The sequence below is a fragment of the Deinococcus sp. JMULE3 genome (genome assembly GCF_013337115.1).
Taxonomy (GTDB): Bacteria; Deinococcota; Deinococci; order Deinococcales; family Deinococcaceae; genus Deinococcus.
Map to the genome: position 1 here is coordinate 122,672 of NZ_SGWE01000001.1, position 115,343 is coordinate 238,014.

General features: G+C 71.2%; 89 protein-coding genes and 1 pseudogene (2 of these 90 running past the window's edge). 29 read left to right on the forward strand and 61 right to left on the reverse strand.

What is annotated here, in order from left to right:
- Together pfkB and EXW95_RS00500 are read left to right on the forward strand one after the other, a co-directional pair.
- Positions 1-316: the final stretch of a 1-phosphofructokinase gene (pfkB, locus tag EXW95_RS00495; protein WP_371809850.1), read on the forward strand. Its footprint begins 650 nt before the window's first position; the window shows 316 of its 966 coding nt (coding positions 651-966); its start codon lies beyond the left edge, outside the window; its stop codon occupies positions 314-316.
- A gap of 77 nt (positions 317-393) precedes the next feature.
- A complete protein-coding gene (locus EXW95_RS00500) occupies positions 394-2,205 on the forward strand; it encodes a PTS fructose-like transporter subunit IIB (RefSeq protein ID WP_174365866.1) in 1,812 nt (603 codons plus the stop codon).
- Between the two features lie 85 nt (positions 2,206-2,290).
- Here EXW95_RS00500 and EXW95_RS00505 read toward each other — a convergent pair whose 3' ends face one another.
- Positions 2,291-3,511 carry an ATP-binding protein gene (locus tag EXW95_RS00505; protein WP_174365867.1) on the reverse strand — a complete coding sequence of 407 codons (1,221 nt, stop codon included), beginning with the start codon at positions 3,509-3,511 and terminating at the stop codon, positions 2,291-2,293.
- Positions 3,512-3,574: 63 nt separating this feature from the next.
- Positions 3,575-6,310: an EAL domain-containing protein gene (locus EXW95_RS00510; protein WP_174365868.1), complete on the reverse strand. Its 2,736-nt coding sequence runs from the start codon at positions 6,308-6,310 to the stop codon at positions 3,575-3,577.
- A 314-nt stretch (positions 6,311-6,624) separates the two neighbouring features.
- Here EXW95_RS00510 and EXW95_RS00515 point away from each other — a divergent pair, with 314 nt between their 5' ends.
- The 5 genes from EXW95_RS00515 to EXW95_RS00535 are packed head-to-tail and all read left to right on the forward strand — an operon-like array spanning position 6,625 to position 12,214.
- Positions 6,625-7,044: a response regulator gene (locus EXW95_RS00515; RefSeq protein WP_371809851.1), complete on the forward strand. Its 420-nt coding sequence runs from the start codon at positions 6,625-6,627 to the stop codon at positions 7,042-7,044.
- Complete coding sequence (locus EXW95_RS00520) at positions 7,022-7,648, forward strand: biliverdin-producing heme oxygenase (protein WP_174365869.1); 627 nt, start codon at positions 7,022-7,024, stop codon at positions 7,646-7,648. The genes EXW95_RS00515 and EXW95_RS00520 overlap by 23 nt, the downstream gene beginning before the upstream one ends.
- A complete protein-coding gene (locus tag EXW95_RS00525; RefSeq protein ID WP_174365870.1) occupies positions 7,645-9,945 on the forward strand; it encodes an ATP-binding protein in 2,301 nt (766 codons plus the stop codon). Before EXW95_RS00520 ends, EXW95_RS00525 begins: the two co-directional genes overlap by 4 nt.
- Positions 9,942-10,364, forward strand: coding sequence for a response regulator (locus EXW95_RS00530; protein ID WP_174365871.1), 423 nt, complete (start codon positions 9,942-9,944; stop codon positions 10,362-10,364). The genes EXW95_RS00525 and EXW95_RS00530 overlap by 4 nt, the downstream gene beginning before the upstream one ends.
- Entirely contained in the window at positions 10,361-12,214 is a 1,854-nt protein-coding gene (locus EXW95_RS00535; protein ID WP_174365872.1) for an ATP-binding protein, read from the forward strand. Before EXW95_RS00530 ends, EXW95_RS00535 begins: the two co-directional genes overlap by 4 nt.
- Positions 12,215-12,503: 289 nt before the next feature.
- Here the strand turns inward: EXW95_RS00535 and EXW95_RS00540 are convergent, their stop codons facing one another.
- Positions 12,504-14,153 (reverse strand): long-chain-fatty-acid--CoA ligase, encoded by a 1,650-nt coding sequence (locus EXW95_RS00540; RefSeq protein WP_174365873.1) that lies wholly within the window; start codon positions 14,151-14,153, stop codon positions 12,504-12,506.
- A 324-nt stretch (positions 14,154-14,477) separates the two neighbouring features.
- On the opposite strand from EXW95_RS00540, the gene EXW95_RS00545 reads away from it, so the two are divergent.
- Positions 14,478-14,849: an HU family DNA-binding protein gene (locus EXW95_RS00545; protein WP_174365874.1), complete on the forward strand. Its 372-nt coding sequence runs from the start codon at positions 14,478-14,480 to the stop codon at positions 14,847-14,849.
- A gap of 190 nt (positions 14,850-15,039) precedes the next feature.
- On the opposite strand, the gene EXW95_RS00550 is transcribed toward EXW95_RS00545, so the two are convergent.
- Entirely contained in the window at positions 15,040-15,885 is an 846-nt protein-coding gene (locus EXW95_RS00550) for a transposase (RefSeq protein ID WP_174365875.1), read from the reverse strand.
- Between the two features lie 164 nt (positions 15,886-16,049).
- Positions 16,050-16,484 (reverse strand): Ohr family peroxiredoxin, encoded by a 435-nt coding sequence (locus tag EXW95_RS00555; RefSeq protein WP_174365876.1) that lies wholly within the window; start codon positions 16,482-16,484, stop codon positions 16,050-16,052.
- A gap of 80 nt (positions 16,485-16,564) precedes the next feature.
- Between EXW95_RS00555 and EXW95_RS00560 the strand changes: the two genes are divergently transcribed.
- A complete protein-coding gene (locus EXW95_RS00560) occupies positions 16,565-17,449 on the forward strand; it encodes a LysR substrate-binding domain-containing protein (protein ID WP_174365877.1) in 885 nt (294 codons plus the stop codon).
- A 45-nt stretch (positions 17,450-17,494) separates the two neighbouring features.
- Here EXW95_RS00560 and EXW95_RS00565 read toward each other — a convergent pair whose 3' ends face one another.
- Both EXW95_RS00565 and rsgA read right to left on the reverse strand, forming a co-directional pair.
- Positions 17,495-18,685: a S8 family peptidase gene (locus EXW95_RS00565; protein WP_174365878.1), complete on the reverse strand. Its 1,191-nt coding sequence runs from the start codon at positions 18,683-18,685 to the stop codon at positions 17,495-17,497.
- Between the two features lie 270 nt (positions 18,686-18,955).
- Positions 18,956-19,945, reverse strand: a complete 990-nt coding sequence (gene rsgA, locus EXW95_RS00570; protein ID WP_254605367.1) for a ribosome small subunit-dependent GTPase A — start codon at positions 19,943-19,945, stop codon at positions 18,956-18,958.
- Between the two features lie 274 nt (positions 19,946-20,219).
- On the opposite strand from rsgA, the gene EXW95_RS00575 reads away from it, so the two are divergent.
- Together EXW95_RS00575 and EXW95_RS00580 are read left to right on the forward strand one after the other, a co-directional pair.
- The gene (locus EXW95_RS00575) at positions 20,220-22,037 is read left to right on the forward strand and encodes an ABC transporter ATP-binding protein (protein WP_174365880.1); all 1,818 of its coding nucleotides are present in this window, start codon (positions 20,220-20,222) and stop codon (positions 22,035-22,037) included.
- A gap of 199 nt (positions 22,038-22,236) precedes the next feature.
- A pseudogene (locus tag EXW95_RS00580) lies at positions 22,237-23,372 on the forward strand (MFS transporter).
- Between the two features lie 40 nt (positions 23,373-23,412).
- Here EXW95_RS00580 and EXW95_RS00585 read toward each other — a convergent pair.
- From EXW95_RS00585 to tal, 5 genes are all read right to left on the reverse strand, one after another.
- Entirely contained in the window at positions 23,413-28,608 is a 5,196-nt protein-coding gene (locus EXW95_RS00585) for a DNA repair ATPase (RefSeq protein WP_174365881.1), read from the reverse strand.
- 264 nt (positions 28,609-28,872) lie between these two features.
- Positions 28,873-30,831, reverse strand: coding sequence for a hypothetical protein (locus tag EXW95_RS00590; RefSeq protein WP_174365882.1), 1,959 nt, complete (start codon positions 30,829-30,831; stop codon positions 28,873-28,875).
- Between the two features lie 42 nt (positions 30,832-30,873).
- On the reverse strand, positions 30,874-31,470 hold the full coding sequence (locus EXW95_RS00595) for an NfeD family protein (RefSeq protein WP_174365883.1): 597 nt from the start codon (positions 31,468-31,470) through the stop codon (positions 30,874-30,876).
- Between the two features lie 220 nt (positions 31,471-31,690).
- A complete protein-coding gene (locus EXW95_RS00600; protein ID WP_174365884.1) occupies positions 31,691-31,957 on the reverse strand; it encodes a hypothetical protein in 267 nt (88 codons plus the stop codon).
- A gap of 112 nt (positions 31,958-32,069) precedes the next feature.
- Positions 32,070-32,984: a transaldolase gene (tal, locus tag EXW95_RS00605; RefSeq protein ID WP_174365885.1), complete on the reverse strand. Its 915-nt coding sequence runs from the start codon at positions 32,982-32,984 to the stop codon at positions 32,070-32,072.
- Between the two features lie 170 nt (positions 32,985-33,154).
- Here tal and EXW95_RS00610 point away from each other — a divergent pair, with 170 nt between their 5' ends.
- The gene (locus tag EXW95_RS00610; protein WP_174365886.1) at positions 33,155-34,309 is read left to right on the forward strand and encodes an acyl-CoA dehydrogenase family protein; all 1,155 of its coding nucleotides are present in this window, start codon (positions 33,155-33,157) and stop codon (positions 34,307-34,309) included.
- A 29-nt stretch (positions 34,310-34,338) separates the two neighbouring features.
- Positions 34,339-34,974: a nucleoside/nucleotide kinase family protein gene (locus tag EXW95_RS00615; RefSeq protein ID WP_174365887.1), complete on the forward strand. Its 636-nt coding sequence runs from the start codon at positions 34,339-34,341 to the stop codon at positions 34,972-34,974.
- Between the two features lie 3 nt (positions 34,975-34,977).
- On the opposite strand, the gene EXW95_RS00620 is transcribed toward EXW95_RS00615, so the two are convergent.
- The 13 genes from EXW95_RS00620 to hpaE all read right to left on the reverse strand — a co-directional run bounded on the left by EXW95_RS00620 (position 34,978) and on the right by hpaE (position 48,192).
- Entirely contained in the window at positions 34,978-35,142 is a 165-nt protein-coding gene (locus tag EXW95_RS00620) for a hypothetical protein (RefSeq protein ID WP_174365888.1), read from the reverse strand.
- Positions 35,143-35,292: 150 nt separating this feature from the next.
- The gene (gene pstB, locus EXW95_RS00625) at positions 35,293-36,051 is read right to left on the reverse strand and encodes a phosphate ABC transporter ATP-binding protein PstB (RefSeq protein ID WP_174365889.1); all 759 of its coding nucleotides are present in this window, start codon (positions 36,049-36,051) and stop codon (positions 35,293-35,295) included.
- Between the two features lie 96 nt (positions 36,052-36,147).
- On the reverse strand, positions 36,148-37,008 hold the full coding sequence (gene pstA / locus EXW95_RS00630) for a phosphate ABC transporter permease PstA (RefSeq protein ID WP_174365890.1): 861 nt from the start codon (positions 37,006-37,008) through the stop codon (positions 36,148-36,150).
- Entirely contained in the window at positions 37,008-37,952 is a 945-nt protein-coding gene (gene pstC / locus EXW95_RS00635; RefSeq protein ID WP_371809852.1) for a phosphate ABC transporter permease subunit PstC, read from the reverse strand. The genes pstA and pstC overlap by 1 nt, the downstream gene beginning before the upstream one ends.
- Positions 37,953-38,150: 198 nt before the next feature.
- Positions 38,151-39,176 (reverse strand): phosphate ABC transporter substrate-binding protein PstS, encoded by a 1,026-nt coding sequence (gene pstS, locus EXW95_RS00640; protein WP_174365891.1) that lies wholly within the window; start codon positions 39,174-39,176, stop codon positions 38,151-38,153.
- A 138-nt stretch (positions 39,177-39,314) separates the two neighbouring features.
- A complete protein-coding gene (locus EXW95_RS00645; RefSeq protein WP_174365892.1) occupies positions 39,315-41,063 on the reverse strand; it encodes a S8 family serine peptidase in 1,749 nt (582 codons plus the stop codon).
- 203 nt (positions 41,064-41,266) lie between these two features.
- Positions 41,267-42,070, reverse strand: a complete 804-nt coding sequence (gene hpaI / locus EXW95_RS00650) for a 4-hydroxy-2-oxoheptanedioate aldolase (protein WP_371809853.1) — start codon at positions 42,068-42,070, stop codon at positions 41,267-41,269.
- Entirely contained in the window at positions 42,067-42,879 is an 813-nt protein-coding gene (gene hpaH, locus EXW95_RS00655) for a 2-oxo-hept-4-ene-1,7-dioate hydratase (RefSeq protein ID WP_174365893.1), read from the reverse strand. The genes hpaI and hpaH overlap by 4 nt, the downstream gene beginning before the upstream one ends.
- Positions 42,876-43,268: a 5-carboxymethyl-2-hydroxymuconate Delta-isomerase gene (locus EXW95_RS00660; protein ID WP_174365894.1), complete on the reverse strand. Its 393-nt coding sequence runs from the start codon at positions 43,266-43,268 to the stop codon at positions 42,876-42,878. The genes hpaH and EXW95_RS00660 overlap by 4 nt, the downstream gene beginning before the upstream one ends.
- Positions 43,268-44,053 carry a fumarylacetoacetate hydrolase family protein gene (locus EXW95_RS00665; protein ID WP_174365895.1) on the reverse strand — a complete coding sequence of 262 codons (786 nt, stop codon included), beginning with the start codon at positions 44,051-44,053 and terminating at the stop codon, positions 43,268-43,270. Before EXW95_RS00665 ends, EXW95_RS00660 begins: the two co-directional genes overlap by 1 nt.
- A 153-nt stretch (positions 44,054-44,206) precedes the next feature.
- Positions 44,207-45,175: a 3,4-dihydroxyphenylacetate 2,3-dioxygenase gene (hpaD, locus tag EXW95_RS00670; protein ID WP_174365896.1), complete on the reverse strand. Its 969-nt coding sequence runs from the start codon at positions 45,173-45,175 to the stop codon at positions 44,207-44,209.
- 1 nt (position 45,176) lies between these two features.
- The gene (gene hpaB, locus EXW95_RS00675) at positions 45,177-46,670 is read right to left on the reverse strand and encodes a 4-hydroxyphenylacetate 3-monooxygenase, oxygenase component (RefSeq protein WP_174365897.1); all 1,494 of its coding nucleotides are present in this window, start codon (positions 46,668-46,670) and stop codon (positions 45,177-45,179) included.
- Between the two features lies 1 nt (position 46,671).
- Positions 46,672-48,192 carry a 5-carboxymethyl-2-hydroxymuconate semialdehyde dehydrogenase gene (gene hpaE / locus EXW95_RS00680; RefSeq protein WP_174365898.1) on the reverse strand — a complete coding sequence of 507 codons (1,521 nt, stop codon included), beginning with the start codon at positions 48,190-48,192 and terminating at the stop codon, positions 46,672-46,674.
- A 172-nt stretch (positions 48,193-48,364) separates the two neighbouring features.
- Between hpaE and EXW95_RS00685 the strand changes: the two genes are divergently transcribed.
- Complete coding sequence (locus EXW95_RS00685) at positions 48,365-49,564, forward strand: CdaR family transcriptional regulator (RefSeq protein WP_174365899.1); 1,200 nt, start codon at positions 48,365-48,367, stop codon at positions 49,562-49,564.
- A gap of 78 nt (positions 49,565-49,642) precedes the next feature.
- Here EXW95_RS00685 and EXW95_RS00690 read toward each other — a convergent pair whose 3' ends face one another.
- From EXW95_RS00690 to EXW95_RS00715, 6 genes are all read right to left on the reverse strand, one after another.
- Positions 49,643-50,449: a hypothetical protein gene (locus EXW95_RS00690; RefSeq protein ID WP_174365900.1), complete on the reverse strand. Its 807-nt coding sequence runs from the start codon at positions 50,447-50,449 to the stop codon at positions 49,643-49,645.
- Positions 50,371-51,312 (reverse strand): hypothetical protein, encoded by a 942-nt coding sequence (locus EXW95_RS00695; RefSeq protein WP_174365901.1) that lies wholly within the window; start codon positions 51,310-51,312, stop codon positions 50,371-50,373. Before EXW95_RS00695 ends, EXW95_RS00690 begins: the two co-directional genes overlap by 79 nt.
- 90 nt (positions 51,313-51,402) lie before the next feature.
- Complete coding sequence (locus EXW95_RS00700) at positions 51,403-52,020, reverse strand: alginate O-acetyltransferase AlgF (RefSeq protein WP_174365902.1); 618 nt, start codon at positions 52,018-52,020, stop codon at positions 51,403-51,405.
- Between the two features lie 60 nt (positions 52,021-52,080).
- Positions 52,081-53,235, reverse strand: a complete 1,155-nt coding sequence (locus EXW95_RS00705; protein ID WP_174365903.1) for a hypothetical protein — start codon at positions 53,233-53,235, stop codon at positions 52,081-52,083.
- Between the two features lie 7 nt (positions 53,236-53,242).
- A complete protein-coding gene (locus EXW95_RS00710; protein WP_174365904.1) occupies positions 53,243-54,646 on the reverse strand; it encodes an MBOAT family protein in 1,404 nt (467 codons plus the stop codon).
- 169 nt (positions 54,647-54,815) lie between these two features.
- Positions 54,816-55,568, reverse strand: coding sequence for an ABC transporter substrate-binding protein (locus EXW95_RS00715; protein WP_174365905.1), 753 nt, complete (start codon positions 55,566-55,568; stop codon positions 54,816-54,818).
- Between the two features lie 248 nt (positions 55,569-55,816).
- Between EXW95_RS00715 and EXW95_RS00720 the strand changes: the two genes are divergently transcribed.
- Positions 55,817-56,407: an RNA polymerase sigma factor gene (locus tag EXW95_RS00720; protein ID WP_174365906.1), complete on the forward strand. Its 591-nt coding sequence runs from the start codon at positions 55,817-55,819 to the stop codon at positions 56,405-56,407.
- The gene (locus tag EXW95_RS00725; protein ID WP_174365907.1) at positions 56,395-57,549 is read left to right on the forward strand and encodes a hypothetical protein; all 1,155 of its coding nucleotides are present in this window, start codon (positions 56,395-56,397) and stop codon (positions 57,547-57,549) included. The genes EXW95_RS00720 and EXW95_RS00725 overlap by 13 nt, the downstream gene beginning before the upstream one ends.
- 150 nt (positions 57,550-57,699) lie before the next feature.
- Here EXW95_RS00725 and EXW95_RS00730 read toward each other — a convergent pair whose 3' ends face one another.
- The 8 genes from EXW95_RS00730 to EXW95_RS00765 form a co-directional block, all read right to left on the reverse strand.
- Positions 57,700-58,170, reverse strand: a complete 471-nt coding sequence (locus EXW95_RS00730) for a DUF6691 family protein (protein WP_371809854.1) — start codon at positions 58,168-58,170, stop codon at positions 57,700-57,702.
- Positions 58,167-58,742: a YeeE/YedE family protein gene (locus tag EXW95_RS00735; protein ID WP_174365908.1), complete on the reverse strand. Its 576-nt coding sequence runs from the start codon at positions 58,740-58,742 to the stop codon at positions 58,167-58,169. The genes EXW95_RS00730 and EXW95_RS00735 overlap by 4 nt, the downstream gene beginning before the upstream one ends.
- A 294-nt stretch (positions 58,743-59,036) precedes the next feature.
- Positions 59,037-59,831, reverse strand: coding sequence for a sulfite exporter TauE/SafE family protein (locus EXW95_RS00740; protein ID WP_174365909.1), 795 nt, complete (start codon positions 59,829-59,831; stop codon positions 59,037-59,039).
- The gene (locus tag EXW95_RS00745; protein ID WP_174365910.1) at positions 59,828-60,145 is read right to left on the reverse strand and encodes a rhodanese-like domain-containing protein; all 318 of its coding nucleotides are present in this window, start codon (positions 60,143-60,145) and stop codon (positions 59,828-59,830) included. Before EXW95_RS00745 ends, EXW95_RS00740 begins: the two co-directional genes overlap by 4 nt.
- A gap of 98 nt (positions 60,146-60,243) precedes the next feature.
- Positions 60,244-61,632 (reverse strand): rhodanese-like domain-containing protein, encoded by a 1,389-nt coding sequence (locus EXW95_RS00750; RefSeq protein WP_174365911.1) that lies wholly within the window; start codon positions 61,630-61,632, stop codon positions 60,244-60,246.
- A 146-nt stretch (positions 61,633-61,778) separates the two neighbouring features.
- The gene (locus EXW95_RS00755) at positions 61,779-62,153 is read right to left on the reverse strand and encodes a response regulator transcription factor (protein WP_174365912.1); all 375 of its coding nucleotides are present in this window, start codon (positions 62,151-62,153) and stop codon (positions 61,779-61,781) included.
- Entirely contained in the window at positions 62,125-64,971 is a 2,847-nt protein-coding gene (locus EXW95_RS00760; RefSeq protein ID WP_174365913.1) for a PAS domain S-box protein, read from the reverse strand. The genes EXW95_RS00755 and EXW95_RS00760 overlap by 29 nt, the downstream gene beginning before the upstream one ends.
- Positions 64,972-64,978: 7 nt before the next feature.
- A complete protein-coding gene (locus tag EXW95_RS00765; RefSeq protein WP_174365914.1) occupies positions 64,979-65,521 on the reverse strand; it encodes a molybdopterin-dependent oxidoreductase in 543 nt (180 codons plus the stop codon).
- Between the two features lie 151 nt (positions 65,522-65,672).
- Between EXW95_RS00765 and EXW95_RS00770 the strand changes: the two genes are divergently transcribed.
- On the forward strand, positions 65,673-66,101 hold the full coding sequence (locus EXW95_RS00770) for a response regulator (RefSeq protein ID WP_371809855.1): 429 nt from the start codon (positions 65,673-65,675) through the stop codon (positions 66,099-66,101).
- 110 nt (positions 66,102-66,211) lie between these two features.
- On the opposite strand, the gene EXW95_RS00775 is transcribed toward EXW95_RS00770, so the two are convergent.
- Positions 66,212-66,454 (reverse strand): hypothetical protein, encoded by a 243-nt coding sequence (locus tag EXW95_RS00775; protein ID WP_174365916.1) that lies wholly within the window; start codon positions 66,452-66,454, stop codon positions 66,212-66,214.
- A gap of 693 nt (positions 66,455-67,147) precedes the next feature.
- Between EXW95_RS00775 and EXW95_RS00780 the strand changes: the two genes are divergently transcribed.
- On the forward strand, positions 67,148-67,366 hold the full coding sequence (locus EXW95_RS00780) for a hypothetical protein (RefSeq protein WP_174365917.1): 219 nt from the start codon (positions 67,148-67,150) through the stop codon (positions 67,364-67,366).
- Positions 67,367-67,693: 327 nt separating this feature from the next.
- On the opposite strand, the gene EXW95_RS00785 is transcribed toward EXW95_RS00780, so the two are convergent.
- Positions 67,694-69,949, reverse strand: a complete 2,256-nt coding sequence (locus EXW95_RS00785) for a PAS domain S-box protein (RefSeq protein ID WP_174365918.1) — start codon at positions 69,947-69,949, stop codon at positions 67,694-67,696.
- A 232-nt stretch (positions 69,950-70,181) separates the two neighbouring features.
- Between EXW95_RS00785 and EXW95_RS00790 the strand changes: the two genes are divergently transcribed.
- Complete coding sequence (locus EXW95_RS00790; RefSeq protein WP_254605370.1) at positions 70,182-71,579, forward strand: NCS2 family permease; 1,398 nt, start codon at positions 70,182-70,184, stop codon at positions 71,577-71,579.
- 66 nt (positions 71,580-71,645) lie between these two features.
- On the opposite strand, the gene EXW95_RS20415 is transcribed toward EXW95_RS00790, so the two are convergent.
- Positions 71,646-73,031 (reverse strand): endo alpha-1,4 polygalactosaminidase, encoded by a 1,386-nt coding sequence (locus EXW95_RS20415; RefSeq protein ID WP_254605371.1) that lies wholly within the window; start codon positions 73,029-73,031, stop codon positions 71,646-71,648.
- Positions 73,032-73,339: 308 nt separating this feature from the next.
- Positions 73,340-75,619, reverse strand: a complete 2,280-nt coding sequence (locus EXW95_RS21220) for a sensor domain-containing diguanylate cyclase (RefSeq protein WP_174365920.1) — start codon at positions 75,617-75,619, stop codon at positions 73,340-73,342.
- Positions 75,620-75,888: 269 nt separating this feature from the next.
- Here EXW95_RS21220 and rocD point away from each other — a divergent pair, with 269 nt between their 5' ends.
- On the forward strand, positions 75,889-77,088 hold the full coding sequence (gene rocD, locus EXW95_RS00805; protein WP_217449120.1) for an ornithine--oxo-acid transaminase: 1,200 nt from the start codon (positions 75,889-75,891) through the stop codon (positions 77,086-77,088).
- A 27-nt stretch (positions 77,089-77,115) separates the two neighbouring features.
- On the opposite strand, the gene EXW95_RS00810 is transcribed toward rocD, so the two are convergent.
- Positions 77,116-78,420: a hypothetical protein gene (locus EXW95_RS00810; RefSeq protein WP_174365921.1), complete on the reverse strand. Its 1,305-nt coding sequence runs from the start codon at positions 78,418-78,420 to the stop codon at positions 77,116-77,118.
- 118 nt (positions 78,421-78,538) lie between these two features.
- Here EXW95_RS00810 and EXW95_RS00815 point away from each other — a divergent pair, with 118 nt between their 5' ends.
- Entirely contained in the window at positions 78,539-80,155 is a 1,617-nt protein-coding gene (locus tag EXW95_RS00815; protein WP_174365922.1) for a PAS domain-containing protein, read from the forward strand.
- Positions 80,152-80,970: a sensor domain-containing diguanylate cyclase gene (locus tag EXW95_RS00820; RefSeq protein ID WP_174365923.1), complete on the forward strand. Its 819-nt coding sequence runs from the start codon at positions 80,152-80,154 to the stop codon at positions 80,968-80,970. Before EXW95_RS00815 ends, EXW95_RS00820 begins: the two co-directional genes overlap by 4 nt.
- 68 nt (positions 80,971-81,038) lie before the next feature.
- On the opposite strand, the gene EXW95_RS00825 is transcribed toward EXW95_RS00820, so the two are convergent.
- Positions 81,039-83,132, reverse strand: coding sequence for a molybdopterin-dependent oxidoreductase (locus EXW95_RS00825; protein ID WP_174365924.1), 2,094 nt, complete (start codon positions 83,130-83,132; stop codon positions 81,039-81,041).
- Between the two features lie 273 nt (positions 83,133-83,405).
- Here EXW95_RS00825 and EXW95_RS00830 point away from each other — a divergent pair, with 273 nt between their 5' ends.
- Entirely contained in the window at positions 83,406-86,240 is a 2,835-nt protein-coding gene (locus EXW95_RS00830) for an EAL domain-containing protein (RefSeq protein WP_174365925.1), read from the forward strand.
- A gap of 82 nt (positions 86,241-86,322) precedes the next feature.
- On the opposite strand, the gene EXW95_RS00835 is transcribed toward EXW95_RS00830, so the two are convergent.
- From EXW95_RS00835 to EXW95_RS00900, 14 genes are all read right to left on the reverse strand, one after another.
- The gene (locus tag EXW95_RS00835) at positions 86,323-89,268 is read right to left on the reverse strand and encodes an EAL domain-containing protein (protein WP_174365926.1); all 2,946 of its coding nucleotides are present in this window, start codon (positions 89,266-89,268) and stop codon (positions 86,323-86,325) included.
- Between the two features lie 82 nt (positions 89,269-89,350).
- On the reverse strand, positions 89,351-91,024 hold the full coding sequence (locus EXW95_RS00840; RefSeq protein ID WP_174365927.1) for a diguanylate cyclase domain-containing protein: 1,674 nt from the start codon (positions 91,022-91,024) through the stop codon (positions 89,351-89,353).
- A 121-nt stretch (positions 91,025-91,145) separates the two neighbouring features.
- Entirely contained in the window at positions 91,146-92,603 is a 1,458-nt protein-coding gene (locus EXW95_RS00845) for a PLP-dependent aminotransferase family protein (RefSeq protein ID WP_174365928.1), read from the reverse strand.
- A 69-nt stretch (positions 92,604-92,672) separates the two neighbouring features.
- On the reverse strand, positions 92,673-94,181 hold the full coding sequence (locus EXW95_RS00850) for a CoA-acylating methylmalonate-semialdehyde dehydrogenase (RefSeq protein WP_254605373.1): 1,509 nt from the start codon (positions 94,179-94,181) through the stop codon (positions 92,673-92,675).
- 38 nt (positions 94,182-94,219) lie between these two features.
- Positions 94,220-95,566, reverse strand: a complete 1,347-nt coding sequence (locus tag EXW95_RS00855; protein ID WP_174365929.1) for an aminotransferase class III-fold pyridoxal phosphate-dependent enzyme — start codon at positions 95,564-95,566, stop codon at positions 94,220-94,222.
- 143 nt (positions 95,567-95,709) lie between these two features.
- Positions 95,710-96,450, reverse strand: a complete 741-nt coding sequence (locus tag EXW95_RS00860; protein WP_174365930.1) for a PucR family transcriptional regulator — start codon at positions 96,448-96,450, stop codon at positions 95,710-95,712.
- 61 nt (positions 96,451-96,511) lie between these two features.
- On the reverse strand, positions 96,512-97,750 hold the full coding sequence (locus EXW95_RS00865; RefSeq protein ID WP_174365931.1) for a Zn-dependent hydrolase: 1,239 nt from the start codon (positions 97,748-97,750) through the stop codon (positions 96,512-96,514).
- 166 nt (positions 97,751-97,916) lie between these two features.
- Positions 97,917-98,978: an ABC transporter substrate-binding protein gene (locus EXW95_RS00870; protein ID WP_174365932.1), complete on the reverse strand. Its 1,062-nt coding sequence runs from the start codon at positions 98,976-98,978 to the stop codon at positions 97,917-97,919.
- Between the two features lie 47 nt (positions 98,979-99,025).
- A complete protein-coding gene (locus EXW95_RS00875) occupies positions 99,026-100,012 on the reverse strand; it encodes an ABC transporter permease (RefSeq protein WP_371809856.1) in 987 nt (328 codons plus the stop codon).
- The gene (locus tag EXW95_RS00880; RefSeq protein WP_254605375.1) at positions 99,985-100,857 is read right to left on the reverse strand and encodes an ABC transporter permease; all 873 of its coding nucleotides are present in this window, start codon (positions 100,855-100,857) and stop codon (positions 99,985-99,987) included. Before EXW95_RS00880 ends, EXW95_RS00875 begins: the two co-directional genes overlap by 28 nt.
- Positions 100,858-100,945: 88 nt before the next feature.
- Positions 100,946-101,773 carry an ABC transporter ATP-binding protein gene (locus EXW95_RS00885; RefSeq protein ID WP_371809857.1) on the reverse strand — a complete coding sequence of 276 codons (828 nt, stop codon included), beginning with the start codon at positions 101,771-101,773 and terminating at the stop codon, positions 100,946-100,948.
- Positions 101,774-101,837: 64 nt separating this feature from the next.
- Positions 101,838-103,202 carry a dihydropyrimidinase gene (gene hydA / locus EXW95_RS00890; RefSeq protein WP_174365933.1) on the reverse strand — a complete coding sequence of 455 codons (1,365 nt, stop codon included), beginning with the start codon at positions 103,200-103,202 and terminating at the stop codon, positions 101,838-101,840.
- A gap of 54 nt (positions 103,203-103,256) precedes the next feature.
- Positions 103,257-104,636 (reverse strand): NAD-dependent dihydropyrimidine dehydrogenase subunit PreA, encoded by a 1,380-nt coding sequence (gene preA, locus EXW95_RS00895; protein ID WP_174365934.1) that lies wholly within the window; start codon positions 104,634-104,636, stop codon positions 103,257-103,259.
- The gene (locus tag EXW95_RS00900) at positions 104,629-106,074 is read right to left on the reverse strand and encodes an NAD(P)-dependent oxidoreductase (RefSeq protein ID WP_174365935.1); all 1,446 of its coding nucleotides are present in this window, start codon (positions 106,072-106,074) and stop codon (positions 104,629-104,631) included. The genes preA and EXW95_RS00900 overlap by 8 nt, the downstream gene beginning before the upstream one ends.
- Before the next feature lie 680 nt (positions 106,075-106,754).
- Here EXW95_RS00900 and EXW95_RS00905 point away from each other — a divergent pair.
- Positions 106,755-107,465 (forward strand): response regulator transcription factor, encoded by a 711-nt coding sequence (locus EXW95_RS00905; protein ID WP_174365936.1) that lies wholly within the window; start codon positions 106,755-106,757, stop codon positions 107,463-107,465.
- A gap of 23 nt (positions 107,466-107,488) precedes the next feature.
- Here the strand turns inward: EXW95_RS00905 and EXW95_RS00910 are convergent, their stop codons facing one another.
- Both EXW95_RS00910 and EXW95_RS00915 read right to left on the reverse strand, forming a co-directional pair.
- Positions 107,489-109,639 (reverse strand): hypothetical protein, encoded by a 2,151-nt coding sequence (locus EXW95_RS00910; protein ID WP_174365937.1) that lies wholly within the window; start codon positions 109,637-109,639, stop codon positions 107,489-107,491.
- Positions 109,640-109,755: 116 nt separating this feature from the next.
- Complete coding sequence (locus EXW95_RS00915) at positions 109,756-109,950, reverse strand: hypothetical protein (RefSeq protein WP_174365938.1); 195 nt, start codon at positions 109,948-109,950, stop codon at positions 109,756-109,758.
- 285 nt (positions 109,951-110,235) lie between these two features.
- Here EXW95_RS00915 and pelF point away from each other — a divergent pair, with 285 nt between their 5' ends.
- The 5 genes from pelF to EXW95_RS00940 form a co-directional block, all read left to right on the forward strand.
- Complete coding sequence (gene pelF, locus EXW95_RS00920; protein WP_174365939.1) at positions 110,236-111,687, forward strand: GT4 family glycosyltransferase PelF; 1,452 nt, start codon at positions 110,236-110,238, stop codon at positions 111,685-111,687.
- Positions 111,684-113,126 carry a hypothetical protein gene (locus EXW95_RS00925; RefSeq protein ID WP_174365940.1) on the forward strand — a complete coding sequence of 481 codons (1,443 nt, stop codon included), beginning with the start codon at positions 111,684-111,686 and terminating at the stop codon, positions 113,124-113,126. Before pelF ends, EXW95_RS00925 begins: the two co-directional genes overlap by 4 nt.
- Positions 113,127-113,218: 92 nt before the next feature.
- Positions 113,219-114,214, forward strand: coding sequence for a GDP-mannose 4,6-dehydratase (locus tag EXW95_RS00930; RefSeq protein WP_174365941.1), 996 nt, complete (start codon positions 113,219-113,221; stop codon positions 114,212-114,214).
- 66 nt (positions 114,215-114,280) lie between these two features.
- Positions 114,281-115,045 (forward strand): sugar phosphate nucleotidyltransferase, encoded by a 765-nt coding sequence (locus EXW95_RS00935; RefSeq protein WP_174365942.1) that lies wholly within the window; start codon positions 114,281-114,283, stop codon positions 115,043-115,045.
- A 33-nt stretch (positions 115,046-115,078) separates the two neighbouring features.
- Positions 115,079-115,343, forward strand: partial view of a hypothetical protein gene (locus EXW95_RS00940; protein WP_174365943.1) — the 5' portion only. It continues 1,829 nt past the right edge of the window; only the first 265 of its 2,094 coding nucleotides appear in the window; it begins with the start codon at positions 115,079-115,081; its stop codon lies beyond the right edge, outside the window.

Here is a 115,343-nt window from a genome sequence, read left to right on the forward strand (position 1 = left end):
GATCCGCCGCGGCGCCGAACTGGTCGCCGTGTCGCAGGGCGAACGCGGCGCGCTGCTCGTCACCGCGCAGGAGGCCGTGTTCGCCCGCCCGCCGCGCGTGACCGTGCAGAGCACCGTCGGCGCCGGGGACGCGATGGTCGCCGGACTGATCAGCGCCCGCCTGGACGGCCTGAGCCTCGAAGGTGCCGCCCGGCGCGCCACGTCGTTCAGTGCGGGCAGCATCACCCGCCTGGGCGCGCACCTGCCGCCCCGCGCCGAGCTGGACGCCCTGGCCGCGCTGGTGCAGGTCGAGCCCGCCCAGCCTCTGACCGCCTGACCCCTGCGCCCCACAACCCACAACCCACAACCCACAACCCACAACCCACAACCCACAACCCACTCTCAGGAGAACATATGGCTCAGATTGTCGCTGTCACGGCCTGCCCCACTGGCATCGCCCACACCTTCATGGCCGCCGAGTCGCTGCGGCGCGCCGCCGCCCAGGCCGGGCACACCCTGCACGTCGAGACGCAGGGCAGCGTCGGCACGCAGGACGCCCTGACCCCCGCGCAGATCGCGCAGGCGGACCTCGTGATCCTCGCCACCGACGTCGCCGTGGACGAATCCCGCTTCGCCGGGAAGACCATCGTGCGCGCCGGAACGCAGGACGCCATCCGTGACCCGGGGGCGCTGCTGGCCCGCGCCGGAAGCGCCGGGGCGCCCGCCGCTGCGCCGCAGGCCGGGCCGCTGCACGTCGTGGGCATCACCGCCTGCCCCACCGGCATCGCGCACACCTTCATGGCCGCCGAGGGCCTGGAGGGCGGCGCGAGGAAACTCGGGTACACCGCGAAGATCGAGACGCAGGGCAGCGTCGGCGCCGGGAACACCCTGACGCCCGACGACATTGCCCGCGCGGACCTGGTGGTCATCGCGGCGGACACGAACGTGGACCTGTCGCGCTTCACCGGCAAGCGCGTGTACGTGACCGGCACGAAGCCCGCCATCAAGGACGGCGCGGCCGTCATCACCACCGCCCAGGCGCAGGCGACCGTGCACGGCGTGACGGCGGGGGGCGGCGCGGACGCCAGCAGCCCCGACTACGTCGCGCAGGCCGCCGCCGCGAAAGCCGCGAAGAACGCGGGCACGCCCGCCTTCTACAAGCACCTGATGACCGGCGTGTCGCACATGCTGCCCTTCGTGGTCGCCGGCGGCCTGCTCATCGCGCTGGCCTTCGCCATCGGGTCGTTCCAGTTCGGGGACCAGGGCATCTTCATCTACGAGGACAAGTACGCCGGGACGCTCGGCAACACCCTCTTCAAGATCGGCGCGAACGGCGCGTTCGGGCTGTTCGTTCCGGTCCTCGCCGGGTACATCGCGTTCTCCATCGCCGACCGGCCCGGCCTCGCGCCCGGCATGATCGGCGGCTTCCTGGCGGGCCTGACCGGCAGCGGTTTCCTGGGCGGCATCATCGCGGGCTTCCTGGCCGGGTACCTCGTGCTGTGGCTGACCCGCAGCATCAAACTGCCCCGCACGCTTGAAGGCCTGAAACCCACCCTGATCCTGCCGCTGCTGGGCACGCTGGGCGTGGGCCTGCTGATGATGTTCGTGGTCGGCAAACCGGTCGCGGCGGCCCTGACTGGCCTGACCGCGTGGCTGCAGGGCCTGGGCAACACCAGCGCCGCGCTGCTCGGCGCGCTGCTGGGCGGCATGATGGCCTTCGACATGGGCGGCCCGATCAACAAGGCCGCGTACACCTTCAGCACCGGCCTGCTGGGCGCCAAGGTCTACGGCCCGATCGCCGCGACCATGGCCGCCGGGATGACCCCGCCGCTGGCGCTGTTCCTCGCCACGCTGATCTTCAAGAACCGCTTCACGAAGGACGAGGTGGAGGCCGGGAAGGCGGCGGGCGTGCTGGGCATCTCGTTCATCACCGAGGGCGCCATTCCCTTCGCGGCGCGCGATCCGCTGCGCGTCATTCCCAGCCTGATCGCGGGCAGCGCGGTCGCCGGGGCGATCAGCATGGCCGCCGGGTGCCTGCTGCGCGCCCCGCACGGCGGGATCTTCGTGCTGTTCATCCCGAACGCCGTCACGAACCTCCCCATGTACGTCGCGGCGATCGTGGCGGGCACCGTGGTCAGCACCCTGCTGCTGGGCATCCTGAAAAAACCCCTCGGAGCCGACGGGCTGCCGCTCAGTGCGGCACGCACGCCGGTCGCGGCGGACTGATCCACCATCTGTAGAACTGTTCAGCACGAAGGGAGAGCCACTGATTCGGCTCTCCCTTCGTGTTCGTCCGGCCGTGCGCGGCGGGTCAGTCGAGGGTGCGGACCGGGTCGGTGGGCAGCGTGAAGCTGAAGGTGGCGCCCAGTCCGGGTGTGCCGCTGGCGTAGACCTGTCCGCCGTGCCGGTCGATGATGCGGCGGACGGTGGCGAGTTCGGTGCCGGCGCCAGGGTATTCGGACTGGTGGTGCAGGCGCTGGAACAGCCGGTACAGTTTGGGGGCGTAGGTGGGTTCGAAGCCCACGCCGTTGTCCGTGACGGTGACGTGCCATTCGCTGCCGCGCTGCTCGGCACGCACCTCGATCCGCGCGTCGGGTCGGGCGCGGGTGAATTTCAGGGCGTTGTGGCACAGGCTGCGTAGCGCCTGCTTGAGTTGCGCGGCGTCCCCGGTGACGGTGGGCAGCTCGGCGACGTCCCAGGTGACGGGGTGCTCGGCGGTCAGTTCGACCTGCAGGTCCCGCAGGATCGCCGCGAGGCTGACCGGCTGCCACTGAAGGGCGTGCCGTCCGGCGCGGCTGAAGCGCAGGACGCCCTCGATCATGCTGCTGAGGTGTTCGGCGCTGCGCTCGATGATGCCGAGGTAGCGTTCGCGCTTGTCGGCGTCGGCGGTGCGGGCCAGTCGGGCGAAGCTGAGCATGTGCCGCACGGGCGTGAGGAGGTCGTGGGACATGGAGTACGCGATGTTCTCCAGTTCCTCGTTGGTCTGCAGCAGGCTCTGGCGTTCGCGGCGCAGCGCCTCGGTCTGCCGCTGGACCTCGTCGTGCAGGGTGGCGTTCAGCAGGCGCAGCTGTTCACGCACCTGGTGTTCGGCGGTGATGTCGCGCGAGATCACGATGAGCGGCCCGGTGACGCCCGGTTCGGCGGGGTCGTTCAACGGCGCGAGGGTCACGTCCCACCAGCGGGGTTCGCCCTTCATGGTGGGGCAGAACCCGGAGAAGTGCGCGCCCTGCCCGGCGCGGGCGCGTTCGAAGGCGGCCAGCATGGGCTCGCGGGCGTCACCCTGCCAGAAGCTGAGCCAGTCGGCGCCCTGGCAGGTGGCGAAGTCGTCGACCTGCATGGCCTGCTGGCCGTTGCGGTTCATGCTCAGCAGCGCGCCGTCGGGGCTGACGATCTTGATGCAGTCGTGGCTGAGGTCGTGCACCTGGTGCAGGTACGTGAACTGCAGGTCGGCCGCGCCCTGGTCCGCGCTGAACGGCAGAGGAGGGTCAAGGGCCACTTCGGGCCGCGTGGGGGTGCTTTCGGACGCGGTCATTGCGGTCATGATACCGGGTGGGGGGCCGTGACGGCGTGCCGGGATTCGCAATTGCGCGCCGGATCAGGGCGTGGTGGCCCAGCCGTCGAGTGCGGCCCAGTCGGGCTGCGCCTGGGGGGGGCTGTACAGGTAGCCCTGTCCGAGGGTGCAGCCCATCTCGCGCAGGATCGCCTCGTGGGCGGTGGTCTCGATGCCCTCGGCGACCACCGCGAAGTTCAGTCGGGTCGCGAGTTCCATGACGGCGCCGGTCAGGATCTGGAGTCGGTCGTTGCCCTCGATGCCCCACACGAAGGTCCGGTCGAGTTTCAGGTGGTGGATCGGGAGGTGCTGCAGGAGGCTCAGGGCGGAGTGGCCGGTGCCGAAGTCGTCCAGGGCCAGGCCGAAGCCCCATTCGCGCAGGGTGGTGAGGTGCCGGGCGGTCTGTTCGAGGTTGATCAGGGCGCCGCTCTCGGTGACCTCGAAGGCCAGGTGGCGGGCGGCGTCCGGGTGGTCGTGGATCAGGCGGTGCATGCGGTCCATGAAGTCCGGGGCGTTCAGTTCGCTGGGGGACAGGTTCACGGCGATGCGGACGGTCCGGTTCAGGGTGAGGCTGGCGCGGCGGGCCTCGCGCAGCGCGGCGTGGATGACGTGGTCGGTGATGACGTGAATCTGGCCGAGCTGTTCGGCCAGCGGGACGAACACGTCGGGTGGGACGCGTCCGGCCACCGGGTCGGTCCAGCGGATGAGGGCCTCGGCCTTGACGATCGCGCCGCTGGTCAGTTCGATGATCGGCTGGTAGTGCACCCGGAAGTCGGCGGTCGCCAGGGCGCGCCGCAGCGCGCCTTCCAGGTGAACGCGGCGCTGCCGGTCCTGGACGTGGTGGTCCTCGGCGGGTAGCAGGGTGCCCTCGGGGGCGACGCTCAGGGTGGTCTCGGCGGCGTGCAGGGTGGTACCCAGGGCCTCGGCGGCGGGCCAGGGGCGGGCGCAGGCGCGCACGCGGGGGAAGACCTGCTCGCCGCGCAGGGGGATGGGGTCCAGCAGCGCGCCGCGCAGGCGTGTCTCCGGGCCGGGCAGGATCAGCGCGAAGGTGCGCTCGTCGAGCTGTCCGGTCAGCAGGGCGTCGGGGTAGCTGCGCCGCAGGGCGGCGGTGAACGCCAGGGTCAGGTCGTCGGCCAGCGTGCCCGGCACGGCGCGCAGGTCGGTGATGTTCAGGCACTGGGTCACCAGCAGTGTGCGGCCATCCGGGGCGGGCAGCGTGGCGGCGAGGTCCTCGAAGTGCGCGCGGTTGGGCAGCGCGGTCAGGGGTGCGTAGCGCGTGACGCGAGTGAGCTGTGCGTGCAGTTCGTGCGTGTCGGTCACGTCGCGCAGCAGGTACAGCGCGCCGCTGACCTCTGTGCCCTGCAGGGTCGCCTGGGCGCGGCTGTGCAGCCACAGGTGCCGCCCGTCGGGCCGCTCGACGTGCATGATCGACTGGGCGCTGCGGACCTCGCCGCCGAGCAGCGCCCGGAAGTTCGGGCTCTTGCCGCGCAGGACCCGGCCCTGGGGGTCGCGGACGGTCAGCGGCGCGAGCAGTTCGGCCAGGGTGGTGGCGGCGTCGCTGTGCGGGCCGAGCAGTTCACGGACGCGGCCGTTGCGGGACAGGACGCGGCCGTCGGGGTCCAGCAGCAGCAGCCCCTCGTCCAGGGAGTCGAGGATCTGGGCGTGCTGGGCGGCGGTGCGGGCGAGTTCCTGCCCGGCCTGTTCGCGGGTGGTGACGTCGTTCATGGCGACGACGGCGCCGCTGATCTGGCCGTCCCCCGCGCGGACCGGGGTGGCGTTGCAGCTGACGATACGCTGCCCCTCCGGGCCTTCGATGCCGATCAGGGCGGCGCGGACGGTTTCGCCGTTCAGGGCGCGGGCGAGCGGCACCTCCCCGGCGCGCAGCAGGCGCGTGAAGTCGGGGGTGTGCAGGCCGTAGGTGGCGGCCCAGTCGGGTGCGAGGGTGCCGGTGAGGGGGGCGCGGTGCAGCTGCGCGGCGGCGCTGTTGTGCTGGATGAGCTGTCCGTCGGCGCCGCTGATGATGACCTCGTCGTTCAGGCTGTCGAGGAGCGCCACGTGAAAGTCGCGTTCTGCCCGGAGTTCGGCGGTGCGCTCGGCGACCAGCGTGGCGAGTCGCGCGGCGCGGCGCTGCTGCATGTCGCCGAGCAGCGCGGCGGCGACGGTCAGGAACAGCGCGGCGGCGGTGCCGAGGGCCAGGGCGGGCAGGGTCGCGGCGGGGACGGGCGTTCCGGCGGGCAGCAGCGAGGCGGCGGCCAGGGTGATCAGCGTGACGCTCAGGCTCTGGCCCAGCGTGACGGCGCCGAGCTGTCCGGCGCGGCTCAGGCCGGGGCGGCGGGTCAGGGTGGCGGCGGCCAGGGCGCCGAGTGCGCCGAGCAGGTACAGGCTCAGGGCCTGCGGGGCGTGCGCGGTGGTCAGCGGCAGGGGGTAGCCGCTCAGGCCCGCGATCTGCGCGGCGGTGACGGTCAGGAGCAGGGTCACAGTCACGCGGGCGGGTCGGTCGAGGGCGTGGTGGCGGTACCACAGCAGGAAGCCGGTGGCGACGCTCACGCTGACCAGCCAGTGGAGTGCGGCGGCGGGCGCCGGGGCGTGCAGGGCCTGGGCGCGCAGGGCGAGGATCTGCGCGCCCCACAGGCCGCTGCCCAGGATCAGGCCCGCGAGCAGTTGCGTGCCGCGCCCGACGTGTCCGGCGAGGAGGTGCGTGCGGGCCTGCACCCGCATGAGTGTTCCGGCGGCCGCGATGGTGATCAGGCACAGGGTGAACGGCAGGAGGAAGGGCAACATGAAAGACCGTCCTGGGAGGGGCGCAGTGCGGGGGGCTGTCTCCACCGGTCGGGATGCTGGGACGCGACCTTGCCGGTGCCGGGAGGCGTGACTGGAACGGGGAGTGGACCTGGGGTGATTGAGGCCGATTCTGGCATGGCGGTCCGGCGCGTGGAGGGACATTCCCGACAGTTCCCCCGGCGGGGGAGGTCACATGCGGAAAAGGCCCGACGGGGATTTCATCTAACCTTTAGAATCCGTTTTTTTCTGTGCAGGTGTCCTGTTTCCCATCGGTGGGCAGCTGTTAGGCTCGGCGCATCCATGAAAGGAACCCTGTGACCGTCATTCCCCCGGAGGTGCTGAACGTCCTGCTGATCGACGACGACCCCGCCGACCGCCTGCTCGCCGAGGAAGCCTTCGCCGCGCAGGATTCGCCCGTGCACGTCGCGATCTGCGAGGACGGCCCCAGCGCCCTGGCGCACCTGCGCGCCCACCCGCTGCCCCACGTGGTCATCCTGGACCTGAATATGCCCCGCATGAGCGGCTTCGACGTCATCCGCGAGATCCGCGCCGCGGAGCGCACGCGGCACCTGCCGGTCGTGATCCTGTCCACCAGTGACAACGCGCAGGACGTCGCGCGCGCCTACGACCTGCTGGCGAGTTCCTACATGGTCAAGAGCCGCGACTTTCCGGGCTTCGTGCAGCAACTCGATCATTTCGTGCGGTTCTGGCATGACTGTCGCTTCCGCCAATGACGTCTCCGGCACTGGTTCACTGCTGGCGCGCCTGAAGGTCGAGACGCGCTCGCAGCACGCCCGGGCCGAGGCGGCGCTGGACCTGCTCTCGCCGGGCCTGACCCGCGCGCGGTACGCCCGCGTGCTCGCCTGGCAGCGCGCCCGGCACGCCCCGCTCGAGGACGGCCTGAACCGCGTGCTGCGAGCGGCCCTGCCGGACCCCGACTGGGCTGCACTGGACCTGGAGGCCCGCGCCAAGACGCCACGGCTGGACCTGGACCTGCGTGCCCTGAACCAGCCGCCCCTGCCCACACTGCCGCCGCCCGCGTGGCTGAGCACCGAGGCGGACGCCTGGGGCTGCGCGTACGTCCTGGAGGGCGCCACGCTGGGCGGGCAGGTCGTGACCCGGCACCTGCTCGGCGCGGGCGTCAGCCCGGACACCCTGCACTTCTACCGCAGTTACGGCCCGGACGTCGGGCCGCGCTGGCGGACCTTCGGGGCGCTGCTCGGCGCGCGGCACGCGTCTGCGCCGGACCCGGAGGCGTTCGCCACCCGGGCGGTACGGGCCGCTACACTGACCTTCGAACTCTTCACGTATTCCGCCGACGCCCCGGAGGCCCCATGACCCACGAACCCGCCCGTGTCACGGCGCTCGACGCGCCGGTCGACCTGACCAACTGCGACCGCGAACCGATTCACGTTCCGGGCGCCGTCCAGCCTCACGGGGCGCTCGTGGCGCTGCGCGGCGGGCTGGTCGTGCAGTTCAGCGCGAACGTCCCGGGGCTGCTGGGCACTCCGGCGGGCGACCTGCTCGGCGCGCCTCTGGAGACCCTGCTGGACGCGGACCTGGCCGCGCAGGTCGGTGACGCGCTGGCGTCCGGGGAACTGGACCGCAACCCGCTGTTCCTGCTGAGTACGCCCGTGCGGGGACGCGGGCCGTTCGACCTGACCGCGCACCGCCTGGACGACCTGACCGTCCTGGAGTTCGAGCCGCGCCCCGAGACGCTGACGCAGGGCGACGCCTACACGCTGGTGCGCGGCGCGCTGGCCCGCATGAACGCCGCGCCGGACCAGGGCCGCTTCGCCGACGTCGTCGCGCACGAGGTGCAGGCCCTGACCGGCTTCGACCGGGTCATGGTGTACCAGTTCGCGGATGACGGGACCGGCACGGTGATCGCCGAGCGTTGCGGCCCCGGCACGACCCCGTACCTGGGCCTGCGCTACCCCGCGTCGGACATCCCGAAGCAGGCGCGGGCGCTGTACGTGCTGAACATGCTGCGGATCATCACGGACGTGAACTACGTTCCAGCGCCGATGCTGGCCCTGCCGGGCGAGGGGCCGCTGGACATGAGCTACTGCGTGCTGCGCAGCGTCTCCCCGATTCACCTGGAGTACCTGCGCAACATGGGCGTGGGCGCCTCCATGAGCATCAGCCTGCTGCGCGGCGCCGAACTGTGGGGTCTGATCGCCTGCCACCACGACAGCCCCCGCACGCTCAGTCCGAACGTCCGCGCGGCCTGCGAACTGATCGGGCAGGTGGCCAGCGTGCAGCTCAGCGCGTGGCAGGAAAAACAGGACCAGACGTACCAGCTGCACCTCAGGGCCGCGCAGACGCAGCTGATGGAACGCCTGGCGCACACCCCGGATCTCCTCGAGGCGCTTGTCGGGCAGGGGTCGCAGCTGCTGGAGTTCGTGGACGCCGGGGGCGCCGCCGTGTGCCTGGACGGCGAGGTCGTCCGCCTGGGGCGCACGCCGGACGCCGCGCAACTGCGCGCCATTCAGGCGTGGCTGGGCACGCAGTCCGACGCGGAGGTCCTGCACACCCGCTCGCTGGGCGAGCTGTTCCCCGACGCGAACGCGCACGCCGGGGCGGCCAGCGGACTGCTGGCGGTGCAGCTCTCGCGCCTGCGGGGTGACTACGTGATGTGGTTCCGCCCGGAGGAACTGCAGACCGTCACCTGGGGCGGCGACCCGAACAAACCGGCCGAGGCGGGGCCGGACGGCAGCGAACGCCTGAGCCCCCGGCGGTCCTTCGAGGCGTGGCAGCAGACGGTGCGGGGCCGCAGCGCCGAGTGGCAGCCCGAGGAGATCGCGGCGGCCCGCACGCTGCGCCGGGCGCTGCTGAACCTGGTGCTGCGCCGCGCCGAGGAACTGCGCGACCTGAACGAGGACCTGACCCGCAGCAATCAGGAACTCGAACGCAGCAACGCCGACCTGGACGCCTTCGCGTACATCGCCAGCCACGACCTGAAAGAACCGCTGCGCGGCCTGCACAACTACTCGGTGTTCCTGCTGGAAGCCTACGCGCAGCAGCTGGACGAGGACGGCGTGTCGAAACTGCACACGCTGGTGCGCCTCACGCAGCGCATGGACGACCTGATCGACTCGCTGCTGCTGTACTCGCGGGTGGGACGCGTGGACCTCAGTTTCCGCGACACGGACCTGAACGACCTGCTCAGCGACGTCCTGGACGTCCTGTCCGCGCGACTGGAGCAGGCGGGCGCCGAGGTGACCTGCCTGCCCCTGCCGACGCTGCCCGTGGACCGCGTGCGGGTGGGCGAGGTCCTGAATAACCTCGTGTCGAACGCCGTGAAGTACAACGACAAGCCGCCCCGCATCACGGTCGGCGCGCTCGCCCCCGGACAGCGCGGGGACCTGAGCGTCCCGGACGGCGTCCCGGACACCGCGTGGGTGCTGTTCGTGCAGGACAACGGCATCGGTATCCGCGACCGGCACTTCGAGAACATCTTCCGGATCTTCAAGCGCCTGCACGCCCGCGACCAGTACGGCGGCGGGACCGGCGCGGGCCTGACCATCGTGAAGAAGATCATCGAGCGGCACGGCGGGCAGATCTGGCCGGTCAGCACCTACGGTCAGGGCACCACCTTCTACTTCACGCTGCAGGGCGGCGAGGGCGCGTGAGCGACCACCGACTGCTGATCGTCGAGGACAGCGACGAGGACTTCCAGGCGATCCAGTGGGCGCTGGGGCGCCTGGAGCGCCCGGTACCGCTGGACCGCTGCGTGAACGGCGACGACGCCATCGACTGGCTCAGCGCGCCGCCGCACTGGCCCAGCCTGATCCTGCTGGACCTGAACCTGCCCGGCACGGACGGACGCGAGGTGCTGGGCGCGCTGCGCAGCGACCCGCGCACGCGGACCCTGCCGGTCGTGGTGCTGTCCACCTCCGCCAGCGAGCGGGACGTGAACGAGTGCTACGCGCTGGGCGCGAACAGTTACCTGACCAAACCCGTGAACTTCACGCAGTTCACCGAGCAGCTGCGCCGCACGCTGGCCTTCTGGCTGGACACCGCGCAGCTGCCGCACCGGGAGCACCTGTGACCCGCCCGCTGCACGTCCTGATCGTCGACGACAGCCCCGAGGACACCGCGACGTACCTGCGGTACCTGCGCGGCTGGCCCGAGTGGCACGTCACGCTCAGCCAGGCCAGCCTGGGCGAGGACGCCGCCGACATGCTGCGCGGCACCACCCCGGACCTGATCCTGCTGGACTACCAGCTGCCCGACATGACCGGCATCGAGTTCCTGAACGAGTTCCGGCCCGACTGCGCCGTGATCGTCCTGACCGGCGTCGGCGACGAGGAGATCGCCGTGCAGGCCATGCGCGCCGGGGCGCAGGACTACCTCGTGAAGGGCCGCCTGACGCCCGACGCGCTGCGCCGCGCCGCGCAGGCCGCCCTGAACACGCACCGGCTCAGCCGGGCGCTGGAGGAAGCCCGCACGCAGCAGGCGGCGCTGCTGAGCAGCATCACCGACGGCGTGCTGCTCGTGGACGCCCACCTGACCGTGCAGAGCGTGAACCCGGCGGCGCAGCAGCTGCTCGGCGCGGACGACTCGCTGCTCGGCGCGTCCCTGCTGACCCTGGACTGGCTGACCGGCACGCCCCTGCCGGACCTGCTGCGCGGCGCGGGTGGCGGCAGCGCGCAGCTGCTCACCCCGCAGGGCCGCTGGCTGCACGCCCGCGTGTTCCCCGCCGAGCAGGGCCAGACGGTGTACCTGTACGACGACACCCCGCGGCGGGAGATCGAGGCGCGCGACCACGCCCACGCGCGGCAGCTGACCGACCTGTACGCGCTGGCCGCCACGCTGAATGCCGCGCGGACCCGCGTGGACGTGCAGCGGATCGCGCGGGACGCCGCCCCCGCCCTGCTGGGCAGCGAGGCGCACCTGCTGCTGCCCGGCGAGGCGCCCCCCCCGGCAACCGCAGGCGACCCCGACTGGCAGACCACGCCGCTGACGCACGACGGTGACCCGCTCGGCAAGCTGCTGCGCGGCCCCGCCGGGGATCAGAACCCGCTGGCGCCGACCTTCACGCAGCTGCTGCACACCGCGCTGGTCCGCGCGGCCCTGCTCGAACGGGTGCAGCGCGACCGGGACACGCTGGACGACCGCGTCCAGGCCCGCACCGCCGCGCTGGAACGCAGCAACCGCGACCTGGAACAGTTCGCGCACGTCGCCAGTCACGACCTGAAAGAACCCCTGCGGACCATCGCGTCGTTCACGCAACTGCTCCAGGGCCGTTACGGCGCGCAGCTCGACGACCGGGGACGCCGCTACATGGGCATCATCGTGGACGGGGCCCAGCGCATGTCCACCCTGATCGAGGACGTGCTGGCGATCAGCCGCCTGCACGCGCGCCCCACGCCCCCCACCCGCACCGACCTGAACGTCCTGCTGCGCGACGTCCTCACGCAGCTCCAGGCCCTGCTCGACGAGACCGGCGGGCAGGTCGAGGCGGGGCCGCTACCCACCCTGACGCTGAACCCGACGCAGTTCACGCAGCTGTTCCTGAACCTGATCGGCAACGCCCTGAAATTCCACCGGCCCGGCGTGCCCCCCCGCGTGCACCTGAGTGCCACCAAGGCAGGGGACACCTGGCATTTCACGCTGCGGGACAACGGCATCGGCGTGCCCGCCGAGTACGCCGAGCGGGTCTTCGTGATCTTCCAGCGGCTGCACACCCGCGATCAGTACGCCGGGAACGGCATCGGACTGGCCCTGTGCCGCCGCATCGTCGAGGCGCGCGGCGGCCGCATCTGGCTGAACCCCGACACCGACCCCGGCACCGAACTGCACTTCACGCTGCCCGAGGTCGTCCCGGCCATCGACCCGGACATGCCCAGCGTCCGGCAGCCGGTCAGCGACCTCGCCCCGCCGCGACCGGACGCCTGATACGGGATTCAAGTGATTCCACATCATTCGGAGTCGCCCGGTGGCCCCCTCACCCTTCCGTCGCTTCGCGCCTCAGTTGCGCCGCTCTGCGAGTCCCTCCCTCTCCCACAGGGGGAGAGGGGACAACGGAAGGCAATCACGTTGGAAGCAAGTCAATTTCATCCCGTATGAACCGGCCCCGTTCAGGCGTCCGGTCGCGCACTGCGGTGAGGATGTCCCGCAGGGGCGTGGGGGGCGCCCCCAACCCGCTTCGGATCCGGGTTGGGGGCGCCCCGGACGGCCGTCCGGGTCAGGCCGTCGCGGCGCGGGCGGCTTCCTGCAGCTGGCGCCAGGCGACCTTGCCGGTGGGGCTGCGCGGGAGGCTCTCGACGAACTGCCAGTCGCGCGGGACCTTGTAGGTGGCCATCTGTTCACGCGCCCAGGCTTCCAGCTCGGCGGGGGTGGCGCTCATGCCGGGACGCAGGACGATCAGGGCGCGGGCGCGTTCGCCGCTGCGCTCGTCGGGGACGCTGATCACGCAGGCTTCCTGGATGGCGGGGTGGGCGTGGAGCTGGTTCTCGACCTCGGCGGGCCAGACTTTCATGCCGGAGACGTTCACCATGCGTTTGAGCCGGTCGGCGAAGTAGAAGTACCCCTCGTCGTCGGTGTAGCCCAGGTCGCCGGTGCGGAAGAAGCGTTCCCCGCCGATGTCGGTGAAGGCCTCGGCGGTCGCGTCGGGGCGGTTCCAGTAGCCCTGCATGACCTGCGGGCCGCGCAGGACGATCTCGCCGGTCTGCCCGGCCGGCAGTTCCGCGCCGGTGTCGAGGTCCACGATGCGGGCGTCCACGTTGAACAGCGGGATGCCCAGGCACTGGAGTTTCTGGCGGCCCCTGGGGTTGCTGTGCGACTGGGCCATGGTCTCGGACAGGCCGTAGCCTTCGAGGAACAGGATGCCGGTCAGGTCCAGCAGGCGCTGCCCGACGGCGGCCGGGAGGCTGGCGCCGCCGCCCGTGACGTTGCGCAGCGAGCGCAGGTCGGCCGGGTCGAAGGTCGGGGAGGCCATCAGGTCGATGATCATGGTGGGCGTGTTCGTCCAGAGGGTCACGCCGTGGTCGCGGATCAGGGTGCGGGCGGCGTCGCGGTCCCAGCGGGACATGATCACGACCTGCGCGCCGATGCTCAGGGCGCTCATGAGGCTGTTGATGAAGCCCGTGACGTGGAAGAACGGCAGGGCGGCCAGGAACACGTCCTCGACGTTGCCGTCCACCCACGCGCCGGCCCCGAAGACGTTGGCCTGCACGCTGCGGTGCGTGTGCATGCAGCCCTTGGGCAGGCCGGTGGTGCCGCTGGTGTACGGCATGATGCACAGGTCGTCGGCGGTGACCGGGGCTTCCGGCGCGGGCGGCGCCTGCAGCGCGGTCTCCAGGGTCACGTCCTCGCCGTGCAGTTCGGGGGTGACGTCCAGGCCGTCGGGGAGGGGCACGCCGGGGGCGGCGTGCGCGCCGCGCATCACGTTCGCGACGACCGCGTGGCCCAGTCCGGCCTGCCGGGCGCGGTCGTACAGTTCCGCGCCGATCACGCCGACGCGGATGCCGGCGTCCTGCAGGAAGAACCCGAACTCGCGGGCCTGGAGCATGGGGGCCAGGGGCACGACGACCGCGCCGAGCTGCCACGCGGCGAACGCGGCGACGGCCCACTCGGGGCTGTTCTGCATCCAGACGGCGACGCGGTCTCCCTGCTGCACCCCGCGCGCGGCGAGGTGACCGGCGAGGCGGGTGGCCTGCTCGTGCAGCTGCGCGTACGTCCAGGTGCGGCCGTAGTGGCTCAGGGCGACGCGGTCGGGGTAGCGTTCGGCGCTGACGCGGAGGTTGTGCATGACGCCCGTGCGGGGCAGGGTCAGGGTGCGCGGCTTGCCTTCGGGCCAGTAACGGTCAGTCGTGGAACGGGCGGTCTGGGTCATGCGGGTGGAACCTCCGGTGATGGGGATGTGCCGGGTGGCCCGGCGCAAGGGGCGCTGTGGGCAGGATGGGTGGATTGTGGATGGCCGGAGCATAGCGCGAAACCGGTTCCCGGAGGGCCGCAGGTGCCGCGCGCCGCCGCCGTCACCCCGCTCACGGCCCCTGACAGGGGGCCTGCCGGGGTTTTCCCGTGCCACACGCAAGAATCGATGAATACGCTCCGAATGCGTCCCAGACGTCGTTTTTATTTTCAGGTGCGCTGAAATGGCGTGCTGGAGGGCATTCCCTGTGTCCCTCCCCCCTTCCCAAGTGCGCCGGGTTATGTCATGCTGCTCACCATGACGAAAAAGTCTGCGAAAGCCCCCGCCAAGAAGCCCGCTGCCAAGGCCGCTCCCGCCAAGCCCGCCCCCAAGGCCGAGAGCAGCAAGGTCGCCAAGACCCAGCTCGTGGAAATGGTCGCCGATAAGACCGGCCTGACCAAGAAGCAGAGCGAGGAAGCCGTCAGCGCCATGCTGGACGTCGTCGTGAGCGCCATCAAGGGCGGCCAGAGCGTCGGCCTGCCCGGCCTGGGCACCCTGAGCGTCAAGGCGACCGCCGCCCGCACCGGCGTGAAGCCAGGCACCAGCGAGAAGATCCAGATTCCCGCCGGTAAGAAGGTGGCCTTCAAGGTCGCCAGCACCCTCAAAGGCAACCTGTAATCCACGCCTGACGGCAAGGAGGGGCCGCGCTGCGGCCCCTCTTTCGTGTTCTCATGCACGCCAAGCCCACACGCGGCGCAGGGGATAGCGCACGGGCCCCTCACCTATAGATGCGTGAGGGGCCCGTGCGCTGTCCTGCCGGGTCATCCGGATTCCGTTTGTTTCGTTGACAACCTCGGGTGCTAGGGAATCAGAATGCCCCGAAAAAAAGCCCCAGGTTGTGTGCCGCAACCTTCCGACACACATGCGCCCGGATGGAGCGCTCTGAATTCAGTTGCGGCAGCATCAAGTGAAATGAACGATCCAACCGAGAAAAAACAGTCTCGATGGTCTTCCGAACCCACCGCATCGCGCCCCACCAGGGGCGCGGCCTTTTGAAGTTCTTCTTCGGCTGCGCATACACGCCGCATCCCTGGTATCCCCGATCCCCAAGGACCAGTCTGGCTTCCTGAACTTCCAGGAGAGCCCGTGCTACCGGTGGATCACCTTCTCGACCTGGCACAATGGCAAAGCGCACGAGCATGCCGTGATCGACGATCACGGCATGCAGCTTGAAGCCGTAAAAGAACCCCGTTTTGCCATATCCTCCCTGACCACCACGGCCACTGGTGGCCGTGGTCATCGCTCTGGGCCGTTTGTGCCGCCCTCCGACACAACACACCAGCGGCTTACTGTCGATGACGTACACCGTGTCGTCGTCGAAGTGGGGCAGGCGCAACGCGAGATCCGCGTAGATCCGTTCGAGATTCTGTTGAATCCGCAGATACCGCGTGCGATCCGGAAGGACGGGAAAGAGGAAGCCATACGTGGCTCGCACCTGGGCGTACCACTGCTGTGCCGAGGGCTGTGCGAGCAAATCGCCGACGAGCGCAATGGTCATCAATTCAGCGTAACTGCCCTTTTGGTGCGGCTCGTTCGGGAGCGTGAAAAGGCCGCTGCGTGCAGCGGCCTTGAGGTAATCGTCGACGTAGACGTAGATGATGATGAATAGGTCGACGACGGTATGCTGATGGAGCGGAAGTTCTTTGGTAGGCATACCGGAGCTTCCGCTTTCTCCTGTTCCGTCGCTACCCCCTAGCACCCGAGGTTGACAGATCGGAACACCACCGATCTGCCAACTCCACGTCCGGAGGGGCGTTTTTCTCCTGCTCGCTCTGCTCGGGTTGAACGGCGTTGTCAGCCATTCAACCGGAGTCCGTATCAGCTCAGGGGCTGGGCGTGCAGTTCGAGTTCCACGGGGACGTTCCCGGCGACGGCGCGGCTGTAGGGGCACACGGCGTGCGCGGCGCGCAGCAGCGCCTCGCCGGTGTCCAGGGGGGTGTCGGGCAGGTAGACCTGCATCAGGACCTTCAGGCCGTAGCCCTGCTCGTCCTGCAGGAGGCTGACGTGCGCGCGGGCCTGGGGGGTGCCGCCCACGGTGACGCCGTCGCGGCGGGCGACGCTCTGCAGGGCGCTCAGGAAGCAGGAGGCGTACCCGGCGGCGAAGAGTTCCTCGGGGTCGGCGCCCTGCGCGCTGGAGTTCGCGGGGCGCAGCGTGACGGGCAGGCGGTCGCGACCGACCTGGGCCTGGCCGGTGCGGCCCCCCTGCACGTCGGAGGTGGCGGTGAAGAGGACCTTCGGTTCGGTGGCAGTCATGCGGGCATCCTACGCCGCCCATTGAACCCGATCAAGGCGGCAATCTTCACACATTTCGACTGAAATCGGTATAATTGGGTGTGGATCTGCGTCACCTCCAGGCCTTCATCACGGTCGCCGACGAACGGCACTTCGGGCGGGCCGCCGAGCGGCTCAACCTCGCGGCCTCCCCGCTGGGCCGGGTCATCCGCGCGCTGGAGGAAGAGGTCGGCACGCCGCTGCTGACCCGCACGACCCGCCGGGTGGACCTGACAGCCGCCGGCGCGGCGTTCCTGCCGCAGGCCCGCACCATCCTGGCGCAGCTCGAACAGGCCGCGAGCCTCGCGCGGCGAACCGCGCAGGGTGAATCCGGCCGGGTGCGGCTGGGCTACATGGGCGCCGCGCAGGCCGCGCTGCTGCCCCGCCTGTGGCGCACCCTGCGCGCCACGCACCCCGACGTGCAGCTGGACGTGACCGAACTGTGTACCCCGGACCAGCGGCAGGCGCTGCTGAGCGGCGAACTCGACGCGGGGCTGATGGCGCTGCCGGTGTGGCACGACGACCTGCGCGCCCGCCCCCTGGCGAGCATTGCGCTGCTGGCCGCCCTGCCACAGGAACATCCGCTGGCCGACCGGGCCAGCCTGTCCCTGCGGGACCTGGCGCAGGAGGAGTGGTTGACCTGCACGCCGTACGCCACGACCCTGCCGCCGGAACAGGTGCAGGCGCTGTGCATGGCGTTCGGCCTCGTGCCGCGCACGCGCGCGGTGGGCGGCAGCGAGAGCGCGGTGGTGGCGCGCGTCGCGGCGGGCATCGGCCTGACCCTGGTGCCGCAGACGCTGATCAACCCGCAGCAGGAGGGCGTGCGCTTCGTGCCGCTGGAGGACCGCGTGACGCTGGACGTCGGCCTGGTGACGCGCGCCGAGCCGGACAACCCGGCGGTCGGCGCGCTGCTGCGGGCCGCGCAGGACATGAACGCCCCCGCCTGATCACAGGCAGGGGCATTCGGCAGTGCTCATTCAGCGGGTGCTGGTTCAGCGGGTGTACAGCAGGCGGTTGGGGCTGCCGTTCACGCCACTGACGACGTTCGTGGTGGCGCTGCTGATCACGGCGCTCGTGACGGCGCTGTTGCTGGCACTGCCTGCCGCGACGCGCAGGACGGCGGCGCCCGCGACGTGCGGGGAGGCCATGCTGGTCCCGCTGATGGTGTTCGTGGCGGTGTTGCTGGTGTTCCAGGTGCTGGTGATGGAGCTGCCGGGCGCGAAGAGGTCCACGCAGCTGCCGTAGTTGCTGAAGGAGCTGCGAGCGTCGGTGCTGGTGGTGCTGCCGACGGTGATGGCGCTGGCGGCGCTGGCCGGGGAGACGTTGCAGGCGTTCTGGTTTTCGTTGCCTGCCGCGACGACCATGATCAGGTTCTTGCTGGCGGCGCTGTTCACGGCGTCGTTCACGGCCTGGCTGAAGCCCCCGCCGAGGCTCATGTTGGCGACGGCGGTCGCGGAGCCCTTGTTCGTCACGGCCCAGTTCACGCCGGCGATCACGCCGCTGTTGGTGCCGCTGCCCTGGCAGTTCAGGACCTTCACGGCGACCAGGGTGACGCCCTTGGCGACGCCGTAGGTGCTGCTGCCGACCGTCCCGGCGACGTGCGTGCCGTGACCCTGGCAGTCGCTGTTGTTGCCGTCGCCCGTGGTGTTGGTGCCCCAGATGGCGCGGCCGCCGAAGTTGGTGTGGCTGGTGCGGATGCCGGTGTCGATGATGTACGCCTTGATGCCGCTGCCGGTGTAGTTGTAGATGTAGCTGCCGTCGGTGGGGCGGCTGCGCTGGTCGACGCGGTCGAGGCCCCAGGTGGCGCCGGTCTGGGTGGCGGTCATGTGCATCATGGCGTCCTGCTCGATGTATTTGACGCGCTTGTCGGCCTGCAGGCGGGCGAGGTTCTGACTGCTGAGTTTGGCGGCGAAGCCGTTCAGGGCGGCGCCGTACACGTGCTGGACCTGCACGCCCTGCGGGTCGAGGCCCAGCGCGCCGATGAAGTCGCTCTGCGCGGTGAAGTCGGTCTGCACGTCGTCATTGAAGACCACGACGTACTGGCCGGGGATGGCTTCGGGGTTGCTGGTGCCGAGGACGGGCGTGCCCTGGGGCTGACCGGCCTGGGGGGCGGCGGTCTGCTGCCCGCAGGCGGCGAGGAGCAGGCTGAGCGCGGTGGAAACGAGCAGGGGACGTGCGTTCATGTGGGCCTCCGTGGTGTCCTCGGCTGGGAATGGGTTACCCTGCGCGCCGCCGCTGGGACGCCGTTCAGGGAGGTGTGTTGTGAGGAACCTCCGGCATCATACGGACTGTGGCCGCCGCCGGAGATGAGAGTGGCGCGGCGGGTGGGGGGCGGGCGGCAGAAGTTGAGTCGAACGGTCGTTTGTTTCCGTGCAGGTCAGCACCAAGTCATGTCCGGATATACCGAACAGCACATCGGGAGGCATCGACCCTCTCCTTCCGCCTCATCCAGCTCATTTTCGCCGTTTCGTTTTCTGGCGAGCGGCCGACAGCCCCTGCGCCGCCCGGTACGCCTCCACCCGCTCGGGCGTCAGCTGACCGCGCGAGACCGCCCTCTGCACCGCGCAGCCCGGCTCCGCGCCGTGCGTGCACTTCCGGAAGCGGCAGTCGGCGGCCAGCGCCTCGATGTCCTCGAAGCCCGCCGCCGCGTCGTCCCTCCAGACCTCGATGTCCCGCAGGCCCGGGTTGTCCACCAGCACGCCCCCGCCCGGCAGGCGGTACAGCGTGCGGGCGGTCGTCGTGTGCCGCCCCTCGCGCGTCGCGCCGACCTCGCCCGTCTGCGCGGCCTCGCGGCCCAGCAGGGCGTTCGTCAGGGTGCTCTTGCCCATCCCCGACGACCCGATCAGCGCCGCCGTCTCACCGGGACCGATCAGGGCGCGGACCTCGGCCACCCCCTCGCCCGCCTTCGCGCGCAGGGGCAGCACCGGGACCGCCGGGTCCAGGGCCCGCAGGCGCGCCAGCACCGCCTGCGGATCACGGGTCAGGTCCACCTTGTTCAGCAGCAGCGCCGCCCGCGCCCCCCCGGCCCGCACCGCCTCCAGGTACCGCGACAGGCGCGCCTCGTCGATGTCCCCGTCCGGCGCGGTCATGACCAGCACCACGTCCACGTTCGTGCTGAGCAGCTGCATCCCGGACTGCACCGCGCGGGCCAGCCGCGTACGGCGGGGCAGCACCGCGTGCACGCGCATCGGGGCGTCCGGCACCGGCTCGGCCAGCACCCAGTCGCCCACCACGGGCGTCACGTCCGCCTGCCGCAGCGTCCCGGCGAACACCGACTCCTGCGGGCCGCCCTGCGTCCAGAGGGTCGCCGTGTTGCGCCCCACGCCCGCCACCCGCCCCGGCAGCAGGGTCAGGCCGGGCGCGGCGAGCCTCACCTCCTGCGCGGCCTGCTCGAACTCCGGCGTCCAGCCGATCTCGGTGAGGTTCAGGTCAGGGACGCTCAACGGGCACTCCGGGCGGCAACGGACAGGAAGGCAGTCATCCGGCCCAGGGTAGCCGCTGCGCGCGCCCCGTGCCCAGTGAAGTGGCACAGTCGAAGCAGCACAGTCGGGATTCACAGTCAGGGCGCACCCGGCCCCACCCCGTCCATCCAGCCAGGGCCACTCCCCCATCCGTTGCCGGGCGCACGCCACAGGCGCGGTGCGGCATCCTGTGAGGCATGATTCGACCCCCTGCCGCCTTCACGCCCCGGCCCCCACGGACCGCACCGGAGCCCGCGTGAGGTTCGACGCGCCCCGCGCGCCGCTGCCCGACGAGAAACTCAGCCTGCAGGAGCGGCTGCGTGACCTGCGCGCCACCCTGGCGCTGGTGTGGCAGGCCAGCCCGCTGCATGCCGGGACGTACGCCGCGACCAGCCTCGCCGGAAGCGCGCTGCCCGCCGCGAACCTGTACGTCGGCAAGCTCCTGCTGGACGAGGTCGCCCGCGCCGCGCAGGGACAGGTCACGTACCGCGCGCTGCTGACCCTGCTGGCCGTGCAGGTCACGCTGGTCGTCGTGGGGAACCTGATCAGCACCGTGCAGAACGCCTCGCAGCAGCTGCTCGGGGACGCCCTGCAGCACTCGGTCAGCCGCCGCATCCTGAACAAGGCCACCACCCTGAGCGTCGAGGCCTTCGAGAACGCCGACACCTACGACCGCCTGCAGCAGGCGTGGCGGGAGGTCGGCTCGCGGCCACTGGGCGTCGCCACGCAACTCGTGTCCCTGGCGGGCGCGGTCGTGACGCTGGGCTCGGTGGGCGCCCTGATGAGCACGCTGGGCCCCTGGGTGCTGCCGCTGGTGATCCTGGCGAGCATCCCGGGCGTGATCGTCAGCAACCGCTTCGGGGTGGAAGGTTACCGGATGCTGCGCCGCCAGACGCACGACTCGCGCGTGCAGAACTACCTGGGCAGCCTCCTGACCAGTGACGCGCTGGTCAAGGAGGTGCGCCTCTTCGGCTTCGAGGGGTACCTGCTGGGCCGCTGGCGCGAGTACTACCTGGGCTTCCGCCGCCAGCTGGTCACGCTGGTGCAGCGCCGCTCGGCCTGGGGCTTCGGGGCGGGACTGCTGAGCGCCCTGCTGATCGGGCTGGCCAGCGCCCTGATCCTGCGCCGCGCCGCCGACGGGCAGATCAGCGTCGGGGACTTCAGCGTGTTCGTGCTGGGCATCACGCAGATCCAGGGCACGGTCAGCAACCTCCTGAACGGCTTTTCCGCCATCTACCAGAACCTGCTGTACATGCGCAACCTCTTCGCGTTCCTGGAACTCCCCACCCGCGACCTCGACGCCGGGGAGGTCTGGAGCGGCCCCATCCACACCATCGAATTCCGGGACGTCAGCTTCCGCTACCCCCTGACCGAGCGGGACGTCCTGCGGGGCGTGAACTTCACCGTGCGGCGCGGCGAGGCCCTCGCGCTGGTCGGCGAGAACGGCGCGGGCAAGACCACAGTCGTGAAACTCCTGACGCTGCTGTTCGCCCCGACCGGCGGGCAGATCCTCCTGAACGGCATGGACGCCGCGCGCTTCAGCCCGCGCAGCGTTCAGAAGGAGATGAGCATCATCTTCCAGGACTTCGGGCAGTACCAGATGACCGCCCGCGACAACGTCGCCCTGGCCGAGGTGAGCCGCCTGGACGACGCGGCGGGCGTCGAGGCCGCCACCGACCGCGCCGGGGCCGAATTCGTCGGCACGCTGCCGCAGGGCCTCGACACCCCGCTGGGCCGCCTGTTCCAGGGCGGACGGCAGCTGTCCGGCGGGCAGTGGCAACGCCTCGCGCTGGCCCGGCTGTACTTCCGCGACGCCTCCGTGCTGGTGTTCGACGAACCCACCGCCGCCCTCGACGCCCGCGCGGAATTCGAGACCATCCAAGCGCTGCGCGAACAGACCCGCGAACGCATCACCCTGCTGATCTCGCACCGCTTCTCCACCGTCCGGCTGGCCGATCAGATCGTCGTCCTGAACGGCGGCGAGATCGTCGAGAGCGGCAGCCACGAGGACCTGATGACCCTCGGCGGGCGCTACGCCACGCTGTACGACCTCCAGGCACGCGGGTACGCCTGACCGATCCTGCCGCCTGACCGATCTCGCCATCCAGCCACCATCGGCAACCCCGATCTTCCACCTCCCGCGCGCGGCCTACACTGCGCTCATGCTTTCAGCGCGTGCGCGGTGGTTCCCGGTGGTGGTCGTGGTGGTGACGGTGCTGGCGCTGCTGCTGGCGGCGGGGGCGCGCAGCGCGCCGGGGGTGTTCCTGTTGCCCATGCAGGACGCGCTGGGCCTCAGCCGGGGGACGCTGTCGCTGACGGCCAGCCTGGGGCTGCTGGTGTTCGGGCTGGCGGCGCCGCTGTCGGGCCGCCTGATGGACCGCTTCGGGCCGAGGCGGGTGGCGGGCGCGGGTCTGCTGCTGGTGGCGGTCAGTTTCGCCTTGAGCACGCGGGTGGGCAGCGCGCTGGGCCTGCACCTGACCTGGGGTCTGCTGAGTGGGCTGGGAACCGGGCTGGTGGGGAGCGTGCTGGGCGCAACGGTCGCGACGCGCTGGTTCGTGCGGCGCCGGGGCTGGTGGTGGGGCTGTTCGGCGCGGCGACGAGCGCGGGGCAGCTGCTGTTCATTCCGCTGCTGACCCGCTGGGCGCAGACGGTGGGCTGGGCGCAGGCGACGCTGATCGTGGCGGGCGCCGCGCTGCTCCTCACGCCGCTGCTGTTTTCGCTGCTGCGGGACCGCCCGGAGGACGTGGGCCTGCGCCCGGACGGGGAGGTGGCCGCCCCGGACGCTCCGCCCGTCGCGCCACCCGTGCCGGACGCGGGCGTGATGGCGCGGGCGCTGCGGCACCGGGACTTCTGGCTGCTGAGCGTCACGTTCTTCGCGTGCGGCTTCACGAGCAACGGCATCATCGGCACGCACTTCATCGCGTACTGCGGGGACCTGGGCCTGGGCGCGACGTTCGCGGCGGGCACGCTGGCGCTGATGGGTGCCTTCAACTTCGTGGGCACCCTGGCCAGCGGGTACCTGACGGACCGGGTGGATCCCCGGCTGCTGCTCGCGTCGTACTACGTGGTGCGCGGCCTGAGCCTGGCGCTGTTGCCGCTGGTACCACCCGGCATGGCGTTCACGATCTTCGCGGTGCTCTTCGGACTGGACTACATCGCGACCGTGCCGCCCACCACCGCCCTGACCGCCGACACCTTCGGCCGGGCGAACGTCGGCACGGTGTACGGCTGGATCTTCTGCGCGCATCAGATCGGCGCGGCCCTGGCATCCTGGCTGGGCGGCGTCACCCGCGACGCGCTGGGCAGCTACGCCCCGGCGTTCCTGGCATCGGCGGTGCTGGCCGTCGCGGCCGGCGCGCTGGCTCTGCGCGTCACGCCCCCGGCCCGGCGGGCGGTGCGGGCCGGATAGAGGGGCCGGTCTGTGACGCCCGGCCCCTCGTAAGAGACGCTCAGCTGCCCTCGTGCCGCCCCCCACCGGGCGGGCCGCCCAGGGGCCGCATCACGTTCTGCCGCTTTCGGATGACCTCGGCCAGTTCCTGCACGGCGGCGTTGGTGGTCTGCTGGCCCTGCACGACGCTGGCCAGGGCGGCAATGAGCGGGGTGATGGCGTCGCCCGGCGGGTCGGCATCCGGCAACTGGACCGTGGGAGCCGGTCGTTCGCGCAGGGCGGCGATCAGCGGGGCCAGCAGGGGCTGAAGTTGCGCGGCCAGCGGCTCGGCCGGAGCGGCGGACGGCGCAACCCGAGAGGCCGGTTGGGGCAGACTCAGGCGGTCCAGGCCGCCCGCGATGTCGGCCAGCTGCGCGACCATCCGCGCGCCGGTGTCGCCATCGGCGGCGCCCATGCGGCGTTCGCGGGCGTAGTTCTCGCGGATCTGCGCCCAGCGCGCGGCCTGCTCGGGGGTCAGCGTGCCGCGCAGTTCGGCGAGCTTCAGGAGGTTCTCCTCCGCGCCGGTCGTGAGGAGCTGCGCCTCGCCGCGGTAGTGGTCGCCGATCACGCCGTCGAGTTCCGCGTCGTTCATGACCGGGCTGAGCTTCTCGGCGATCTTGTTCATGTTGCGGTAGCTGCCCTGGAGCTTGAAGGGCGGTTCGGTCCGGTCGCGGTCGGCCTGGGCGGCGCTGGCGATGTACGCGGCGTTCACGCGGGCCAGGGTGTCGCGGGCGCGCAGCAGCAGGCGCAGCGTGGCGAGGATCTCCGTGAGTTCCGCCTCGCTGTACGGGTGCGACAGCTCGCCGGGGTCCTCGTGGCCCTGTGCGCGCGCGACGAGCTTCGGAATGTCGGTCAGGTCCCGCCCGGCAAGCGGCGCGAGCACGGCATTGCTGGTGAGGCTGTTCTCCACGTACGAGAGCAGGAAGGCGTCCTGCATGCCGCCGAGCACGTCGCCGAGGTTGTACACGTCGGCGCGGTTGGCGAGCATGTCGGGAATGCGGAACACCTCGCCGGTCTCCGTGTAGGGGTTCCCGGCCATGACGACCGCGAAGCGCCGCCCGCGCAGGTCGTAGGTGCGCGCCTCGCCGTTCCAGACGCCCTCGATGCGGCGGGTGCCGTCGGTCAGGGCGATGAATTTCTGCAGGAATTCCGGGTGGGTGTGCTGGATGTCGTCCACGTACAGCATGACGTTCCCGCCCATCTCCAGCGCGAGATTGAGTTTCTCCAGTTCCTGGCGGCTGGCGGCGTCCGGGGCCTGCGCCGGGTCGAGGGAGCGCACGGCGTGGCCCAGGCTGGGGCCGTTGACGCGCACGAACACGAGGCCCAGGCGGTGCGCGACGTATTCCATCAGGGTGGTCTTGCCGTAGCCGGGCGGCGAGATGAGCAGCAGCAGGCCCATCAGGTCGCTGCGTTTGCCGTCCCCGGCCGCGCCGATCTGCTTGGCGAGGTTGTCCCCGATCAGCGGGAGGTACACGTCGGTGATCAGGCGGTTGCGCACGAAGGACGTCAGCGGGCGCGGCTGGAATTCCGCGAGGCGCAGCCGCGCCCGTTCTCGGGTCAGCACGGTCTGCCGCTGCGCCTGGAAGGCCTGAAGGCCCGGTAGGAAAGTGCGGGCGTGCGTGGCAAGGCGGGCGAGCAGGTCGTCTGCCTGGAGGTGCAGCGTGCCGCCCTGGAGGCGCGGGTGGTCGCTCAGGAGGCCGGTGACGGTCGCGTCCAGCGTGACCGCTCGCGACTGGGCGCGCAGGGTGTCCCCGTAAAGGCGCAGCGCCACCGCCTCGGGCACGAAGCGTGCCAGGGCGCGGGTGTCGTCCCGGCCGGTCAGGGCGTCCAGCCACGCGCGCGTCAAGGTCCAAGCCTGCGCCGGGTCGTCCCGCAGGGCGTCCAGGCTGACGCGCAGGGCGTCGGGCTGCCCAGCGGCGCGCAGCTGCCCGTCCAGCGCGGCGTTCAGGTCGGCGGCGGCCTGCGTGAACGGGAACGCGCCGCCTGCGTCCGGTGCAGCCTCGGTCAGGAACGCGGCGGCCTCCGGAATCACGGTGTCAGGAACAGGAAGGGGCACGCGGGTCAGGAATTCACGCAGCGCGCCCTCCAGCGCCGTGCGGGCGTCCGCGAGGGCCGCGCCGCTGCCCAGCAGGGCCTGCACCGCCCGCGCGGACGTCAGGCGCGCCGCCCAGGTCGCGTCGGCCTGCGCCCAGAACGCGGCGGCCAGCGCGCGCGCGCCCGGCGGGGCGACGAGCGGCCCCGCGGCGTCCAGCAGGGGCAGCAGCGCGTTCAGGATCAGCGCCGCGTCGTGGTCGTGCACGCCCCGCTGGAAGCCCTGGCGGTAGCGGGCGGCGGCGAACGTGGCGACCAGTCCGGCCCGCGCGTCCGGCGTCATGCTGCGCAGCGCGTCCAGGGTCAGGCCCTCCTGCCCCGCCCGCGCGGCGGCCAGGACCTCCCCGGCCAGGAATTCCGCGCGGGACAGGTCCGGGGATTCGCTCTCCAGCGTCACGTCCCAGTACGCGCGGCCCGCGTCGAGGACCGGGTCGCGCAGCGGCTCCATGAACTGCGTGCCGGTCAGGTGCAGCGCCAGGTGATCGCCGCGCGGCAACAGCGTCAGGTCCAGTGCCTGCGTGTTCACGCTGAAGCGGTGGCGGCCCAGGCGGATCAGCGCGCCGCCGTCCCCTTCCAGGTCGGCGCGGTCACGCAGGGTGCGCAGCGCCTGATCGCGCGCGGCCTTCAGGCGGGCCTCGATGTCCCCGGCGCGGACGCTGTCGCCCAGTTCAGTCAGTTTCAGGGTGAGGTCGCGCAGTTTCAGTACGAGCGCGTCCCCGGCGAAGAAGCCGTTCAGGGCGTCCTGATCGCTCAGGCGCGCCGCGCGCGCCGGGAGGCCCGCCAGAATGCGGTCGGCAGCGTCCGCGACGCCCTGCGCGCGGCGCTGCCTCTCGTCAAGCAGGGCCTGACGGCGGGACTCGAAGGCTTCGACGGTCTCCTCGCGCCGGGCGAGGATGTCCGGCAGGAACGCCTCGTGCTCCCCGAACTGCCCTTCCAGCTCTTCCAGAGCCAGCAGCGCGCGGGACAGGCCCTCCTCGGCCTTTTCAGGCGTGTCGGCGGTGCCGAGCGCACCCGTGACGGTCTGCGCGAGCAGCGCCAGCTGCGCCGCGAAGCGCGCGGTGAGTTCCCCGCTGCCCAGGCTACGGCGCTGCCCCTCGGCGCGGGCGCGCACGCCGTTCAGGCGGCCGTACAGCGCCGAGACGCCCTCAACGACCTGGGTGCGCTGCACCGGGTCCTCGGCGGGCAGCGAGCCCAGCAGGTCCGACAGGACGTCCAGTTCGGTCGCCAGGGTGCCCAGCGTGTCCAGCGCCGCGGCGAGCTCGCGGGTGGTGCCCGCCGCCTCCACCTGCGCGTTCAGCGTGTCGAGCTGCGCGTGGAACGGGGCCAGGGCCGCCGGGTCCGCGAGGTAGCTGCCGGTCGCGCCGCCCACCCGCGCGTGCGCGGCCTGCACGTCCGCCAGCAGGGCGTCCACGGCGCCCACGTCGATGGAGCGGGTCTCGCGCACCGTCAGCAGGCGGGCGCGCAGCGCGGTCAGTTCGGCCAGGGCGGTCACGAACTCCGGCAGGCTGCGCCACCCCTCCGGGTCGAGGGTCGTCAGGCGGCGGCGGACCGCCCCCTGCACGTCCGCGAGGGTCTGGGCCGCCTGGGCGCGCAGGGCCTGCACCTTCTCGAACTCGTCGAGGACCGCCTCGGCAGCGGCGGTGACGTCGCGCAGCAGCGTGCGCGCGCCGCCCGTGTGCTCGTCGTCGAGCCAGTGGTGCGTGTCCGGCAGGCGGCGGGCCTGCTCGGCCAGCGCGGCGTACTGGGCAGCGGTGACCTCCGGCGTCTGCGCGGCCCGGGCCAGGGCGAGCAGGTTCGACACGCCCCGCACGAGTTCCGCGTTCCCCAGCCGCCCCAGGAAGGACGTGCCGGGCGGGCGCTGCGCGGCGAACACGTCGCTCGTGAAGGGCGTCTGCCACACCTGCACCGCGTGCACCTGGGTGGGTTCGGCCTCCGCCTGGAACAGCACCATGCGCCCGTCGGGCAGCGCGGCGTCCCCGTGGGCGCTGATGGGCGTCTGCACCTCGCGGCGGATCAGGTTGTACACCAGCAGGGCGCTGCGGCCCGAGTCCTGATCGTAGAAGACGAACAGCACGTCCTCGCCGTTCGGGCTGCGCACGACGCGGTCGAGCGCCATGCCGGGCGTGAAGCCCTCGAAGGCGCGGTGCTCGCCGCCCGGCAGGTAATACCCGCCGGGGAAGACGATCCCGTGCTCCTCGGGCAGCTGCACGCAGCCGCGCGTGATCGCGTCCTCGCGCGTGACCCGCCCGGTCAGCGTGTCGAAGATCAGGCCGCGCCACGTCTTCTCGCGGTACGGCAGCACGCGCAGGAGGATCAGGCGGCCCACCCGCGCAAACTCGAAGGTCGCGTCGTCCAGACCCTGCGTGCGCTCCTCGACGGGCTCGCTGTAGATGCCCTCACCGGTCTCGGTGTTGTTCTCGACCTTCACGGTCAGCGTGCCGCCCGCCGTCTCCACGAACAGCGTGTCCAGGATGTTCAGGTGCGGAAAGCGCCCGCTGACCTCCTGATCGCGCCCGGCGCGGGTCCACTCGAAATCGAAGGGCGGCAGCGGGCTGAGGTCCCGCTCACCGCGCGCGTCGAGGTACCGCGCGCCCTCCCCGGTCAGGTCCCAGCGGAACACCCGCCGGTCGGTCAGGCGCTCCCCGATCTGGAACGACGCCAGCAGCCGCCCCGCGCGGATCTCCAGTTGCAGCAGCCGCGCGTGCCGGTAGTACGCGTACAGTTCCTCGAAGTCCCGCACGAACGCCGGATCGGTCAGGAACGACCCCTCCAGCGCGGCAGGCTGCACGTCGAACGCGCCGCCCTCATGCGTCAGGCGGTACAGCGCGAACACGTCCGCCAGTTCCGTGCGGGCCTTCAGGCCGTGCGTGACGTTGAAGCCGAACAGCATCACGTCCCCGACCTGCACCAGATCCCGACCCACGCTGGCCTGCGCGGTGCGGATGTGCGCCCGGCCCAGCAGGCTCAGGCGGCTGTCGCCGTACTCCGCGACGCGCGCGGCGTTCAGCCCCTCGGCAGCCGCGCGCACCTGGGCGCCCAGCGCGTCCAGGCGGCGGCGCAGCACCTCGAAGCTCCCGCCCGTCTCGGTTCCCGGTGCGCCCGCACCCGGCGTTGGTTCCTGCGTCATCCTCTCCCCCATTCACTCCGGCGCGCGCGCCACTCGGCCCCACCCGACCACTCCACTCCAGGGAAGGCGCGAGGAGGCTGCATCCGGCCTCTTCCGGTTTCCCGCCTCATACGGGTTCCGTCTGTTCCATTGAGAACCCGGAACTTCACCGGGTTGCCAATTCCACGTCCGGAACCCGCTCCACTCCTCCACTGCTGCGCAGCTCTGCGAGTCGCATCCGCTCGGATTGAACGGTTTTGGCAAACCATTCAATCGGAGTCGGCCTCAGTTGGGGCGGTTCTCCCGCTGCACGTTCACGCCGAAGCGGTTCAGGACACTCTGGAACAGCGGGCTCTTCTGCGTGAAGCCCTCCACGGCCTTGCCGAGGCTCAGGGCCCTGGTGAGCGCCTCGAACATGCCGCCCTCGCCGCCCACGAGGTCGATCTTCGCGTTCTTCAGCGCGGCGGCGATGACCTCGGCGTTCTCGCGGCTGATCTCCTTCCCGGCCTCGATGGACGCCAGGGCCTGCTGGAGGCTGGTTTCCAGTGCCATGCGGTATTCCTCGTGGCTGCGGGCGTCGGCGCTCATGCGGTCCATCGCGCCGAACTTGGCGGTCAGGCCCTCGGCCTCGGCGTTCATGCGGTCGCGGGTGGCGCTCGCCTCGGCGGCCCCCAGCGCCTCGGTGGCCGTGGCTTTCGCCTGACCGAGGCGGGTTTCGCCCTCGGCCTGCGCGCCCAGCCGCTCGGCGAGGACGCGGGCCTCGTTCTGCCCGAGTTTGAGGTTCGCGTCGGCCTTGACCTCGATCACGCGGGCCTCGGCCACGCCGGTCTTCTCCAGGGCGCTGGCGTTCGCTTCCTGCACCATGACCTGCGCGAGCCCAGGCGCGGCCTGCTCGACCCGGACGGCGTCCGCGAGGAGTTTCTTCGCCTCGGCCTGACGCGAGGCGGCGTCGAATTCTGCCTGCGCGATGGTGGTCAGCTCCGCGGCGCGGTGACGGGCGGCGGTTTCGGCGGCCTCGGCGGCCTTGACCTCCTGCACGAGCTGTTCCTGCGCCTGCGCCTCGGCCTGCATGACGCGCACCTGCTTGGCGCGGTCGGCGGCGCTCACCTCGCGCACCTCGTTGATGCGCTCCTCCTCGACAGCGACGGTCTTGTCGATGGCGATGCGTTCGCGGGTGATGTTCGCGACGTCCATGACGCCCTGCTCAACGTTCTTGTCCCGTTCGATCTCCTGGAGTTTCACCTCGCGGTCGGTGGTGACGGCCTCCATCTTCGCGGCGCGGGCCACGCGCTCGGCCTCGATGGCGATGGCGCGTAGCCTCGCCTGCTCGGCGATCTCGACCTGCCGCTGGCGTTCCTGCTCGCGGATCTCGACCTGCTCGGTCGTCTGGATGCGGGCCTGTTCGGAGATGAGGCGCTGCTCCTCGCGGACGCGCTGCGTCTCGGCGTTCTCGCGGGCCTGGATGGTCTCGATCTCGCGTTTCTGCCGCGCCTCGGCCTCGGCCTGCTGGCGCTCGAGGGCCAGGGTGGCCTCGCGGGTCTCGACGTTCTTCTTCGTGACGGCGAGGTGCTCGTTCTGCGAGAGTTCGTTCGTGACGATGTTCTGCGCGGCGGTCAGCTGCGTGATCTTGCGGATGCCTTCGGCGTCCATGATGTTGTTCTGGTCGAGCATACTCTTGGGCGTCTGCTCGAGGTAGTCGATCGCGACGTCTTCGAGGACGTAGCCGTTCAGGTCGCGGCCGATCACGGCGACGACCGCGTCGCGGAACTCCTCGCGCTTCTCGAACAGTTCGATGAAGTCGAACTTCTTGCCCACCGTCTTCAGCGCCTCGCTGAACTTGGCGTTGAACAGTTCGTCCACGGCGTTCAGGTCGCTCGCGCGGCTCGCGCCGATGGATTTGGCGACCTTCAGGACGTCCTCGGTGGTCTCGTTGACGCGCAGGTAGTACGCGACCGTGATGTCCGCGCGGATGTTGTCCTTGCAGATCAGGCCTTCCTTGCCGCGGCGGTCGACCTGCAGGGTGATCAGGCTGATGCGCATGATCTCGGCCTTGTACAGCACGGGGATGACCAGCGCGCCGGTGAAGCGCACCTTGGGCCGCGCGGAGAGGTCGTTCACGATCAGCGCGGTGCCCTGCTCGACTTTCATGTAGAAGCCGCGCACCAGGGCGACGAGGATCATCAGGGCGACGAGCACGATCGCCAGGCCGATCAGGAAGGGCAGAATCACGGAAAGGTCAGGCATACGTCCTCCAGGCAGGAAAAGGGGAAGTTCAGGGTCGGGGGTTCAGGAATGGGTCGGGTCGGCGCGGCGGACGGTGAAGATGTGGGTGGCCGGGTCGTGCTCCACGAGGATCACGCGTTCGCCGCGCAGCAGGGTGTCGCCGTCGCTGCGGGCGTCGAGCATCAGGCCCGCGCCGCCGTCCTGGACGCTCACGCGGCCAGAGGCGGCGAGCGTGCCGGACTCGACGACCGCCACGCGGCCCAGCAGTTGCGTGCGCGCCAGGGCGTCCTGCCCCTGCACGAAGCGCCGCAGGGGTCGCGCGACCGCCCGCGCGGCCAGCGCGCCGAGCACCGCGGAACCGAGCAGCAACGCAACGGCCACAGGGCCGCGCCCCGCGGGGGCGACGAGCGGCAGGAGCAGCAGCTGGCCCAGGTAGCAGGTCAGCCAGCCGGTCAGGGTCAGGGCCAGCGCGACCGGCAGCAGCGGCACGCCGTTCAGGCCGACCCGCACGAGCAGGCTGTCGAGCAGCCCTTCGCCTCCACCGGAGATACCGTCGATGGCGCCGAGCAGGGCCAGCAGCGCCGCCGCCGCGATCACCGTCAGCAGGGCGGTCCAGGGCGCGGTCGGGAAGGACAGCGCCACGTGCAGGAACTCGGTCATGCCGGGTGGCCAGGGGGAACCATGCCGGGCACCCTAGCGCCCGGCGCGGCGCGGCGTTGCCACATCTGAGCACCCGCACCGGGCGGGTCCGTGGCCAGGGAAGGCCAGAACTTCAGGAACCGCCAATCGGGGATGCTCATGCACCTCAGTACGGTCTCATGGTGCGCCGGGTTCCCGGCGCCCGGCCCTGCCGCGCCGCGCGGCCACACGGTCACCTGGCTCAGCGCGGCTGCTCACCGCTGGGCCGCGGTGGTCTGGGCCGCGCGTGCTCGTGCCCCAGGGGCAGTACCTCGGCCCGCAGGACCGCGCCGAGTCCGGTGCGTTCGCGGCGCAGCACGTCCAGCACGCGCCAGTGCCCCAGCGTGTCCAGGTGCAGAACGTCGCCCGGCTGCGGCGTGCGGTTATGCCAGCGCAGGGTCATCTGCACCCCGGTACCGTCGGCGATCAGGTCGGCGACGTGCTCGTCGGGCAGCCGGTGGGTGCGCATGGGTTCACTGTGCGGCACGGGCGCCGCTGGTGTGTCAGCCCCGTGAGGGCTGTCTAGAGCGGGACTCCGGCGACCCTGAGTCGAGCAGGGCCGCCGGGGTCCGGACGCGGGGTCAGCCGCGCAGCAGCGCGCGGAGTTTCTCGGTGTCGGCGTGGAAGCCGCGGATGCCCTCGGCGAGTTTCTCGGTCGCCATGGGGTCGCTGGCGAGCGCCCAGCGGAAGTCCGCTTCCGTCAGGGTGGGTTCGGTCTGCGTGGCCGCTTCGGGTGTCAGGACGCGCTCAAGGTGCCCCTCGTCGGCGGCGAGTTCACCGAGCAGCTGGGGGCTGACGGTCAGGCGGTCGCACCCGGCGAGGGCCTTGACCTGCTCGGCGCTGCGGAAGGACGCGCCCATCACGACGGTCGGGTAGCCGTGCGTCTTGAAGTGGTGGTAGATCTCGCGGACGCTCTTCACGCCGGGGTCCTCGTCCACGGGGTAGCTGTCCTTGCCCTCGGCCTTCTTGTACCAGTCGGTGATGCGGCCCACGAAGGGCGAGAGCAGGTACGCCCCGGCCTGCGCGGCGGCGATCGCCTGCGCGAGGTTGAACACCAGCGTGAGGTTGCAGCGGATGCCCTCGGCTTCCAGGACGCGGGCGGCCTGCACGCCTTCCCAGGTGGTGGCGAGCTTGATCAGGATGCGCTCCCTGCCCACGCCCTGCTGCGCGTACAGGTCGATCAGGTGGCGGGCCTTGGTGACCATGGCGTCCGCGTCGAAGGACAGGCGGGCGTCCACCTCGGTGCTGACGTAGCCGGGCACGATCTTCGTGAGTTCGGTGCCGATGGCGACGGTCAGGAAGTCGATGGCGGCGTCCACGTCGTCCATGGCGCGCGCGTCCTGCAGCAGGTTGGCGTAGCCGCTGAGGGTGGCGGCCTTGAGGATCAGGCTGGGGTTGGTGGTGCAGTCCTGCGGCTGGTACTGCCGGATGGCGTCCAGGTCGCCGGTGTCGGCCACGACGACCGTCATCTGCTTGAGCTGCTCGAGTGCGTTCATGGGTGTCTCCTTGCGGGCGCGGCCGGTGCGGGTTGCGGGGCTCGCGCGCGGCTCACCCCTGAGGGTGGCGCGTTTCCGAGCTTTCCACCCTACAGGAACTCTTCACGCATGCGCCCTGGACAGGTGGGGCGGGCCGCGCGTCCCCCTGGGCGCGGCGTAGCCTGCCGGGCATGACCGCACCCGATTCCATCCTCAGCGAGGCCCAGGCGGCCGTGGTGGCGCGCGCCGCGCAGGCGATCCGGGAGCACGGCCCGGCCTGCGAGGCGGCGCAGGACGTCACCCCGCAGGCCGCCCGCGCCCTGTCGGAGAGTGGGTACACGCGCCTCACGCTACCCGAAGCCCGTGGGGGGCTGGGCGCCACGCTGACGCAGTTCGCGCGGGCGCAACTGACCCTGGGCGAGGCCGGGGCCGGGCTGGCGCTGGTCCTGGCGATGCATGGGCATGTGACGGGCGCGGCCTTCCAGGGGCGCACGCTGCCGGAACCGCTGCTGGAGACGCTGGCCGGGGCGTGCGGGCGCGGCGAGCTGCTGAACGCCCTGGCGAGCGAGCCGGAACTGGGCAGTCCGTCGCGGGGTGGGCTGCCCCGCACCCGCGCCGAGGCGGACGGGACGGGCTTCGAGAGCGGCGGGTGGCGCCTCACGGGCCGCAAGACCTGGAGTACCGGCTCCCGCGCGCTGACCTGGGCGATGGTCACGGCGGCCACACCGGACGGGCAGGTGGGCCGGTACCTCGTGAATCTGCGCGGGCCGGGCGTGCGGACCGAGCCGACCTGGGTGAACGCCCTGGCGCTGCGCGGCAGTGGCAGTCACGACGTGGTGTTCGAGGGGGCTCCGGCGGTCCTGCACGCCCCCCCGGCCCCGGCGCACCCGGCGAGCAGCGCGTGGTTCTGGACGGCGGTGGCCGCGACGTACCTGGGGGTGGGCTTCGCGGCGCTTCACGCCCTGCGCGAGTATGCCCATGCGCGGGTGCCCACGGCGCTGGGCGCCCCGATCGCGACGCTGCCGCGCGTTCAGGAGCAGGTGGGGCGGATCGGCGCGGAGCTGCTGGCCGCGCAGGCGTTGCTGCTGCACGCCACGCGCGCCTGGGACGGGCAGCCCGGCGCGGATACCGTGCCGCTGATCGGCGCGGCGAAGGTCGTGGGGACGAACGCCGCCGTGACCGCCACCGACCTCGCGGTGCGCGCGGCGGGCGGCGCGGCCCTGACGGCGGCCCTGCCGCTGGAGCGGCTGCTGCGCGACGCCCGCGCGGGCCTGACCCACCCGCCCGGAGACGACAGCGCCCTGACGGCGTTCGGCGCGGCACTGCTGTCCGGACGTGCGCCCTGATCCGGCGCGCCCGGGCCTACGATGTGGGCATGCCTGACCACATGACGCTGACCGTCCCGCAGCTGGTGGAGTGCGCCCGCGTCCTGGCCCTGCCGGGTCAGCGGCGCGTCCTGGGCCTGACCGGCAGTCCCGGCGCGGGGAAGTCCACGCTGGCGGCGGCCCTGCAGTCGGCGCTGGGGGATCAGGCGGCGCTGCTGCCCATGGACGGCTTTCACCTCGCCAACGAGGAACTGCGCCGCCTGGGGCGCGCCGGGCGCAAGGGCGCGCCGGACACCTTCGACGTGGGCGGCTACGCGGCGCTGCTCGCCCGCGTGCGGGCGCAGGAGGAGGACGTGGTGTACGCGCCGCGTTTCGACCGGCACCTGGAGGAGAGTATCGGCAGCGCCCTGCCCGTCCCGCGCGCGGCGCCGCTGGTGATCACCGAGGGGAACTACCTGCTGCTGGACGGCCCGTGGGCGGCCGTACGGGAACAGCTGGACGAGGTGTGGTTCCTGGCCCCGCCGGACGACCTGCGCCGCGCCCACCTGATCGCGCGGCACGAGGCGCACGGCAAAGGCGCGCAGGCCGCGCGGGACTGGGTGCAGGACGTGGACGACGCGAACGCCCGCCTGATCGAGGCGGCGCGGGACCGGGCCGACCTGATCGTGACGCTGGACTGGACCTGATGGTCAGTGCAGGTCGTCGGGTTCGGTGGGGGGCGTGAGGGGCTCGGTCGGGTCACTGGGCAGTGGAGTGGAGGGCGGGACCGGCTGGCCCTGGACCTCGATGTCGGCCAGTGCGCCGAGCAGCCATTCGATCTGCTGGGCGTTCGCCTGCTCGTGAGGGTCAGACATGCCCGCATGGTGGCACCTGAATCGGGCGCGCGTTGCCACAGGTGACACACCCGCGGCGCCCGCACGCTTGAGCTGACCTTCATGACGTCCGCGCGGCCCGCACCGTGATGGTGGGGGCCGCGCGGGAACGCCGTTCATGAAGGGGGTCGGTCAGCCGAAACGGCCGGTGACGTACGCCTCGGTGCGCTCGTCGCGCGGCGCGGTGAAGATCTGGTCCGTCACGCCGTGCTCGACGAGGTCGCCGTTCAGGAAGAAGCTGGTGGTGTCGCTCACGCGGGCCGCCTGGTGCATGTTGTGCGTGACGATGATGATGGTCGTGACCTTTTTCAGGTCGGTCATCAGGTCCTCGATCTTGGCGGTGCTGGCGGGGTCGAGGGCGCTGGTGGGTTCGTCCATCAGGAGGATCTCGGGTTCGACGGCCAGCGCGCGGGCGATGCACAGGCGCTGCTGCTGCCCGCCGCTCAGGCCGGTGGCGGGGGTCTTGAGGCGGTCCTTGACTTCCTCCCAGAGGGCCGCGCCGCGCAGGGAGCGTTCGGCGATCTCCATCAGGCGTTTCTGGTCGCGCATCCCGGCGAGTTTCAGGCCCGAGACGACGTTCTCGAAGACGCTCATGGTCGGGAAGGGGTTGGGTTTCTGGAAGACCATGCCGACGCGGCGGCGCATGGTGACGGGGTCGACGCCGCTGCCGTACACGTCCTCGCCGTCGAGGAGGATGGTGCCCTCGACCCGCGCGCCGGGCGTGAGGTCGTGCATGCGGTTGATGGCGCGCAGGAAGGTGGTCTTGCCGCAGCCGCTGGGGCCGATCAGGGCGTTGACACTGCCGCGTTCCACGCGGAGGTTGACGTTTCGCACGGCCTGTTTGTCGCCGTAGTAGATGTTGACGTTCTGGGCGTCGAGGATGGGGGTCACGGAATTCTCCTTGTCACTTCGGTTGAACGGTGTTCAACCCGAGCGGATGCGAGTGGGAGGGGGCTGGGGGCCGGGCGCGGAGTGGACGGCGCCCGCTTATTTGCGGCGGCTGGCGCGGCGGGCCAGCAGGCTGGTGAGGAAGATCAGGGTGATCAGCAGCAGCGCGCCGGCCTTGGCGAGGCGCTGGTTCTCGTCGTAGGCGCTGGTCGCGCCGCGGTAGATCTCCAGGGGCAAAGCGCTCATGGGTTTGGTCGGGTCAAGGTTGATCTGGCTGTTGCCGAACGCGGTGAACAGCAGCGGCGCGGCCTCACCAGCGACGCGGGCCAGGGCCAGCATCACGCCGGTGACGATGCCGCCGGCGGCGGCGGGCAGCACGATCCGCAGCGTGACCAGCCACTTGGGCAGGCCCAGGGCCAGTCCGGCCTCGCGGACGGTCTGCGGGACGAGTTTCAGGACTTCCTCGGTGGTGCGCACGACGATGGGGATCATCAGGAAGCCCAGCGCGACGGCGCCCGCGAGGCCCGAGAAGCCGAACTGCAGGACGATCAGGCCATACGCGACGAGGCCCATGACGATCGCGGGAATCCCGGCGAGGACGTCGCTGATCATGCGGATGGTGGGCATCAGCGGGTGGCGGGGGTACTCGGCGAGGAAGATCCCGCCGGACACGCCGACCAGCACGCCCAGGACGCTGGCCATGGCGAGCATCTCGATGCTGCCGAGGATCGCGTTGGCCAGTCCCCCGCCGGTTTCCCCTTCGGGCGCGGGGACCTTGGTGAAGAAGTCGAGGTTCATGGCGCCCAGGCCCTCGCGGATCAGGTACGCGAAGATCAGGATCAGCGGCGCGACGACGATGCAGGTCGCCAGGACGATCAGGCCGCCCATGACGAGGTTCTTCGCGCGCCGGGCGGGACTCAGCTGGTGGCGGGTGCTTTTGGGGGTGGTTGCGGCGCTCATCACTGGATTCCCTTGGGTGTCAGGCGGGCGATGATCAGACGGGCAATGTAGTTCACGACGACGCTCAGGAAGAACAGGCTCAGGCCGAGCGTGACCACGCTGGAGCGGTGCAGGGCTTCCTGCGCGTCGCCGAACTGGTTGGCGATCACGGAGGCCATGGTGCTGGCGTTGCCCCAGATGCTCTTGAGGATGTCCTGGCTGTCCCCGATGACCATGGCGACGGCCAGCGTCTCGCCGAGCGCGCGGCCCAGCGCGAGGATCACGCCGCCCATGATGCCCGCGCGGGCGTACGGAAGGATCGCCCGCGAGATGACTTCCCACTTCGTGGCGCCCAGCGCGTACATCGCTTCACGCTGGTCCTGCGGCACGAGGCGGATGACGTCCCGCGCGACCGACGCGGTGTACGGCAGGATCATGACGGTCAGGATGATGATCGCCAGGGCCAGGCCGCGCCCGGCGGCGCTGCTGGGCACGAAGAAGCATTCCAGGCTGGTCTGGTTGTTGTTCCACAGTTCGGTGCAGCGCGTCAGGGTCTGGACGTTCTCGGGGCTGGTGAAGAAGTTCGTCTGCCACCTGCCGAGGATCGGGGCGATCACGAACAGCGCCCACAGGCCGTACACGACGCTGGGCACCGCGGCGAGCAGTTCGATCAGGTAGCCGACCGGGTTGGCGAGCCACTTGGGGGCGTACTCGGCGACGAACAGCGCGCTGGCGATCGCCAGGGGCACGCTGATGGCGAGCGCGGCGATGCTGGTGACCAGCGTCCCGGCGATCATGGCGGCCGCGCCGAACTCGCCGGTGACGGGATTCCAGACGCGGCTGGTGAAGAAGTTCAGCCCGAACTTCTGCAGGGCGGGCCAGGATTCGGTGCCGAGCTGGTAGACGCTCAGGACGAACACGAGCACGATCACGGCGGCCAGCGTGAGGATCAGGCCCTCGAACACGCGGTCGCTGACGCTGCTCAGTCGGCGGGGGAGGCGGTGCGTTTGCTCATGGTTTCGTGACCCCTTCGGGACTCATGGACCCAGTTCACCCGGTTTTCGTCAGGCGACGGTCAGCCCACCCGCTTCAGGTGCGGGCAGGCTGGTCAGAAGCGCGCGGCGTACCCGTTGCCTGGGCACGCCGCGCGGTCGAGCTTGGGTTCAGATCTTCTTGCCGCCGTAGGTCATCTTGCCGATGATGCTCTTGGCCTTGTTCACCACGGTGTCGGGCAGCTTCGCGTAGTCCAGCGCCTCGTTGTACTGCTGGCCGCTCGTGACCATCCAGGTCAGGAGTTTCTTCAGCGCGGCGGCCTGGGCCTGGCTGCGGCCGCTGTAGTTCTGCTCCTTGTAGAAGATCAGGTACGTGAAGCTGGCGATGGGGTACGCGTCGGCGTTGGCGCTGTTGGTCAGGCTGACGCGGGTGTCGGCGGGAATCACGACGCCCTTGGCGGCCAGCGCGGCGGGCCCGTTGTCGGCCAGCACGAACTTCCCGGCGCGGTTCTGCACCATGCCGAAGGGCAGTTTGTTCTGCTTGGCGTACACGAGTTCCACGTAGCCGATCGCGCCGGGGGTGCTCTTCACGACGCCAGCGACGCCGTCGTTGCCCTTGGCGCCGGTGCCGACGGGCCACTGCAGGCTGTTGCCCACGCCGACCTTGCTCTTCCACTCGGAAGAGACCTTGCTCAGGTAGTCGGCGAACACGTAGGTGGTGCCGGAGCCGTCACTGCGGCGCGCCACGGTGATGGGCAGCGGGGGAATGGTCACGCCGGGGTTGATGGCGGCGATAGCCTTGTCGTTCCAGGTCTTGATCTTGCCGAGGTAGATGTCGGCCAGGACCTTACCGGTGAACTTCAGCGGCGCGGTGACGCCGGGGAGGTTGTAGGCGGGCACGACGGCGCCAATGGCGGTGGGGATGTGCAGCAGCGCGGCGGGGGCGGCCTTCATGGCCTCGTCGCTCATGGGGTTGTCACTGCCCGCGAAGTCGACGGTGCGTTCGGTGATCTGCTTCTGCCCGGCGCCACTGCCGACGGACTGGTAGTTCACGCTGACGCCGGTGTCGCTCTTGTACTCAGCGAACATCTTGCTGTACAGGGGGAAGGGGAAGCTGGCCCCGGCGCCCGTCAGGCTGGACTGCGCGCTGGCGGTGGTCACGGCGAGGGCGGCGGCGAGGACGAAGATCTTCTTCATGCGGCGCAGTCTGCCCGGCGATTGTCAGCGCCGCGTCACGCGCCGCGCAGAGGGGTCTGCCGGGTGCGTTCGCCGGGCAGGACAGCGCGGAGGGACGCCGCGCTTGTGCAGGCGTCCCTCCGTCCGGTCAGCCCTGGATCAGGGGCAGGCGATGATGTCCGGGGCCTCGCCGCCCGCCGTGCGCAGGCAACCGCCGTTGGGCAGCACGCTGACGGTCTGGGTGGTGGTGGCGGTCGCGCCGCTGTTGTCGGTCACGGTCAGGCGGATGACGTAGGAACCGTCCATGTCGTAGTAGTGGTCGACGCTGGGCGTGGTGTACGTCATGCCGTCGCCCATGTCCCACAGGTACGAGACGATGCTGCCGTCCGGGTCGTAGCTGGTGCTGTTCGCCACGACGCGCCCGAGCAGGCGGGTGACGGTTTTCGTGAAGCTGGCGACCGGCAGGGCGTTCCCGCCGCTGCTGACCGTCACGGTCTGTGAGGTGGTGCTGCTCAGGCCCCCGGCGTCGGTGACGGTCAGGGTGACGGTGTACGTCCCGGCGGCGGCGTAGGTCTTGCTGACGCTGCTGCCCGAGGCGGTGGTGCCGTCCCCGAAGTTCCAGCTGTACGCGATGATGTTGTTGTCCGGGTCGGTGCTGGTGCTGGTCAGGGTGGCCGTAAGGCCGCTGACGCTCTGGGCGAAGCTGGCGCTGGGCGCGCTGTTCACCACGGGCTGCGGGATGAACAGCAGGCGGTTGGGGCTGCCGGTCCCCGCCCCGGTCACGACGCCCGTGGTGGCGTTCGCGATCAGGGTGCTGGCGACCTGCGCGGGCGTGAAGCCGGGGTTCGCGGAGAGGATCAGTGCAGCGGCGCCCGCGACGTGCGGGGAGGCCATGCTGGTACCGGTCAGGGTGGCAGTGCCCGTGTCACTGGTGTGGTAGTCGCTGGCGATGTCGGTGCCGGGCGCGAAGAGGTCCAGGCAGCTGCCGAAGTTGCTGCTGCTGGCGCGCGCGTCGGTTCTGGTGGTGTTCCCGACCGTGAGGGCGGACGGGGTGCGGGCCGGACTGTAGTTGCAGGCATTCGCGCCGTTGTTTCCGGCGGCGACGACCATGGTCAGGCCGCTGTTCACGGCGCCGGTCACCGCGTCGTCGATGGACTGGTTGGCGCTGCCGCCCAGGCTCATGTTCGCCACGGCGGGACCGGTGCGGTTGCTGGCGGCCCAGTTGATCCCGGCGATCACGCCGGACCAGGTGCCGCTGCCGCTGCAGCCCAGGACCTTCACGGCGACCAGCCGCACGCCCTTGGCGACCCCGGCCCAGCTGCCGCCGGTGGTCCCGGCGACGTGGGTGCCGTGGCCGTTGCAGTCGGTGTTGGTGCCGTCCCCGGTGGTGTTGGTGCCCCAGACGGCCCGGCCGCCGAAGTCGGTGTGGGTGGTGCGGATGCCGGTGTCGATGATGTACGCGGTGACGCCGGGGGCGGTGTCGTTGTAGACGTACTGGCCGTTCAGGGGGAGGTTGCGCTGGTCGATGCGGTCCAGGCCCCAGGGCGGGCTGTACTGGGTGAGATTGGCGGTGGCGACGCCGTCCTGCTCGACGTATTTCACGCGCGGGTCGGCGCGGAGCTTCTGGAGGTTGGCGGGGCTGAGGGTCGCCGCGAAGCCCTGGAGGACCTGGGTGTAGACGTGCTGGACGCGCACGCCCGCAGGGTCGAGCTTGAGCTGCGAGACGACGGACTGGCTGCTCAGGCGTTCGCCGTTCTTGAGCACGACGATGTACTGGCCGGGGATGGCGCCCGGCGTGTCGGTTCCCAGCAGGGGGGCCTGCCCGGCTTCGGGCGTGGAGCCGTTCTGGCTGCACGCGGCGAGCAGGGCGGTCAGGGTGACGATCGGGAGGATGCGGGACGGGTTCATGGTGGACCTCCGGTGCTGGGTTGTGATTCACCCCGGCAGACGCGACGCCGGTCCAGTCCGAGCGGGTCGTGACGGGGCGTGCGGCGGCGTTGTCGTGATGTATCCTGAGCTTACTTCCCGAGATGAGAATTTGATGTGCATCAATGTCAATTAAATGAAAACGGCCCCAAGTGGGGCCGCGGAGAAAACGAAACCGTCACAGGCTAGTACGGACCGCTCTGCCCGCCTCCATCGGTCTGACCGTGAATGTTCCCGGCCAGGTCGCGGGCGGCGCGGGCGAGCAGGGTGGTGTCCACGCCCGCCGCGATGAACGTGCAGCCCGCCGCGCGGTAGTGCGCGACCTGCGCTTCAGTACAGAGAATTCCGGCTGCCTTCCCCGCCGCGCGGGTGCGCCTGATGGCGTCCAGGATGGCGGCCTGCACGTCCGGGTGCGCGGGGTTCCCGAGGTGGCCCAGGCTGGCGCTCAGGTCCGCCGGGCCGATGAACACGCCGTCCACCCCCTCCACGGCCAGGATGTCGTCCAGCGCGACCAGACCAGCGGCACTCTCGACCTGCACCAGCAGGCACACCTGCTCGTCGGCGCGGTGCAGGTAGTCCGGCACGGCATTCCAGCGCGAGGCACGGGCGATGGCGCTACCCACGCCCCGCACGCCACGCGGTGGGTAGCGGGTCGCGGCGACGAGATCGCGGGCCTGCGCGCCGCTTTCCACCATGGGGACCAGCAACGTCTGCACGCCCAGGTCGAGGTACTGCTTGATCAGGTGCGTCTGCCCGACGGGAGGCCGCACGATGGGCGTCACCGGGTACGCCGCGAGCGCCTGGAGCACCAGAAGGGTGCTGCGCACGTCGTTCGGCGCGTGTTCGCCGTCGATCAGCAGCCAGTCGAAGCCCGCCCCGGCGATGATCTCGGCGCTGTACGGGTCGGCCAGCGCCAGCCACAGGCCCAGCTGGAACTCCCCGCGCGCCAGGGCCGCCTTCAGGGGGTTGTGCAGGTCCGGGGCATTCACCGCGCGAACCTCAGGGTGACGCTACCCAGCGGGCCGTAATCCGCGTGGAACAGGTCGCCGGGCGCGGCGTCCACCGGGCGCACGAACGACCCGGCCAGCACCGTCTCCCCTGCCCGCAGGGTCACGCCGTGCGGCGCGAGGCGGTTGGCGAGCCACGCCACACCCTCAGCCGGGTGATTCAGGACGCCGGCCGCCACGCCGGTCTCCTCGATCACGCCGTTGCGGAACAGCAGCGCACCCACCCAGCGCAGGTCCACGTCCGTGGGCCGCACGGGCCGTCCGCCGAGCACGATCCCGGCGTTCGCGGCGTTGTCGCTGATGGTGTCCGTCACCTTGCGGGTCGCGCCGGTCTCGCGGTCCACGCGTTCGATACGCGCGTCGATGATCTCCGCGGCGGGCACCACCCAGCGCGTGGCGTCCAGCACGTCCATGACCGTCACGTTCGGCCCGCGCAGGTCCTTCCCGAGGATGAACGCCAGTTCCACCTCCACGCGCGGCACGATGAAGCGCCCGGACGGGATGGGTTGCAGCTCGCTGAACACCATGTCGTCGAGCAGCGTCCCGTAGTCGGGTTCGTCGATGTTCACGGCCTGCTGCATGGCGCGCGACGTCAGGCCGATCTTGTGCCCGATCACCCGGCGGCCCTGCGTGAGCTTGTGGCTCACCCAGGCGTCCTGCACGCGGTACGCGTCCGCGATCGTCAGGCCGGGGTACTGGCCGGACAGCTGCCGCATGGGCACGCGGGACTGCTCGGCGGCGTGCAGGCGGCGCGCGGCGTCCTGCACCTGCGCGTCACTGAGGCCGCTCACGCCTGCTCCCTGCGGTAGCGGGCGTGGATGTTGTTGTGCTTGAAGGTCCCGGCCTCGCTGAACTCCGCGATCTCCAGCGACAGCGCCAGGTACCGGGACTCGACGTCGCTGGCGAAGTGGCTCTTGAGCACCTCGAACAGCGCCGCGCCCGTCTCGGCCTTCACGGTCTCGCTGCGCCCGGCGGCGATCTTCAGTGTGACGTGCACGAACGCGTCGTCATGCGCGCCGTCCGCGACGACGTACTCGGTCAGGCGGTGCGCGCGGGCGCGGATGCCGCCCGGCGGATACACGTCCGGGCGGGCCAGCAGCACCCCGTTCAGGGCGCGCAGCAGCTCCGGCACGCGCGGCGCCGTCAGGTTGTCGGTGTACTCCACAGTCAGGTGCGGCATCAGATCCGCTGCCCTTCCTGCGCGATCAGCGGCTCGGCGTCCTCCGACTCCCAGGCCACCGGGTTCTCCAGCGCGCCCAGCCCGTCGATCTCCAGGCGCATCACGTCGCCCGGCTTCACGTGCGACACGCCCTTCGGCGTGCCGGTCAGGATCACGTCGCCCGCCTGCAGGGTCATGAAACGGCTCATGAACTCGATCAGTTCCGGCCCGCGCAGGATCATGTCGCGCGTGTTGCCCTCCTGCCGCAGCTCCCCGTTCACGAACGCGCGCAGGCCCAGGTTGTACGGGTCCGGCACCTCGTCCGCCGACACGAGGTACGGCCCCAGCGGCCCGAACGTATCCCAGCCCTTGGCGCGCATGGGCGGGCGGTAATAGTTGCTCACGTAATCCCGCACCACCAGATCGTTCGCGATCGTGTACCCGCCGATGTAGTCTTCGGCGTCCTTCGCCTTCACGCGCCGCGCGTCCCGGCCGATCACGATGCCCAGTTCCACCTCGTAGTGCATGAACTGCGCCCCACGCGGGTACTCCACCGTCCCGCCGTGCGGCAGCAGACTGGTATTCGGCTTCAGGAACATCACCGGCTCCTCCGGCGTCTTGAAGCCCAGCTCCGCATTGTGATCGGCGTAATTCAGCGCCAGCGCGATCACCTTGCCGGGATTCACCGGCAGCAGGAACTGCACCTCGTCCGGACGGTGCGCCTCACCCGCCGCGTCGATCAGCAGGCCACCTTGCAGCACGCCACGGTGCTGACGGCCACGGGCCATAAAATTCGCAGTTTTCATTGGAAACCTCGGTTAGGAACGGAGTCGCGGGGGGACCCCTCAGTCCGCTTCGCGGCCAGCTCCCCTCTCCTGCGGAGCTTTGCAAGTCAAGGGGAGCCAGAAAGCAATTGCAAGCCTCCCCTTCAGGGAGCGGAGGGGTTCTTCCCACTCAACTTAAATCACGTGGACGGGCAGGCCCTTGAGGTCGCTCTCGCGGGGCTGCACCCAGCCGCCGTCGAAGGCTTCGAGCAGGGAGCCTTCCTCGAACCAGCTTTTCGGGGTCTTCGCGCCCCAGAGGGTCTGGCGGCGCGGATCGTTCAGGGACCAGCGGATCGGTTCGAAGTCCGGGTCGACGGTCAGGTAGTCGCAGGTGTACAGCTCGATGCGGTGCCCGTCGGGGTCGCGGATGTACAGGAAGAAGGCGTTGCTGACGCCGTGGCGGCCCGGGCCGCGCTCGATGTGTTCGGGCATGCGCGCGCCCGCGAGGATGTCGCAGGTGCGGATGATGCTCCCCATGTCCGGCATCCAGTACGCGAAGTGATGCAGTCGCGGTCCCGCGCCGTTCGTCAGGGCGAGGTCGTGGACGCTGCCGCGCCGCTGAATCCACGCGGCCCAGATGCGCCCGTGGTCGTCCTCGGTGTACTCGCTGAGGCGGAAGCCGAGGTGGTCCATGTACCAGCGCATCACGCCTTCCACGTCGGGCGTCATGACGTTGATGTGGTCGATGCGTTGCAGGCCCGCGCCGCGGTGCAGATGGTAGTCCTGCAGCAGCCAGGGGTGCTTGACGGACTGCGCGTAGAACGCGACGGGCACGCCGTACGGGTCCTGGAAGCGCAGCAGGCGCGGACGGTCGAGTTCCGTCTCCCAGCGCCAGGGAATGCCCTGCGCGTCCAGGAAGGCGGTCAGGGCGTCCAGGTCGGCGTCGGTGCCGACGCGGTACGCGAGGTGCTTCACGCCAGCCTCGGGCGCGAGTTCGAGTTTCAGCGTCCACTCGCGGTCCTCGTTGGCGCGCAGGTACAGGGCGCCCTCGGTCTCGTGCAGGACGTTCAGGCCGAGCAGGTCCACGTAGAAGTGGCGGGAGGCGGCGAGGTCGGTGACGTAGAAGATGCCGTGCGCGATGCGGATGGTGTTCGGCGTCTGCATGTCAGTCCGCCGCCACGGTTTTGGACTGGTTGGGTTGAGGCTGGTGGATGAACTCGCGGATGCGCTGCACGTAGGGTTGCTTGTCGTAGACCTCGTACAGGGCGCTGTGCATGCGGATGGGGTCGCCGAAGAAGTGCTTCTCGTACAGGTTCTGTCGCGCGCCGAAGCTGCTCAGGGTCAGGTCCCAGGCAAGGCGGAAGAGTCTGAGTCGGTCCTCGGCGCTGGCGTTCGTGGCCTGCAGGTGCTTCTCGATGAACGCCCCGAGTGGCCCCTCGCGGTCGGCCTTGCCGGGCATCATGATGATCCCGGACGCGCCGAGGAGCTGGATGATCTCGTTCAGGCGCGGGTAGATCGCCGGGTAGTAGTTGCGCGCGGCGTCCAGCGGGCCGCGCGCGGGCGTCATGACCCCGTACGCGTTGAGCTGCGCGCCCTCCACGGCCGCCACCTCAAGCGCCTTCATGATCTCCAGGGTCACGATGATCTCGCTGACCTTGCTCTGCACGTGCTGGAACTGCCCGCTGCCGACGGTGTCCACGATGCTCTGCGCGAGCCCCAGGAACGCCTCGGTCTTGCTGACCTTCTGGTTCACGACCTGGTACGCCATGTGCAGCACGGCGTCGGTCTTCGCGTACGCCTGGTTGGCGAGGGTCATGTCGTACATCAGGAACACCCGCTCCCACGGCACGAGGACGTCGTCGAAGATCACGAACGCGTCCTGCTCGTCGAAGCGGCTGGACAGCGGGTGGTCTTCCACGTCGCGGCCCAGGTCGAAGGGTTCGCGGCACTGGAAGTACAGACCCGGCGTGTTCGTGGGCAGCCCGAAGCCGATGGCGTAGCGGCTGCGGTCGCCGTTCTCCTTGATGACCGTGGACGGGAAGATCAGGATCTCGTCGGCGATCGGGAGGGTGGCGAGCATGCGCGCGCCGCGCACGATCACACCAGCCTCGGTTTCCTCGACGATGCCCATGGCGATGTACGGGTCGGGCAGTTCGGACGCCTGCTTGCCGCGGTTCACCTGCGGGTTCGTCAGGGCGTGCGTGAGGCACAGGTCATGGTCGCGCACGTACTCGAAGTAGCGGCGCATGTTCTCACTGAAGTTCCGGCCCGAGCCCGGCTCGCCGCTGGACTCGCACTGATCGAAGTACGCGCTCGCCATCCCGGCGGCCATGACGTTCGTGTTCATGTAGTCCGGCGCGCGGCCCAGCGTGCCCAGCGAGTAGTTCGCGCGGAGGCGGTGCGCCTCGCCGATCCGGCGCAGGTCGTCCTTGCTGCGGGGCACCATGAACGCGGTCGCGTGCCGCTCGCCGCCCTCCTCGAAGGTCAGGACGTCGCGGTAGCGCGGGTCGTGCTGCAGGTCGTACAGCCCGGCCAGCGAGTGGGCGATGTTGCGCGTGGCGGGGTGGGTGGTGGCGTCCTCCACCCGCTGCCCGTCGATGTACAGGTTGGGCGGGTTCAGGCGCAGGCGGTCGAGGAACTGCTGTCCGGTACGGGCCATGTCACTTCTCCTTGCCCGGCATTCCGAGCTGCTGGGCGCGGTGCCCGTTCAGGTTGATGGCGACGTTCTTCGTCTCCATGTAGAAGTCGAACGAGTAGTCGCCGCCGTCACGGCCGATGCCGCTGGCCTTCATGCCACCGAAGGGGGTGGGCAGGTGGCGGACGTTCTCGCTGTTCACCCAGATCATGCCGCTGTCCAGGCCGTGCGCGAAGGTGTGCGCGCGGGTCAGGTCGTTCGTCCACAGGTACGCCGCGAGGCCGTACGGCACGTCGTTCGCGAGCCGCAGGGCATCCCCGTCCGTGTCGAACGGGATGACGGTCAGGACCGGGCCAAAGATCTCCTCCTGGGCGATGCGCATGTCGTTGCGCGCGTCGGTGAAGAGGGTGGGGCGCACGTAGTTCCCGGTCTCGCCGAGGCGTTCGCCGCCGACCCGGATGGTCGCGCCGTCCGCGCGGGCCGCGTCGAAGTACGAGCAGACCTTCTCGAACTGACGGGGGTGGATGAGCGGGCCGACCTCGGTGGCGGGGTCCAGGGGATCGCCCACGCGGATGTTCGCCACGCGCGCGGCCAGCTGCTCGACGAAGGCGTCGTGCACGCCGCGCTGGACGAGCAGGCGGCTGGAACTCGTGCAGCGCTGACCGTTCAGGGAGTAGATCATGAAGATCGCGGCGTCCAGCGCCCTGTTCAGGTCGGCGTCGTCGAACACCACGACCGGGTTCTTCCCGCCCAGTTCGAGGTGCACGCGTTTGAGGGTGTCCGACCCCTGCTTCTGGATCAGGCTGCCGGTGCGGCTCTCCCCGATGAACGCGATGGCTCTGATCAGGGGGTGCTCGGTCAGGGCCTTCCCGGCGCTCTCGCCGAAGCCGTGCACGAGGTTGACGACCCCAGCGGGAATGCCGGCCTCGTGCATGATCTCCGCGAGGATCGTGGCGGTCACGGGGCTCCACTCGGCGGGTTTGTGAACGACCGTGCACCCGGCGGCCAGCGCAGGCGCGATCTTCCAGGAGCTCAGCATGAACGGCGTGTTCCACGGGGTGATCACGCCGACCGGCCCGATGGGCTGGCGCACCGTGTAGTTCAGAAAGCCGTCGGTGGGCAGGCTCAGGCCGTCCTGGGCACCCTCGGCGCGGTCCGCGAAGAAGCGGAAGTTCTCGGCGGCGCGCACGGCGGCACTCTTCATGAAGCGGATGGGCTGCCCGGTATCGGTGCTCTCCGCGACGGCGATGTCGTGCGCGCGGGCCTCGATCAGGTCGGCCACGCGGTACAGCAGCGCGCGGCGTTTCTTGCCGCTCAGGGCTTTCCAGGCGGGGAAGGCGGCGTGCGCGGCCTGCGCCGCGCGGTCGATGTCGCGGGCGTCGCCGCTGGCAGCCTGTCCCAGCACGCGGTTGTCGCTGGGGGCGTGGAAGTCGAAGGTGTCGCCGGACTGGGCGGGCACCCACTCGCCGCCGATGAAGTGGCGCAGCGGCTCGCGCAGGCGGTCATGCAGGGCGTCCAGTGGGGACGGGGACGGAATGGTGGTCATGAACCCTCCAGGGAAGGGCGCGTCGGGATGCGCCCGGAACTTGAGTTGTGCTTCCCCGCAGCGTAGGCCCGCGCGGGCAGGAGGCTCAACGGTGGGATGCACAGAAACCACAAGGGCTTTTGTATGATCCGACAATGCCCAGATCGACCATGCACAGGCTGGGGTGGACGGCATGACGGTGACGCTTGCGGCGCTGCGCGGGACGCTGGGCCTCTCCCCCACACCCGGCGCTGAGCGGGTCGGGGATGCAGAGGCTGCCGTCCGGGCACTGCCCGAACTCCCGGCAGCGGATGTCCGCGCCGCGTTCGCGCGCCTCCAGGCCGACGCTCTGAGGCCGCACCTGCCGGGCCTGCGGTCCCTGCTGGACGGCGCGCAGCGCGCCCTGACCCACCCGCAGCCGGAGGCGGCGCTGGCCCGCTGGCTGGCGGGCGTCACGGGCGGCGAGGTGACCGTGCGCGCCAGCTGGGGTGACGTCGTGGCGCACGCCGGGCACGCTCCGGACGGCGCGGAACTGACCGAGGTGCCCCTGGCGTTCGAGCGGCGTCCGGTCGGGGCCCTGCACCTACGGGCCGATCCCGGCTGGGCGGATCTGGCGGCACTGATCGCGGAGCTGCTGCGCCTCGCCCGGCTTCAGGCCGCGGCAGCGGGCGCGGCGCGGCGGCGGGTGGGCGAGCGGCAGTTCGAGGCCCTGCTTGCCGGGGACGCGGCCCAACTCCCGCCCGGTGAGGGCTTCACGGTCGCCGCGCTGCGCCTGGACGGCCCGCCCCCGCGTTCCGCCCGCGCGCGCGAGGCCCGCACGGCGCAGCTGGACGTGCTGTGCAGTGTCGGCGAGGGCTTCTTCTACCGCCGGGGCCTGACCTGCCTGACCGCTGTGCGCGCCCAGGGGGACCATGACGTGGCCGCGTGGCTGTGGCCCGCCGCCGATCCCGCCGGGGCGGCCGCGTTGCACGAGGCGCTGCTGAACGCCACGACCGCCGCCTTCCGGCTGGGGGTCAGCCGCGCGCACGCGGGGGCCGGGGCCGCACCGGACGCGCTGCGCGAGGCGGCGCAGGCCCTGAGTCTCGCCCCGGCGCGCGGGGCCGCCACCTTCACACAACCGGACCCGCTGCGGCCCCTGCTGGACAGCCCGGAGCGGGCCGCGCACGCCGCCGACTGGCAGGCCCGACTGCGCGCCGGGGACCCAGACGGGAAACTGGCCGCCACGCTGCGCGCGTACCTGGGCCACACGGGCTCACTGGCCGCGCTGGCAGATGAGATGAACCTGCACCTGAACACCCTGCGCTACCGCCTGCGCCGCGCCGAGGATCTGCTGGGCGGAGGGCTGAGCGACCCGGCGTTCATCGCGCGGGTGTACCTCGCGTTCGGACCGTGAACCCTCGGGAAGGGAGCCCAGGGCCGACAGGAACCGGGCGGCCCGGATCGATTCCGGGCCGCCCAGCAGAATGCAGCGTCAGTTCGCGCGGGTCACGCGGAGGTCCAGGGCGCTGTCGGCGCTGACCTGCACGGCGCTGAGTTTGCCCAGGTCGCTCAGGTCGAGCTGGAAGTCCTGGCGGTGGGTCATGCGGTCGCTGTTCGTCACGCGGAACTCGCGGGTGCCGCGTTCGCCGGTCACCTTGAACGTCACGGTCCGCACGGCGGGGTTCGTGACGCGCACGCGGGCGCTGACGCCGCTGACGCCGCCGAGGCTGACGGCCGCGCTGCCGTTGCCGCTGGCCTGCGCGACCTCGGCGCCGCCCCGCGCGGCGGCGAGCAGGAAGCGCAGGTCGCTCTCGGCGGTGTCCTCGCCGCCCAGCAGCGGAATCTGCCAGATGAGGATCTTCGGGGGGGCGCTGCGGAACGCGTCGTCCTGCAGGTAGTCCTTCAGGCTGGAGTACGCCCCGGCCCCGCCGAAGGAGACGTTGTCCACGCGGCGGCCCAGGCTTTCTTGCAGGAAGCCCGCGAAGTTCAGGTTCGGCAGGCTGCTGCTCGCGCCGACGAGGACGGTGTCGGCCGCGCCGCCCAGCAGTCCGGCGCCCTGCGCGCCGTCGCTGACGAGGTCGGCGCTGCCGCCGGGGCCGGTCAGGGTGAGGGTCTTGAAGATCACGGCCATGGGGCGGCCGTCGCCGGGCGCGAAGGACGTGCGGCCCCCGTTGTAGTCGGCGAAGCGGAAGTCCAGGGTGTTGCTGCCCGCCTGGGCGTTCACGGTCCAGCTGCGGGTGACGTTCTGGCCGGGTTGCAGGCCGCTGATGGTGTCGATGACCTTCCCGCCGAGGAGCACCTCGACCGTCTGGTCCCCACGGGGTTCTCGAAGGTGGCGTTCACGGTGACGGGCGCGGCCTGCGCGGCGTTGAAGGTGACGCTCGCGACCGGTCCGAAGGCCCAGCGGACGGCGCCCTCGCTGCCGCCGAAGTTGCCGGGCGCGGCCACGAGGCCCTGCGCGGGGCGGGTCTGGTAGTCCCCGAAGGTTTCCGGGGTGACGTTCAGGCTGCACAGGCTGCTGATCTGCCCGAGGACCGGCTGGTCCTGCACCTGCCGGGTCAGCGTGCCGGCGCGCAGGCTCAGGTACGCCTCGGTGCCTGCGGGTACGCCGCCCGCCTGCATGGCGGAGGCGACGGCGCGGGCGGCCGCCTGCGCGCCCTCGGGCGTCCAGTGGATATCCTGGCGGAACAGGCCCGCGTCGCCCAGCGTGCGCGCGGGGGTCAGGAGGTCCGCGGTGGGGATCCCGGCGGCGCGCAGGTCGCCCACGAGTCCCTGATAGAAGGCGGTCGCGGCGGCCGGGTCGAAGGCCTTCTGCCCGGCGCTGGCGGGGTTCAGGTGCTGCGGGACCACGAAGGACCGGGGTGGGACGGGCGCGAGGATCAGCTGCACGCCGCGCGCTTTCAGGGCGGCGTGCAGCTGCGCGGCGCCGGGCACGAAGGTGGCGCGGGCGTCCTTCCAGGGGCGGCCGGTCCAGGTGCCGCTCAGTTCGTCGCCGTAGAAGAACCAGTCCTTCTGTCCCTGGAACATCCAGGCTTTCTGTTCGAGGGTCTGCCCGCACGCCGCGGGCACCTGGGCGGCGGGAACGCGGGCCGCGGTCTGGGCGGCGGTGCGGGCGAGGGAGGTGGCGAGCAGGGCGGTCAGGATCAGGGCGGGTTTGTTCATGTGAGGGACCTCGCGGGGTGGTTTCTGTCGGGTGACGGCAGGCGTTTCGACGGTGGAGTTGTTTGACAGTGGAGTTGTTTGACAGCGGAGTTATTTGACGGTGGGTTGCACCCAGATGGCGGTGCGGGCAGCGCCGCGCCCGAACACGAACGCGCTGTAGCTCGCCCCGGCACGCAGGGCCTCGGCCGGGAAGGTGTTCAGGGCCTTGCCGCTGCCGAACACGCCCAGGGCGGCACTGACGGCGTTCACGCTCAGCGCGCGGACGCTGCCGGGCGCGACGTCCCTGATCAGGGGCGTGCGGCCGTCGGCGGTCGAGAGGGTGGCGGGCGCGTCGCTGAGGTTGTACAGGGTCAGGCGGGCTTTCGTGAGCCCGGCGGGCTGTTCGGCCTCCAGGGCGCTGAGTTTCCCGCCGCGCAGGACCAGGGTGTGGTACGCGCCGCCCTGAACGTTCAGGGTCAGGGTGGCGGTCCCGGCGCGCAGGGTGTGCGGGCCCTGCGGGACGATCTGGTAGGGGCTGACCGTGCGGGGCGCGGCGGCGCTCAGGAAGGGGCGGCCGTCCAGGGTGACGGCGCGGCCACCGTCCACGGTCACGACCCGCACGAAGGCGGACCCGGCGGGCGGGGCGGGGGCGTAGAGGGCCTCCTGGGCGTGGGCGGCACCCAGGAGCAGCAGGGCGGCCAGGGCAGTCTTGGTCTGGGCAGTCTTCATGTGGGGACCTCGCGTGAGGGAGTGAGGATGGGGTCAGACGGGAGCGGGCGTGGGGGGGGTTCAGGGGGCCAGTGGGGCGTGGTCTTCCTCGTCCAGTGGGAGGGGCAGGAAGCGTTCGGGGAGTTCCCAGACGAGAACGCGGGGCGGGGCGGCCTGGAAGGCCGGGTCGCGCAGGGCGGGGCGCAGGCTGCCGCTGAAGTCCGCGCCCTCGCGGCTGACGTTGAGGACCGCGCTGCCCAGCGCCTGTTGCAGCGCGCCGTGGTAGTTGCCGCGCAGGCCGTAGCTGGTCCCCGCGAGCAGGACCTGCGGGGCGTCGCCGAGGAGGCCGCCGCCCAGGTCGCTGCCCTCGGCGACGGTCGTCTCGGTGGCCTCGGTGTCGGCGGGGGGGCGCAGCGCGTCGGGCGTGTGCTGCAGGCCCATCAGGTTCAGCAGGTCGCCGGGGCGGGGCGCGGCGGGCGCGGCGTCCGTGGTGAAGGTGCTGGCGGGCAGGTCCGGGGCGAGGGCACGGATGGCCTGCGCGGTGGCCTGCGCGGCGGTGCGGGCGCCCAACTGGTTCCAGTGGGTGTCGGTGCGGTAGTACTGCGCGCGCGTGCGGGCGGCCCGCTGCATGGGCGTCAGGAGGTCCACGCTGTGGACGCCGCGCCCGCGCAGCAGTGCCTGGAAGTCCGCGTAGGTGTTCGTCGTCCAGCCGGGCAGGGCGCCGCCGGGCAGCTGCGCGGCCTGCACGCGGCTCTTGTTGGGGCTCACCGCGACCAGCAGGGTCACGCCCCTGGCCTTCAGGTCGCGGTTCAGGTCGGCGATCAGGTCGGCGCGCTCGCGCAGGTGTGCGGCCTGCCGGGGGTGCGCGGCGAGTTCGCTGCGCAGGAACAGCCAGCCGCCTTCGCCCAGCGTGACCTCGTCGCTGCCGCCGCGCGTCGTGAGGTACCGGGCGGTGTTCACCACGCCGATCAGGGCGTCCCGGCCGGGCAGGTTGGCGTCCAGGTGCCGCTCGAGGGCCTTGAAGGTCTCGCCGCTGCCCAGCGCGCGGGCACTGACGGGGACCGGGTGGTGCGGGTCGGGCGTGCGCAGGCTGACCACGGCGGCGATCAGGCCGCCAAAGGGCAGCAGCAGCAGGGTCAGGGCCGCGAGGCGGGCGGGGCCGGGCAGGGCCAGGGCGGCGGCGCGCAGGCCGCTGACGCGGACGGTGGTGGTGGGGGTGGTGGTCGGGGTCGTCATGGGGACCTCAGAACTGGAAGTACAGGAACGGCGCGTACTGCTGCGCGGCGAGGGTCGCGACGGCGAACAGGAACAGCGGGACCAGCGCGTATGCCCCGGCGGCGCTCACGGCGGGCCGCAGAAGGTGCGGACGGGCGCGCAGGGCCGGAACGCCGTAGATCACGGCGACGCCCGCGAGCATCACGGCCAGCCGTTCGGGCGTGACGAGCAGCGCCACGTCGGGCGTCAGGGGGCCGCCGTTCAGGCCCGCCAGGCCGCGGTAGACCTCACCGGCGTGCGCGACGCTCTCACTGCGGAACAGCACGCGGCCCAGGATCACGATCAGCATGACTTTCGGAATGGCGTACCACACCGGGGGCGGGGGGCGGCCGAACTTCTTCTTCAGCACGCGTTCGAGCACCAGGAACGCGCCGTTCCACATGCCCCACAGCACGAACGTCCAGTTCGCGCCGTGCCACAGGCCGCCGACGGTCATGACCAGGAAGAGGTTCAGGTTGGTGCGGGCCAGGCCGTGGCGGTTGCCGCCCAGCGGGATGTACACGTACTCGCGCAGGAAGGTGCCCAGGCTGACGTGCCAGCGCTGCCAGAACGCCGTGATGGACGTGGCCGTGTACGGGTCGAGGAAGTTCTCGGGGAAGCGGAGGCCCAGCATCAGGGCCAGGCCGATGGCCATGTGGCTGTACCCGGCGAAGTCGAAGAACAGTTGCAGGGTGTACGCGACCGAGCCGAGCCACGCGTCGGCGGCGCTGGGCTGCGCGGCCGTGTACGCGGCGTTCACCATGGGTGCCAGCGGGTCGGCGAGCAGGACTTTCATGCTCAGGCCGATCATGAAGCGCTGGGCGCCCTCGGCGAACTTGGCGGGCGTGTGGGTGCGCTCGCGGAACTGGTCGGCCAGCTGGTTGAAGCGCAGGATCGGCCCGGCCACGAGGTGCGGGAACAGGCTGACGAACGCCCCGAAGTCGATGATGTTGCGCGGCGGCTGCGCCGAGCCGCGGTGCAGGTCCACGAGGTAACTGATCGCGTGGAAGATGTAGAACGACAGCCCGACGGGCAGCAGGACGTGCTGCCACAGGAAGGGATCGAGGCCCAGCGCGTCGCGGATCGCGTTGGTGCTGCCCACGGCCATGTTGGCGTACTTGAAGTACCCCAGCAGCGCGAGGTTCCCGCCCACGCCCAGGGTCAGCCAGGTCCAGCGGGCGCGGCCCGCGCTGGCGAACACCCGGCCGCCGATCAGGTACGTGAACACGATGACCGTGACGAGCAGGCCCAGCGCGGCGGGCGCGGCCCAGGCGTAGAACAGCAGGCTGCCCAGCAGGATCGTGAGGGACCGGGCGCGGGCGGGCGTGAGGGCGTAGGCGATCAGGAACAGCGGCAGGAACAGCAGCAGGAAGACGTAGGAACTGAAGACCATCGGTGAGGCACCCCCTTCGGGTGGACGATGGGCCTCAACCTAATGGGGGGGGTGCTTCACCGGTCTGACAGCAGGGTCAGATGAAGGGCGTGGTGGTCAGCCTGTCCGGGCCAGGGAACAGGACAGGGGGAGAGGCCACCTGCACCTCTCCCCCCTCGTCAGGCGGCGCTCAGCGGCAGCGGATGTCCTGGCCGAAGTACGACTTGCTGATCTTGGCGTACGTGCCGTTGCCCTGGACGGTCTTCAGGGCGCCGTTCACGGCCTTGAGCAGGCTGCTGTTACCCTTGGCGACGGCCATGCCGAGTTTCTCCTGGAACAGCAGGTCGCCCTGCTGCAGCTGGCCTTTGGCGGTCTTGAGGGCCTCGAGGCTGTAGAAGCGTTCGTTCACCATGGCGTCCACGCGGCCGGCACGCAGGGCCTGCAGGGCGTCGGCGTTGTTCGGGAAGGTGCGGACGTTCTTCGTGCCGACGACCTTGGCGATCTGCCCGACGTAGGTGGTGCCGACCTGCGTGGCGACCGTCTTGCCCTTGAGCTGCGCGGCGGTTTTCGGACCGCCGGGGCGGCTGACGATCACGCCGCCGCTGCAGTAGTGCGGGGTGCTGAAGTCCACGGCTTTCTGCCGTTCGGGCGTGATGCCGTGCGAGGAGATCACGAGGTCGAAACGGTCGCCGTTCAGGCTGATCAGCAGGTTGTCGAAGGGCTGGCTGGTCCATTCGGCGCGCACGCCGAGCTGCGTGGCGATGGCGTTGCCGAGGTCGTACTCGAAGCCGCGCATGGTCAGGCCCTCGAAGTACGTGAAGGGTTTGAATTCGGCGTTCGTGCCGATGCGGATCACGCCCGCCTTCTTGATCTCGGCGAGGGTGCGGGCCTGGGCGCTGCCCAGCAGGGCGGCGGCGATCATCACGGGAAGCAGGGGTTTCATGGGTCCTCCGTCGGGTCCGGGGCGCACCGCGGGCCGGGTGGCGCGGGGGTGGCCCGGAGGGGTGTGGGGTGCGGGCGCGCCGTGTGGGTGCGGCGCGAAGGGGGGATGATAGCTCAGGGGGCCGCCGGGTGGCCCGTGCCTTTCGTCCCGCTCCGTTCGTCCCGCACCGTTTGTGGCGTGCCGTTGGTCCCGCTCCCGGCAGTGAACCTGGGCGGGCGGCGCTGCGTACCTGTAGCATGACGCTGGTCATGACCCTGCCTCTGCCTGCCGCGCCTCGCGCCTCCGAATCGGACCGGGGGCTCGCGGCGCGGCTGCGTCGCCGGGACGAGTCGGCGCTCGCGGAGGCGTACGACCAGCACGCGGGCGCGGTGTACGGTACGCTGCTGCGCATGCTCGACGCGGCCAGCGCGCAGGAGGTCACGCAGGACGTGTTCCTGCGCCTGTGGCAGCGCCCGGAGGCCTTCGACCCGGACCGGGCGGGCCTGCGGGCGTACCTGCTGGTCATGGCCCGCTCGCGGGCGCTCGACCGGGTGCGGGCGCAGCGGCCCACCGTGCCCCTGCACGACGAGGAACGCCCCCTGGACGTCCCGGACGACGCGCCGGGACCGCAGCGGCGCGGTGAGGACGCGCAGACGCGTGAGGCGCTGCGGCGGCACCTGTCGCGCCTGAGTGCCGCGCACCGCGAGACGGTGGAACGCGCGTACCTGCGCGGCGAGTCCCGCGAGGAGATCGCCCGGCACATGAACGTCCCGGTGGGCACGGTCAAGAGTCGCCTGAATCACGCCCTGAAGGCCCTGCGGGCGCACCTGAACGGGGAGGTGGAGGCGTGGCTGGAATGACCTGCCCGGACGTGCAGGACCGGCTGGAGGCGCACGTGACGCTGGGCGAGGCCCTGTCACCGGAGGTGCAGGCGCACCTGCGGACCTGCGCGGACTGCCGCGCGCACCTCGCCTTCCTGCAGCACTTGCAACTGGCGCTGCTGGAGGACGCCCCGCCGGTCGAGCCGCCGCCCGCGCTGCGCGGCGAGGTGCTGCGCGCCGCGCGGGGGGCGCGCCCGGCCCGCTGGCGCTGGCCGCTGACACTGGGGGCCGCCGCCGTCCTGGGGGCCGTGACCCTCACGGCGCTGCTGGCCCCGCCGACGGGCGTCGCGGCCAGCGCGCCGGACCCGGCGGTGGTCGTCAGCGTGGACGACCGCGTGCTCGTCGCCAGCAACGACCGCGCGGGAACGTTGACGCTGCTGCGCGGCGACCGCACCGAGGGTACCCTGCGCGTCCCGGCGCGCCTGACCCCGTGGTTCACCGAGGGGGTGCGCCTGGGGGACCGGGTGTTCCTCGCGGACGCCGCGAACGACCGCGTGCTCGAACTGCAGCTGCGTCCCCTGACCCTGCGGCGCACGCACCGCGTTCCGCCGGGCGTGGCGGGCCTGAGTGCCGTGACTGGCCCCGGCGGGGCGCGGGTGTACTTCAAGAGCGTGCAGGGCGTCGTGGGGCTGCTGGGTGGGCGCGAGATCACGGTCGCGGACGACCCCGGCATGCCGCTGGCGGACGTCATGGACGCCGTGACGCTGTTCCGCGGCACGCTGGTCGTCACGCATCACCTGCGCGGCGAGGTGTGCCTGATCGATCCGGACACGCTGCAGGTGCGGCGCGTCCTGAAGCTGGGCGGCATGCCGGTCGCGCTGGAGTCCACCCAGGACGGCCTGCTGGTGCTGGACGTCACGGGCCGCCTGCTGCTGCTGGACGGTGCGTTCCGCGTGGCGCGCACCTGGACGCTGGGCGGCCACCCGGACAAACTCAGCGTGAACGACCGTGAAGCCGTGATCACCGACCGGGCCGGGACCGTCACGCGCCTGCCCCTGGCGGGCGGGGCGCCCACGCGCCTGACCCTGACCCACCCGATGGACGTGACGGTCCTTCCCGACGGGTCCTTCGCGGTGGCCGAGGGTGGACGGGGCGTGCAGCGCCTCCCCGGCACCCCCTGATACGGACTCGGATGCGAGAAGGAGAGAAACGGGTTCCGTTTGTTTCGCCAACAATCCGGAACTTCACCGGATTGCCGACTCCACGTCCGGAACCCGTATGACCCGACCGGATCACGTCCACCGGATCGCAACCGGATCAGCGCAGCCGGATCAATGCGGCAGAGACTTGCGCAGCGCGCCGTACAGCCAGGTGCCCAGCAGGGCGAAGGTCAGCACGACCAGCATCGGCCACGCGCCGGCTCCCAGCAGTGCCAGGACCGGTCCGGGGCACACCCCGGCCAGGCCCCAGCCGAGGCCGAAGGTCGCGCCGCCCAGCACGTAGCGCGCCCGGCTGCGCTCCTTGGGCGTCACGGTGATGGTCTGTCCGTCCAGGCTGCGCGCGCCACTGCGCCGCAGCAGCCACGTCGTGAGCAGCCCGGTCAGCACGGCCGAGCCGATCAGGCCGTACATGTGGAACGACTGGAAACGGAACATCTCCTGAATGCGGTACCAGCTGGCCGCCTCGGACCTGATCAGGACCACGCCGAAATACACGCCGATCAGGAGGTACACGAGCAGCCCGGCCGCCGCCCGGACACCGGGCTGATCATGCACGCCGGGAATGCGGGCGGGGGCGCTCACGCGATCACCGCCATGAACGCGGGCAGCAGCAGGTTCGCGCTGAGGATCCCCCCGGCGAAGAACGAGACGGTGGCGATCAGGCTGGGCAGTTGCAGGGTGCTCAGGCCCGTGATGGCGTGACCGCTGGTGCAGCCCCCCCCGTACCGGGTGCCGAAACCGACCAGCAGCCCCGAGGTCGCCAGCAGCAGCCACACGCCGGGATTCGAGAGGTCGCTCAGTTCGGCGGGCATCAGGCCGGGCCGGACCTGCACGCCGAGTGCGTTCACGGACGCGACGCCCGCCGCGCTCAGGCGGGTGGGTTCGGGACTGGCGAGGAGCAGGCCGGCCAGCGTGCCGCCCAGGATCAGTCCGGCGGCGAAGGTGAGGTTCCAGGCTTCGGCGCGCCAGTTATACCGGAAGAAGCTGGGTTTGGCGGCGCCGGGCAGCAGGATGGCGCAGGCGTGGCGGAGGTTGGCGGAGACGCCGAAGCCCTTGTTGCCGGTCCACAGCAGCAGGGGTACGGTCAGGCCGATCAGGGGTCCCGCGAGCCACCAGGGCCAGGGGGAACGCAGAAGGTCGAGCAGGTCAGTCATGGTCACCTCGGGTGAGACGTTCAGTGAAATGAATTCAGTGGAATGGAGTGGCGTGTCGTGCAGTGGGGCCGCCGGGGAGCGGGGTGCAGCCCCATGGATGGGCATGGATGAGGCGGCGAGACCTGTCCGACCTCGCCGCCTCAGGATCGTGGGGGTGGTCATACGGATTCCGTTTGTTTCGCTGACAGATCGGAACACCACCGATCTGCCAGCTCCACGATCGGAACCCGTTTTTCTCCTCCTCGCATCCGCTCGGATTGAATGACTTTGCAAGCCATTCAATCGGAGTCGGTATCAGTGGGCGCGGCTCTCGACTGCTGGTGGCGGGTTGAGGACCTTGGGGACGTTCGTCGCCAGGACGTACAGGCCCATCACGACCAGGAAGGACGCGAAGCCCCGCTTGAGTGCGTCGTTGGAGACGTTCTTGCCGACGCGGGCGCCCAGGAAACTCCCGGCGATGCCGATGGCGGTGAAGATCAGGATCAGGTTCCAGTGCACCGTGAGGTTCTGCTCCTGCAGGACGTGCAGGTACTTGGAGAACCCGGCGAAGCTCTTGGCGGCGATGATCAGCAGGCTGGTGCCCACCGCGAGGCTCATGGGCAGCCCGCCGAGGAGCACCAGCGCCGGGATGATCAGGAAGCCGCCGCCCACCCCGACCAGGCCGGTCAGGACGCCCACGCCGAGCCCCTCGGCGGCGATCTTCAGCGGCGAGCGGGCGTGCGCCGGGCCTGCGCCCGCTGCGGCGGGGCGGAACATCATGATGGACGCCAGCAGCATCACGGCGGCGAACAGCAGCAGTTGCACGACGCCGCTGAGGTACACGCTGAGCGCGGCGCCCAGGTACGTGCCGGTCACGCCGGGCACACCGAAGTACAGAACGCTGCGCCAGTCGATCTGGCGTTTCAGGGCGTAGGGAATCGCCCCGAAGAGGCTGATGCCGCCCACGATGGCGAGGCTCTCGGCAATGGCGAGTTTGCTGTCCTCACCGACGAGGTACACCAGCACCGGGACGGTCAGGATGCTGCCGCCAGAGCCGAGCAGGCCGAGGCTCAGGCCGATCAGTGCCGCGCCGATCCACGCGAGGATCATGGCCGGTCGCCGGTCACCAGGTCGCGGCCCTCGCGCATCCACCCGAAGGTGCCGCCCATCAGGTTCTTCAGGTGCCGGTGGCCCAGTCCGGCGAGGTACGCGGCGGCCTGTGAGGACCGGTTGCCGCTGGCGCAGATCAGCACCGCGCCGCCGGGCACCTCGGCCTCGCGGCCCTGCAGTTCGGACAGGGGGAGGTTGATCGCGCCGGGCACGTGGCCCTGGGCGTACTCGTCGGGTTCGCGCACGTCGATCAGGGCGGCACCTGCGCGGAGCTGCGCGTCCAGTTCATTCGGGAAGAGGTCGGTGTAGGTCATGGGGTCATCCTGGGTGGGTCTGGAGAGGGGGGCTGGTCAGCTGGATCTGGGGGCCTGGGCAATTGAGTCTGGGCCACTGGGTCCGGGCAGCGGGCGGGTCAGGCGGGCTGTGCGTCGCGTTCGCGGACGTAGGCGTCGTAGCCGCCCTCCAGTTCGCTGACCTGGAAACCGTGGCGGCGCAGGAGGCTCGCGGCGGCGGCGCTGCGGGCACCGCCCTGGCAGTGGACGACGATCTCGCGGTCGCGCGGCAGGGTGCCCAGTTCCCAGGCGAGGCGTCCGGCGTGCAGCTGCGTCGCGCCGGGAATGGCGCCCGCCTGATGCTCGGTCTTCTTGCGGACGTCCAGGATCAGCGCCCCGGCGTGCAGCGGCAGTTCGGCGGCCGGGAACGGCTGGGCGGGCATGGTGTCCAGTCCGTCCGTGGAGGTCACGAAGCCGGTCACCTGATCCAGGCCCACCATCCACAGGCGGCGGCGCAGCGTCTCGGCGTGCGCGGCGTCGCGGGCCAGCAGGACGAACGGGGCGTCCTCGGGGCGCAGCAGCCAGCCGGACCACGTCTCGAAGGTGTTCCCGTCGGGAATGTTCACGCTGCCGGGCACGGCGCCCGCCTGATGGGCGGTCCGGGGGCGGGTGTCAATCAGGACCGTACCGGCGGCCAGCCGGGCCTTCAGGTCGGCCGCACTGAGCGGCGCGAGCGGCGTGACGTCCCCGAGTAGGGCGGGACCGGCCCTGTTCTGCAGCTTCATGCGGCCGTAGTACAGCGGCGCGTCGGGCTGACCGCTGAGTAGTTCATTCGTGAAGCCCTGTTCGTCCCCGGCGGCTACGTAGGGCGCCCACCAGGCCAGGGCGCGTTCGTAGCCGACGGTGGTGGTCGGGACGGCGCCCAGGGCCTTGCCGCAGGCGCTGCCCGCGCCGTGGCCGGGCCAGACCTGCACGCCGTCGGGCAGGGTCAGGAACTGGTCGCGCAGGCTGGCGAACATCTGCCGGGCGCCGACGTAGCGGGTGTCCACGCCGCCCGCGGCTTCGTCGAGCAGGTCGGGGCGGCCGATGTCGCCGACGAACACGAAGTCGCCGGTGAAGTACATGCTGGGCGTGTCCCCCCGGGGGGTATCGGTCACGAGGAACGAGAGGCTCTCGGGGGTGTGGCCGGGCGTGTGGCGCGCCTCGATGCGGAGGTTGCCGACCATGAAGGTGTCACCGTGGCGCAGCGGCGTAGCGGCGAAACCGTAGGTCCAGTCGGCGCCGCCCTCATCTGACAGGAGCAGCTGGGCGCCGGTGCGGGCGGCGAGTTCGCGGCTGCCGGACAGGTAGTCGGCGTGGATGTGCGTCTCGGTGACGTGCGTGACGCGCAGGCCCTCGCGGGCGGCGCGGCCCAGGTAGATCTGGGCGTCGCGGACGGGGTCGATGACGAGGCTCTCGCCGGTCTTCTGGCAGCCGATCAGGTAGGACGCCTGGGCGAGGTCGGTGTCGTAGAAGCGTTCGAAGAACATGGGTGGCCCTCCTTGGGGGTTCAACTGCCCGGATCGTATACCCCCCAAGGGTATCCTTCAAGACGACCGGACCCCACATCCGGAAAGCCGATACGCCACATCACGGCGGCCGATATCACCGCAGCGTCCCGCCCCGGCCGCGCCGCTCAGGCCCGGCCCAGCAGCGTCCCCACCCGTTCGAGCAGTTCCATCGGACTGAACGGCTTGACGAGGTACGCGTCGGCGCCCACCGCCTCACCCTCCTGCAGGTCGCTCTGCTGCGCGCGGGCCGTGACGAGCATCACGGCCACGCCGCGCAGGTCAGGGTCGGCCTTCAGCGTCTCGCACACCTGAAAGCCGTTCAGGGTGCCGGGCATCATGACGTCCAGGATCAGCAGGTCCGGCCGCCACTCCCGCGCGCGTTCCAGCGCCTCGTCGCCGCTCGCGGCCTCCTGCAGCCTGTAGTCCGGGCCGAGCAGGGTCAGGCGGATCAGTTTGCGCAGGTCGGCGTGGTCATCCACGATCAGGATCTTCTTGGGCATGGCTCTCCTGTGGGGCACTCTGCTGTGAGGCGGGGCTGACGGGGAAGGTCAGGGTCACGACGCTGCCCTGACCCGGCTCGCTGCTCAGCGTGGCACGTCCGCCGTGGCAGTGCATGATCTCCTGCACGAGGCTCAGGCCCAGGCCCGTGCCGGGGATGCTGCCGGAACTCTCGGCGCGGTAGAAGCGCTCGAACGCGCGGTGCAGCTGCTCGGGCGTCATGCCGAGCCCCTGGTCCGTCACCGAGACGTGCAGCAGCGGGTGCAGCGGGTCCATCCACGCGTGCACGAGCACCTCCCCGCCCTGCGGGGAGTACTTGAACGCGTTGGACAGCACGTTCCCGAGCGCCTGACTGAACTTCGCGGCGTCCACCGGCAGCAGCGGCAGGTTCGGCGCGACCTGCACCCGCACGCGCGGACGCTCGTGCGGCGGCGTGAAGGCCTGCACGGTCGTCTCGATCAGGGGCCGGACCGCCTCGTGCACAATCCGGAAGTCCTGCCCGGCGCGCGCCTCGATCCGCGCGAGATCGAGCAGCTCGGTCAGCAGCAGGATCAACCGCCCCGCCTGCCGGTAGATGGTCTCCAGCAGGTCGCGGGTGGTCTCCGCGTCCAGGTCGCGGGTCAGGAGCAGTTCCGTGAAGCCGTAGATGGACGTCATGGGCGTGCGCAGTTCATGCGCGGCAGTGGACATGAATTCACTCTTCATGTTGCTGATCTCGGCCTCGTGCGTGATGTCCCGGAAGTACATGACGTGCCCGAGCACCACGCCGTCCCCGGCGTCCATGGCCCGCCGCGTGCGTTTCAGCACCCGCCGGGCCGGGCGCACCACCTGCAGCACGTCCACCCCGGGCGGCGGGCGGCCCGCCGGGCGCGCGACCTCGCAGCGGCTGCGCAGCACCCGCTCAAACTGCGCTTCACTCAGCCCGAGCAGTTCCTCACGGGTGGTCCCGGTCAGCGCCAGGAACGCCGGGTTGACCTCCACCACCTGCCCCTGATCGCCGAAGGTCACGAACCCGTCGGGGCTGACGTTGAACACCGAGTCCAGCTGCGTGGTGCGGTGCTGCAGCCGCGCCTCCGCCGCGCGCCGGTCCGTGATGTCCCGGACGAACCCCGCGTACTCGGGCGTGACCGTCGGCAGGCGCACCACCGACAGTTCCACCGGGAATTCCTGCCCGTCCCGGCGCACGGCGGGCAGTTCCAGTCGCTGCCCCAGGATGCGCCCGGGACCGCCCGCCGAGAGGCGCTGCAGGCTCAGGCCGTGCGCGGCGCGCAGCCGCTCAGGGATGATCAGCGTGTCCAGCGGCTGCCCCAGCGCCGCGGCGCGGTCCAGCCCGAAGATCTGCTCGGCCGCCGGATTGAACTCGGTGACCGTGCCGCGCCCGTCGCAGGTGATGATCGCGTCCAGCGACGAGCGGATCACGGCCTTGTTCAGTTCCTCGCTGCGGCGCAGCTGCCGCGCCGTCTCCTCCCGCGCGGCGTCCTGTTCCAGCCACTGCCCGATCAGGCGCAGGAAGTCCTCGTCCGCCGCCGTGAAGATCGGGCCGCCCGACCGGCAGAACACCAGCGTGCCGGGACCGTCCGGGGCACGCACCGCCACGCGCAGGGTGTCCGGCGTGCGGCCCGGCGGCTGCGCCGCGAGCACCTGCGCCCGCTCCGCGGACAGCGGCCCGGCGCACGCGACGATCACCCCGCCCCGCACGAACGCGCCCGGCGCGCGGAAGGTCCGCGCGGCGACCTCCAGCAGCTCGCCCACGGTGTCCGGCGCGCCACGCGCCGTCACCTCGTACAGTTCCCGCAGGCGCGCCTCGGCCATCTTCGGGGCGCTCAGGTCCGTCAGGACCGCCGTGACGCCGCCCCCGGCGCGCGTGACCCGCGTCAGCAGGGCCGGGATGCTCGCCCCGTCCGGGCGGCGCAGCGGGACCTCCACCGTGACCCGCGCGCCGCCCGGCGCCGACGGGACGCCCATCACGTCCGCCAGCACCTCCGACTCCGCGTGGCCGACCAGTGCGCCGGGCGGCTGACCCACCATGCGCGCCAGGGCCGGGTTCACGTACTCGAAGGTCCCGTCGGCGCCCGTCACGTACAGGCCCTCGCCCATGGCCTCCATGACCTGCACCGCGAAGTCCCGTTCGCGCTGCAGCGCGCCCTCGGCGGCCAGCAGTTCCCGCGTGGTGCGCTCCAGCACGCCGCGCGCCCGTTCGGACTCGGCGCGCCGCTCGGTCTCCAGGCGCAGGTCGCGCCGCGCGCGGGCCTGCAACTGCAGGATCACAGTCGCGATGGTCAGGGCCAGCAGGGCCGCCAGGGCCGCCAGGGTCACCTCGGCCACGCGCAGGTCCCGCGCGATCGCGCTGCGTTCCCGGCCCAGCAGGTCCACCGCGCCGGCGTAGCCCTCCTGGGCGCGGTCCATGATGCCCGCCAGTCGCGCCGCGGCCTCAGGCCCGCGCAGGTCCGCCAGCGTCAGGGCCTGCGCCGCCGCGACCGCTTCGAGCAGTTCCGCGCGCCGCGCGCGGTCGATCCGGTCGAGCAGCGGCTCGCCACTCACGACGGTCGCCTTGGACTGCAGCACGGCCAGCGGCACCTCCAGCTCGGCCGGGTCCGGCGCGGGCACGCGTGCCACCAGCACGCGCATTTCGGCCGCCTGCCGCACGAACTCCGCGTACGCCCAGCCCGTGATCGACACGCTGCTGAGGCTCGCCACGCGGTTCAGGCGCGCGAACGTGAACGCGAACGCCCCCAGCGTCACGATCAGCACGACGATCAGCAGCAGCAGACTCAGCGGCCAGCGCCGCCTGCCGGGCGCGCCCGGCGCGGGCAGGGTCACGGCGCCCTCAGGTCCCGCCGGGGCGTTCCTCGATCCGGTACAGCTGCCACACCCACGCGGCGTTGTAGATGTTCGGATCGAGTTTCACGCCGCCGTACGGGAAGGTCATGTACACCGGTCCGAAGTTGCGCGGTTCGAGCAGCTGCCCGTCGGATTTCAGCGCCAGGATGACCGGCACGTCCTTGATCGGCGCGAGCTTCAGGTCGGTCTTGTACTTGTCGAGCGCCACGAGGTGCAGCGTCGCCGCCGGCGCGATGCCGGTCTCACGCAGCACGGCGCTCAGCAGCGGCCCGGTGTACTCGTGCGCCTCGTTCTTCCGGGACGGGTCGGGCGTGCTGAAGCTCACCAGGCCCAGCGCGGCCAGTTGCGCGCGCGTGAACGTGAATTCCCTGCCCTGCGCGTTCACGACGGTCAGGACGACCGGGCCTGAACCGCTCAACTGCGGGTCGGCCTCCACCGTCGTGTACAGGCTGGAGGCGGGTCGGGCGCAGGCACTCAGGGTCAGCAGGGCTGGGATCAGCAGGGCCGGTGTCAAAAGGGCACGTCGCATGTCACTCCTCCGCTTCAGGAACCGCTTGAGATTGACCCGCAGCGTAACCTGTCCGGTCATGCAGTTTTCTTGCAGAACGGCAGGATGCGCTCCGACCGGCCGGAGGAGTCCGTATACTGGCCCCGATGAATCCGACGACTCGGGGTGCCGCGTGAGCCGCCCGTTCCGCGTGCTGCTGGTGGACGACAACCCGGCGGACCTGATGCTCGCCCAGGAGGTGTTCGCCGAGCACGGCGAGCGCCTGACCATCAGCACCTGCGCCAGCGGCGAGGAAGCCCTGGCGCGCCTGCGCGTCGGCCCCGTGCCGGACGTCGTGATCCTCGACGTGAACATGCCGGTCATGTCGGGCTTCGAGGTGCTACAGGCGATCAAGGACGACCCGGCGCTGCTGTCCATCCCGGTCGTGATGCTCTCGACGTCCTCGCAGCCGGGCGACGTCGCGCGGGCTTACACCCTGCACGCCAGTTCCTACATGGTCAAGAGCAACAGCTTCCAGAAGTTCGTGGAACAGGTGGACGCCTTCGTCACCTTCTGGCGCGAGAGCCGCACGCCCAGCTGGCCCGAACGTTCCCCGACCTGAACCCGGCCTGCCCCGAGGGCGAGGCCCACGGCCATGCACGGACCGCCATGAAACGCCCCCAACGGGTGGCCGCGCAGCGACGGTGCGCGGCCACCCGTTGGGGTGCGGCTTCAGGCGCTTCTGGACAGTTCCGGGCCGTGGCGACCGGTGGTGCGGGCGTCATCCATGGCGCGGGCCAGTTGCCGCTGGTGCACGGCGAGACGCAGGTGCCGGTCAGCGAGGGCCATCAGCGCCTCACGCAGGGCAGGGGTGGGGGCCGAGTCGGCCTGAGCGCGCAGGGTGTAGGCGTCGGAGTCGTTGATGCGGGCGGCCTTCCGCAGGTGCTGAGCCGCGTCAGGGGACAGGTCGAGCATACGTCATGGTGTGTCATGGCCGGCGTGCTGCACGATATGAAACCTCACACGCCGGGGGATGGTCGGCGGGGGGGAATGACGCGCGGACCGGCCCACAGCGAGGCGGGGCACCCTGACTGAGTGCCCCGCCTCGTGGTGAACCTTCCGGACCGGTTCATTCGGTGCGGTCGCGGTTGGGGTACAGGACCGGCAGGACGATCAGGGGCAGCGCGATGGCGGACAGTGCGAAGATCAACATGCCCACAGTGTGCCCGGCGCCCTGTGGACGCTGATGACAGCAGCGTTCAGGGAGCGTGGAGCGGAACTTCAGGAGACGCCCAGGGAATCTTCAGGTGACGTGAGGGTCAGCTCGGACCACGCCCTGTGATACGGACTCGGATTGAACGGCTTATAAAGCCGTTCAATCCGGGCGGATGCGAGAAGGAGCGAAACGCCCCTCCGGACGTGGAGTTGGCAACCCGGTGCTGTCCCGGGTTGTTAACGAAACAAACGGAATTCGTATGAGGGTCCCATGAGCCGCCAGAACCCCCGGTCTTCACCGGAATCGGGTCACGACACATGAAGCGACTGTCACACTGAACACCATTCCGGCGCGGCCCGGCAGCACACCTGGGCGTTCGGGCAGGTATTCGGGCACTTCAGGCCACACCCGGCCGCCCAGGCGGGCACGGAGGGAACACGATGACGATCTGCGTGCGACATGACGGAACCACCACGGGCGTGGTGCTGCGCAGCACCGACACCCGCTACGCTCCAGGGCAGCGGGTCCGGATGCACCTCCTGCACGACGGGCCGCGCACCACCCTGGCCGTCGATGGATGCCCGGCGCACCTTGACGAACGGGTGCCGCCCCTGCCGCCCGGCGTGGCGCGGCACCTGCTGCACCTCAGCGTGGACGAACCCCAGATCTGACGAACCGAATTCTTCAAGAAACCCGCCGCCGAGGAACGCTGTCCGTTCACGACCCGGAACGGCAACGGGTCGTCAAGGCCACGTCCGGAGGGGCGTTTCTCTCCGCCTCTGCGGGGCAGCCCGACGAGTCGCATCCGCTTGGACCCAGCGGCCGTAGACTCCGTTCATACGGGATTCAAGTGTCTTGTTCATCGGCGTCGCCCGGTGGACCCCTCACCCTTCCGCCGCTTCGCTCCTCAGCACTGCGAGTCCCACATGGGCAGAGGGGACAGCGGAACGCGACTACAGTGCAAGCAAGTCAATGTCATCCCGTACCACTCGGCGTCCTTATCGTTCCTCGTCAGGTGCCGTGGTGGGCGCGGCGGCGTCCGGTGTCCCGGCGTGTGTTTCCTCCCGCATGCCGATGAAGGTGTCCACCAGCGTCGGATCGAGGACGCGGCCCGCCATGCTGCGCAGTTCCGCCAGCGCGCGGTCTTCCGGCCACGGCTGCTTGTAGGGCCGGGCGCTGGTCAGGGCGTCGAAGGCGTCCACGACCGCGAACACCCGCGCCAGCAGCGGAATCGCCTCGCCGCTCAGGCCGTGCGGGTACCCGCCGCCGTTCCAGTGCTCGTGGTGGTGCAGGACGATCTGCAGGCACGCCTCGCCCAGCGCGGGGGTGTGGCGCAGCATCTCGTAGCCGGTGACGGGATGCTGGCGCATGACCGCCCACTCGTCCGGGCTGAGCGGGCCGGGTTTCAGGAGGATCTGGTCGGGAATGGCGATCTTGCCCAGGTCGTGCAGGTACGCGCCGCGGCGCAGGTCGTCCTGCTGCTGCTCGCTCAGGCCCAGGCGGCGGGCGAGGTCCAGGCTGAGGCGCACGACGCGGTCGGTGTGGCCCTTGGTCTCGTAGTCGCGGAATTCCAGCGCGACGCCCAGGGTGCGCAGCGTCTCCTCGCGGGTGGTGAGGATCGTCTGCAGGTGGTGGTCCTGTTCCAGCGCGACCGTCATCAGCTGTCCCGCCTGCGCGACCGCCGCGCTGAGGCGTTCGGTGGGCGCGTCGGGCACCGCGCGGTACAGCGCGACCAGTCCCGGCGCCTCGCCCTGCCGGTCGGGAACGGGGAACAGCCAGCAGGAGCGCAGGCCACTGGCGGCCAGCGCCACCCGCCACGGTGTCCAGGCGCTGGGGTGTTCCAGCGTCGCGACCGTGAGGTCCTGCCCGGCGAGCGCGTCCACCCAGGCGGGGTGCAGGGCGTGAGGCGGCACGTCCGCCGTGAACAGCTGCAGCAGGTCGTCGGGCAGGCCCACGCTCGCCTCGATCCGCAGCAGGCCCGCGTGGACGGTGAACAGCTGCGCGGCGATCACGCCCGGCAGCTGCGTGAGCAGTTCCGCCAGGAGGCGCAGCGTGTCGGGCAGCGGGGCGCCCACGGCGATGGACCGCAGGACCTGCGCGCGCGCCGTCTCCATGAGCTGCTCGCGGTGACTGTCTGTCACGTCGTGCGCCAGGGCGACCGTTCCGATCACCCGGTCGAGCGTGTCGTGCAGCGGTGAGACGTGAATCTCGAACACCCGGTCGTGCAGCCGCTGGGTGTAGCGTCCGCGCTGTCCGGCCAGGGCGCTCAGGTGCGCGCCGACGACGTCCTGCTCGCGTCCGCCCTCGAGCAGGGCCGTGACGTGCCGGCCGACCAGTCGGCGCGGGTCGAGACGCAGGCGCTGCAGGGTCTGCCCGCTGACCATCCGGACGTTCAGATCCGGGTCGGTCGTCCAGGACAGGGTCGGCAGCTGCTCGTGCATCAGGTTCAGGTGCAGCGCCTGCTCGCGCAATTTGCGCTGCGCCTCGAAGTGCTCGGTGAGGTCGTGGATGAACGCGGTGTAGTACTGCTGCCCGTCGATCTGGACGGGTTTCATCATCAGTTCCACCGGGAAGGAATGACCGTCCTTGTGCAGCGCGTTGACCTGCACGCGTCGCCCGGCCACGCGGGTCTCACCGGTCTGCTGGTGGCGGGCCATGCCGCGCTGGTGAGCGTCCCGGTCGGCGTGGGGGATGATCAGGGAGGACAGCTGCTGCCCCAGCACCTCCTTCAGGGAGTACCCGAAGATGCGCGTGGCGGCCGGGTTCCACGCCACGACCCGCCCGTGGCGGTCGATACTGATGATCGCGTCCAGTGCGACCTCCATCAGCGCGTCGCGGCGGGCTTCCAGGGTCCGCGCGTGCTGCTCGGTGGCCTTGCGGGGGCTGATGTCGCGCACGATCGCCAGCGCCCACACGCCGGGCTGCGGGGGCGTGACCGGCAGGAAGTCCAGTTCGCACCACACCGGCACGCCGCGCGTGTTCAGCCGGACCTCCAGGTGCGCGTCCTGACCGGAGTGCAGCCGGATGAGCAGGTCGTCCGGCACGGCCATCTGGTCGTCCGGGTGGATCAGGGTCAGCAGCGGCTGTCCGCGCACCTCGGTCTCGGGACTCAGGCGGGATTCCAGGCTCTCGGTGACGTCCGAGACGTGCAGGTGTTCGTCCAGCACGATCAGGCCCTGGTCCGCCTGCCGCTGGAAGTGCGTCAGGAGCCCCAGCGCGACGGCGCGGGCCGCTTCCGTGATCGAGTCAGTCATGGGCGGTTCCTGAACACCCGTTCAGTATGACCCGCCCCGGAGCCCCGCGCGGCAGAATTCCCCACACCCCCCACCACCCCCACCGGAGGGCGCCCGGCGGGGGGGCGCGTGAACTGTCACCCGCCGGGGAGACACGCCCGGGCGGGGCCTGCGCCGGGACGTGAACTCAGAGCCCGCAGGTGATCTAATGGTGTTTTTCCGCCGCAGCCCGGCGGTCCCAGGAGGCCCCACCTTGACGCAGACGACCCCACCCCCCACCGACCGGTCCGCCATCGACCGGTACTTCGGCCTGAGCGCGCACGGCACCAGCGTCCCGCAGGAGGTCCGCGCCGGCGTGACCACGTTCCTGACCATGAGTTACATCCTGTTCGTGAACCCGCAGCTGCTGTCCGGCGCGATTCCCGTCCCGAACGCGTTCGTGCAGCTGCTGATGACCACGGCGCTCGCGGCGGCCTTCGGGTCGCTCGCCATGGGCCTGGTGGCCCGCTACCCGTTCGCGCAGGCGCCCGGCATGGGCCTGAACGCCTTCTTCGCGTTCACGGTCGTGCAGGGCATGGGCGTGCCGTGGCAGACGGCGCTGGGCGCCGTGTTCATCTCGGGCGCGCTGTTCGTGCTGCTCAGCGTGCTGGGCGCGCGGCAGGCGATCGTGCGGGCCATCCCGCTGGGACTGAAGTTCGCGATCACCGGCGGGATCGGCGCGTTCCTGGCGTTCCTGGGGCTGCGCAGCGCGGGCGTCGTGGTCACGAACCCCGCCACGATCGTCGGGCTGGGGTCGCTGACCTCGCCAGGCGCGCTGCTGACGATCACGGGACTGATCGTCACGGCCGCCCTGATGGTCCGTCGGGTCAAGGGCGCGGTCCTGTGGGGCATCCTGCTGACCAGCGCCGCCGCGATCCTGCTGCGTCTGCCGGTGTTCGCGGGCGGCCCGGACGGCGCGCTGCAGGCCTTCCCAGGGTTCGGCGGGCGGGTGCTGGGCATCATCGACGCGCCGGTGTGGCCCGGCAGTCTGGTCGGGCAGCTGGACCTCGCGGGCGCGCTGGGCCTGGGCCTGCTGAGCGTGGTGTTCACGTTCTTCTTCGTGGATTTCTTCGACGCGACCGGCACCCTGACCGGACTGGCGCAGAAGAGCGGGTACCTGGACGAGAAGGGTGACATGCCCCGCGCGCGGCGAACGTTTGCCATGGACGGCCTCGCGGCGATGTTCGGGGCGTTCATGGGCACGAGCACCACGACCGCGTACGTGGAGAGTGCCAGCGGCATCGGCGAGGGCGGCCGCACCGGCCTGACCGCCGTGACGGTCGGCGTGCTGTTCCTGCTGAGCATGTTCCTGTGGCCGCTCGCGGCGGCGATCCCGGCGGCCGCCACCGCCCCCGCGCTGATCCTGGTGGGCGCCCTGATGATGGACGGCGTGCGCCACATCGACTGGGACGACCTGAGCGAGAGCCTCCCGGCGTTCCTGACGATCATCGCCATGCCGCTGACGTTCAGCATCGCCAACGGCGTCAGCTTCGGCGTGATCACGTACTGCGCCGTGAAGATCCTCGCGGGGCGCGCGCGGCAGGTCAGCCCGATCCTGTACGGCGTGGCGGCGCTGCTGCTCGCCCGCTACGCGTTCCTCGGCGGCGAGTAACGCCGCGCGAGAAGGCCGCCCGCTCCCAGATGGCTGGGGCGGGCGGCCTTTACGTGAGGACGGAGATCAGTTGCAGCTCTGGCGCTTGTAGCCGCTCATGCTGGGGCTGACGAGGCCCAGGTCGCGTTTCATGGCGCTGACGCCCAGCGAGGTGTACGTCGCGCAGTTCAGGGTCGTGGAATATTCGACGTTCAGGGCGAGCTTGCCGCGCTTGGTGTACTCGGCCAGGGGGCCGCACTCGCTGTACTGCTGGCATTCCTCGTTCAGGATGCCGTCGAACTTCTCGACCATCATCTTGCCGGTGCGGTCTTTCAGGAGGATCTTGTCCGGGCCGTTCTTCTGGAACACGGCCAGTCCGGCGGCGTGGGCCTGGTCGGCGACCCAGCCGTTGAAGTCGATCTGCTGCTGCGTGGTGATCTTGCCGCCGCTGACGTTCTCGTCGTTCTGGAGGTTGTCGGGTTCCAGCGCGTCGAAGCCCTTGTCCTTGCACATCTTGAAGCGGGCCTGCAGGATCGGCGCGAGGGCCGAGCCGCTCTTGAAGACGTCGGTGACGTCGAGGAAGTACTCGCCGGCCCAGTCGGGGTCCTGCTGGATCTTCAGGTAGTCGGGGTACTTGGCGGCGTCGGGGCGGTAGGATTCCCAGCTGCCGGCGTTGATGTAGCAGACGGTGTAGTAGCCCTTGCTCTTGAGTTCCGCGACCTTGGCGGCGCTGGTGTTGAAGCCGTCCAGGTCGATGAGTTTCGCGCCTGCGGGGACGCTGACGGCGCTGTCGCTGCTCGCGCCGATCTGCCAGTCCCAGCCCATCAGGCCGGTGGGGGGCAGCTTGATTCCCGTGGTGGGCGTGGGAGTCGGCGTCGGGGTGGGCGCAGGAGCCGGTGCGGGCTGGGTGGCGACGGGCGTGGCCGACGTGATGTCCAGGTAGTCGATGACGGCGGCGCGTGTGCCGGTGCTGTCGCCGTTGAGCATGACGACGCGGACGGTGTCGCCCGCCTGGAGGGCCTGGGTGCCGAGGGACACGCTGGCGTAGCTGGTGCTGGTCAGGGACACGCGGGCCTTCTCGGTGCCGTTGACGCGCAGGGACACGCTGGGGGCGACGCCGCCGGAGCTGACGCCACGGGCACGCAGGGTGACGGCGTAGCTGCCGGTGGTGCCGGTGGGCATCGGGAAGCGCACGGCGCTGCCGGTGGCGCTGAGTTTCACGGCCTGCCCGCCGCTGGCGGTCGCGTCGTTGATCAGCACGCCGCTGCCGGTGCGGGGGTCGATGGCGGCCTGGCCCTGCAGCTGCTCGGTGTCCAGCTGGCCGCGCTCGGCCTCAATCGAGGTGGCGGGGGCCTGGGTGCTGGGGACCTGGGTGCTGGGGGCCTTGGCCGTGGTGGGGGCGGAGGGGGTCTGTCCGCAGGCAGCCAGGAGGAGGAGGGTGGTCAGGGCGGCACTCAGGGGGGCGGCTTTCATGGCCCGCAGGCTACTGATGACCCGCCGTTCAGCTTGTGGGAAAATCGTCTGGCAGCGTGAAAAAATCCCCGTATTCGCCTTTTCTGAGAACAGGCCCGAAGTGGGGCACACGGACACGCGGGCCGCGTATCTGTTCAGCAGGTCACATGAGCGCCGCCCTGCACCAGGGCAGCGTCAGGACGTGGAAGCGCTGTTTCTGAGGACCACCACAGTCGGGACGGGCAGCCTGCCCAGCCGCCAGCGTGACGCGCTGGTCAGATGAGAAATAACGATGAAGAAAAGGTAAAGGCAGCACTCATATGAACCTGTCAGCCCCCCGTGTCGTCCGATCGGGGACGGTACCGTCGCCGCCGCCGGGCCTTTTCGACATACATCCGCTCGTCGGCCACCTGCCACAACACCTCCGGGTGCTGCCCGTCCAGCGGCGCGCGGGCCACCCCGGCACTCGCCCCGGCCTGCGGGAACCCCAGGGCCGGCAGGTCACGCAGGGCCACCTCCAGCGCGGGCACCTCCCGCGCCGGGCCGGTCAGCAGCAGGCAGAACTCGTCGCCGCCCACCCGGTACGCCCGGTCCACACTGCCCTCACCGTGCCCCAGCACGTCCCCGAGGATTCGCGCCACCGCGCGCAGCAGCTCGTCGCCCCGCGCGTGGCCCTCGGTGTCGTTCACCTGCTTCAGGCCGTCCACGTCCAGCGTCACCAGGGTCAGCGGCCCACGGTCCAGGGCGGCGCGCAGGTCCGCCTCGAAGGCGCGGCGGTTGCCCAGCCCGGTCAGCGGGTCGGTCACGGCCGCGCTGCTCAGCTCGGCCAGGATGTCGCGCCGCTCCAGGCTGACCTGCACCACCCGCGCCGCGACGCTCAGCAGCCGCCGCTCGAACGGCGACCACGCCAGCGGCTCGCGGCGGTACGCGCCCAGCACCGTCAGGGTGTCGCCGCCATGAACGGGCAGCAGCAGCGCGCCGTGCAGCCCGAGGTCCCGCAGCCCAGGCGGCACGTCCACCGGGTCGAGCTGCACCGTCTCGCCCGCGAGCAGCTGCCGCGCATAGGTGTCGCTCAGGGCCACACCCTGCCGCTGCCACTGCGCGATCGCCTCGGGCTGCTCGCCGCGCGACACCAGCGGACGGAGCCGCGCGTCCTCGCGGGTCCACAGGACCAGCCAGCTGCCCGGCAGGGCGCGCAGCAGCACCTCCAGCGCCTGCGTGACCACGTCCGGCAGGCTGCCCGACAGGCCCATCACCTGCGTGAGTTCCAGCAGCGTCTCGGCGTGCCGCTGCGCCTGCAGCGCCTGGGCGCGCGACTCGACCAGTTCGGTCACGTCGAAGGCCACGCCCAGCGTGCCGCCCCCACGCGGCAGCGGCACGCGGTGCGTGTCGTACACCCGTCCGGCCAGCGTCACCTGCTGGCGCCGCTCCGGCCCGCCGCCCCGGTCCTCCGGCTCGCCCGAGAAGGTCAGGGTGTCGCCCAGCACCTCGGCGATGGTGTGCCCCAGCACCTGCTCCCGGCGCAGCGGCACCCCCCGGAGCGCGCTGCCCTCCGCGACGACCAGCGCGCCGCGCGCGTCCGTGACCCACAGGATCATGGGAATGCTGCGCAGCGCGAACTGCAACTGGTCCTCCAGGCCCCGCAGGGCGCTGCGCTGCGCGGCGAAGGACAGCAGGTGCCGCAGCGCCCACACCAGGTCGCGCAGCACCTGCCGGTCCGGCGCGGTCCAGCGGGCCGCCGGGCCGCGCCGCACGAACGCCAGGCGCGCCGCGCCGCCCGGCACGTCTGCGCACGCCACAGCCGCCGGCTCACCGCCGGGCAGTGTCCAGCCCTCCCCGGCGTCGAGGATCACGACCGGGTCGGCGCCCGCGCCGGGCGGCAGCGTCAGGGGCACGGGGTCCGCACCCGCCCAGGGGTCCACGCCCTGCGGGGCGTCGCCGGGCGTGAACTGCACCCCGGCCCAGTCCACGCCGATCAGCTGGGCGGTCAGCCGCGCCGCGCCGCGCAGGCCGTCGTCCTCGTCCAGCGGGAGGGCCGTGAGGTCCGCGATGGACTGGAAGGTCCGCGCGGTGAGGATCGCGCGGTCCAGGCGCCGGGCGAGCGCCGCGTGCTCCTGCCGGTCCTGCTCGCGCCCGACAGAGGCCGCGCAGCCCTCCAGCAGCGCGATGATCAGCGCGGCGCCGTCCGTGAGCCGCTCCGGGACACCCGCCCAGTCGCGCGGCGTCCTGGACGCGGCGACCAGCACGCCCAGGGGGGTGCCGCCGGGCGTGATCAGCGGCGCGGCACTCACGGCGCCCCAGGCGTCAGGACCGAGCAGGGCGTCCAGATCCGGCCGCCGCAGCGGGGCGCCCGCGGGCCAGAGGGGGTCCGGGGTCAGGTCGCGCCGCTCGGCCGCGACCGGCCCGAGGTCGCGCGGACTCCAGCCGACCGCGGCCTGCACCCAGCCGCGCCCGGCGGCGCTCAGCACGACCGCCACGTGCTCGAGGTGTAGCGCGCCCGCCACGAGGCGGCACACGCCGTCCAGGTCCGGCGAGGCGCCGGGGTCCGTCACGCCGTACCGGAGGCAGGCGTCCAGCCGGGGGTCAGGGAGACGGGACGGGAGGATCACACGACCCTCATGGTACGCGCGGCGTGTCCGGGCGGGGATGTGGACCGCCCCACGCGCGGCCTTCATGTCCCACCGGGGCGCCCACTGTCAGACGGTGGTGATTGATCCGGGCGCGCCCCGCCCCCTGCTGACGACACGATTCTGGCTGGTCATTTCCATTCAATACTGGCTCTGGTGATCAGCCAGACTCCTGTCTAGAGTGATCCTATCCCCCGCCTGCCCCGCGCAGGTCACGTCCCCCCAACGGCCCAGCGCCACCCGGAGCACCCATGACCATGACCCTGAACCCTGCCGACCTGATCCGCCGCGAGGACCGCCTCGGGGCGCACAACTACAAGCCTCTGGACGTCGTCATCCACCGCGCGCAGGGCGCGTGGGTGTGGGACACGCAGGGCCGCCGGTACCTCGACTGCCTCTCGGCGTACAGCGCCGTGAACCAGGGCCACTGCCACCCGCGCGTCATCGGCGCGCTGACCGGGCAGGCGCAGCAGGTCACGCTGACCTCCCGCGCGTTCCGCAACGACCGCCTCGCGGAGTTCTACGAGACCGTCACGCGCGTCCTGGACTTCGAGGCCGTCATCCCCATGAACACCGGCGCCGAGGCCGTGGAAACCGCGATCAAACTGGCCCGCAAGTGGGCGTACCGCGCCCGGAACGTCCCGGAAAACCAGGCGGAACTGATCGTCATGAACGGCAACTTCCACGGCCGCACGACCACCCTGGTGTCGTTCAGCAGCGAGGCGCAGTACCGCGAGGGCTTCGGGCCGTTCACGCCGGGCTTCGTCAGCGTCCCCTACGGCGACGTGGCGGCCATCGAGGCGGCCATCACACCCAACACCGCCGGGGTGCTGTTCGAACCCATCCAGGGTGAGGCCGGGGTCATCACGCCCCCCGAGGGCTTCCTGCGCGCCCTGCGCGAGGTCTGCGACCGGCACGGCGTCCTGATGATCGCCGACGAGATCCAGACCGGCCTGGGCCGCACCGGCCACTGGCTCGCCTGCGACCACGAGGGCGTGAAACCCGACGTGGTGATCCTCGGCAAGGCGCTCGGCGCCGGCGTGTACCCGGTCAGCGCCGTGCTGTCCAGCCGCGAGGTGATGGACCTCTTCCGCCCCGGCGACCACGGCAGCACCTTCGGCGGGAACCCCCTGGCGGCCGCCGTGGCGCAGGCCAGCCTGCAGGTCATCGAGGACGAGGACCTCCCGGCGCGTGCCCGTGAACTCGGCGCGTACCTGCGCGGGCGCCTGGAAGCCATGAACAGCCCCCACGTGCGCGAGATCCGCGGGCGGGGCCTGCTGATCGGCGTGGACCTCCACGTGCCCGCCCGCCCCTTCTGCGAGGCGCTGCGCGACCTGGGCGTGCTGTGCAAGGAAACGCACGAGACGACCATGCGCCTCGCGCCGCCGCTGGTCACCAGCCGCGAGGACCTCGACTGGGCACTGGACCGCATCGAGCAGGTCCTGCGCTGAGCCCCTGAGGCGGACGGGCAGGCAGCTTCAGGGCCGCCTGCCCGTCCGCCTGCGCCGGGCGCGCCACAGGCCCAGCAGCGCGGCGGCGGCCAGCAGCGGCCACAGGTCCAGCGTCCAGCCCCACACGAAGGCCACGGCGCCGGGGCCCTGCGCGCGGGTCAGCGCGCGGGCCAGCGGCGTGAACGACCCGTCGGGCGTGAGCAGGCCGCCCGCGCCGTACAGCTGCCCCACCTGCACGCTGCCCTGCGGGTGGGCGCGCATGAACGCGCGCAGCTGCCACTCGCGGCGCGGCGCGTGCAGCAGCCCCAGGGGCCAGCGGCGCGCGCGGAACGTCACGGTGTCCCCGGCACTGAAATCCGCCGCCGGGTTCGCGCGGTCCGTGCCCAGCGGCAGCCGCCCGAACCGCGCCTGCAGGGTCTGCCGCCACAGCGTCACGACCGGCCCGTCCGGCGCGCGGTCGGGGCGCAGCAGCACCCCGGCCAGTCCGGGGGGACGCTCGCCGGGACCCAGCGCGCCGTGCAGGGCGCGCAGCGCGCGGGGCGTCAGGGCGTCGAGCGACGCGCCCAGCAGCAGCTGCACGCCCTGCGCGCGGGCTTCCTGCCCGGCCAGGGCCAGCGCCTGCGCGGTGCGGGCCGTTTCGGGCGCGCCGGGCCGCAGGTCCAGCGGGAGGATCAGGGTGTCCAGGCCCAGGTCCCGCACGGCCCGCACGTCGCGCCGCCAGTCGTCGGCGCTGCGCGCCGTCCAGTCCAGGTCCGGCGGGCCCAGCTGCACCCCGCGCGTCCGGGGGGCCGGGCCGGGCGGGTCCGGGTCGGGCAGCGGGTCGTCGCGCAGCACCCGCCAGTGGTGTACGCGCCAGTTGCCGTCGTCGAGCTGCGCGACCACGTCCTGCGTGCGGCGCGCGGCGCGCAGGGCCGCCCCGCCGGGGTCCGGGATGACGTACCAGAACGTGTCCGACAGGCTGACGGTCGCGCCGTCCGGGGCGTAGAAGTGCAGCGTCACGCGGTGCGCCCAGGAGCTGGGTGGCGTGCCCGAGCCCGCCACGGCCCGCGCGTCGGCCAGGGCGGCCTCGGTGAACAGGTCGCGCAGGCCCTCGTGCTGGGCGCTGCTGACCGCGAACGCCAGTTCCCGCTCGCCGCGCAGCAGGCTGTCGGTGAGGGCCTCGCGGGTCGAGGGTTCCATCTCACGCGGGCCACCCTGGTCCGGCTGCCAGGTCAGCAGGCCCGCCCCGGTCCTCAGCGACCCCACCTGCGTCTGGGCGTCCGCGAGGTCCCGCGCGCAGCCGCCCAGCAGCAGCGCCGCGAGCAGCGCACACAGGCGGAGGCCGGGGGTCATGCGAGGTATTCAAGCACGCCCCGGACCTCCAGGCGGGCGCGTCCTGCCCCCGATGTCCCCCGCTGACTCAAGGGGTCCGGTCCGGCGGAGGGCATACACTGGTGGCATCAGGAGATCCATGCCCACCGACCGCTGCGCCCCTGAACTGATGTTCGACGGGTACCTGACCGTCAGCGGGTCCGGCGCGGTGCTGTACGCCAACGAGGCGGCGCGGCGCTGGCTGGACCTGCCCGACCCGGCTGAAACCGACCTGGACCCGCCCGGCCCGGCTCAGCCGCGCGACGGACTGAACCTGCGCGACCTGCTGCCTGCCGGCTGCGCCCTGCGTTCCCTGCTGACGCCCGGCGTGCCGTCCGGCCCGACCTGCCACGGCTGCCGGGGCGTGCGGGTCCACCGGCGGCCCGACGGCCTGGAACTGCAGGGTCCGCCCTCCCCTGCCCGCCGCGACCGGGCGCGGTCCCTGCCCGAGGCGCTCAACGAGGCGCAGCGGCTCGACGAGGTCACGCAGGTGATCCTCACCCACCCGCACTGGCAGGCACTCGGGGCGCAGCTGGCGCTGTTCGACCCGGTCAGCGCGGCCCTGCGCGTCCTGCAGCCCGGACCGGACATCCCGGAATTGATCGGGACGCGGCCCGTGGGCTCACGCGACGTGCTCACCGACACCTTCCGCCGCGGACAGGCCTGCGCCCACCCCCCTGGCGAGTGGCCCCTGCCGCTGCCCGCCGGGACCCGCGAGGTGCTGAGCCTGCCGCTGCGCAGCCCGGACCGCCCGCTGGGCACCCTGCTGCTGTTCATGCCCGCGCCGGGCGGTCTGGAGAACGCTCAGGAGGCGCTGGACGCCTGCGCCGCCGCGCTGGACCGCGCCGCGCACTTCGACGACATCAACCGCACGCAGCTGCGGTACCGTACGCTGCTGGAAAGCACGCACGCCGCGCTGTGGGAACTCGACCGGAACTTCGAGATTCAGGGCGACAGCCCGAACTGGCAGGCGCTGACCGGCCAGACGTACGCCGAGTACGCCGGGCGGGGTTTCATGAGCGTCATTCACCCGGACGACCGCCCCCGGCTGGAGGCGGACATCGCGCGCGGCATCCGCGGCGCGGAACCCTTCGAGCTGCGCGGCCGGATGCGCCGCATCGACGGGCAGTACCGGTACGTGACGGCGGTCGCGCTGCCCGTCCCGGAGGAACGCGGCGCCGCGCAGGGCTGGGCAGGGTCCATTCAGGACGTCACCGAGGACGTCTGGGCCGCCGGGTGGGCCGCCCCGGCGGAACGGTTCCTGACGCTGGCCGCGCAGGGCGGCCCGGCCGGTCCGACCTTCGGGGCGGTGCTGGACGAACTGTCCCGCGTGACCGGCGCGACCGGCGCGCTGCTGTTCGAGGTGGGCGGCGCGGGCCGCACGCTCGCCACGCGCGGCGCGGCCAGTCACCTGCACGAGCATCTGCATGGATTGGTCCTGCCGGACCCCGACCCGGCCCCCGCTGGCTGCGCGCCCCACATGAACCGCAGCGGGCGGCGCTGCTCGCCCCGTTCCACCATCACGAACAGCCCATCGCGGCGGCGCTGCTGGACGTCCCCCCCGCGCAGGTGGACCCGACAGTGCTGGAGCACCTGCGCTGGCTGCAACCGCACCTGGCGTCCATCGTGCACAGCGCGCAGTTACGGGGCGCCCTGCACCGCAGCGAGGCGCAGGCCCGCTCGATCGTCTCCGCCCTCGAGGAGGGCGTGGTCATGATCGACGTGTCGGGCCAGGTGCTCGACGCCAACCGCGCCGCGCACGACCTGCTGGACCTGCGGCCCGGCCAGCCGCTCCCGCACCTGAACGACCCGGTGTGGGCGCTGGAGAACGAACGGGGCGAACGGCTCCCCGTGGACCAGTACCCGGCGATGATCGCGCTGCGTAGCGGGCGGCCCGTACGGCAGGTGATCCTGGCCCGCACCAGCCGGGACGGGCAGCGGCGCTGGTTCTCGATCAACGCGACGCCCCTGGAGGACCGCAGCGGCGTCGTCGCGTCGTTCAGTGACGTCAGCGAGTCGTTCACGCTCCGGCAGCAGCTGACCGCGCAGGCCTTCCAGGACGACCTGACCGGCCTGGGCAACCGCCGGGCCTTCCAGCGGGCCGCGCAGGAGCAGCGCGGGCCCGGCGCGGCCGCGCTCCTGATCGACGTGGATCACTTCAAGGCCGTGAACGACACGCACGGACATCACGTCGGTGACGAGTTACTGCGCGAGATCGCCGCGCGACTGCGCCGCGAGGTCCCGACCGGCGCGCTGCTCGCCCGGCTGGGCGGCGACGAGTTCGGCGTGGCCCACCCGGACCTGAGTGCCGACGACGCCTGCGCGCTGGCCGGGCGGATCGTGCAGGCCGTCGCGCACCCGGTGGTTCTGGGAGGTGTCCGCGCGGAGGTGAGCGCCAGCGTCGGCGTGGCCTGCGCCGCGCACTTACGCGGCGCGGACCTGCACCGGGCCGCCGACCTCGCCATGTACGGCGTCAAGCGCGCGGGCCGCAGCGGCTGGCAGCTGTTCGACCCGGACGTGCACCTGCCCTGACCCTCCCGCATACGGACTCGCTCGGAGCACGGCGAGCAGTCCTCAACACCGTCCGTTGGCAGGCGCGGTCAGTCGGCGGCGCTGCCCGCGTCCTGACTGCCTGCTGCCTGCGTGGCGGGCTGCACGCGGATGGGCGTGCCGTTCAGGACGGCGTTTCCGGTGAGTTCGTCGAGCAGCAGGGGGTCGGTGAGGTCGTTCAGGCTGACGCCGGGGCTGGCCTGGGCGACGCCGAGCTGCACGCCGGGCCGGGCGTGCCCGAAGCCGTGTGGGAGGCTGGCGACGCCGGGCATGACGGCGTCCGTGATCTCGACGGGCACGGTGACGGTGCCGACGCGGGACGTGACCTGCGCCAGCTGCCCGTCCGTGAGGCCCTGCGCGTCGGCGGGGTTGAGGTGCAGGGTGCAGCGGTCCGGGCCGCGCATCAGGCGGGGCGTGTTGTGCATCCAGGAGTTGTTGCTGCGCAGCTGGCGCCGCCCGATCAGGACCAGCGGCGCGACGGGCGCGCCGAGCGTGGCGTGCAGGCGCGTCAGGTCGCGGCGCATGGGGTCCGGGAGGGCCTGGATGCGGCCGCTGGCGGTCAGGAGACGTGCGGGGAACACGGGCTGCATGGGCCCGAGATCCAGGCCGTGCGGGTGCGCGCGGACCTCGTCGAGCGTGAGGTCGTGCGGGCCGTGGCGCAGTCCGGCGTCCAAGCGCTGGGCGGGCGTGGCGAGGGTCTTGCCGCTCAGGCGTTCCGTGAGGCCCGCAAAGATCTGGTGATCGAAACGCTGATCCGCGCTGATCGGGAAGACGGGTTCGTTCACCCGCGCGGTGGCGCGCACGGCGAAGTGATGGAAGATCACGTCGTAGTGCTCGACTTCCAGGCCGGTGGCGGGCGGCAGGATCACGTGGGCGTGGCGGGTGGTCTCGTTCAGGTAGGGGTCGATGCTGACCATGAAGTCCAGGCCCGCCAGGGCCCGGTCGAGGTCGTGCCCGCCGGGGGTGCTCAGGACCGGGTTCCCGGCGACGGTCACCAGCGCGCGGATCTGGCCGTCGCCGGGCGTGAGGATCTCCTCGGCCAGCGCGGCGTTGGGCAGTTCCCCGTCGAATTCCGGCAGGCCGCGCACGCGGGAGTGCCAGCGGCCGTGGTGGGTCTGGCCGGGGCGGGCGCCCAGGAGCAGGTCGAAGGCGGGGCGGGGGAACATCGCGCCGCCCTCGCGGTCGAGGTTCCCGGTGACGAGGTTCAGGGTGTTCAGCAGCCACTGGCACAGCCCCCCGAAGGTCTGGACGCTCAGGCCGATGCGGCCGTACGCGGCGGCGCGGGGCGTGCGGGCGAACGCGCGGGCCAGGTCGCGGGTGGTGGTGGCCGGGACGCCGGTGGCAGCCTGCACGGCCTCGGGGGTGTAGGAGGCGGCAACAGTGTGCAGGTCGTCCAGCCCGTCGGTGAAGTCGGCCAGTCGTCCGGGACGGGACAGGCCCTCGCTGAGGATCACCTGCAGCAGCGCCATCAGGAACAGGGCGTCGCTGCCGGGGCGGATGGGGTGGTACTCGCTGGCATGCGCGGCGCTCTCGGTGCGGCGCGGGTCGAGCAGCACGACGCGGCCGCCGCGCTCGCGGATGGCGCGCAGGCGCTCGCGCATGCCGGGCGCGGTCAGGATGCTGCCGTTGCTGGCCAGCGGGTTCGCGCCGAGCATCAGCAGGAAGTCGGTGCGGTCCACGTCGGGAATGGGCAGCAGCAGTGGGTGGCCGAACATCTCGGCGGCGGCGTAGTGGTGGGGCAGCTGGTCGGTGCTGGTGGCGCTGTAGCGACTGCGGGTACCCAGGGCTTTCAGGAACGCCCCGGCGGTGAGCAGGGTGCCGCTGTTGTGCACACTGGGGTTGCCCTGGAAGGTGGCGACGCTGTCGGGGCCGTGCGCGGCCTGCACACCACGCAGGCGCCGGGCGACGAGGTCCAGCGCGTCGTCCCAGCCGATGGGGTGCCAGCTGTCCCCGTCGCGGCGCATGGGCGTCTTCAGGCGGTCCGGGTCGGCGTGCAGGTCAGGCAGGGCGGCGCCCTTGGGGCAGATGTGCCCGCGCGAGAGGGGATCGGCGGGGTCGCCGCGCAGGTCGGTGACGCGGCCACCCTGCACGGTGATGCGCAGGCCGCAGATGGCCTCGCAGAGGTTGCAGGCGCGGTGGTACACGCCGTCGCGGGCGGGGGTGGGGGGCTGAGGGTCATGCGGGGCACCTCCGTGTGTTTTGGACCGGGTTCAGATGAGTGCAGTATCGCACGCGCCGCGTGATTCACATGAAGATGTCGTGGGCGGCGCGGCCGCGTCAGGCCTGCGCCAGATGGACATCTGTGCAGCTGCAGTCCAGACTCATGAAAATCAGCTGAGTATTCGTGTGAAAATGCTCTAGTCTTAACCTGAGAGCCATACAAGAATCACGAGAGGCAAACAGGTTCACACTGAGCCATGACCCACGCGCCGGCCACCCTCACGGACCCTGGCGCCACGCTGGCCGCCCTGCTGCTGCGCGGTCACACGGTCCTGGCGGCCACCCCGGCCATGACCGAACTGCTGGACCTCGACCTGCCGCTGGGCCGGGACGCCCCGCCGGGCCTGCTGGACGCGCCCCCCGGCACGCCGGTGTCCGGCCTGGTGGTGCTGCACGGTGCGCGCGGGAAGCTGCACTGCCGCGCCGTACCGGTCGACGCTCATGACCTCACCCTGCTGCTGCCGGAACAGCTGCTGGCCAGCACACTCCTCGACCCGCTGCCCCTGGACGTCGCCGTGCTCGACGCCCGGGGGCGCTACCTGTACGTGAACCCGGCGGCCATCCGCAACCCGGACGTGCGCCGCGCGATCATCGGGCAGACCGACCGCGAGTACGTCGCGCAGCGCGGCCACCCCGAGGAGCGCGCCGAGAACCGCGAGCGGCACTTCGCGCAGGCGCGCGACGCGGGCGAACGGGTGAGTTTCACCGAGACGCTGCTCTCCCCCACCGGCCCCGTCACCGTGCGCCGCACGTACCTGCCGCTGCTCGGCGCGGACGGCGAACTGCGCCTGATGATCGGCTACGGCGAGGACCAGACCCAGGACCGCACCCTGACCGAGCAGATGAGCCTGCTGCGCACCATGGTGGACACCTCCGTCGACCCGCTGCTGGTTCTCGACGCCCGCCCCGGCGAGCACCACCTGCGGGTCGTGTACGGCAACCCCGCCATGCTGGACCTGCTGCGCCACCACGGGCTGGAGCAGCTGCCGGACCTGCCCATGCCGCAGTGGCCGATGGCCGAGGGCAACAGCGTGAACATCCTGGCGATGCTGCGGCAGCTGAGCACCCTGCCGGTCGGCAGCACCTACCGCGACACGCTGTTCCTGCCCGACGCGCAGCAGTGGCTGGAAGTCCACGTCAACGGCATCCTGAGCGGCGAGACCTGCACCCACTGGGCGATCAGCCTGCGCGACGTCACCGCGCAGCGCCAGGGTGAAGTGCAGCAGGAACGCGTGGCGCGCGCCCACCGCCTGGCCCTGTCGGGCGCGCCACTGGGTGAGACGCTCGACGTGCTGCTTCAGGACGTCGACTGCTGGGACGTCGGCTGGCAGGTGGGCCTGCTGATCGCCGACACGCCGCACCGCACCGCCGGGCCACTGCCGGACGGGGTGCGGCGGGCCGTCGCGGACCTCCCCCCGGACCTGCTCGAGGACCACTGGAAGCACCTCGACCCGGCGCGGACCGGGCAGGCGCAGATCTGCCCGGACCTGAACCGCAGCGCCGCGCCACTGCACGCCCCGCTGCGCGGCGCCGCCCGCGCCCTGATCGAGGCGCCCCTGTACGGCCGGGACGGTCAACTGCTCGGCGAGCTGATCGCCACGCACCACGCGCCGCACGCCTGGACCGCCACCATCGCGCAGACGCTACGGCAGCTGGAACCGTCCACGGCAATGCTGCTCGAACAGCACCTGAACCAGGCGCGGCTGCAGCGCCTCGCGTACCGCGACCCGCTGACCGGGCTGCTCAGCCGCGCGGCCCTGAGCGAGTGCGCCGAGGCGAAGCTCCGCGCCGGGGACGCGCTGGCGCTGGGCCTGCTGGACCTCGACCGCTTCCGGTTCCTGAACGACGGTTTCGGGCACGTGGTCGGGGATCAGCTGCTGCGCGAGGTGGCCGCGCGCCTCAGGGCGCTGGCCGCGCGGCACGGCCTGGACACCCCGGCCCGCATGGGCGGCGACGAGTTCGCGCTGCTGGCCGCCCCCAGCCAGATTGACGCGGTGGGGGACGACCTGCGCGCCCTGTTCGACGAGCCCTTCGAGGTGCGCGGCACCCCCATGCTGCTGGAAGGCTCGCTGGGCTGGAGTGTCGCCCCGGCCACCGCGCACGACGCGCAGACGCTGCTGCAACAGGCCGACGCCGCGCTGTACGAAGCCAAACGCGCCCAGCAGTTCAGTCAGGTGTACGCCCCGGCCCCCCCGGCCCGCATCCCGGCGGTCACGATGGAAAGCGCGCTGCGCGAGAGCCTGCGCGACGGGCACTTCCGGCTGGCGTACCAGCCGCAGGTGCAGCTGTCCAGCGGTCAACTGGTGGGCGCCGAGGCGCTGCTGCGCTGGACGCACCCGGTCCTCGGGCCGGTCACGCCCGACCAGTTCATCCCGGTCGCAGAACAGGCCGGGCTGATGCCGCGCCTGGGGGAATGGGTGCTGCGCGCCGCGTGCCACGAGGCCGTCCGCTTCAGCAACCCGCACCTGAGCGTCAGCGTGAACGTCTCCAGCCGCCAGCTGAGCGACCCGACCTTCAGCGCCCGCGTCCGGCAGGCCCTGACCGACAGCTCGCTGTGCCCGCAGCGACTGGTCCTGGAAGTCACTGAGAGCGGCCTGATCGACAACCCCACCCGCGTGCGCGAGGTGCTGCAGGACCTGCGCGACCTGGGCGTGCGGGTCAGCATGGACGACTTCGGCACCGGGTACTCCTCGCTGTTCAGCCTGCGGTCCCTGCCGGTGGACGAACTGAAGATCGACCGGGCGTTCGTCCGGGACCTGGGTCAGGACACCCAGGCCGCGCGGGAAAGTCAGGCGATCGTCATGGCCAGCGTCCTGATGGCCCGCTCACTGAACATCGAACTGCTCGCCGAGGGCGTCGAGACACCCGAACAGGAACGGGCGCTGCGCGAGGCCGGCTGCGACCTGGGCCAGGGCTGGCTGTACGCCCGCGCGCTGGAACCCGCTGATTTCGACGCCTTCGAACAGGTGTGGCCCGCGCGGCTCCACGCGCCGCGCGCCGCGGTTCACGACGCGCCCATCCTGCGCGAGTGACGCCCTGCGCGCAGGCGGCCTGGGTGCGCGGGCAATGCATCGGGCAATGCATCTCGCCGTGACCCGGCCTGGCGGTGTGCCGTCAGGCCGGGCGTGGGTCAACCGACGCGGCCTGCAGCGGGCCGAGCACCTGCCGTTCGAATTCGGCGGCGGTCAGGGGCCGGGCGAGCAGGAAGCCCTGGAGGTAGTCCCCGCCGAGCGCCTCGATGAACGCCACCTGCGTTTCCTGCTCGATGCCCTCGGTGGTGACGTGCAGGTTCAGGGCGTGCGCGAGCAGCATCACGGCGCGTACGATGCTTTCCGCGACGCCTTTCTCCTGCCCGAGGTCGCGGACGAACGACCGGTCGATTTTCAGGCCGTTCAGCGGCAGGCGATGCAGGTAACTGAGGCTGCTGTAGCCGGTGCCGAAGTCGTCGAGGCTGAGCCGCACGCCCAGGCCGTGCAGGGTCTGCAGGGTCTGGGCGGCGTCGGGGACGTCCAGCAGGACGCCCTCGGTGATCTCCAGGGTGAGGAGTTGCGGGTTCAGGCCGCTGAGGCGCAGCGCGGCGCTGACCTGTTCGGGCAGGTCCGGCTGCCAGAACTGCCGGGCACTGAGGTTCACGTTGACGCTCAGGCCGGGGCGCTGCGCCTGCCACGCGGCGGCCTGACGGCAGGCCTCGCGCAGCACCCACGCGCCGATCGGGACGATCAGGCCGGTGGTTTCGGCCAGTCCGATGAACTCGCCGGGACTGACGAGGCCCCGCACCGGGTGCCGCCAGCGCAGCAGCGCCTCGGCCGCGACGGGTTCCCGGGCACCTGCGCGGTAGATGCCCTGGTAGTGCAGTTCCAGTTCACCCTGCGGCAGGGCGCGGTGCAGGTCCGCTTCGAGGCTCACGACCTGCGAATCGAGCTGCGCGTGCGGGTCGAACACCTGCATGGGTCGGCCCGAGCGTTTCGCGCTGTACATGGCGACGTCCGCCTGACTGAGCAGCGTGTCGGGGTCCAGGCCGTGCAGGGGGGCCAGGGACAGCCCCAGGCTGGCAGAGGCGAAGACCTCCTGGCCGGCGACCGTGAACGGCTCCCGGAATGCGTCGCGCAGGCGCCGGGCGATCCCGGCCTCGAAGCGCTCCCGGTCGCGGAAGGGCAGCATCAGCGTGAACTCGTCGCCGCCCATGCGGGCCAGGACGTCGGATGGGCGCAGTGCGGCGCGCAGCCGCTCGCCGACCTGCCGCAGCAGGTCGTCCCCGGCGCTGTGCCCCAGGGTGTCGTTCACCTGCTTGAAGCGGTTGAGGTCCAGCAGGCCCACGGCGAGCTGCTCGCCCGCGCGGCTGGCGTCGCCCAGCGCGCGGCGCAGGTGTTCGAGGTACAAGGCGCGGTTGGGCAGCCCGGTCAGGCTATCGTACAGCGCGAGCCGCTGCAACTGCGCCTGCGCGTCGACCCGTTCGAGCAGCGTGACGGTCAGGTCCGCCACCTCGCGCAGCAGCGCCGTCTCGGCGCCGTCCGGCGTGCCTGTCCGGTCGCCGATCAGGGATAGCGCGCCGATCACGCGCGTGCCGTCACTGGCGACCAGTGGCACGGTCCAGAGGCTGCGCACGCCATGCGCGGTGAGCAGCTCCCGCATGCCACCGTACAGGTCCACGCCGGGGTCGAGCAGGTCGGGAACGATCACGTCACGCGCGCCCTGCACGGCGCGGTACAGCACGCCGCGCCCCTGATCGAGGTGCACGGTCTGCCCGCTGCCGGAGTAGTCCACGCGCAGCTCGCCGGGCAGATCGGCGCTGGCGGCGCGCAGCTGCAGGGTCTGGTCACTGCGGACCCACACGGCCGCGCCGTACCCGGGCAGCGTGGACGTGAGGAGGGTACAGATCACGTCCAGGCTGTCCTCCAGGGCGCGGCCGGTCGCGCTGAATTCCAGCACGGCGCTGCGGGCCTCGTCCAGCAGCGTCCGGCGGACCTGTCCGGTCACGTCACGCTGCACGCTGACCCAGTGGGTGTACCAGCCGGTCTCGTCCGCGACGGGCACGATGCTCAGGTTCACCCAGAACGGCGTGCCGGACTTCGTGTAGTTCAGGACGGTTTCGTCCACTGCCTTCCAGCGGCTGAGCCGGTCACGGACACGGTCCAGCACGCGACGGTCGGACTTCGGGCCCTGCAGGATGCGTGGGGTGCGGCCGATGATCTCCTCGGGCGCGTAGCCAGTCATGCGGGTGAACGTTCCGTTCACGTACACGACCTTCGGGCCAGGGTGCAGCGTGGGGTTCGCCTCAGCGATCAGCACGGCCTCGCGGGCCGTGACGGCCACCTTCTCCAGCAACCGCAACCGCTCGCTTTCCTGACGCTGCCGGGTCACGTCGCGCAGGACGACCGTCACGCCCTCCGGACTGGGATGCACCCGCGCATCGAACCAACGCACTCCGTCCGTGAATTCCACCTCCTGACGCCCGGCGCCGCCCAGCACGGCCGTGACCGCCGGGTGCAGCGGGGTCAGGCACAGCCAGCCGGGCATGGCCTGCCCCACGGTCAGGCCCAGCTGTTCGTGCGCGGCGCCGTTCACGTACAGCAGCGCGCAATCCGGGCTCAGGGCCAGCACGGCGTCGTCCACGCTGCCCAGGATGGCCGTCATCTGCTCGCGGGACGCCGTGAGCTCCCGCTGCAGCCGGAACGTCTCGACGGCGCGGGTCACGTCACGGGCGAGCGCTCCGGCCTCCAGGCGCCCCTTGACGAGGTAGTCCTGCGCCCCGGCGTGCATCGCCCGCACGACCAGATCCTCGTCGCCCAGGCCCGTCATGAAGACCACGGCGCACATCCCGGAGATGTGCGCCAGTACCTCCAGCCCGTTCATGTCGGGCAGGTTGTGGTCCAGCAGCAGGCAGTCCGGGGGATCGGCGCGCAGCAGGTCCAGGGCGTCCTCGCCCAGCTGCGCCCAGCGGACCGTCACGCTCCCCAGCGCGCGCCGCAGCAGGCGCGTGAGTGTCTCGGCGTCTTCCGGACTGTCGTCAACAATCAGGAGGCGTAGCCCCCCCGCGCGCGCATCGTCCAGGTCACTCATATGCCGATCATTCCCCCCCGGCTGTCTCGGGCGTCTGACAGTACCCCGGTGTGAACGCCGCGCGGCGCTGCCGTCCGTGCGCTCACGCCTGCGCCCCACTGTCCACACTGAGCCGCACGCCGCCCCCTGCCCGCTTGGCAAGGTACATCGCGCGGTCGGCGAGTTTCAGCAGGTCATCCACCGTCCGCGCCTGTGTGGGCGCCAGCGCCACGCCCAGACTGCAGCGGACCATGACCTCCTCGGCGCCCACCCGGAAGGGCCGCTCGGTCAGCAGGCGCAGGCGGCGGCGCAGGTCCCGTTCCAGCCCGTCGGGGTCGGTCCAGTCAGGCAGCAGCAGCGTGAACTCGTCGCCGCCCACACGCGCCACGAGGTCCGACGTCCGGAAGGTCTGCCGCAACCGCCGCGCCACCTCCACGAGCAGTTCGTCCCCCCCCGCGTGCCCGTAGGTGTCGTTCACGCGTTTGAAGCCGTCCAGGTCCAGCACGCCCACGGCCAGAGGCGACCCGCTGCGCTCGGCGGCACTCAGTTCCCGGCGCAGCTGCTCCATGAACACCGAGCGGTTGGGCAGGCCCGTCAGGGCGTCCTGCCACGCCTGCCGCTGCAGGCGCGCCTGGTCGCGCGATTGCATCAGCAGCAGGGTCAGCAGGCTCAGGACGTCCTCCAGCTGCGCCGGAATGGTCTCGTCAGGTCCGGGGCAGTCCACGAGCACCGCGCCGAGCAGTTCCTGTTCCTCGTCGGACGCGACGACCGGCAGCGCCCAGCAGCCAGCCCCGCTACTCCCGGATGGCCCCGGCACGAACGTCGCGCGGGCGCCGCGCCCCGTCACGTGCGGGTACGTGGCGGTACTGACGCCCAGCGCCGACAGGTGCGGCCAGGTCAGCAGCATCTGCCCGGCCAGCACGCGCCCGGTCACGCCGGGCAGCGCCGCAGCGATCAGGTCCTGCACGCCGCGCAGCACATCCGGGAGGGGCCGGGCCTCCACGAAGCGCTGCAGGACCTCGTGCCGCGCCTGTTCCAGGTGCGCGCGGCGCTGCTCGCCGGTGACGTCGCGCACGGTCAGCGTGAACCCGTCCGCACCGGGCGCGCATTCCAGGTCCAGGACCCGCCCGGCGTGGCGTACCGTCAGCCGCTGCGCCGCGCCCAGCTGCATGGTGCGCTCCAGCAGGTCCGGCAGGTCCCCGCCGACGTCCAGCGGGCCGACCGACGCGCCCAGCAGGCGGGTGGCAGCCGGGTTCAGGGACTCGACCAGCCAGCGTCCCCACTCGGCGCGGATGAACAGCATGCCGTGCCCGGCACTCTCGATGATGGCCTGCATCCGCTGGCGTTCCAGTTGCAGCTCGCGGCGCAGCGCGAACTCGCGCACGCTCTCGGTGACATGCGCGTGCAGGAACTCCGGACTCAGGTCGGCCTTGTGCAGCAGCCGCTGCGCGCCGGCGGCGAGCACCCCGGCCGCCTCGGAATGCTCGGCCGAACCGGTGATCACCAGCACCGGCACCTGCGGCCGGAACTGCTCCAGGAACTCCTGACCGGTCATGTCGGGCAGGTGGAAGTCCAGCAGCACGCAGTCGGGTTGCAGTTCCCGCAGCATCCGCGCGCCCAGGTCACCCACCTGGACGTGATGGCAACGGATGCCGCTGTCCACGCGGGACAGCAACTGCTGGTAATGCCAAGCGTCCTCGGGGGAATCCTCCACGATCAGCAGGTTCAGTCCACCCGCCGGACCCGACCGGGCAGAGGCAACCTGAGAAAGCGACATACCTCATGGTAATGACCCGAGAGTCAGCGCATGCGTCATTCTGGGCACACTCCGGCCATCCGGCGTGCCAGACGCGTCCGTTCAGCTTCCGGACCGCCTTGGGGATTCATTCATGCGCGCTTCATCCACGACTGGCAGCTTCCAGCACAGCCGCCAGCACCCCCCCCGCGCGCCGCACCCCCGCCACACCCAGCCCCCCGAACCCCAGCAGCAGCCCGCAGCGGTCCGCGTGGCCCGCGTACAGCTCCCCGACCGGCGTGACCAGCACCCCCCGCGCCGCGCACGCCGCGACCACCCCCGGCACGTCCAGACACGCATCCAGCTCCAGGAACGCGTGCAGCCCGGCCTCCAGCCCCAGCAGGCGCACGCGCGGAGCCAGCGGCGCCAGCACCTCGCCCAGCGCCGCGCGGCGCAGCGCGTACTCACGCCGCATCCGCCGGATGTGCGCCTCCAGATGCCCGCCCGCGATCAGGTACGCCAGCGCCCGCTGCACCGGCCAGGACGTGTGCGCGTCCGCGCGGGTCTTCAGTGCCAGCAGCCGCGCACGCAGCGCGGCGGGCGCCACCACGTACCCCACGCGCACCGACGGACTGAGCACCTTGCTGAACGTCCCCAGGTACGCCACCCGCCCCGAGCGGTCCAGCGACGCCAGCGCAGGCAGCGGCGCCGCCCCGTAGCGGAACTCGCTGTCGTAATCGTCCTCCAGGATCAGCGCGTCCGCCTGCGCCGCCCAGTCCAGCAGCGCCAGGCGGCGCGGCAGGGACAACCGCACGCCCAGCGGAAACTGGTGGCTGGGCGTCGTGTACGCCAGCAGCGGCGCGTCCGCCCCGAGCGGCAGCGCCGAGACGAGCAGGCCGTCCTCATCCACCGGGACGGGCAGCAGCCGCGCGCCCCGCTCCGTGAAGATCTGCCGCGCCAGCCGGTACCCCGGATCCTCCAGCGCTGCGGCGTCCCCCGGCGTCAGGACCGCCTGCGCGATCAGGTCCAGGCCCTGCACGGCGCCCGACGTGATCAGCACGTCCTGCGGGCCGCACACCAGCCCCCGCGCGCGGCGCAGGTACGCGGCGACCTCCGCGCGCAGCAGCGGGTCCCCCGCCGGGTCCGCGTAGTCGTCCGGCAGGTCGTCCAGCGCCGCCGCGCGCCACACCCGCCGCCACGCCTGCGAGTTCAGGAACGACGTGTCCGTCTGCCCCACCCGGAACGCCAGCGTGCCCGGCGGGGTGGGAGGCTCGACCAGCGCCGCCGGGACGTCGCGGCGCAACCAGCGGGCCGCCGCGACCGGCGCGGCCGTCACCCCGCCCGGCTCGGGCGGCAGGTCCGAGGCGACGAACGTCCCGGACCGGTCGCGGCCCACCAGGTACCCCTCGGCGAGCAGCGCGTCAAAGGCCTCGAACACCACGCCCCGCCCGACGTCCAGCGCGCCCGCCAGCGCCCGCGTGGACGGCATCCGCTGCCCCGGCGCGAGCACCCCCGCGCGGACCGCGCCGCGCAGCTGCCCCGCCAGTTGCCGCGCCAGCCCGCCCGCCGCGCGGTCCAGGGTCACGGGCAGGTTCACGGGCGGGGCGGGCAAACGCGGCATGGAGGGTCATGCTCGCGCGGCCCGCCCCACCCGGTCAATGGGTACAGGGGATTCGGTCGGTCGGTCGGGTCAGCGGTTCTGGGGGAAGCCCAGGTCCACGCGGCTGGTCGCCGGGTCGGGCCAGCGGGACGTGATGACCTTGGTACGCGTGTAGAACTTGATGCCGTCCGGGCCGTACATGTGCGTGTCCCCGAACAGGCTGGCCTTCCACCCGCCGAACGAGTAGTACGCGACCGGGACGGGAATCGGCACGTTGATGCCCACCATGCCCACCTGACAGTCGAACTGGAACTGCCGCGCGGCGCCGCCGTCGCGCGTGAAGATCGCGGTGCCGTTCCCGAACTCGTTGTCGTTGATGAGTTTCAGGCCCGCCTCGTAGGTGGGCACCCGCACGACGCACAGGACCGGCCCGAAGATCTCGTCGCGGTAGGCGTCCATGTCCGGCGTGACGTGGTCGAGCAGCGACACGCCCAGGAAGAAGCCGTTCCCGTCGAAGGTCTGCGCCCGGCCGTCCACCACGACGGTCGCGCCCTGATCGGCAGCGCTGCCGATGTACCCGGCGACCCGGTCGCGGTGCTCGCGGCTGATCAGCGGGCCCATCTCGTTCGCGGCGTCACTGCCGGGACCGACCTTCAGCGCAGGCAGGCGCGACGCGATGGCGTCCACCAGCCCGTCCCCCACGTCCCCCACCGCCAGGACCACGCTGATCGCCATGCAGCGCTCCCCGGCCGAACCGTACGCGGCACTGACGGCGGCGTCGGCGGCCATGTTCACGTCCGCGTCCGGCAGGACCAGCATGTGGTTCTTCGCGCCGCCCAGCGCCTGCACGCGCTTGCCGTGCTCCGTGCCTTTCTGGTAGATGTACCGCGCGATCGGCGTACTTCCCACGAAACTGACCGCCGCGATGTCCGGGTGCTCCAGCAGCGCGTCCACCGCCTCCTTGTCACCGTGAATGACCGTGAACACGCCGTCCGGCAGGCCCGCCTGCTGCAGCAGCTCCGCGATGAACAGGCTGGCCGACGGGTCCTTCTCGCTGGGTTTCAGGATGAACACGTTCCCGCACGCCAGCGCGTTCGCGATCATCCACAGCGGCACCATCGCCGGGAAGTTGAACGGCGTGATACCCGCCACCACGCCCAGCGGCTGCTGGATGGAGTACACGTCCACGCCGGTACTCGCGCCCTCGGAATACCCACCCTTGAGCAGGTTGGGAATGCCGCACGCAAAATCCACGTTCTCGATGCCGCGCGCGATCTCACCCAGCGCGTCCGCGTGCACCTTCCCGTGCTCACGGGTCAGGATGCGCGCCAGATCATCGCGGCGGGCGTCCAGCAGCGCCCGGAAGCGGAACATGATCTCCGCCCGGCGGCTCAGCGGCACCGTACGCCACGACCGCGCGGCTGCCGTGGCCGCCTGAACGGCCGCGTCGATCTCCTGGGCACTGGCGAGGTCCACGAGGCCCTGCACCTCCCCGGTTGCCGGGTTGAACACCTTCGCGCTGCGGCCCGACGTGCCGGGCGTCAACTTGCCCCCCAGCCAGTGGTTGATGGGAGCGGGCTTGGTCATCGTGTCAGTCATGGGAACTCCTGTGGAGGGGAAGGCGGGGAGGGAGAGCGTCAGTCGGCGGCGACGGGCGAGCCGATCATCTGATCGACCAGCGCGAGGGCTTCCTCGTAGGCGGCGAGGCCTTCGTCGAGTTCCTCGCGGGTGACGACGAGGGGCGGGCAGACCCACAGGAAGTTGAAGCGGCTGTACGCGTACACGTGCCTGCTTTTCAGGTGCGCGGCGAGGCGGCCCATCTCGGGCGAGGTGCCGTTGAACGGGGCCAGCGGTTCCTTGGTGGCCTTGTCCCGCACGAGTTCCAGGACGCTGAACAGGCCCTTGTAGCGCACGTCGCCCACGCAGGCGTACTTGGCCTTCATGGCCTCCAGGCGCTGGCCGAGGTACTCGCCCAGTTCACGGGTGTGCTCGAAGAGGCCCTCGTCCTCGTAGACCTTCAGGTTGGCGACGGCGGCGGCCAGCGAGACGGGGTGCCCGCTGTACGTCAGGCCGCCCGCCAGGAAGTGAGTCTCGAAGTACTCGGCGATGGCGTCGCTGACGACCACCGCGCCCAGCGGCATGTACCCGCTCGTCAGGCCCTTGGCGCAGGTGACGATGTCGGGCTTGATGCCGTAGTGCTGCGTGGCGAGCCACGTGCCGGTGCGGCCGAAGCCGCTCATGACCTCGTCGTCGATCAGGAGGATGCCGTACCTGTCACACAGGGCGCGCAGTTTGGGGTAGTAGTCGTCCGGGGGGACGAGCAGGCCGTTGCTGCCGGTGATGCCCTCGACCATGATCGCGGCGATGGTGTGCGGCCCTTCCATCTGGATGATCTCCTCGATGTGGCTCACGCACTCGCGTCCGCAGCTGTCCGGCGTCTTCCCGAACGGGCAGCGGTAACAGTACGGGTCGAAGGCGCGCACGATGCCGGGCACGCCGGGCTCGACCGGCCAGCGCCGGGGGTCGCCGCTGGCGGTCATGCTGCCCATCGTCGCCCCGTGATAGGAGCGGTAGCGGGTGATGATCTTGTCCCGGCCGGTGTACAGGCGGGCGATCTTCATGGCGTTCTCGTTCGCCTCGCTGCCGCCCAGCGTGAAGAAGCTCTTGCCCAGGCCCGTCACCTCGCGCAGTTTCTGGCCCAGCTGCGCGCGGACGTCCGTGGCGAAGCTCGGCCCGGCGAAGCACATGGTGTCCACCTGCGCCTTGATGGCGTCCAGCACCGCCGGGTGCTGATGCCCGACGTTGATGTTGATCAGCTGGCTGGAAAAGTCCAGCCACGTGTTGCCATCCCCGTCGAAGAAGTGGCTGCCCTTCCCGCCGGTCATGTGGATGGGGTTCGTCTGGGTCTGCACGCTCCACGAGAACAGGGTGTGGTCGCGGTTCGCCTGGATGATGTCGTGCGTGTCGGGGTGCGGGTCGGGCATGGGCGGAACCTCCAAAAATGACAGGGCGAACCCAGCAGTGTGCAGGGTGCAGACTTCAGAGAGAAAAGCAGAAACCGAATGTTAACCGAAGTGTAGTTTTTTGCGTGCTGGAGCGGCAAGAGACAGTCTGTCCAGTCGTGTGCCTACGTCCGTTCGGCGGCGCTGAGGGCCTCGCCCGCCTCGCTGCGCGTCAGTTCCAGCGCCAGATGCAGGCCCAGCTGCCGCCGGGGTTCGTCCAGGTCGGGCAGCATGGCGCGCAACTGCTCCAGGCGGTAGTACACCGTCTGGCGGCGCACACCCAGGCGCCGGGCCGTCTCGGCCATGTTGAAGTTCGTGCTCAGCAGGGCGTCCAGCGTGCCCAGCAGCGTCGAGCGGGGCCGGGCGGGCAGGTTCAATAGCGGCCCCAGTTGCGCGCGCAGGAACGCCACGCTGCGCCCGGTCTCGGCCAGCGCGTCGAGCAGCGGCGCGAGGCTCGGGTCCAGCGCCGGGCCGCCGTGGTTCAGGATGCGGGCGTGCGCCGCGCGGGTCAGCGCCGCGAAACTCACCTCGGAGCGGAACACGATCAGCGGCAGCCCGTGCAGGCGCGACGCGCCCAGCAGCGCGGGCGGCACGTCACGGAACACCTGCACGAGTTCCAGCGCCAGCCCGTGCGCGCCCCGCTGCGCCAGCGACGCCACGAAGCCCTCCAGCTCGCCGTCGGTCATGCGGGCCAGCAGCGACCCGGTCGAGAGGAGCAGTTCCCCGCCTGTCAGGAAGCGCGCGGCGTCCGCGACCTCCGACACGTGCACCCACGTGACGGGCTGCGTCAGGTGCGCGTGCCCGCTCACGACCTCCGCGCCCGCGAACGCCGGAAGCGTCAACAGTTCCGCCAGCGTCGGCAACATCGGATCCTCCAGTCGAACAGGGGCCATGGTGACTTCAGTGTGCGCCATTGCGGATGAGCTGTCAGATGCCTTTGGCGATCCAGTCCATCGTGCGCGTGGTGAGTTCATCGAGCACCTGCACGCTTAGGGCGAGGTGGTCCTCGCGGGTGTCTTCGATCCTGTTGTGGCTGATGCCGCGCAGGGACTGCACGAACAGCATGACGGTGGGAACGCCCGCGCGGGCGACCTCGGCGGCGTCGTGGAGTGGGCCGCTGGGGAGGCGGTGCGCGGCAGGCGTGACGGTCAGGATGCTGGCCTCGGCGGCGTCGATGAGCATGGGATGGAAGGGGATGGGTTCGATGTTCCAGAGATACCCGAAGGTGACGGTGCAGCCTGCATCCTGCGCGAACTGCGTGGCGGCGTCCTGCGCGTCCTGCCACATGGCGGCCAGTTTGCCTGCGTCGAGGTGGCGCTGGTCGAGGGTGAGTTCGCAGGTCTCGACGACGCTGGTGACGATGCCGGGCAGGGTCTTCACGCTGCCGATGGTGCACACGCCCCCGTGCCGCGCGGCGATGTCGTAGATGGCCTGCCCGAAGCGTCCGGCGGCGAGGAAGGCGTCCTTGCGGACGTTCATGGGGGTGCTGCCGCTGTGCGCGGCCTGCCCGTGGAAGGTGATGGTGTGCCGTTCGACGCCGACCGTGCCGAGGACCGCGCCGAGGGGCAGGTCGAGGTGTTCGAGGACGGGGCCCTGTTCGATGTGCAGTTCGAGGTACGCGGCGGCACCTTGCAGTTCCGCGCGGGCGTCCGGGGCGTCCGCGAGGGTGATGCCGACGCGGCTCAGGGCGTCTTCGAGGCTCACGCCGTCGCGGTCTTTCAGTCGGCGCATCTCGGTCACGTCGAGTTTGCCCCCGGCAGCACTGGACCCGTACAGGCTGCGGCCGAAGCGGGCGCCCTCCTCGTCGGCCCAGTCCACGAGTTTCAGCGTGACCGGTGGTCGCCCGGCGTACTGCTCATTGACGCGGCGCAGGACTTCCAGGCCCGCCAGGACGTTCAGGCACCCGTCGAGCCATCCGCCGTTCGGGACGCTGTCGAGGTGCCCGCCGATCAGCAGGGCGCGGTCGCTCTCGCCGGGCAGGGTGGCCCACCAGTTCCCGGCGGCGTCCTGGTGCTGCGTGACGGGCAGCGCGTCCAGCCGCTCCTTCAGGAACGCGCGGGCGGCGACCCAGGTGTCCGTGAACGCCACCCGCTGCGCCCCGTGCTCATCGCCCGTCAATTCACGCAGGGCCTTCAGTTCATCGATGGTTCGTTGTGGATCAAGCATGAGTCTCCTTCGGAGACGGTTGAGGGTTGAAAGTCGATGGTGAAAGGAAAACCACCCTCTAGGAGCTCTGGGCTTCTCGCCCTGCTGCGCAGCTCTGCGAGTCCGCTCGGGGTGATGATTGCATCATCACCCGGCAGTGACTTATCGACTTTCAACCATCAACCATCTACTTCTTCCCGGTGGCTTTTTCCCAGACCTTGTACGTGACGGCGGCCGGGGCCGGATCAGCTTTGAGGATGCCGAGGCTCTTGAGCAGCGTGACGTTGGCCTTGTACGTGGCGGGGTCGAGGTACCCGGCGCGGCCCTTGAGGGTGGGGCCGGCGTTGTACAGCTTGGCGACCTCGGTCATCTGCCACGTCTGGTGGCTGGCGGCGCTGGAGCGCGTGCCGCTGCCCTTGCAGGTGTTGCCGCAGTTCACGAGGACGGTCTGCACGGCTTCCTTCTGGTTCTTCACGGCGTAGTTCCAGCCTTTCAGGGTGGCGCGCACGAGCTTGGCGGCGATGTCCTCGCCGCTCTGGCCGCTGCCCTTGAAGTTCCTGTTCGCCAGGGTGCGTTCGGTGGTGAACATGAGGTCCTCGAGGAGGTTGATGCCGTAGTCGCTGGCGTTGAAGATCTGGAGTTTATCCAGGGGGTAGCCCAGCCCGACGATCTGGTCGACCTCGTTGTAGGTCATGGCGGACACCAGATCGACCTTGTCGGGGAAGACGATGCTGGGGTCGAAGGGGTACGTGACGGCCTGCACGCTGGGGTTGCTGACACTGCTGTCGAGGCTGGTGGTCAGGCCGTACTTCTTCAGGAGGGCCACGGCGGGGTACTCGTTGCCGCTGGGCCACACGCCCACGCGTTTACCCTTGAAATCGGCCGGGGTCTTGATGCCGCTGCTTTTCAGGGACACGAGGGTGTAGCCGCTCTTCTGGAACAGCTGCGCGATGTGCACGACCGGGATGCCCTGCTGGCGGGCGGTCAGGAGGTCGGTGATCCAGGTGGTGCCGAAGTCGGCGGTGCCGGTGGCGACGGTCTGGATGGGGCTCTGGTCGCCGGTGGGGAGGAACTGCACATCCAGCCCTTCGGCCCTGTAGTAGCCCTTGGCCTGCGCGACGAAGAAGCCCGCGAACTGCGCCTGCGGGAACCACTTGAGCTGCACTTTGACGGGCACGAGCTTCTGCGCGGAAGCGGGGCTGGCGGCGGCGAGGAGCAGGGTGGCCAGGATCAGGGTGCTGCGTTTCATGGGAACCTCCGGGGAGTGGGGAGCGTGTTCGGGTGAAACGGGGGGGGTCAGGAGCGGCGGGGCAGCAGCCGCGTCTCGGCGGCGCTGACGAGCGCGAAGAAGGCAATACCGGCGATACTGGCGAGGACGATGGCCGCCCAGACGATGTCCAGCCCGAAGCGGCCCACCTCGATCTGGATGCGGAAGCCCAGGCCGTGCCCGTTCGTGCCGAAGAACTCGGCGACGATGGCGGAGATCAGGGCCAGGGTGCTGGCGACTTTCAGGGCGCCGAACACGAACGGCAGCGCGCCGGGCACGCGGACGTCCCGGAAGGTCTGCGCGGGCGTGGCGGCGTAGGTGTGCATCAGGTCGAGGTGCAGCCGCGAGACGCTCTGGAGGCCGCGCACGGCGCCCACCACGACGGGGAACAGGACGGTGACGGCCACGACGACCGTCTTGCTGGGCCAGTCCAGGCCGACGGCCTTCACGATGACGGGTGCCAGCGCCACGATGGGAATCGAGGAGAACAGCGCGGCGTACGGCAGCAGCCCGCGTTCCAGGAAGCGGAAGCGCACGACCAGCAGCGCCAGCGCCAGCCCCAGGACGGTGCCTGCCACGAAGCCCAGCAGCGCCTCCAGCACGAAGGTGGTGTACGTGTCCTGCAGCAGGACGGTGCGCGCGGTCCACAGGGCACTCAGGACGCGGCCCGGCGTGGGAATCAGGCCGGCGGGGACGGCGTAGGCGCGCAGCAGCGCCTCGGTGCCCAGCACGGCCAGGATCAGCGTGAACGCGGCGGGCAGCGTGCGGGCGGCGCGGGACTCGCCCTGCGCCACGCCGCGCACGCCCACGGCCCCCACGGCCAGCAGGGCGAGGATGCCCGCCAGCCACGCCCGCGCGTTCGGGGGGGTGCCCTCGCCGGGGGTGGGGAGGGTCATGGCGGCCAGCAGGAGCCCTCCCACGCCGATCAGCAGTGCGGCGGCGGTCAGCAGAGCCGCGCCGGGCCGGGTGGTGATCGTGCGGGCGGGCGTCATCGTCTGCTCCATGGCGTCACCCACCTCTCCAGCGCGTTCACCAGGGCGACCAGCGTCACGCCCAGCACGGCGCCGTAGCCCATGATCACCCACAGGGCGACGGTGTCGCTGGCGCGTGAGTTCTCGGCGAGCATCTTGCCCAGCCCGGAGAACGAGATGGTGCTGATCTCCGCGACGATGCTGCCCACCAGCGCGGACGTGACCGCCACCTTCAGCGCCGTGAACAGGTGCGGGAGGCTGGCCGGGAAGCGCAGCAGCCGGTACGTCTGCGCGGAGGACGCGTGGTACGTGCGCATCAGGTCCAGGTGCAACGGATCGGCGCTGCGCAGGCCGCGGCTCATGCCGACCGCGACCGGGAAGAACGCGATGTACGCCGCGATGATCGCCTTGGGCAGGAAACCCTGCACGCCGTACTGCCCAAGCAGCACCGCCAGCATCGGCGCGATCGCCACCACGGGGACCGTCTGCGAGGCAACCAACCAAGGCAGCGTGGCCCGCTCGAACGCGCGACTGGCGACCAGCAGCAGCGCCAGCCCGATCCCGGTCACGGTGGCGAGCAGCAGCCCCAGCAGCGTCTCTCCGGCGGTGACGCCCACGTTGTACGGCAGGGCCAGCGGCGACGTGACCGGCGTGCTGAGGCGCACGAAGCCCTGCGCGAGCTGCGCCGGGGCGGGCACCACCGGGTTGCGCAGCTGCGACGCGCAGGCCAGCGCGGTCTTGCAGTCCAGTTCCGCGCCGCTCGCCAGCGTCCGCCCCGCCGGTCCGACGTTCGCAGCGAGCATCAACGGCCAGTACAGCGCCGCCGCGATCAGCGCCACGATCAGCATCGGCCCGAGTCCGGCCATGCGGGAGGGACGCAGGGTGGTCATGGCGTTCCTCTGTGAGTGGGCAGTGGTGAGCGGTCAGTGGAACAGTCCGCTTCCCCACACCCCACTGCCCACACCCCACAACCCCGCATCACGAGTGCCCCTTCTTCAGCAGTTCGCGGATCTCGGTGGCGAGCGTGAAGAAGCGCGGGTCCTCGCGGGTGTCGTCGCTGCGGGGGTGGGGCAGGTCGATGTCCACGACACCCTCGATGCGGCCGGGGCGAGCGGTCATGACGACCACGCGCGTGCTGAGGAACACCGCTTCCGGGATGGAGTGCGTCACGAAGATGACGGTCTTGCCGGTCTCGCGCCACAGGCGCAGCAGTTCGAGGTTCAGGTGCTCGCGGGTGATCTCGTCCAGCGCGCCGAACGGTTCGTCCATGAACAGCAGCGGCGGGTCGAACGCCAGCGCGCGGGCGATACTCACGCGCTGCTGCATCCCGCCGGACAGCTGCCAGGGGTAGTTCCGTTCGAACTTTTCCAGGCCGACCAGTTTCAGCATCTCGCGCGCACGTGCGACCCGGTCGCCGGGCACGTTCATGACTTCCAGCGGCAGCAGCACGTTCTTCAGCACCGTGCGCCATTCCATCAGGGCGGGCGCCTGGAACACGTACCCGTACTGCCGCTCCCGGCGGGCCTCGTCGGCGGGGCGGCCCGCGATGAGCAGTTCCCCGCCGGTCGGTTGTTCCAGGTCGGCCATCAGGCGCAGCAGGGTGGTCTTCCCGCAGCCGCTCGGGCCGATCAGGCTGATGAACTCCCCTTTCTGGATGCTGAGGTTGGCGTCCTTCAGCGCGACCGTCTCCCCGCCGGGCACCGGGAAGACCTTCTGCAGGTCGCGGATGGACACGATGGGCGGCTCGTTCGGGGGCGGACTGGTCTGTGCCGGGCTGGCCTGCGGGCTGGGGCTGGTGTACGTCACGTCTCCTCCTTGAAACTCCGGGCAGGCACAGGCCTGAACCCAATCACCACTTCCGACTTCCCACTTACCGCCTGAGCAGTTGCCCGCGCGCCGGGTCGCCCACGAACGCGCCCCCCTGCACGGCCACCTCACCTCGCACGGTGACGACCTCGGGCCGCCCGTCGATCTCCCAGCCCTCGAAGCCGCTGTAGTCGTTGTTCATGTGACTGGTCTGCGCGCTGATGGTGCCGCGGTACGCGGGGTCGTAGATCACGAGGTCCGCGTCACTGCCCACGCTGACGGTGCCCTTGCGGGGGTACAGGCCGAAGATCTGCGCGGCGCGGGTGCTGGCGGCGTCCACGAAACGCTCGACACTCAGGTTGCCCCGGCTGACGCCCTGCGTGTACAGGACGTTCACGCGGTCCTCGATGGCCGGAATGCCGTTCGGGATGAGGGTAAAGTTCCCGTCGCCCATGCGTTTCTGCTCGACGTCGAAGGGGCAGTGGTCGGTGGCGACCGTGGCGATATCCCCGCGTTCCAGTGCCGCCCAGAGTTTCGGCTGGTTGCCCTTTTCGCGCAGGGGGGGCGACATGACGTACTTGGCACCCTCCACGCCGGGCCGCTCGGCGTATGTCCTGTCGAGCGTCAGGTGCGGAATCACGACCTCCACGTCCAGGTTCACGCCGCGTGAGCGGGCATCCAGCGCCGCCTCCAGCGCGCGGGCGTTGCTCAGGTGCACCACGTACCCGTGCGCGCCCGTCATCTCCACGAACGTCGCGAAGTGCGCGGTGCCCTCGGCCTCCACGCTCTCCGGACGGCTCGGCTCATGCCACTCCGGGCCGGTCTTGCCCTCCGCGATCAGTTTCTGCTGCAATTCCGCGACCAGATCGGCGTTCTCGCAGTGCGCGGTGACGACCACGCCCAGTTCCGCCGCCAGACGGCACACCCGGTACAGCGCCGCGTCGTCGATCCCGAACGCGCCCCGGTACGCCAGGAACACCTTGAAGGACCGCATGCCCTGGCCCACCAGCTCTCGCAGGGTCGCCTCGGTCCGGTCGTCCCAGCGGGTCACGCCGATATGGAAGGTGTAGTCGCACGCGCTGTTCCCTTCCGCCATGCCCGTCCAGGTGCGCCAGCCGTCCATCAGGTCCTCACTGCCCGCCGGGGCGAGCATCTCGATGAACGTGGTCGTCCCGCCGATCAGCGCCGCCTGCGACCCGGTCGCGTGCGTGTCCTTCGCGAACGTGCCCATGAACGGCAGGTGGATATGCACGTGCGGGTCGATGAAGCCGGGGAACACGAACTTCCCGCTCGCGTCGATCACGGTGGCGCCCTCGGGCACCGCGAGGTTCTCGCCGATCTGGGTGATGGTCTCCCCTTTCACGAGCACGTCCGCCCTGAAACGCTTCCCGTCCGTGACAATCTCGCCGTGTTGAATCAGTAGGGTCATGCGTGCAACCTCTCAATGGGTGGTGGTATGGACGGCGCTCGACCGGAGTCCGCCTCAGTGGATCTCGATGCCGACTTCTTCGCGGTAGGCCTGCATGGCGGCCCAGCTCTGCGCGATCTCGGGGCGCTGGGCGGTCAGTTCGTCCCAGGTGATGCTCTCTCTGCCGCTGGGGACGGTGACCATGGTGATGCAGCCGTCGACGGGGCAGACGTTGGCGCACAGGGCGCAGCCGACGCAGTCGCTTTCGCGGACGACGGGTCGGGGGCGGGTGTCGGCGACCTGTCGGCCGTTGGTTCTCATGTCGTAGCCGGGGTCGACGGTGACGCCGTCGGGGCTGACGAGGTCGATGCACTGGTGGGCGGTGTCGTTGCAGGCGGCGTAGCAGAGGTCGCAGCCGATGCATTTGTTCTGGTCGATGCGGGCGACGGACTGGTGCGACAGGTCCAGGCCGCCGAAGGTGCTCATCTGCGGCAGGGATTTGCCGGTCACGTCGGCGATGGTCTTGAAGCCGTGGTCGTCCATCCAGTTGCTGAGGCCGTCGGTGAGGTCCTCGATGATGCGGTAGCCGTGCTGCATGGCGGCCGTGCAGACCTGCAACGAGGTGGCGCCGAGGAGGAGGAATTCGGCGGCGTCGCGCCAGGTGGCGATGCCGCCCATGCCGCTGATGGGCACGCCGCTGCGCAGCACGCCTTCATCGGTCATGAGTTCGGTCAGCATGTTCAGCGCGATGGGTTTCACGGCGGGCCCCGCGTAGCCGCCGTGCGTGCCGCGTCCGCCGATGCTGGGAGAAACGAGCAGGGTGTCGAGGTCGACGCGGGTGACGGAGTTGATGGTGTTGATGAGCGAGAGGGCGTGCGCGCCTCCGGCCAGGGCGGCGTGGGCGGGGTCGACGATGTGGGTGATGTTCGGCGTGAGTTTCACGATGACGGGCAGCCGGGTGACGCTGGTGACCCAGTGGGTGTTCAGCTGGCACATCTCGGGCACCTGGCCGACGGCGGCGCCCATGCCGCGTTCGCTCATGCCCTGCGGGCAGCCGTAGTTGAGTTCGATGCCGTCGGCGCCGGTGTCCTCGATCATCATGACGATGTCCTTCCAGGCCTGCGGGTCGGCGTCGACCATGGCGGACACGATGACGGCCCGGTCGGGCCAGAGGCGTTTGATCTCGGCGATCTCACGGAGGTTGACGTCCAGGGGGCGGTCGCTGATGAGTTCGACGTTGTTGATGGCGAGCATGCGCCGCCCGCCCAGGGTGAGGCTGCCGTAGCGGTTGCTGATGTTCAGGACGGGCGCGCCGATGGTTTTCCAGACGGCGCCGCCCCAGCCGTACTCGAAGGCGCGGTGGATCTGCGCGCCGCTGTTGGTGGGGGGCGCCGAGGCGAGCCAGAAGGGGTTGGGCGAGCGGATGCCCGCGAAGTCGATGCTCAGGTCAGCCATGCTGGGCCTCCGTGACGGGCGCGTGGGCCGGGGCGGTCTGGTTGGGGCCGGTGGGGACGGGGCCGTGTGCTTCGAGGTACAGCGGGTGCTCGCGCACCTCGGCGGGCGGGGTGGGTTTCAGGGTGACGTGCGGCGTGCGGCCCAGGGCGCGTTCGATGCTGGCGGCGGCGATCTTGCCGTCCTGCACGGCCATGACGGTGCTGGCGTTCCCGCGGGCGCGGACGCAGTCCCCGGCGGCGTACACGCGCGGGAGGCTGGTCTGGAGGGTGTCGTCCACGCGGATGTACCCGCCGTCCAGGTCCAGGCCGAGCGCGGCGGCCAGCGCGGGTTTCTCCTGCCCGATGGCGCTGATGACGGTGTCGCAGGGAATCACGAAGTCGCTGCCGGGGATGGGTTCTGGGCGGGCGCGGCCCGAGGCGTCGGGTGCGCCGAGGCCCATGCGGACGCAGCGCAGGCCCGTCACCTGCCCGCCTTCGTGCAGCACCTCCACGGGCTGGGTCAGGAAGCTGAAGGTGATGCCCTCGGACAGCGCGAAGAGGTACTCGTGGTGGTAGGCGGTCATCTCGCGTTCGGTGCGGCGGTAGACCATCAGGGTATCGGCGCCAGAGCGGCGGGCGATGGTGGCGGCGTCCACGGCGGTGTTCCCCGCACCGATGATCACGGCGCGCGTGCCGACGCCGGTGGGCTGCTCCATCTTGCTGGCCTCGATGACCTGCAACCCATCGAGGATGTGTTCCTCGCCGGGAATGCCGATGGCGGGCACGGCGCCCAGGCCCAGCGCGAGGATCACGGCGTCGTTGGTGGTCAGCAGGTCGTCCAGGCCCGCGCGGGTGGTCAGTTCGTGCCCGGTGACGACGTTCACGCCGAGGTCGCGGGCCGCCTGCACCTCGCGCAGCGCCACCTCGACCGGTTCGCGCAGCACGATGATGCCGTAGGTGCTCAGGCCGCCGCCCAGGTCGCGTTTCTCGTACAGCGTGACCTCATGCCCGGCCTTGGCGAGTTCGGCGCTGGCGCTGATCCCGGCGGGGCCACTGCCGATCACGGCGACGCGGTGCCCGGTGGCGGGGGCAGGCGTGAACAGCGCTATGCCGCGTTCCTGCACGTGGTCGACGGCGTGGCGTTGCAGGCGGCCGATCTGGATGGGCGTGTGGTCCGGACCGAGCACGCAGGCACCCTCGCAGAGTTCCTGCACGGGGCAGACGCGGGCGCAGGTGCCGCCCAGGAAGTTGCTCTCCAGGATGGTCCGGGCCGAGCCGCGCAGGTTCCCGGTGGCGATCTTGCGGATGAACGTGGGGATGTCGATATGGGTGGGGCAGGCCTGCAGGCACGGCGCGTCGTAGCAGTACAGGCAGCGGTTGGCCTCGACGCTGGCCTCGTGCGCGGTCATGGGGGGCAGGAGTTCCTGGAACGTGGGCTGCGGTGGGTGGGCGTCTTCCATGACTGACCTCTCTTCGCGGCGGGGCGTGGGGAAGCGGGGTCGGTTCGCACCCTCTCTGGAGTCGATTTAACCGAGGTGAAGCTGAGCTTAAGCCACCCCGATGCATAACGTCAAGCTTTGCAAGAATTTTTATTAGACATAGCGCCGCAGCCAGACCCCCGAGACACAGCACACCAGACAGCACTCAGAGCGACTTTTTTACACACTGTCCAATCCGACTAGCCCAACCTTGAATCCGCAGCATGCATCCAGATATGTATTTTTATTCATTGTAGGCAATCCTGCAGCGTGGGTGTACGCTGAACTTGCCCGCCCCAACGCATCCCGACACCTCGCCCAGCCGACGAAGGCTGCATGAAGTCGATGAATTTTTAAACACCCCGCACATCTGCGCCGGTCATCCAGCAGATGGCGCAGCGAATCGTGCATTCTGCAACTCGAATTTTGAACAGATTGCACAGTACTGCGAATTTCTCCCGTGCTCGTACACCGGACCATGCGCCTGGTCAGTCCAAGCGCCGACCGTCCGGCGCCGTTCCCTGTTCCCTGCTGCGGTCCCCTCCGGCCGAAAGTCAAGACTTCCATCAGGTCTGCTCAACGCCCCCCTCCCCTGACCCCATCCACCCCGGCCGTACCGCGTGACACCGTGAAGGCAGCGCCCCAGGCGCCGGAGCCCTCACATGACCCAGACCACCCACAGCACCGAACCCCTGCAGCGCCCGCACCTGCTGCTGATCGAGGACGACCGCGACGTGCGGCGCGTGCTGTGCGATGAACTGAGCCTCGAAGGCTTCCACGTCCACGCCGAATCCAGCGGTCAACAGGGCCTCACGTACACCGCGCAGCACCCCCCGGACCTGATCCTGCTGGACCTGGGGCTGCCCGACCTGCCCGGCGCGGAGGTCACGCGGCGCCTGCGGCAGCTGACCGACGCGCCCATCGTCGTCCTGACCGCCACCGACGCCCTGCAGGAACGCGTCCACCAGCTGTCCCTGGGCGCCAACGACTTCGTGATGAAACCCTACGACCCGCGCGAACTGCTCGCGCGGGTCCAGGCGCACCTGCGCCGCCACGGCCGCAGCGCCCCGCTGCGCATCGGACGCTTCTGCCTGGACCGCCAGCAGCTCCGCCTCAGCTTCGACGGGCGCGACCTGCACCTCTCACCCACCGAACTGAGCATCGCCGCCACGCTCCTGCGTGAACCCGGACAGCTGCACGCCAGGGCGCAACTGGAGCGGCAGCTGTGGCCCGGCGGCACCTGCCGCAACGCCCTGAACGTCCACGTCTGCCACCTGCGCGCCAAACTCACGGCCGCCGGGGCCGGTGACCTGCTCATCAGCGTCCGCCGCGGCGGACTGGCCCTGCTGGACGACCACCGACAGGATCACTGAAGCCAGCGGCAGGGACAGGCCGGTCAGGCGCGGGCACCCGACTGCAGCAGCGTCGCCGTCCCCACCCGCAGATGGGCGACCGTCACCGCGACGTCCATGGCCTGCACCTGCAGCTCGGCCGGACCGCCCGGACTCTCGCCGCGGAGCGTCACCCAGCGGCCCTGCGGCGCAACGTAGTACGCCGCGCGCGGCCCCACCGGGACGTCCAGGGTGGGTGTGGTCCCCAGCAGCAGGGCGCTGCCTCCCACCTGGAAACCCAGCGCGTAGCACGGCTGGCCGAGTTCAGGGCCGCCGCGCAGGGCGTCCACCCGCACGCTCAGCTGCCACGCACCGGGCGGCAGTGGCCCCCAGGGCAGGCGCAGCGTCACGGGCCGTCCGTACAGACCGTGCCGCAGCACCTGCAGCGCGCCGCCCTCGAGGATCACGCGGTACCCGCTGCCGGTCCGGCACTCCACGCGCGGGCCGCTGGGCATGGTGGGAGGCGGGTCGCTGGGCGGCGCCGGGACGCCCCGCAGGGTGGTGCCGGGCGCGGCGGGGACCGGCGCGTCCTGGCCGGACAGGCGCAGGTAGTGCGCGGCGAGGCGCGGGTCGGCGGTCGTCCGGGCCAGCTGCTGGCGGATCTCCTGGCGCGCGGCGCGACTCAGGGTCGCGGCCAACGCCACGCGCAGCGGTTCGCTGGCGAAGCACAGGGTGTCGTTGCGGTCTGCCGGGCGGTAGTGCAGCTGTGGCAGGTGCACCGTCTCGACCGGGTCGCAGGGGCGCAGCAGGCCCAGGTGCTCGGCGTGCGCCAGGAAGCCCGGCGCGTCGTCCAGCAGCGCCCCTGCGACCGACGGGCTGATCGGGGCGTGCGCGACGGCCAGGCGGGCCAGTGCGTCACGCAGCGCGACCGGCACCCAGTTCAGGTCGCGCAGCAGCACGTCACGGGCCTCGCTGAGCAGCGCCGGGCGGGAACTGCCCAGGTCGGTGTGGTCGGCCAGCAGGCTGCGCGCCAGGGGTTCCCAGCCGTCGCTGTCCATCGCGACCCGCGCGGCGTACGCGGAGCGGCGTTCCTCGGTCCAGGTGGACTGCCGTCCGGCCAGGGCGTCCATGATCTCGGTGCTGCCCAGGGGCGGCAGGTGCAGGGCGTGCACGCGGGACTGGTCGGTGCCGCTCAGGGCGGCGCGCAGGTCGCGCCGGGCGGCGTCGTGGGCCGGGCACAGCACCAGCAGCAGGTCCACGGGCAGGTTCAGGGCCACCTGCAGGTGCGGGAGGATCAGGGCGGGGTCGGTGACGTCGTTCAGGACGATGATCAGCGGCTGGGTGATGCCGGTCAGCAGCGTCCACAGCCGCACGGTGTTGTGCCGGGTGGCGTGTGGGGCGCGCAGAAGGTCCAGCCGGGCTTCCGAGTCGGGCAGCAGCGCGCCCAGCTGGTGCAGCAGCGCGGCCAGCAGCAGGTCCGGATCGGGGGGGCACTCGACGTGCAGACTCTGCCACTGCCCCTGCGCGAGGCCACTGACGACCTCGCGGCGGGTCTGGGCGCTGCGGCCACTGAGCAGCGCCACCTGCGGGCAACCGCGCGCGGCGCGCAGCGCGGCCAGCAGCGGGCGGTGCAGGTCCGGGCCGGTGAAGCTCAGCTCGGCGCCCTGGGGTTGCTCGGTGCGCAGCGCCCAGCCCAGCTGCTCGACCCGCGCGGCGATCAGGTCGGCGGCGTCGTGCTGCCCGGCGCGGTGCAGGCGGGCGTGGGCGCTGCTCAGCTGCGTCTCGACGACCTGCGTGATCCGCCAACGCTGACTGTCCACCCAGGCGCGCAACTCCGGGCTGCCCAGGTCCTCCAGGCCGCTCAGGGGAACGCCGGTGCCCAGGGACAGCCACTCGCCGACCTCGTCGGGGTGGAGGTCGGCGGCGCGTTCGGTCCAGCGGTCCAGGTCGCACGGCAGCGTGAGTTCCAGCATGGGCTGCCGTTCGGGAATCAGGTCGGGCAGCAGGTGGCGCAGGCGGTTGAGTTCGACCCGCAGGTTGCGCAGCGCGTCCCCGGACTGCCACAGCAGTTCCGCGAGGTGCTCGCGGTGAAAGGGTCGGCGTTCCAGCGTGAGGTACGCGATCAGTGCCGCGCCCTTGGCGGACACCGGGACGGGCCGGCCTTCGCGGCTGAGGTACGTGTGGCCGAGAACGTGCAGGGTCAGGTCACGGGGCATGTCTTCTCCCTCCGGGGGGCGCGTGAGGGGGGGAAGCGCCAGGTGTCAGGACGCGCGAGGTCAGGACGGGCGGTGCTGGACTGCGCGGGAACAGGTGTGCATGGGCCGGGGCTGCTTTACGGTTCGCGGGGCGACTCGGCGGGTGTGGTCAGGATCTCGTACAGTTCACGGATGTACCGGGCGCGGGCGCGGGTCCAGTCCTCGCCGCTGCGTCCGCCGTGGTCGAGGCTGCCGATGCTGGACAGGTCGGTGGCGATCTCGAGCGCACGCGTATTGAAATCGGTGGTGACCAGATTCAATTTTTCGCTCATGTTTCATGGTAGCAGACCCCTGCTCGCCCCCGAATGTGGGGGGTGACGCGGCGACGTTGCATGGGCGGCGCGGGCCGCCAGAGGCACTCCGGCACGCTGCAGACCCGGCCAGGGTGAAGTCGGCATTAACGCTCCTGTAGCGGCGCGGGCTGCAGATTAACGTTCCTGCAAGCTGCTCATAAATACCATGCGCCCATCAGTTGCACCCGTTCACGGCCGCCCCCCGAGTCCCAGCCGGCCGTGCGGAGGACCCTATGCCCCACCCGCCCTGCTCCCGGAGGCCCCATGCACATCGCGCTGCTCTGTGAAGGTACGTACCCGTACGCCAGCGGGGGAGTGAGCGTCTGGTGCGACCAGCTGATCCGCGGCCTGCCCGAACACCGCTTCCAGGTCTACGCCCTGACCGCGCAGCGCGAACCGGCGCCCTGCGGCCTGCCCGGCAACGTGCAGCGTCTGGAGAGCGTGCCGCTGTGGAGCCCGCAGGGCCCCGCGCGGCGCGGCCGGGTGGGCCTCCCGGCGGACCGCGCCGAGGCGCTGGGGGGGGTCGCGCAACTGCTGTACGCGCTGTTCACGCCCGGCAGCGACCCCGAGATCATGCTGGGCGGCCTGCGCCGACTGCACACCTACGCGCAGCGCGCTGACCTGGAAGCGCTGCTGACCGGGCGGGGCCGCGCCGAGCAGCTGTACGACCTGTGGAGCCGCGCCGCGCAGCCGGCCCGCAGTCAGGACCGCCCAGCGGGCGACCTGCTGCTGCAGCCCACCCTGGCCGACGCGGTGCAGGCGACCCTGTGGCTCTCACGCTTCCTGCGGCCCCTGAGCGTGCGGCCCCCGGCAGCGGACCTGACGCACGCGACCGGCAACGGCCTGGCGACCCTGCTGGCCTTCACGGCGAAGTGGGCGCACGGCACGCCGTTCGTGCTGACCGAGCACGGCATCTACCTGCGGGAACGCTACCTGGAACTGCGCTTCACGGGGCACAGCCCGGCGTTCAAGTCGTTCCTGCTGCGCTTCTACGGCAGCCTGACCCGCGCGGCGTACCGCATGGCGGACCTGATCACGCCGGGATCGCGGTACAACGAACGCTGGGAGGTCCGCGAGGGGGCCGACCCGGCGCGGATCATGGCGGTGTACAACGGCGTGAACCCGGCGTCGTTCCCGCCCAGCGCGGCGGAACCCGAGCGGCCCACGATCAGCTGGGTGGGCCGCATCGACCCCCTGAAGGACCTCGAGACCCTGATCCGGGCGTTCGCACTGGTGCGTGAGGGGCTGCCCGGCGCGCAGCTGCGGATGTTCGGGTCGGTCCCGCGTGGGAACGAGGACTACGCCCGCGCCTGCCACGCCCTGATCCACGAGGTCGGGGTGCAGGGCAACGCCACCTTCGAGGGTCACGTCCCGGCGGTCGTGGACGCCTACCACGCCGGGCACATGGTCGCCCTGACCAGCATCAGCGAGGGCTTCCCGTACACCCTGATCGAGGCGATGGCGACCGGACGCGCGACCGTGTCCACCGACGTGGGCGGCGTCAGCGAGGCCGTCGGGGAGGCCGGGCTGGTCGTGCCGTCGCGCGATCCGCACGCGGTGGCGCGCGCCTGCCTGGACCTGCTGTCCAGCGCGCCCCTGCGCGACCGACTGGGCCGCGCCGCGCGGCAGCGGGTGCTGTCGCAGTTCACGCTGGAGTCCTTCCTGGACGTGTACCGGGGCCTGTACCCGCAGGTGGCGGCGCGGGGGATCGCGTGAGCGCCACGCTGCGCCGCACCCCGCACGCCGCGCGCGCCCCCGCGCTGCCGGTCCCCTGGACGGGCCGCGACCGCCGCGCGCCGGACCCGCTGGGTCAGCTCTCGCGCCGCCTGGAGGGCGCCTGCCAGGGCGCGGTGCAGCCGCTGGAACTCGCCGCGATCCTGGAAGCCGAGGGCTACACCGACCAGCTGGTGCAGGCGCGTTTCGGCACGCCGGACGTGTTCGAGTGCGCGCAGCTGCTGTACCGCCGCGTGCCGTTCCGGCCGCCCGACGTGACCGCCACGACCCTGCCGCGCCCGGTGCCGCTGGAACGCGACCTGACGCGCGGCGTGATCTACCTGATGCCCGCGCTGTGGACGCCGTTCGCGCTGCCACTGACGTCCGGCGCGGGCGCCGCGCAGGTCACGACCGCCGGACTGCTGACCGCGACGCTGTTCGGCTGGGGCTGGATGCAGGGCGTCGCGTACCGCGGGTACCAGGCGCTCGTGCGCGGCCCGGCCCCCGCCGCGCGGACGCTGGCGGCGCTGGGCGTGCAGGCCACAGTCCTCACGGCGGCGCTGGCAGCCGGGGTGGCCTGGACACTGGGCCTGCCGCCCCTGCCGACGGCCGGGGTGGCGCTGGCGATGGGCGCGTACCTGGCGAGCGCCACGACGCTGCTGGTGCTGGGGCAGGAGGCGGCGCTGCTGCTGACGGCCCTGCCGGTCGCGGCCCTGATCCTCGGGCACCTGAGCGGGCTGCTGCTCGCCCCGCAGTGGCTGACGCTGCTGCTCGCGGTGGGGGGGCCGCTGCTGGCCGCCGCGCAGGCGGTGGTGCGCGCGGGCCGCCCGGCCATCCCGGCCGCGAGTCACGCGGGGCGGGCGCTGCTGTACGCGCTGTACGGCTGGCTGTGCGCGGCGTTCCTGGCGGCGCGGCTCCTCAACCCGTGGGAGCCGGGCGGCGCGGACCTGAGCGGCATGATGGGCCTGTCCTGGAGTGTCGCGCCGCTGGTGCTGGGCATGGGCGCACTGGAGTTCACGCTGCGCGGCCTTCACCGGGGGCTGGCGGTCTGCGCGCGCAGCAGCGAGCCGGTCGGCGTGATCCGCCGCCGGGGCGCGCGGCTGCTGGCGGGGCGCGTGGCGCTGTTCACCGCCGGACTGGGCGGCACGTACGCGCTCGTGGCACTGCTGTCCCCGGCGCTGGGCGGTCCGGCTCTGGCCCCGGAGCTGCTTGCCGGGCATGTCCTGCTGGGCGGGGCGCTGCTGCTCAGCGGGTACCTGATCAACGTGGGGCTGCTGGGCGGGGCGCTGCTGGTGTGGACCGGCGCGCTGGTCACGCAGGTCCTCGCGCGGGAGACCGGACTCGCGCCGGACCCGGCGTACCTGCTGGGGGCGGTGGTGGCGGCGCTGCTGTGCGCGCTGCTGAGCGCCTGGGCGGTGAGGGACGCGCGTCACCTCACGTAAGGCCCGGACAACCGGGAATTCTGGACTGCCGCGGCCCCTGGGGAGGTGCGCCGCGCGGGTGGGTGCGTGCGCCCGATCGGAGGGGAGGAGACATGGGAACACTGGCAGCGGTGACCGGGGCCGAGGGCTTCATCGGTTCGCACCTCGTGGAGACGCTCGTGCGCGGCGGCGCGCGGGTGCGGGCCATGGTGCTGTACAACAGTTTCGGCAGCTGGGGCTGGCTGGACGACCTGCCGCCCGAGATCATGGCCCACGTCGAGGTGGTCCTCGGCGACGTGCGCGACCCGGTGTGCGTGCGGGAATTCATGCGCGGCGCGGACGTGGTGTACCACCTGGCGGCACTGATCGCCATTCCGTACTCGTACGCGGCGCCGCACTCGTACGTGCAGACGAACGTGGTCGGCACCCTGAACGTCCTGGAGGCCGCGCGGGACCTGCAGACGCCCCGGCTGGTGCACACCAGCACCAGCGAGGTGTACGGCACGGCCCGCAGCGTGCCCATCACCGAGCGGCACCCGCTGCAGGGGCAGTCGCCGTACTCCGCGACGAAGATCGCGGCGGACAAACTGGTCGAGGCGTACCACCTGAGTTTCGGTCTGCCGGTCGTGACCCTGCGGCCCTTCAACACGTACGGGCCGCGCCAGTCGGCGCGCGCGGTGATTCCCACCATCATCTCGCAGATCGCCGCGCGCCGCCCGGTCGTGCGGGTCGGGGCGCTGCGGCCCACGCGGGACTTCAACTACGTGCGCGACACCGCGCGGTCCTTCCAGGCGGTCGGCGAGGCCCCGCACGAGCGGGTGGTGGGCCGCACCCTGAACACCGGGACCGGGGTGGAGGTCAGTGTCGGGGACCTGATCCGCGTGATCGCGGACGTGATGGGCCGCGACGTGCAGGTCGAGGAGGAAACGCAGCGCCTGCGCCCCGAGAACAGCGAGGTCATGCGGCTCGTCGGGGACAACAGCGAACTGCGCGCCGCGACCGGCTGGGCGCCCCGCTTCGACCTGCACGCCGGACTGGACGAGACCAGCCGCTGGTTCCTGGAGCCGCGCAACCTCGCGCACTACCGGCCCGACCAGTACACCATCTGACACGCCGAACTCCCCCCCCGACGCCCTCTTTCGACGCGGGTCCGAGCGGCCCGAGGAGGTTCCACCATGCACGCAGTGATCCTGGCTGGCGGGAAAGGCACCCGGCTGCGGCCCTACACCACCTGTGTTCCCAAGCCCCTGGTGCCCATCGGGGACCGCTACTCGATCCTGGAGATCGTGATGCATCAGCTGTCCCACTACGGGTTCACGCACGTGACCCTGGCGATCGGCCACATGGGCACCCTGATCCGCTCGTTCGTGGGGGACGGCAGCCGCTTCGGGCTCTCGGTCACGTACCTGGAGGAAGCGAGCCCGCTGGGCACCATCGGCCCACTGCTGGGCGCACTGGACCGCCTGCCCGAGCATTTCCTGGTGATGAACGGGGACGTGCTGACGAACCTGAACCACGCCAAGTTGCTGCGGCAGCACGCGGCCAGCAGCGCGCCCGTGACGGTCGCCACCTACGCCCGCGAGGTGAGGAGCGAGTTCGGGGTGCTGGACATCGAGGGCGGCACCATCCTGCACTTCCGCGAGAAACCGGTGTTCAACTTCATGGTCAGCATGGGCATCTACGGCTTCAGCCGCGAGACCCTGACGCGCTACCCGGCCGGGAAACCCTTCGGGTTCGACGACCTGGTACTGGACCTGCTGTCGCGCGAGATCCGCCCGGCCAGCTACCCCTTCGACGGGTACTGGCTGGACATCGGCCGTCCCGAGGACTACGACCGCGCGAACGCCGACTTCGACCGGTACATCGGGATGCTGATGCCCGGCATGAACCTGGGCACGCCCGTGCCCACCCCCGACGCCTACCTGAACGCCCCGGCCTGAAGGCCGCCGCCCCGCCGGGGCAGGAGTGACCGCATGAAGCACCTGAAACTGCTGGCCCTGAGCGTCCTGCTGGCCGCCTGCGCGACCCGCACCGCCCCGGCGACCGAGGACGCGGCGCTGCCCGTCACGGACGACCACACCACCGCCGCACACAGCGGCCACCTGATCAGCGACCTGACCCGTCCCGGCGCCGCCACGCCCCGCGGGGAGAACCTGCGCCCCCTGCCGGACCTGACCGGGCCGCGCACGCCGCTGCCGCTGCGGCCTTTGGCGGTCACGCCGAACACCGACGTGGTCG

Excerpts from the sequence above, each read along its gene's own strand:
- EXW95_RS00810 (WP_174365921.1), bottom strand. The coding sequence starts at position 78,420 with ATGACCCCCGGCCTCCGCCTGTGTGCGCTGCTCGCGGCGCTGCTGCTG.
- EXW95_RS00820 (WP_174365923.1), top strand. The coding sequence starts at position 80,152 with ATGATCGACGTGTCGGGCCAGGTGCTCGACGCCAACCGCGCCGCGCAC.
- EXW95_RS00565 (WP_174365878.1), bottom strand. The coding sequence starts at position 18,685 with ATGAACGCACGTCCCCTGCTCGTTTCCACCGCGCTCAGCCTGCTCCTC.
- EXW95_RS00710 (WP_174365904.1), bottom strand. The coding sequence starts at position 54,646 with ATGGTCTTCAGTTCCTACGTCTTCCTGCTGCTGTTCCTGCCGCTGTTC.
- EXW95_RS00610 (WP_174365886.1), top strand. The coding sequence starts at position 33,155 with ATGACCGCACCCGATTCCATCCTCAGCGAGGCCCAGGCGGCCGTGGTG.
- EXW95_RS00755 (WP_174365912.1), bottom strand. The coding sequence starts at position 62,153 with ATGCCCAAGAAGATCCTGATCGTGGATGACCACGCCGACCTGCGCAAA.
- EXW95_RS00855 (WP_174365929.1), bottom strand. The coding sequence starts at position 95,566 with ATGCCCGACCCGCACCCCGACACGCACGACATCATCCAGGCGAACCGC.
- EXW95_RS00740 (WP_174365909.1), bottom strand. The coding sequence starts at position 59,831 with ATGATCCTCGCGTGGATCGGCGCGGCACTGATCGGCCTGAGCCTCGGC.
- rocD (WP_217449120.1), top strand. The coding sequence starts at position 75,889 with ATGACCATGACCCTGAACCCTGCCGACCTGATCCGCCGCGAGGACCGC.
- EXW95_RS00555 (WP_174365876.1), bottom strand. The coding sequence starts at position 16,484 with ATGACTGCCACCGAACCGAAGGTCCTCTTCACCGCCACCTCCGACGTG.
- EXW95_RS00595 (WP_174365883.1), bottom strand. The coding sequence starts at position 31,470 with ATGACCGAGTTCCTGCACGTGGCGCTGTCCTTCCCGACCGCGCCCTGG.
- EXW95_RS00525 (WP_174365870.1), top strand. The coding sequence starts at position 7,645 with ATGACCCACGAACCCGCCCGTGTCACGGCGCTCGACGCGCCGGTCGAC.
- pstA (WP_174365890.1), bottom strand. The coding sequence starts at position 37,008 with ATGAGCGCCGCAACCACCCCCAAAAGCACCCGCCACCAGCTGAGTCCC.
- EXW95_RS00660 (WP_174365894.1), bottom strand. The coding sequence starts at position 43,268 with ATGCCGCACCTGACTGTGGAGTACACCGACAACCTGACGGCGCCGCGC.
- EXW95_RS00870 (WP_174365932.1), bottom strand. The coding sequence starts at position 98,978 with ATGAAACGCAGCACCCTGATCCTGGCCACCCTGCTCCTCGCCGCCGCC.
- hpaD (WP_174365896.1), bottom strand. The coding sequence starts at position 45,175 with ATGCAGACGCCGAACACCATCCGCATCGCGCACGGCATCTTCTACGTC.
- EXW95_RS00720 (WP_174365906.1), top strand. The coding sequence starts at position 55,817 with ATGACCCTGCCTCTGCCTGCCGCGCCTCGCGCCTCCGAATCGGACCGG.
- EXW95_RS00590 (WP_174365882.1), bottom strand. The coding sequence starts at position 30,831 with ATGCCTGACCTTTCCGTGATTCTGCCCTTCCTGATCGGCCTGGCGATC.
- EXW95_RS00860 (WP_174365930.1), bottom strand. The coding sequence starts at position 96,450 with ATGTTGCCGACGCTGGCGGAACTGTTGACGCTTCCGGCGTTCGCGGGC.
- EXW95_RS00615 (WP_174365887.1), top strand. The coding sequence starts at position 34,339 with ATGCCTGACCACATGACGCTGACCGTCCCGCAGCTGGTGGAGTGCGCC.
- EXW95_RS00700 (WP_174365902.1), bottom strand. The coding sequence starts at position 52,020 with ATGAAGACTGCCCAGACCAAGACTGCCCTGGCCGCCCTGCTGCTCCTG.
- EXW95_RS00540 (WP_174365873.1), bottom strand. The coding sequence starts at position 14,153 with ATGACCCAGACCGCCCGTTCCACGACTGACCGTTACTGGCCCGAAGGC.
- EXW95_RS00935 (WP_174365942.1), top strand. The coding sequence starts at position 114,281 with ATGCACGCAGTGATCCTGGCTGGCGGGAAAGGCACCCGGCTGCGGCCC.
- tal (WP_174365885.1), bottom strand. The coding sequence starts at position 32,984 with ATGAACGCACTCGAGCAGCTCAAGCAGATGACGGTCGTCGTGGCCGAC.
- EXW95_RS00785 (WP_174365918.1), bottom strand. The coding sequence starts at position 69,949 with ATGACTGACTCGATCACGGAAGCGGCCCGCGCCGTCGCGCTGGGGCTC.
- EXW95_RS00620 (WP_174365888.1), bottom strand. The coding sequence starts at position 35,142 with ATGTCTGACCCTCACGAGCAGGCGAACGCCCAGCAGATCGAATGGCTG.
- EXW95_RS00880 (WP_254605375.1), bottom strand. The coding sequence starts at position 100,857 with ATGACCACCCTGCGTCCCTCCCGCATGGCCGGACTCGGGCCGATGCTG.
- EXW95_RS00765 (WP_174365914.1), bottom strand. The coding sequence starts at position 65,521 with ATGCGACGTGCCCTTTTGACACCGGCCCTGCTGATCCCAGCCCTGCTG.
- EXW95_RS00715 (WP_174365905.1), bottom strand. The coding sequence starts at position 55,568 with ATGAAACCCCTGCTTCCCGTGATGATCGCCGCCGCCCTGCTGGGCAGC.
- EXW95_RS00520 (WP_174365869.1), top strand. The coding sequence starts at position 7,022 with ATGACTGTCGCTTCCGCCAATGACGTCTCCGGCACTGGTTCACTGCTG.
- EXW95_RS00930 (WP_174365941.1), top strand. The coding sequence starts at position 113,219 with ATGGGAACACTGGCAGCGGTGACCGGGGCCGAGGGCTTCATCGGTTCG.
- EXW95_RS00500 (WP_174365866.1), top strand. The coding sequence starts at position 394 with ATGGCTCAGATTGTCGCTGTCACGGCCTGCCCCACTGGCATCGCCCAC.
- EXW95_RS00645 (WP_174365892.1), bottom strand. The coding sequence starts at position 41,063 with ATGAACCCGTCCCGCATCCTCCCGATCGTCACCCTGACCGCCCTGCTC.
- EXW95_RS00750 (WP_174365911.1), bottom strand. The coding sequence starts at position 61,632 with ATGTTCTTCGAACGCTTCTACGACACCGACCTCGCCCAGGCGTCCTAC.
- hydA (WP_174365933.1), bottom strand. The coding sequence starts at position 103,202 with ATGACCCTACTGATTCAACACGGCGAGATTGTCACGGACGGGAAGCGT.
- EXW95_RS20415 (WP_254605371.1), bottom strand. The coding sequence starts at position 73,031 with ATGAAAGCCGCCCCCCTGAGTGCCGCCCTGACCACCCTCCTCCTCCTG.
- pelF (WP_174365939.1), top strand. The coding sequence starts at position 110,236 with ATGCACATCGCGCTGCTCTGTGAAGGTACGTACCCGTACGCCAGCGGG.
- EXW95_RS00695 (WP_174365901.1), bottom strand. The coding sequence starts at position 51,312 with ATGAACAAACCCGCCCTGATCCTGACCGCCCTGCTCGCCACCTCCCTC.
- EXW95_RS00905 (WP_174365936.1), top strand. The coding sequence starts at position 106,755 with ATGACCCAGACCACCCACAGCACCGAACCCCTGCAGCGCCCGCACCTG.
- EXW95_RS00745 (WP_174365910.1), bottom strand. The coding sequence starts at position 60,145 with ATGACCTACACCGACCTCTTCCCGAATGAACTGGACGCGCAGCTCCGC.
- EXW95_RS00685 (WP_174365899.1), top strand. The coding sequence starts at position 48,365 with ATGACGGTGACGCTTGCGGCGCTGCGCGGGACGCTGGGCCTCTCCCCC.
- EXW95_RS00850 (WP_254605373.1), bottom strand. The coding sequence starts at position 94,181 with ATGACTGACACGATGACCAAGCCCGCTCCCATCAACCACTGGCTGGGG.
- EXW95_RS00600 (WP_174365884.1), bottom strand. The coding sequence starts at position 31,957 with ATGCGCACCCACCGGCTGCCCGACGAGCACGTCGCCGACCTGATCGCC.
- EXW95_RS00735 (WP_174365908.1), bottom strand. The coding sequence starts at position 58,742 with ATGACTGACCTGCTCGACCTTCTGCGTTCCCCCTGGCCCTGGTGGCTC.
- EXW95_RS00830 (WP_174365925.1), top strand. The coding sequence starts at position 83,406 with ATGACCCACGCGCCGGCCACCCTCACGGACCCTGGCGCCACGCTGGCC.
- pstS (WP_174365891.1), bottom strand. The coding sequence starts at position 39,176 with ATGAAGAAGATCTTCGTCCTCGCCGCCGCCCTCGCCGTGACCACCGCC.
- EXW95_RS00550 (WP_174365875.1), bottom strand. The coding sequence starts at position 15,885 with ATGCCTACCAAAGAACTTCCGCTCCATCAGCATACCGTCGTCGACCTA.
- EXW95_RS00865 (WP_174365931.1), bottom strand. The coding sequence starts at position 97,750 with ATGCTTGATCCACAACGAACCATCGATGAACTGAAGGCCCTGCGTGAA.
- hpaE (WP_174365898.1), bottom strand. The coding sequence starts at position 48,192 with ATGACCACCATTCCGTCCCCGTCCCCACTGGACGCCCTGCATGACCGC.
- preA (WP_174365934.1), bottom strand. The coding sequence starts at position 104,636 with ATGGCTGACCTGAGCATCGACTTCGCGGGCATCCGCTCGCCCAACCCC.
- EXW95_RS00915 (WP_174365938.1), bottom strand. The coding sequence starts at position 109,950 with ATGAGCGAAAAATTGAATCTGGTCACCACCGATTTCAATACGCGTGCG.
- hpaB (WP_174365897.1), bottom strand. The coding sequence starts at position 46,670 with ATGGCCCGTACCGGACAGCAGTTCCTCGACCGCCTGCGCCTGAACCCG.
- EXW95_RS00705 (WP_174365903.1), bottom strand. The coding sequence starts at position 53,235 with ATGACGACCCCGACCACCACCCCCACCACCACCGTCCGCGTCAGCGGC.
- EXW95_RS00510 (WP_174365868.1), bottom strand. The coding sequence starts at position 6,310 with ATGTTGCCCTTCCTCCTGCCGTTCACCCTGTGCCTGATCACCATCGCG.
- EXW95_RS00910 (WP_174365937.1), bottom strand. The coding sequence starts at position 109,639 with ATGCCCCGTGACCTGACCCTGCACGTTCTCGGCCACACGTACCTCAGC.
- EXW95_RS00505 (WP_174365867.1), bottom strand. The coding sequence starts at position 3,511 with ATGACCGCGTCCGAAAGCACCCCCACGCGGCCCGAAGTGGCCCTTGAC.
- EXW95_RS00775 (WP_174365916.1), bottom strand. The coding sequence starts at position 66,454 with ATGCTCGACCTGTCCCCTGACGCGGCTCAGCACCTGCGGAAGGCCGCC.
- EXW95_RS00585 (WP_174365881.1), bottom strand. The coding sequence starts at position 28,608 with ATGACGCAGGAACCAACGCCGGGTGCGGGCGCACCGGGAACCGAGACG.
- EXW95_RS00900 (WP_174365935.1), bottom strand. The coding sequence starts at position 106,074 with ATGGAAGACGCCCACCCACCGCAGCCCACGTTCCAGGAACTCCTGCCC.
- EXW95_RS00815 (WP_174365922.1), top strand. The coding sequence starts at position 78,539 with ATGCCCACCGACCGCTGCGCCCCTGAACTGATGTTCGACGGGTACCTG.
- EXW95_RS00665 (WP_174365895.1), bottom strand. The coding sequence starts at position 44,053 with ATGAAAACTGCGAATTTTATGGCCCGTGGCCGTCAGCACCGTGGCGTG.
- EXW95_RS00845 (WP_174365928.1), bottom strand. The coding sequence starts at position 92,603 with ATGCCGCGTTTGCCCGCCCCGCCCGTGAACCTGCCCGTGACCCTGGAC.
- EXW95_RS00840 (WP_174365927.1), bottom strand. The coding sequence starts at position 91,024 with ATGTCGCTTTCTCAGGTTGCCTCTGCCCGGTCGGGTCCGGCGGGTGGA.
- EXW95_RS00545 (WP_174365874.1), top strand. The coding sequence starts at position 14,478 with ATGCTGCTCACCATGACGAAAAAGTCTGCGAAAGCCCCCGCCAAGAAG.
- EXW95_RS00835 (WP_174365926.1), bottom strand. The coding sequence starts at position 89,268 with ATGAGTGACCTGGACGATGCGCGCGCGGGGGGGCTACGCCTCCTGATT.